Here is a 113,358-nt window from a genome sequence, read left to right on the forward strand (position 1 = left end):
GCCGGTCTCGGTCGTCACGGTCTTGCGGCCGTAGCCGTTGCGGCTGTTGCCGACTTCGTCCGACGCCAGATGGTGATCCATCTCGGCGTTCAGCGCCCTCTCGGCCAGGGCCTTCTTCAGATCGTCCAGAAGGCCGTTCGCGTCGAACGCCGTCTTCGGATCGGCGCCGGCCAGAAGCTGATCCAGGAGCGCGTCAGGAATGCGGGGAGCTTTCCGTCGTGCCAGCGGAACCCTCCAGGTCCACTATGGCCGCCCGCACACGAAAATCCTGACAGTCCCGGCCAACGCAAAAAGGGCTCGAAGCTCCACATCGCCGTCGACACTCTCGGCCATCTCCTCGCCCTCCACGTCACGCCGGCCAGCGACAACGACCGCTCGCAGATCGGCCGGATGGCGGAGGCGATCCAGGCCGCCACCGACGAGAGCGTCGACGTCGCCTTCGTGGACCAGGGCTATACCGGGGACAGAGCCGCCGCCGCGGCTGTCGAGCACGGCATCAGGCTCCAGGTGGTGAAGCTGCCCGAGGCCAAGCGCGGCTTCGTTCTCCTGCCGCGCCGGTGGGTCGTCGAGCGCTTCTTCGCATGGGCCACCCGGTTCCGATGCCTCGTCAAAGACTACGAACGAGGCGCCCACACCCTCGCAGGCCTCCACCGCGTCGCTTTCGCCTGCATCATGCTCAAAAACCCCGCCCGACTTCCCGCAGTCCATAACACCCTCTAGCCCACCGGCACCCGCCAGATCTCCTCCGCGTATTCGCGGATGGTCCGGTCGGACGAGAACCAGCCGACGCGGGCCACGTTGAGGAGGCTCTTGCGCCACCACTCCTCGGGCCGGTGCCAGAGCTCGTCCAGCCCGCGCTGCGCCTCCCAGTAGGCGTCGAAATCGTCCGTCACGAGGAACGGGTCGTGGTCGCGCAGGCCGCCGACCAGGCCCGCGAAGCGGCCGGGATCGTCGGGCGAGAATGCGCCGGAGCCGATGGCGTCGAGCACGGATGCGAGCCGCGGCGAGGCTGCGATGGCGCGGCTTGCATGGTCCGGCTCGGCCTTCCGGGCCAGCGCCTCGGGCGCGGTGAGGCCGAAGATCGTGATGTTCTCGGGCCCCACCTGCTCGCGAATCTCGACATTCGCGCCGTCGAGCGTCCCGATCGTGATCGCGCCGTTGAGCGCGAGCTTCATGTTGCCGGTGCCGGAGGCCTCGAGCCCCGCCGTCGAGATCTGCTCCGACAGGTCCGCGGCCGGGATGATGATCTCGGCGAGGCTCACGTTGTAGTTCGGCAGGAACGCCACCGCGAGCCGCCCCCGAACGTCCGGATCATTGTTGATCACCTGCGCCAGGTCGTAGGCGAGCTTGATGATCAGCTTCGCCACCACGTAGCTTGAGGCCGCCTTGCCCGCGAAGATCTTCACCCGCGGCGTCCAGTCCCGGTTCGGCTCCGCCTTGATGGCGGCGTAGAGCGCGGCCGTCTCCAGGAGGTTCAGGTGCTGGCGCTTGTATTCGTGGATGCGCTTGATCTGGACGTCGAAGAGCGCCGCGGGGTCGACCTTGACCCCGGTGCGCGCCGCGATCTCTTGGGCGAGCCGCTCCTTGTTGCGGCGGCGCACGGCGACGAAGCGGTCGCGGAAGGCCGGATCGCCGACGACGCGCTCCAGGCCGGACAGCGCCTCGGCGTCGTCGAGGACCTGCGGGCCGACCGCCTCGACCAGGAGGCGAGTCAGGTCCGGGTTGGCTTCCAGCAGCCAGCGCCGGAACGTGATCCCGTTGGTCTTGTTCGTGATCCGGTCCGGATAGAGCGCGTGCAGGTCGCTGAAGACGGTCTTGCGCATCAGCTCGGTGTGCAGGGCCGAGACCCCGTTCACGCGGCGCGAGCCGATGAAGGCGAGGGGCCCCATGCGGACGCGCCGGCCATGCGATTCGTCGATGAGCGAGACCTGCCGGACGAGGTCGGCCGAGATCTCGCCGTTCTTCGCCAGGCTCTCCAGGTGCAGGAAGTTGATGAGGTAGATGATCTGGATGTGGCGCGGGAGGACGCGCTCCATCAGCTCGACCGGCCAGGTCTCGAGCGCCTCCGGCATCAGCGTGTGGTTGGTGTAGTTCAGCGTGGCGGTCGTGATCCGCCAGGCCTCGTCCCAGCGCACGTTGTGCTCGTCGACCAGGAGCCGCATCAGCTCCGCCACCGCGATCGCCGGATGCGTGTCGTTGAGCTGGATCGCGCCGTGGTCCGGCAGGTTCGAGAAGTCGGGATGGCGCTCGCGATGGCGGCGCAGCAGGTCCTGCAGCGAGGCGGAGGTGAAGAAGAATTCCTGCCGCAGCCGCAGCTCCTGGCCGGCCGGCGTCGCGTCGCTCGGATAGAGCACGCGCGAGATCGCCTCCACGCGCATGCGGTCCGCGACCGCCCCGACATGGTCGCCGCGGTTGAACGCCTCGAGCACCAGCGGGTCCGCGGCGCGGGCGGACCAGAGCCGCAGCGTGTTCACCCGCCGCCCGCGCCAGCCTACCATGGGGGTGTCGAAGGCCACCGCGACGACCGTCTCGGCCGAGTGCCAGATGTGCTGGATCGTGCCGTCCGGCCGGCCCACCATCTCGACCGAGCCGCCGAAGCGGACGAGGTACTTGATGTCCGGCCGCTCGAACTCCCACGGATTGCCGAAGGAGAGCCAGTCCTCCGGGATCTCGTGCTGCCAGCCATCCACGATGGCCTGCCGGAACAGGCCGTAATCGTACCGTATGCCGTAGCCGAAGGCCGGGATGTCGAGGGTCGCGAGCGATTCCATGAAGCAGGCTGCGAGCCGGCCGAGGCCGCCATTGCCGAGCGCCGCGTCGGGCTCGACCGCGCGGATGCGGTCGAGGTCGACCCCCAGGCCGGCCAGCGCCTGCCGCACCTCGCCCACGATGTTCAGGTTCGAGACCGTGTCGAAGAACAGCCGCCCGATCAGGAACTCGAGCGAGAAATAGTAGACGTGCTTCTTCTCGGGGCCGGTCCGCGCGATCGAATCGAGCCAGCGCTCGACCACCCGGTCGCGCACGGCGAGCGCGGTCGCGACGTACCAGTCGTGATCGCGCGCCGCCGAGACGTCGCGGCCGACCGCGAAGCGCAGCTTGGCGAGGATTGCCTCGCGCATGTCCGGATCGGGACGAGGCTGCGCCGCGCCGGCCGCGGCCTCGGGAGGAGCCTCATGGGCAAGGGTGGCGTCTTTCAGCATCGAATCCAGAACCTTCGGCCGAGCTGGCCCGACGGGCACCCGCGGGCTGAGATGCCGGCCTGCATCCGTCCTGCCCCGGACGCAAGTCCGACGGCCGTTTCCATCCCCGGAACTTAACCTCGCCTGAATCGGCGGGCCGGGTCGTGCCGTCGCGCACGCGCCGCGAGGGTTGAGCCCGGCGCGCCGCCGGGATAGGCCGGGGCGAGATGTCCCACCGCCCGCCCGATCTCGACCTGGCCCATCCCTTCCAGAATGCGCCGGCGCCGGGCGAGGCCGTCGAGGTCGCGCCGGGCATCCGCTGGGCGCGGCTGCCCCTCCCGTTCCGGCTCGATCACGTCAATGTCTACCTGATCGAGGACCGGGGCGGGGTCGCGGTGCTGGATACCGGCATCGACGACCGGGCCTGCCGCGGCGCCTGGGCAAAGCTGCTGGCCGGGCCGCTGGCCGGCCAGCGCATCACCCGCCTGATCGTCACGCATTGCCACCCGGACCATGTCGGGCTCGCGAAATGGCTCGCCGACCGGACCGGCCTGACGCTCGAGATGAGCGAGACGGAATACCTCACCGCGCTGGTCATCCATCTCGATCCGGCGGCGCTCGAGGCGGAGCCCTACCGCGAATTCTACGAGAAGAACGGGCTCGACCCGGAGACGACGGAGGCCGTGATGACCCGCGGCCACGGCTACCTGAAGATGGTCTCCGGCCTGCCCGCGACCTTCCGCCGGATCATCGCCGGCGAGCGTCTGCGCATCGGCGGGCGGGACTTCCACGTCCTCACGGGCGGCGGCCACGCTCCCGAGCAGATCATGCTGCACCTGGCGGAGGACAACGTCTTCCTCTCGGCCGACCAGGTCCTCCCCCGCATCTCGCCCAACGTCGCGGTCTTCGCCCGTGATCCGGAGGGCGACCCGCTCGGCATCTTCCTCCGGTCGCTGCGCTCCCTGCGAAAGCGCATTCCGGAGGACGCGCTGGTCCTTCCCGGGCACGATCTCCCCTTCAGGGGGCTGCACAAGCGCATCGACGCCATGTTGCAGCACCACGAGGAGCGCTGCGCCGCGCTCGTCGAGGCCTGCCGGGAGGAGCCGCATTCGGCGGCCGAGCTGATCCCGCGGATCTTCCACCGCAAGCTCGATGCGCACCAGACCGGCTTCGCCTTCGGCGAGACGCTCGCGCACGTGAACTACCTGGCGCGGCGCGGGCGGGTGCGGCTCGCCGAAAGCCGCGACGGGATCCGCCGCTTTTCGGCCTGAGACACCGGGCGGGGTTGCGGGGCAGCGCCGCCGGGCCGATACATCGCCGCTCAGGAGGCGACAGCGATGACCTTCCACGACACGAGGCCGTTTTCCGAGCTGGGCCACGACGTGCGGCTGGAGCGGCTGGCCGAGGTGGCCGTGAAGGTCGGGCTCGGGCTGCAGAGGGGCCAGGAGCTCGTCATGACGGCGCCGCTCGACGCCCTGCCGCTCGCCCGGGCGATCACGGAACAGGCCTATCGGGCCGGAGCCTCGCTCGTGACCACGCTCTACACCGACGAGCTCGCCTCCCTCATCCGCTTCACCCATGCGCCGGACGAGGCCTTCGACCACGCCCCTGCCTGGCTCTACGAGGGCATGGCGGCAGCCTTCCGGTCCGGGGCGGCCCGGCTCGCTATCGCGGGCGACGACCCCTCGCTCCTGGCCGGGCAGGATCCGGAGAAGGTGGCCCGCGCCAACCGGGCCCGCTCCAAGGCCTACATGCCAGCACTGGAGCTGATCGCCGGCTTCGCCATCAACTGGACGATCGTCCCGGCCTCGACCCCGGCCTGGGCGCGGGCGGTCTTCAACGGCGAGCCGGACGAGGTCGCGGTGCCGAAGCTCTGGGAAGCGATCTTCGCCGCCTCCCGGGTCGACCGGGAGGATCCGGTGGAAGCCTGGCGCCGCCACAATGCCGAACTGCGCGCCCGCACGGAGCATCTCAACGGGAAGAACTATCGCGCCCTGCGTTTCCGCGGCCCCGGGACGGATCTCGAGGTCGGTCTCGCGGACGACCACGAATGGCATGGCGGCGCGACGACCGCCGGCAACGGAATCGTCTGCAACGCCAACATCCCGACCGAGGAGGTGTTCACGACCCCGCACAAGCTCCGCGTCTCGGGGACCGTCACCTCGACGAAGCCCCTCTCCTATCAGGGGACCGTGATCGAGGAGATCCGGGTCCGCTTCGAGGAGGGGCGGATCGTCGACGCGGCGTCCCGCACCGGCCAGGAGGTCCTCGCCAAGGTGCTGGACACCGACGAGGGCGCCCGACGCCTCGGCGAGGTGGCGCTGGTGCCGAATTCATCGCCCATCTCGCAGTCGGGCCTGCTCTTCTACAGCACGCTGTTCGACGAGAACGCCGCGAGCCACATCGCCCTCGGCCAAGCCTATTCCAAATGCATCCGGGGCGGGCTGTCGATGAGCGAGGAGGCGCTGGTCGAGCGCGGCTGCAACCGCTCGCTCATCCATATCGACTGGATGATCGGCTCGGCCGAGATCGACGTGGACGGCATCGCGGCCGACGGCACGGCCGAGCCGGTCATGCGGCGCGGCGAGTGGGCGGACTGACCGGCGAAACCCTTACCTCCGCCGCGCGTCTTGATCTAAGACCGACGCGTCGGTCCGGGCGGGGTCTATGCGGCATTGGGGCGGCCCGTCGGACAGGCGGGGCTATCATCACGGCAACCTGAAGGAGGCGCTGGTCGAGGCGGCCCGCCGCTTCATCGCCGAGCGCGGGCTTCTCGGCTTCACCCTCGTCGAGGCCGCCAAGCTCGTCGGCGTCACGCCGGCGGCGCTCTACCGCCATTTCCGCGGCCGCGAGGATCTGGTCGCCGAGGTCGCCTTCCGGGGCTTCACGCAGCTGGCCGAGCGGCTCGCCCGCGCCCTCGCCGGGTCCGGCACGCCGCTCGAGCGCTTCACCCGGATGGGCGAGGCCTATCTCGACTTCGCCGAGAAGGAGCCGGGCTATTACGCTGCGATGTTCTCCGCCCGCCCGGCCGACGAGAACCCGCCGGACGGCGCCGCTCCGCCCGACAGCGCCTTCGGGCTCCTCGTGGACGCGCTGAAGAAGACCTTTCCGGACGGGTTCGGAAGCGTCGATCCCCGCTTCGTCGCGCTGGAGGTCTGGGCCCTGTCGCACGGCATCGCGATGCTGGATGCCGCCGGCCAGCTTCCGCGCGGGCCCGGCCTGCCGACCAAGCACGACCTCCTGCGGGCGGGGGTCCTGGCGCTCGTCCACGGCGCGACGGCGCCGAAGCGGTAGAACGGTTCCGGCGCCGGAGAGCGGAAGCGCCGGAGCGGGCCGGAACAAAAAAGCCCCGGCCGTGGCCGGGGCTCGTCTCGGGTCCGGCCGTGGCCGGATCGATCAGTAATTGTAGGCGCGCTCGCCGTGGTCGGTGAGGTCCAGGCCCTCGCGCTCCTCCTCCGTGGTGACCCGCAGGCCGACGATCACGTCGACGATCTTGAACAGGATCGCCGAGCCGATGCCGGACCAGAGCAGGGTGAAGATCACGGCCTTGATCTGCGCCCAGACCTGGGTGCCCATCGCATAGGCGCCGGGCGAGAGGCTGCCCGGATTGGCCGTGTAGTCGGCGATGCCGGCGCCCCCGAGGGCGGGCGAGACCAGGATGCCGGTGCCGATCGCCCCGATGATGCCGCCGATGCAGTGGATGCCGAACACGTCGAGCGAGTCGTCGTAGCCGAGGGCGTTCTTCACCGTCGAGCAGAAGACGTAGCACACCGCTCCGGCGACGAGGCCGAGGACGAGCGAGCCCATCGGGCCCGCGAAGCCGGCCGCGGGCGTCACCGCGACGAGGCCCGCGATGGCGCCCGAGACCAGGCCCAGGAGCGAGGGCTTCCCCTTGCCGCCCCACTCGACGAACAGCCAGGAGAGCGCCGCCGCGCAGGTCGCCGCGAAGGTGTTGATCATCGCGAGCGCCGTCGTGCCGTTCGCCTCCAGGTTCGAGCCGGCATTGAAGCCGAACCAGCCGACCCACAGGAGCGAGGCGCCGATCATGGTCATGGTCAGCGAGTGGGGGGCGAGCAGGTCGCGGCCGTAGCCGATGCGCTTGCCGATCAGGATCGCGCCCACGAGCCCCGCGATGCCGGCATTGATGTGGACCACCGTGCCGCCTGCGAAGTCGAGCGCGCCCCAGGAGAAGAGCATGCCCGCATCGGCCGTGACCTCGTCGAGCTTCGCCTGGGCGGCGGTCTTGGCGGCGCCGTCGGCGGCAGCAGCGACAGCCCTGGCGGCGTCGGCCAGCGCGTCCGGGCCGGCCCAGTACCAGACCATGTGCGCCATCGGGAAGTAGATGACGGTGAGCCAGAGCACCACGAACAGGATCAGGGCGGAGAACTTCATCCGCTCCGCGAAGGCGCCGACGATGAGGGCCGGCGTGATCATCGCGAAGGTCATCTGGAAGCAGATGTAGACGTATTCGGGGATGACGACGCCGTTGGAGAAGGTCGCGGCCGTGCTCTCGGCCGTGACGCCCATCAGGAAGGCCTTCGACAGGCCGCCGACATAGGCGTTCAGCCCGCCGCCCGACGTGAAGGCGAGGGAGTAGCCGTAGACGAGCCAGATCACGCCCGCGAGGCAGACGATGGTGAAGACCTGGGTCAAGACGGAGAGCATGTTCTTGGTGCGGACGAGGCCGCCATAGAACAGGGCGAGGCCCGGGACCGACATCATCAGCACGAGCAGGGCCGAGACGAGCATCCAGGCAACGTCGCCCTTGTTCGACACCGGGGTCGCGGCCGCGGCCTCCGGGGCGGGCGTCTGGGCGAGCGAGGGTTCGGCGAGGAGGCAGAGCGCGGCGCCTGCCCCCAGGAGGGCAGCGAGCCTGAGGCGGGACGTCATCAAGGTCTCTCCGGAAAGGTCGGGACGGGAGGTCGGGTCAGAGCGCGTCATTGTCGGTCTCGCCGGTGCGGATGCGGACCGCATGCTCGATGGGCGTCACGAAGATCTTGCCGTCGCCGATCTGGCCGGTGCGGGCCGCGCCCGCGATCGCCTCGATCGCCTGCGAGACGAATTCCGACGCGACCGCGACCTCGATCTTCAGCTTCGGCAGGAAGCTCACGGCGTATTCGGCGCCGCGATAGATCTCCGTGTGCCCCTTCTGACGCCCGTAACCCTTCACCTCGGTCACGGTCAGGCCGTGCACCCCGATGGCCGTGAGGGCGTCGCGAACTTCCTCAAGCTTGAAGGGCTTGATGATCGCCACAACGATTTTCATGGGAATTTGCCCCGGTTGTTCGGCTTGACGCCGAAACGTGAATACCTCGCCGGACATGCGCGTACCGGGAGACACGGGGGTTCAAACAAGGGCCGTGCCAGTTCTGCCCGACCTGTGGCGGGCCGGTGGCGGGCGGCGCCGGATACGGCAGATGCCTATAATTCAGGCAGATGGGCCGTGCTGCCTGCGCTGGCGGATTAGGCCCTCCTGCGCCACCGAGGCGACGAGCCGGCCCGCGCGGTCGAAGACGAGGCCGCGCGAGAAGCCGCGCGCCCCGGAGGCGCTCGGGCTGTCCTGCGCATAGAGGAGCCACTCGTCGGCCCGGAACGGGCGGTGGAACCAGAGCGCGTGGTCGAGGCTCGCGGCCTGGATGTTCTCCTGGATCACGCTCTGCCCGTGCGGCACCAACGAGGTGTCGAGGAGCGTGAAGTCGGACGCGTAGGCGAGCACGCAGCGGTGGATCGCCGGGTCCTCCGGCAGCGGCCCGGTCGTCCGGATCCAGACCCGGAACTCGCCCTCGTGCGGGTCGGCATGGGCGGTCCGGCTGAAATCCACCGGCCGGAGCTCGATCGGGCGTTCCCTCTCGAAATAGGCCCGCACCTGCGGCGACATTGCCGGGATGGCGCCGGCCCTGATCTCCGCCTCGCCCGGCAGACTCTCCGGCGGCGGCACCTCCGGCATGCGGGCGCCGTGGTCGAAGCCGTCCTCCTCGAGGTGGAACGAGGCCGTGAGCGCGAAGATCGGGCGGCCATGCTGGATCGCGACCACCCGCCGCGTGGTGAAGCTGCGCCCGTCGCGGATGCGGTCGACCTCGTAGATGATGGGGATCTGCGGATCGCCGCCGAGCAGGAAATAGGCGTGGAGCGAGTGCGGCTGCCGCTCCTCGACGGTGCGGCAGGCTGCGACCAGCGCCTGGCCGATCACCTGCCCGCCGAAGACGCGCTGCCAGCTGTCCTGGGGGGAGCGTCCGCGGAACAGGTTCTCCTCCAGCTTCTCCAGCTCGAGAACCTCCAGAAGCTCCGCGACCGCGCCCGACATGTCCAACCTCCGGCCGCCCGGGCCTGCGCCGGAGTGGCGCGGCCGGCGGGACGGGTCAAGCTTGACGAGACCGGGCACCGTTGCAAGGACGGGCCATGCCGTCCCGCGTCCCGCCCTCGCGCCCGCCGGCCTGGCGCGTCCTCGTCGCGGGCGGCGGACCGATCGGGCTGACCGTCGCGCTCGCTTTGGCGCGCGGTCTCGGCCCGGCCGTCTCCGCCGCCGTGCTCGATCCGGCGTTGCGGACGCGGCGGAGCGACCCGCGCGCCTATGCGCTCTCGCCGGGCGCGGTCGCCATGTACCGGGCGCTCGGGCTGTGGGACGAACTCGCGGGGGGCGCCGAGCCGATCAGCGGCATGGCGATCACGGATAGCCGCGTCGAGGATGCTGTCCGGCCGGTCTATCTCCGGTTCGGCGAGGACGAGGAGCCGCTCGCCCAGATGGTCGAGGCCGAGCGGCTGGAGGAGGCGCTGCGGGCGGCCTGCGGCGAGGGGGGCGTGGAGCTCGCGTCCGGCCGCGTCACCGGTTTCGACGCCGGCCCGGGCGCGGTCATCGTCCGGACGGAGGACGGCGGCGAGCGCCGGGCCTCGCTGCTCCTCGCCTGCGACGGGGCGCGTTCGCGCCTGCGCGAGCTCGCCGGGATCGGCTGGGTCGGCCGCGATTACGGTCAGGCCGGGATCGTCGCGACGGTCGCGCACGAGCTGCCGCATGACGGCCGGGCGATCCAGCATTTCCTGCCCGCCGGGCCCTTCGCGATCCTGCCGCTCGCCGGGACGGCCGAGCACCCGAACCGCGCCTCGATCGTCTGGAGCGAGGAGGAGCGACGCGTGCGCGCGCTCCTCGGGCGCGGCCGGGAGGCGATCGCGCGGGAGCTCGAGCTGCGGTTCGGGCCCGAGCTGGGGCGGGTCGAGCTCCTGACGGAGGTGCATGCCTTCCCGCTCTCGGTCGGGATCGCCCGGACCTATATCGGGCCGCGCTTCGCGCTGGTCGGCGACGCGGCCCACCGGGTGCATCCACTGGCCGGGCAGGGGCTCAATCTCGGGCTCGGGGACGCCGCCGCGATCGCCGAGCGAGTCGTCGACGCCGTCCGGCTCGGGCTCGACCCGGGCGGAGACGCCGTCCTGGAGGCCTATCAGCGGGACCGGCGCGTCGATGCCGTCGCGCTCGCGGGCGCGACGGACGCGCTGAACAGGCTCTTCTCCAACGACCGGCTGCCCGCCCGCGTGCTCCGCGACATCGGCCTCGGCATGGTCGACCGGGCGGCGGGCCTGAAGCGGTTCTTCGCCGGGCAGGCGGCCGGCACCGCCGCCCGGGCCCCTCGCCTCATGCGCGGCGAGCCGCTGTAGGGCCGGATACCGCGGGGAGGAACGGCCGCCCGGCCCCCGGCCAGCGGATGCCGAGATGGGCCGCGACGCTTGCGCCGATATCCGCCAGCGTCGGCCGGATCCCGACCGGGCCCGGCCCGATGTCCGGCCCGAAGGCCAGGATCGGCACCTGCTCGCGCGTATGGTCGGTGCCCCGGAAGGTCGGGTCGTTGCCGTGGTCGGCGGTCACGACGCAGAGGTCGCGGGGCCCGAGCGCAGCCCGGATCTCCGGGATGCGGGCGTCGAAACGCTCGAGCGCTGCGGCATAGCCCGGCACGTCGCGCCGGTGGCCGTGTTCGGTGTCGAAATCGACCAGGTTGGCGAAGACGAGGCCGCCTGGTGCAAGGGTGCGGAAGGCGTCGAGGGCGGCCGAGAGCCAGGCGTCGTTCCCCGCCCCCTTGACCTCGCGGCCGGTGCCGCGATGGGCGAAGATGTCGCCGATCTTGCCCACCGTGACGACGTCTCGCTCCTCGCGGGCGAGGAGGTCGAGGATCGTGTCGGATGGCGGCGGCGTGGCGTAGTCGCGCCGGTGCGCCGTGCGCGTGAAGCCCTCCCGCTGGCTGCCCGTGAATGGCCGCGCGATGACCCGGCCGATCCGGTAGGGATCGCAGAGGCGGCGGGCGATCCGGCAGGTCTCGTAGAGCCGCTCGAGCCCGAACGCCTCCTCGTGCGCCGCGATCTGGAAGACGCTGTCGGCCGAGGTGTAGCAGATGGGCTTGCCGGTCCGGAGGTGCTCTGCCCCGAGCTCCTCGACGATCGTGATGCCGGAGGCGTGCCGGTCGCCCAGGATGCCGGGGAGGCGGGCCTCCCGGACCAGCGCCTCGACGAGCTCCGGCGGGAAGGCGGGTCGCCTGTCGGGAAAGTAGCCCCAGTCGAAATCGACCGGAACGCCCGCGATCTCCCAATGCCCGGACGGGGTGTCCTTTCCCCGGGACGTCTCGCGCCCGACTCCCCAGAGGCCGGCGACCCGCGCCGGAGGCTCGAGCCCGGGCGGCATCCGGCCGGTCGACGCCTCGCAGGCGAGGCCGATGCCGAGCGCGGCCATGTTCGGCAGATCGATCGGGCCGCTGCGGAGGCCAGCGCGGTCGCCGGCTCCCGCCGCGCAGGCCTCCGCGATATGGCCCAGCGTGTCTGCTCCCGCATCGCCGTACGAGGCTGCGTCGGGCGCGCCGCCGATCCCCACGGAATCGAGCACGACCAGGAGGGCGCGGCTCACTCCCGCACGATTCCGGCGGCCGCCGCGGCTTCCAGCCCGAAGGCGGCTGCCATGAGGGCCCGCGTGTAGTCCTGGGCGGGACGGGCGAAGATCTGCTCGGCCGGGCCTTCCTCGACCACGCGTCCGTCCTGCATGACGAGGACGTGGTTGGCGAGCGCCCGCACGACCTTCAGGTCGTGGCTGATGAACAGGTAGGCGAGCTTCCGGCTCGCCTGCAGCTTGCGCAGCAGCTCGACGATCTGCGCCTGCACGGACATGTCGAGCGCCGAGGTCGGCTCGTCCAGGACGACGAATTTCGGGTCCAGGGCCATGGCCCGCGCGATCGCGATGCGCTGGCGCTGGCCGCCCGAGAATTCGTGCGGATAGCGGTCCATGGTGGCCGGATCGAGCCCGACATCGTGCAGCGCACGCGCAACCGCCTCGCGCTGGCTGTCGCGCGGCATGCGCCTGTGCTGAACCGTGAGGCCCTCGGCCACGATCTCGGCGACCGACATGCGCGGCGAGAGGGAACCGTACGGATCCTGGAAGACGACCTGCATCTCCTTGCGCAGCGGCCGCAGCGCCTTGGCTCCGAGGCCGTCGATGTCGCGGCCGAGCACGCAGATGGGGCCCTCCGAGCGGACGAGGCGCAGCAGCGCGAGCCCGAGCGTGGTCTTGCCGGAGCCGGACTCGCCCACCACCCCGACCGTCTCGCCCTCCCGGACCGCCACCGAGACGCCGTCGACCGCCTTCACGTGGCCGACCGTGCGCCGGAGGAAGCCGCGCCGGATCGGGAACCAGACCTTCACCGGTCCCGCCTGCACGAGGAACGGAGCGCCCCGGGGGACGGGCGCTGCCCGCCCCTTGGGCTCCGCCGCCAGGAGGCGCCGGGTATAGGCGTGCTGCGGGCTGCCGAAGACCTCCGCCACGGTGCCCGCCTCGACGATCCGGCCCTTCGTCATCACGCAGACGCGGTCGGCGATCTTCCGCACGATGCCGAGATCGTGGGTGATGAAGAGCATGGCCATGCCGAGCCTCGCCTTGAGCCCGGCGAGGAGCTTCAGGATCTGCGCCTGGACCGTGACGTCCAGGGCGGTCGTCGGCTCGTCCGCGATGAAGAGCTTCGGCTCGTTGGCGAGCGCCATGGCGATCATGACGCGCTGGCGCTGCCCGCCCGAGAGCTGGTGCGGATAGGCGCCGAGCCGGCTCTCGGCATCGCGGATGCCGACGAGCCCGAGCAGCTCCAGCACCCGCGCCCGGGCCGCGCGGCCCGACAGCCCGCGATGGAGCGCCAGGATCTCGCCGACCTGCCGCTCGATCGTGTGGAGCGGGTTCAGCGAGGTCATGGGCTCCTGGAACACCATGGTGATGTCGTTGCCGCGCACGCGCCGGATCTCGTCCTCCGCCATGGCGAGGAGGTCGCGCCCTTCGAACAGGATGCGGCCGGACGGGTGGCTCGCGGCCGGGTAGTTCAGGAGCTTCAGGATCGATAGGGCCGAGACGGATTTCCCGGAGCCCGATTCGCCGACGAGCGCCACCGTCTCGCCCGGCAGCACGTCGAACGAGATGCGGTCGACCGCGAGCGTCTCTGCGCCATCCTGGCGGAAGGCGACCGAGAGGTCCTGGACGGAGAGGAGGGGGGCGGTCATTCGGACGGAGGATCAATGGGGAGCCGACGAAGGTCGCGGGCTCCATGTACGATCCGGACGATCTCGACCCGATCTTGTCGCATCCGGTAGAGGATCAGGTATCTGCCGTGCAGCTTTCGTCTCACGCCTGCCGTTCTGTGCCGTGACAGCACGGGCCAAGCGAAGGGAGTCTCCGCGATCGCGCGGGCGGCCGCGACTAGCTCCATCGTGAACGACTCGGCTCGCCTCGGGTTCTCTCGCGCGATGTAGTCCGCGATTTCCGACAGATCCTTCCTCGCAGCAAGCGAAACGATCACTCTCATTCAGCGGCATCGGCCGAAGACCGAAATCGGGCCTGAAGAGCTGCCTCGACCTCCTCCAGAGAAGAGGTGCGGCCCGCCTCCAGATCATCCAGTCCCTCCTGGATCTTCGCATCCAACTCCTCCGAGGCCCGTGCCTCGAATAGCGCTGCGCTTTTCGCCTTGAGGCGGGCGACCGCCTGATCCGGACTTTCCGCGGCCTCGATCCATTCGGGCGGATTCGCCCAGAAATCCTGCGCCTCCAGATCGTCCCCGCTCGGTCCCCCTTCGAGACATCTGATCACGCGGTACGCCCCGTTCTCAAGCCGGTCCGCGACGCTGATGGCGAGCCAAGGTCCGCCCGAGTAGGTGCCGCGATAGCGATCTTGCAGCACCATGATCGGATAGGTTTCAGGATCCGCCGTGATGAGAAAGCCTTCGGGCTGATTCTGGCGTAGACGAGCCCGCGCCGGTCCGCTCTGCCCTCGAGCCATGTCGGGTCCTCCTGATCGTCCACACTACCCCAACGTCTTGCGCGGGTCGAAGGCGTCGCGGACGGCCTCGCCGATGAAGATGAGCAGGGACAGCACGAAGGCGATCACGACGAAGCCCGTCAGGCCGAGCCAGGGCGCCTGCAGGTTCGCCTTGCCCTGGGCCAGGAGCTCGCCGAGGGAGGGCGAGCCGGGCGGCAGGCCGAAGCCGAGATAGTCGAGCGAGGTGAGCGTCGCGATCGAGCCGTTGAGATTGAAGGGCAGGAAGGTGAGCGTCGCCACCATGGCGTTCGGCAGGAGATGCCGGAACATGATCGTGGCGTTCGACAGCCCGAGCGCGCGGGCCGCGCGGACATATTCGAAGTTCCGGCCGCGCAGGAACTCCGCCCGGACGACGCCCACGAGGGATACCCATTCGAACAGGAGCAGGATGCCGAGAAGGACGAGGAAGCTCGGTGTGATGATCGAGGAGATGATGATCAGCAGGTAGAGCGAGGGCAGCGAGGTCCAGATCTCGATGAAGCGCTGCATGATGAGATCCGTCCAGCCGCCGAAATAGCCCTGGATGGCGCCCGCCACGATGCCGATCGCCGAGGCGATCGTGGCGAGGATGAGCCCGAACAGGATCGAGAGCCGCACCCCGTAGATGAGCCGCGCGACGACGTCGCGGCCCTGGTCGTCCGTCCCGAGCCAGTTCCGCTCGATGGCGCGGCAGGCCTCCCCCGGCGGAGGCTGCCGGCCCGCCTTCTCGGCCGCCGGCCGGCATTGCGCGTCGGACAACATCCAGGTGGGCGCGGACGGGGCCGGGACGGGCAGGTCGAGATTGTGCGTGGAGTAGGAGAAGCGGACCGGCGGCCAGACCGCCCAGCCGTTCTCGGCGATCTCCCTGGCGATCACCGGGTCGCGGTAGTCGGTCACGGCCAGGAAGCCGCCGAACTTCTCCTCCGGATAGTCGACGAAGACCGGATAGAGCAGCTCGCCCTTGTAGCTGACCAGGATCGGCCGGTCATTGGCGATGAACTCGGCGAAGAGGCTCGCGCCGAACAGCGCGAGGAAGATCCAGAGCGACCAGTAGCCCCGGCGGTTCGCCTTGAAGTTCTGCCAGCGCCGGCGGTTCAGGGGCGAGAGGCGGATGAAGCCCTCGCGCGGCAGCGGTGGCGCGACGGGAGAGGCGGCCGGCGAGGCGACCGGGATGCGGTCGAGCTCGGGGGCGGAGAGGGCCGTGTCGCTCACCGCCTCACGCCTCCCGCGTCTCGAAATCGATCCTCGGGTCGATCCAGACATAGGTCAGGTCGGAGAGGAGGTTCACCACGAGGCCGAGCAGCGAGAAGATGTAGAGGTTCGCGAACACGACCGGGTAGTCGCGGTTCACGATCGACTCGAAGGAGAGCAGGCCGAGCCCGTCCAGCGAGAAGATCGTCTCGATGAGGAGCGAGCCGGCGAAGAAGGACCCGATGAAGGCGCCGGGGAAGCCCGCCACCACGATCAGCATGGCGTTGCGGAAGACGTGGCCGTAGAGCACGCCGCGCTCGGACAGGCCCTTCATGCGGGCGGTCAGCACGTATTGCTTGCGGATCTCGTCCAGGAACGAGTTCTTGGTAAGCAGCGTCGAGGTCGCGAAGGCGCCGAGCGCCATGGCGGTGACGGGCAGGCAGATGTGCCAGAGATAGTCCAGGATCTTGCCGCCCAGCGAGAGCTCGTTCCAGTTCTCGCTCGTGAGCCCGCGCAGCGGGAAGATCTGCCAAAAAGACCCCCCGGCAAACAGCACGATCAGCAGGATCGCGAACAGGAAGCCCGGAATCGCGTAGCCGACGATCACCACGGCGGAGGTCCAGACGTCGAAGGGTCGCCCGTCCTTCACGGCCTTGCGGATGCCGAGCGGGATGGAGATGGAATAGGACAGGAGCGTCATCCAGAGCCCGAGCGTGATCGAGACGGGCAGCTTCTCGCGGATGAGCTGGAGGACGGAGACGTCGCGGAAGAAGCTCTTGCCGAAATCGAAGCGCGCGTAATCCACGATCATCTTCAGGAAGCGCTCGTGCGGGGGCTTGTCGAAGCCGAACTGCACCTCGAGCTGCCTGATGAAGCCCGGATCAAGGCCCTGCGCGCCGCGGTAGCGGGAACTGGTCTCCCCTCCAGCCGGGACACGCGCCGCCCCGCCGCCTAGATCGCCCCCGCCGCCGGTGATCCGGCCCGTGGCGCCGATATCGGTCCCCTGGAGCTGCGCCAGGATGCGCTCGATCGGCCCGCCGGGCGCGAACTGCACGATCACGAAGGAGATCAGCATGATCCCGAGGATGGTCGGGATCATGAGCAGGATGCGCCGGGCGATATAGGCTGCCATCGTGAGCTGGCCCTAACCTGTCACGTCCTGCCGATCCGCTTCGCCTTCTCGGGCTCGTACCACCAGGTGGCCGGCGCGCCGAGATCGTAGGCAGGCGGCGTCGGCGGGTGGCCGAACACGTCCCAGTACGCCACCGGGTTCGAGCCGCGATACCACATCGGCACCCAGTACCGGCCGGCCCGGAGCACGCGGTCGAGCGCCCGCACGGCGGCTACGAGCTGCGGCCGCGTCTCGGCCTGCATGATCGTCTCGAGCAGGGCGTCGACGACGGGATCGGCAATGCCGGCCAGGTTCTGCGAACCCTTCGTCCTTGCGGCGAGCGAGCCGAAGATCAGCCGCAGAGCCTCGCCGGGCGTGGCCGAGTTCGAATAGCGCGCGGTGACCAGGTCGAAGTCGAACTCCTCGGTGCGGCGCTGGTACTGCGCGGCATCGACGATGCGCGAGGATGCCGAGATCCCGAGGAGGCCGAGATTGCGGATGAAGGGTTGCGTGTGCGGCTGCAGCGTCGGCTGGAAGTCTAGGAACTCGATCGCGAGCGGCTCGCCCGAGGGCAGGCGCAGGCCGGTCCCCTCCCGCCTGCATCCTGCCTGGCGAAGAAGCTCGTTCGCTCGCCTCAGCAGCGCGCGGTCCTGGCCGGAACCGTCCGAGCGCGGCGGCGCATAGGGCTCGCCGAAGACCTCTTCGGGCACGCGGTCGCGGAACGGCTCGAGCAGCTTCATCTCGTCGGGAGAGGGCCTGCCCTCCGCCTTGAGGTCCGAGTTCTCGAAATAGGACGCGGTCCGCGTATAGGCGCCGTACATGACGGTCGCGTTCGTCCATTCGAAGTCGAAGGCGAGCCCGATCGCCTCGCGGATGCGCGGGTCCCTGAACTTCTCGCGCCGCGTGTTGAAGAACCAGCCCTGCATGCCCGAGGGTGTGCGGTCCGGGATCGTCTCGCGCTTCACCTTGCCTTCCGCGACGGCCGGGAAGTCGTAGCCCGTCGCCCAGATCCGGGCCGTGAATTCCTGGCGGAAGGTGAAGATCCCGGCCTTGAAGGCCTCGAAGGCGACCTGCCGGTCGCGGAAATACTCGTAGCGGATCTCGTCGAAGTTGTTCTGCCCGACATTGACGGGCAGCGTCTCGGCCCAGTGGTCCTTCACCCGCTCGAAGGTGATGAAGCGCCCGACCTCGAACCTGCCGACCCGGTAGGGGCCCGAGCCGAGCGGCGGCTCGAGCGTGGCGGCCTCGAAATCGCGCCCCGAATAATAGGCTGCGGAGAAGAAGGCCCGCCACGACGAGCGGCAGGTCGCGCGAGCGGCCGGGCAGGAAGTCGATGCGGACCAGCTCCGGCCCCTCCGCCTCGGCGCCCTTCACCTGGAGCAGGTTCTGCGAGATGCGGGGATGGCCCTTCGCCTTCAGGAGGTTGACCGAGAACGCGACGTCCCCGGCCGTGAGCTTCGATCCGTCGTGGAACCGCGCCTCCGGCCGCAGCCGGAACCGGTAGGTCAGCCCGTCCAGGCTGCGGCGCACGCCGGCCGCCACGAGCCCGTACATCGCGTCCGGCTCGTCCAGGCCGCGCACCATCAGGCTCTGGAAGGTCAGGCCCATCCCGGCCGCGCCGTCGCCCCGCAGCACGAAGATGTTGAGCGTGTTGAAGGTGTCGAAGTTCTGGTTCCCGGCCGTCGCGGCGATCTGGTGGGAGAAGGAGCCGCCCTTCGGCGCGTCCGGCCGGACATAGGCGAAATGGGCGAAATCCGGCCCGTGCTTCAGGTCGCCGAAGATGGACAGGCCGTGGCTTTCGGCTTCCTCGGCCACGAGGCGGCCGGGCCGGATCGCCGCCGCGACGCCGAGCGCGCCGGCGCCTGTCAGAAGAGAACGCCGCCGCATGCTCCAGGTCACCGCGGCGCGCCCGTCCGGGCCACGAGCGCCTCATCGTACCACCAGACCGTCGGGAAGCCCGACCCGCCATATTCGGGCAGGCGGTTCGGGCGTCCGAAACGGTTCCAGCGTGCGGTCCGGACGACGCGGGAGGACCATTGCGGCACGACGAAGTCGTGCGCCAGCAGCACCCGGTCGAGCGCGCGCGTCGCCGCGACGAGCTCGGGACGGTCCTTGGCGTAGATGACGCGCTCGATCAGAGCGTCGATCCCGGCATCCTTGATGCCGGCGAGATTGCGCGAGCCGGGCCGGTCGGCGGCCGCGGAACCCCAATACTCGCGCTGCTCGTTTCCGGGCGAGAGCGATTGCGCCCAGACGCTCGTGGTGATGTCGAAATCGAAGGAACGCAGCCGGTTCTGGTATTGCGCCGCATCCACGATGCGCAGGTCGACCGCGATCCCGATCCGCTCCAGCGCGGCCCGGTAGGGAAGCACGAACCGTTCCGTATTCTGGTCGAAGCCGAGGAACTCGACCCGGAACGGCTCGCCCGTGCGCTTGTCGACGAGCTGGCGGCCCCTCAGCTCGTAGCCGGCCTCCGCGAGGAGCCGGACCGCCTCGCGCAGATTGGCCCGCACCGCGTCCGGCGTCCCGTTCACCGGATTCCGGTAGGGCGTCGTGAAGACCGCCCCGGGCACCTTGTCCTTGACGCTGTCCAGGATCTCGCGCTCCTGCCCCTCGGGCAGGCCGGAGGATGCGAGCTCGGTGCCGAAGAAGTAGGAATCGATCCTCTGGTAGAGGCCGTAGAACAGCGTCCGGTTCGTGTCCTCGAAGTCGAAGGCGAGGTTGAAGGCGCGGCGCACGCGCGGATCCGCGAAGCGGGGGCGGCGGAGGTTGAAGACGAAGGCCTGCATCACGCCCATGGAGCGGATCGGGAACTCCTCCTTGACGACCCGGCCTTCCGCGACTGCGGGGAACTCGTAGGCGGTCGCCCAGTTGCGGGCGCTGTTCTCGCTCCGGAAATCGAGCCGGTCCGCCTTGAAGGCTTCGAGCAGGACCGTTGAGTCGCGGAAATACTCGAAGCGGATCTCGCGGAAGTTGTGGCGCCCGACATTCACGTTGAGATCGCGCGCCCAGTAGTCGGGCGCGAGCTCGTAGAGGGCGAAGCGGCCCGGATCGAAGCTCTTGAGTCGGTAGCGGCCGGAGCCGAGCGGCGGCTCGAGCGTCGTCGATTTCGGGTCGCGGCGCTCCCCGCCGGGGGCGGTGCCCGTCCACCAGGCCTTCGGCAGGACCGGCATCTGGCCCACGATCTGCGGCAGCTCGCGATTGCCCTTCTCGGAGAACGTGAAGGTGACCTCGTGCGGGCCGGTCTGCTCGGCCTTCTGGACGTTGTGGTAGTAGAAGGCGTAGGTCGGGCGCGTCCCTTTCAGCGTCTCGAAGGTGAAGATCACGTCCGCCGGGGTGATCGGCGAGCCGTCCTGGAACCGGGCCTCCGGCCGCAGCCTGTACGTGACGGAGCCGAAATCGGCCGGGTAGCTCACCGCCTCCGCGATCAGGCCGTACTCGGTCGCGACCTCGTCCTCCGAGGCGACCAGCAGGGTGTCGTGGAGCAGGGTTTCGATCCCGTTCTCCAGCTCGCCCTTCACGCCCTCCACGAAGGGATTGAAGTTGTCGAAGGTGCCCTGCGCGCCGAGCCGCAGCAGCCCGGCCTTCGGCGCTCCGGGGTTCACGTGCTCGAAATGGGTGAAGCCGGCCGGGTATCTCGGCGTCCCCATCAGGGAGACCGCATGACGCCAGACCTTGTCCTCGGCCTGCGCGGGCACCGGAAGGCCGGTGATCGTGGCGGCGCCGGCCGCGCCCGCGAGCCTGAGGATGTCCCGCCGGCTCTGCCCGTCGGGGAAACGCGTCGGTGATGTCATGCAGAGACCCGGCCGCAGGAATGTGTCGGGTTTAGGATCGGCGAAGCGAAAAGGCCCGCGACGCCGTCGCGGGCCTTCCCCGGATCATTGCGGCTTCGGCTCGGTCTGCGGCGGGGTCGCCTGGGCCGGGTCGGCTGGGCGGGTGGGCGCAGGCTGCTGCTGCGCGCCGGGCTGCGTCTGCGGCTCGGCCGGCTGCGGGGTGGCCTGCAGCGGAGCGGGTGCGGGCTCCGCACGCTGGCCGGGGGTGGGCGGGGTCGGCTGCTGCTGCGTCTGGGACGGACCGGGCGCGGCTGCGGGCTGCGCGGCGGGTGCGGCCTCGGCCGCCGGCAGCGGGACCGGGTTGTCCGCCAGTGTCTGCAGGTAGCGGATCACGTCGGCCCGCTCCTTCGGGTTCGAGATGCCCGCGAACGCCATGATCGTGCCGGGCACGAAGCCCTTCGGATTGGCCAGGAAGGCGTCCATGTCTTCGAAGGTCCACTCGCCGCCCTTGCCCTTCATGGCGGCGGAGTAGTTGAACCCGGCATGGCCCGCCTTCGGGTGCCCGATCGTGCCGTAGAGGTTGGGGCCGATCTTGTTCGGGCCGCCCTTCTCGAAGGCGTGGCAGGCCTGGCATTTCTTGGCGGCCGCCTGGCCCTTCGCCGGGTCGGCGTTCGCGAGGCGCACCGGCAGCGGCTCGGCCTGCGCCTGCTGGTCGCTCGCGCCCCCCGCCGAGGCGCCGGCTTCGGGGGCGGGCAGGTCGTAGCCGGGCACTGCCGGCTTCTTCGGCGTGTAGATGATGCCGGAGAAGATGTTCAGGCCCATGGCGAGCAGAAGGGCTCCGAGCGTGGCGCCCGCGATCTTGTTGCCGAGCAGCGGATCGCGTCCGCCGCCCGGATGGGTTCCGCCCGCCGATTGAATAGCCATCTCTACGTTCGCACTCCTGCCTCGACGCCGAACGCGCGCCCCTCGGCGGGGGTTGCTTATGCGCATTTGCGCGAGCTTGACAACGGCCGCCGCTCACGCGCGTGGTCGCAGCCGGCCCGATGACAAGCGCCGCCGCCGCTGGTACAGCCCCGCCACTTCCCGAACGTTCCCGTGTCAGACCCGCTCGTCCTCATACCGGCGCGCATGAGCGCAACCCGCCTGCCTGGGAAGCCGCTCGCCGACATCGCGGGCGAGCCCATGATCGTGCATGTCTGGCGCCGGGCCGTGGCGGCGGGCATCGGACCGGTCGCGGTGGCGGCCGACGCGCCGGAGGTGCTGCGGGCCGTCGAAGCAGCGGGCGGCCGGGCCGTGGCGACCCGCCCGGACCACCCGTCGGGCTCGGACCGGATCTGGGAAGCGATCGAGGCGCTCGACCCGGAAGGGCGGCACGACGTCGTCGTGAACGTCCAGGGCGACCTGCCGACGATAGAGCCGCACGTCATCGCCGCCTGCATCGGTCCGCTCGCCGACCCGGCCGTGGACATCGCGACCCTGGTCGCGGTGATCGCCCGTGAGGAGGAGCGGACGGCGCCGTCCGTCGTGAAGCTCGTCGGCACGGAGGTCGGGCCCGGGCGGCTGCGAGCACTCTACTTCACCCGGGCGACCGCGCCCTGGGGGGAGGGTCCGCTGTTCCACCATATCGGGCTCTACGCCTATCGCCGGGCTTCGCTCCGCCGCTTCGTGGCGCTGCCGCCCTCGCGGCTCGAGCTGCGGGAGAAGCTGGAGCAACTCCGGGCGCTGGAGGCCGGGATGCGGATCGACGCCACCGTCGTCGAGACCGTTCCGCTCGGCGTCGACACATCAGAGGATCTGGAAAGGGCGCGGGCGATGCTCGCCGGCGCGGCAGGGGCCTGATGGCGAAGATATCCTTCCAGGGCGAGCCGGGCGCGAACTCGCATACGGCCTGCAACCAGGCCTGCCCCGAGCACGAGCCGCTTCCCTGCGCCACTTTCGAGGACGCCTTCGCCGCCGTGAGCGAGGGCGAGGCGGAACTCGCCATGATCCCGATCGAGAACTCGATCGCGGGCCGGGTCGCGGACATCCACCACCTGCTGCCGACCTCCGGCCTCCACATCGTGGGCGAGCATTTCCTGCCGATCCATTTCCAGCTCATGGCGCTGCCGGGGGTCGCCGTGGAGGAACTCCGGACGGTGCACAGCCACATCCACGCCCTCGGCCAGTGCCGGAAGATCATCCGCCGGCTCGGGCTGAAGCCGGTCGTGGCGGGCGACACCGCCGGCTCCGCGCGGGAGATCGCGCAAGCCGGCGACCGCACGCGCGCCTCGCTCGCCCCGCGCATGGCGGCCAGAATCTACGGCCTCGACATCCTGGCGGAGGACGTCGAGGACGAGGCCTCCAACACGACCCGCTTCATCGTGCTCGCCAGGGAGGAGCGCTGGGCGCCGGCCGGCAACGGCGACACGGTGACGAGCTTCGTATTCCGGGTCCGGAACATTCCGGCGGCCCTATACAAGGCCCTGGGCGGCTTCGCGACAAACGGCGTGAACATGACCAAGCTCGAATCCTACATGGTCGAGGGGCAGTTCACGGCGACGCAGTTCTACGCGGAGGTCGACGGCCATCCCGGGGAGTCGGGCCTGGCGCGCGCGCTGGAGGAGCTCGCCTTCTTCTCGCGCGAGTTCCGGATCCTCGGGGTCTTCCCGGCCCACCCCTTCCGCAAGAGCCTGGACGGCCTGCCCTGATGCCGGCCGGGCGCCTGCACCGGGTCGACGGCATCAGCCTCCACGTGCTGGAGGCCGGCCCGGAGGACGGGCCCCTCGTCATCCTGCTGCACGGCTTCCCGGAATTCTCCCATGGCTGGCGCCATCAGGTCGGGCGCTTGGCGGAGGCGGGGTTCCGGGTCGTCGTGCCCGACCAGCGCGGATACGGGCGGAGCGACAAGCCGGAGGGGATCGGCGCCTACCGAATCCCGCATCTCGCGGCGGATGTCTTGGGGCTCGCCGGGGCCTACGGGCGCGAGCGCTTCCACCTCGCCGGGCATGATTGGGGCGGGATCGTCGCCTTCTGGCTGGCGGGACGGCATCCCGAGCGCATCGATCGGCTCGTGATCGTCAACGCCCCCCATCCCGACGCCGTCCGGCCCTTCATCAGGCGCCATCCGGCGCAACTCCTGCGCAGCTCCTACGTCGCGCTCTTCCAGCTGCCCGGCCTGCCGGAACGCCTGCTGGCGGCGCGCGACTTCCTCCCGCTCCGCCGGGCGCTGGCGGGGACGAGCCGGCCGGGCGCCTTCGCCGAGCGGGACCTCGAACTCTACCGAGAGGCCTGGGCCCGGCCGGGCGCGCTCGCCGCGATGCTGAACTGGTACCGGGCGCTGGTCCAGCGGCGCCTTCCGCCCGCGGGACGGATCAGGGTGCCTACCCGCATCCTCTGGGGCAGGCGCGACGTCGCGCTCGCGCCGGGATTGGCCGAGGCGAGCCTCGCGATGTGCGACGAGGGGCGGATCGTCTGGTTCGACGATGCGACCCATTGGGTGCTGCACGAGGAGCCGCAGGCGATTGCGGCCGAGATGGTAAGCTTCTTCGGGGCCTGAGCTTCGGTCGCCCTGGCGCGGCACGGCACGGCGTGCGGATTCGGACCGGGGAGGGAGAGACGCCTCCCGGCGGGTCACGCGCCCGGTGCGGGTCCGGCACGTCCTGTGAGCCAGGCCCGCATCAGGTGGTTCGCGATAGCCATGGGGGGCGGCGTGATCAGCCCGTCCGGGTGACGCCGCTCGAGCATGAGCGCGAGTTCGTCCCTGTGGAACCAGCGCCCGTCCTCGAGCTCGTCGCGGTCGAGGACGATCTCCTCGGTGAGAGCCTCGCCCCAGCAGCCGATCATGATGGAGGACGGGAAGGGCCAGGGCTGGGAGGCGACGTAGCTGACGCGGCCGACGCGGATTCCGGCCTCCTCCAGCACCTCGCGGCGGACGGCATCCTCCAGCGTCTCGCCGGGCGCGATGAAGCCCGCCAGGCAGGAATAGGAGCCGGCGACGAAGCGCTTCTGTCGCCCGAGTAGGCATGTGTCGCCGCGCGCGATCAGCATGATGGAGACGGGGTCGGTGCGCGGAAAGTGCTGCGCGCCGCAGGCCCGGCAGTCGCGGCGGAGCCCGCCGGCCGCGGGCTCGGTCGGGTTGCCGCAATTGGCGCAGAAGCGGTGGCGCGCATGCCAGGAGAGGAGCGACTTCGCCTGGGCGAGCATGCCGAGCTCGTCGGCGGGCACGGTGCCCTGGACGGCGATCGAGCGAAGGTCCTGGGCCGACAGCGAGGGCGCGTCCGCGATCCGGTCGGCCACCCCCGCCTCGTAGAGAAGCCCCGCCAGAGGGCGGCCCTCCAGCATGCCGAGCAGAACGCGCTCGCGCGGCGTCTCGGCCTCGATCGCCGCCGGCAGGACCGCGCTCGCCCGCCCGCCATCGGCATGCAGGATCGCCTGCTCGCCCGCGATCGCCACGACCGGCATGCCCGGACGCGTCGCCTCGGCGAGCAGCCCGTCCGGATCGTGCTCGATCCCGGCGCGGACGAGCCGGTTCTGGATGTATCCGAGTTCGGACAAGGTCGCTCCGTCCTGTCAGGCTTGCGCGAAGAGGGAGCCCGCGCGCTCGGCCAGGGAGGTGGCGGCGTGCGGCGGGTAGGGAATGCGGGTGCCGTGGCCCCAGACGGGCCCGGGCCAGGCCGGATCGGAGCGGAACCGCCCCACGACATGGACATGGAGCTGGGACACGACGTTCCCCAGCGCCGCGACATTGACCTTGTCGGGCCTGGCCAGCTCCAGCATCACGCGCGCGGCCATCCGCAGCTCGCCCATGAGCGCCTGCGCGTCCGCGTCCTGGAGGTCGGTGATCTCGACCAGCCCGGCGCGGCGGGGAACGAGGATCAGCCAGGGAAAGCGCGCATCGTCCATCAGCAGGACGGAGCAGAGCGGGAGGTCGCCGACATGCAGCGTGTCGGCGTCGAGGCGCGGGTCGAGCGTGAAGGAGGGATCCATCGCAGGCCGCCTTAAGGCCTCGGGCGTCCCGAGGCGAGCCCGGCGTTAACTCCGGAGAGGGGCCGCGCGCATTAGGATCGGCCCATGCCGAATCATCTGCGTCAGGGCCGGCTTGCGGCCGGGTTGGGCCTGGTCCTCGCCGCATCGGCGCCGGCCGGGGCCGCCGATTACGGGAGCCGCAGCGGCCCCGGCGGCCCGCCCGTGCTCGAGGACGGGGCCGCGGCCCGGTCCCACGGCTACGAGGCATGGGGCGCGCCGCCCCGGCCGCATCGCCGCCCCGTCAATGGCGGGCCCGGCTATGTCGGCTCGGATTACGGGCTCGGCAAGCCCGCCTTCACGGGGCTCGGCTCGCGCCCTGACTGGGGCTACAGCGAATAGGGCGCGTCGCCGCCGGGGTCGGCGCAAATTCTCAGGCCGGGAAGATCCGCCCGCCCCGGATCTCGATCCGCACGTTCTCGCCGCGCGCGACGCTGGCGCCCACGGGCACCCCGACCTCGACATGCGGCGCGTCGGGCCCATCCAGCGCCACCTCGGCGCGGCGGCCGCCCGCCGCGCGCCGCACCATCACGACATGGCCCGCAAAGCCGGCCGGCCCGGACGTGAACGCGATATCCCACGGCCTGAGATAGAGGGCGGCCGGCCCGTCCGCGCCGATTCCGGCCGTGACCGGGACGGGGGTGTCGCGGAACAGCACCCTGCCGCCCGACACGGTTGCGGGCAGGCGCGAGCTCTCGCCGACGAACGACATGACGAAGGCGGAAGCCGGGTGATCATGCACCTCGTCGGGGGTGCCGATCTGCTCCAGGATGCCGTTGTTGAGGATGGCGACGCGGTCGGCGAGCTCCAGCGCCTCGTCCTGGTCATGCGTGACGAAGATGGTCGTGCGACCCGTGGCGTCGTGGATGTCCCGGAGAGAGCGGCGGAGGTCCTTCCGCACGCGGGCGTCCAGGGCGCCGAAGGGCTCGTCCAGCAGGAGCACGCGCGGATCCACCGCCAGCGCCCGGGCGAGCGCGATGCGCTGGCGCTGTCCGCCCGAGAGCTGGTTCGGGCGCCGCCGCCCGTATTCCTCGAGCTGCACGAGGCGGAGCAGCTCCCCGACGCGTGCGGCGATCTCGGCGCGGCTCGGCCGCTCCCGGCCGCGCACCCGCAGCCCGAAGGCGATGTTGTCGAACACCGTCATGTGCCGGAACAGCGCATAGTGCTGGAACACGAAGCCGACCCGGCGCTTGCGCACGGGGATGTCGGTCGCGTCCTCGTCGCCGAACATGACCCGGCCGGAATCGGGGGTTTCGAGCCCGGCGATCACGCGCAGCAGCGTCGTCTTGCCCGAGCCGGAGGGTCCGAGCAGCGCCATCAGCTCGCCCGAGCGCACCTCGACATCGACCCCGTTCAGGGCCGCGTCGTCGCTCCCGAAGCGCTTCGTGATCCCGATCGCCTGGACGCGCATGCGGGCCTCAATGCGCCGGCGCGGAGGCGATCGAGCCGCCGAACCGCCATTCGAGGAAGGACTTGATCGCGAGCGTCACGAGCGCGAGGCCGGCCAGGAGCGACGCCATCGCGAATGCGCCGACGAGGTTGTACTCGTTGTACAGGATCTCGACATGCAGCGGCATGGTGTTGGTCTGCCCCCTGATATGGCCGGACACCACGGCCACCGCGCCGAACTCGCCCATCGCGCGGGCATTGCAGAGCAGCACGCCGTAGAGAAGCGCCCATTTCACGTTGGGCAGCGTCACCGACCAGAAGGTGCGCCAGCCCGAGGCGCCGAGCGTCGTCGCCGCCTCCTCGTCCGCCCGCCCCTGGTCCTGCATCAGCGGGATCAGCTCGCGGGCGATGAACGGGAAGGTGACGAAGACCGTCGCGAGCACGATCCCGGGCAGGGCGAAGATGACCTGCACGCCGTGCTCGCGGAGCCACGGGCCGACGAGGCCCTGCGCCCCGAACAGGAGAACGAAGACGAGCCCCGCCACCACCGGCGAGACCGAGAAGGGCAGGTCGATGAGGGTGACGAGCAGGCTCTTGCCGCGGAACTCGAACTTCGCGATCGCCCAGGCGGCCGCGACCCCGAAGACGAGGTTCATGGGGACGGCGATCGAGGCGACCGTGAGCGTGAGGGCGATCGCCGCGCGGGCATCCGGATCGTCGAAGGAGGCGCGGTAGGCGGCCCAGCCGCCGCGCAGCGCCTCGAAGAACACCGCGACGAGCGGCATAAGCAGGAACAGGCCCAGGAACGCGATCGCGATCGCGATCAGGATCCGCCGCACCCAGAGCGGCTCGGTCGTGACGCTGCCGATCGGGCCGGCGGGATCGGGCGCGCGCTCAGCCATGCCCGAGTCGCCGCCGGGCATAGGCCTCGAGGAGGTTGATCAGGAACAGGCCCACGAAAGAGATACCGAGCATCACCGTCGCGATCGCGGTCGCGCCGGCATAGTCGTATTCCTCCAGCTTGATCACGACGAGCAGCGGTGCGATCTCGGACACGAAGGGCAGGTTGCCGGCCACGAAGATCACCGAGCCGTATTCGCCGACGGAGCGCGCGAAGGCCAGCACGAAGCCGGTCAGCACGGCCGGGACGAGCGGCGGCAGCACGACCTTGAAGACGCTCTCCGCCCGCGTCGCCCCGAGCGTCGCGGCGGCCTCCTCCAGCTCGCGGTCGATCTCGCCGATGACCGGCTGGACGGTCCTGACCGCGAAGGGCAGGGCCACGAAGACGAGAGCCACGAAGATGCCGAGCGGCGTGAACGCGACCCTGAGGCCGAGGGGCGCGAGGAGGGAGCCGATCCAGCCGTTCGGGGCGTAGAGGGCCGCGAGCGCGATGCCCGCCACCGCGGTCGGCAGCGCGAAGGGCAGGTCCACGGCCGCATCCACGATCCGGCGGGCGGGGAAGCGATAGCGGGTCAGGACCCAGGCGACGAGAAGCCCGAAGAGCGAGGCGACCACCGCGGCCGCGAAGGCGATGCCGAACGAGGTCCTGAGCGCGGCCAGCACCCTGGGATCGCCGAGCACATCCGCAAAGCCGGCGAGGCCGATTCCCGCGGCGCGGTAGATCAGGGCCGCCAGCGGGATCAGGACGATCGCGGAGAGATAGGCCAGCGCATAGCCGAGCGACAGGCCGAAGCCCGGAAGCGCGCTCGGCTCCTTGAGACTGAGCCCCGCCGCCCGCATCGGCTAGCGTCCCGCCCTCGCGAAGCCGTCATAGATCCCGCCCGCGCCGAAATGCTTCGCCTGCGCGTCCTTCCAGCTCCCGAACACCTCCTCGAGCCGGAAGAGCTTCACCTGCGGCAGCCGGTCGAGGTCCTCCCTGCGGGCATGCTCGGGTTTTGACGGGCGGTAGTGATGCTTCCCGATGATGGCCTGAGCCTCCGGCCCGTAGAGATATTCGAGATAGGCCTCCGCCACCTTACGGGTCCCCTTCTTGTCGACATTGCCATCGACGAGCGCGACCGGCGGCTCGGCCACGATCGACAGCGACGGGGCGACGATCTCGAACTTGTCCTTCCCGAACTCGTCCAGCGAGAGGAACGCCTCGTTCTCCCAGGCGATCAGCACGTCGCCGAGCCCGCGCTGGGCGAAGCTGATCGTCGAGCCGCGCGCGCCGGTGTCGAGTACGGGGGCGTTCCTGTAGATCGCGGCCACGAATTCCCGCGCCTTCTCCTCGCTCTTCCACTTGTCGAGGGCCCAGCCCCAGGCCGCGAGGTAGTTCCAGCGCGCGCCGCCGCTCGTCTTGGGGTTCGGCGTGATCACCTGGATGCCGGGCTTCGCTAGGTCGTCCCAGTCCTTGATGCCCTTGGGGTTCCCCTTCCGGACCAGGAATACGATGGTGGAGGTATAGGGCGAGGAATTGTTCGGCAGGCGCTTCTGCCAGTCGGTCGGGATCTTGCCCGACTGCGCCGCGATGGCGTCGATATCCGGTGCGAGGGCCAGCGTGACGACATCGGCGTCGAGTCCGTCGATGACGCTGCGCGCCTGGGCGCCCGAGCCGCCATGCGAAGCCCGGATCGTGATGCGCTCGCCCGTCCTGTCCGCCCAGCTCTTCGTGAAGGCGGCGTTGATCTCCCGGTACAGCTCCCGGGTCGGATCGTACGACACGTTCAGGAGCGTCGTCTGCGCAGCTGCGGCACCGGCCATTCCGACGAAACATGCGGCCACGGCCCAGAGACGGACAAGGGTCCTGGATCTCATATTGACCTCCATCGCATTCGCGCGGGCGGTGACCGAAGCCGTCAACGCCCATTCCGAGGGTTTCGCTTAATCACATATAGTTATTGTGATTTCATAAGCTATCACGTTGGACGCGCGTCGAATGCTGCGACGGATCCGCCGTAGGCGCAAGCGCCCGTGGGTTGCGCCGGACGGCTGAGGAAGCGCCGGGAGGATGTCCGCGGCTCGCTACGCTCTCCCGAAGCCGGGCATTGGCGGGCCGGGAGCGCCGAGGCGGGTCAGATGCCGCCCATGCAGAGATACTTGATCTCGAGGTAATCATCGATCCCGTAATGGGATCCCTCGCGGCCGAGGCCCGATTCCTTCACGCCGCCGAAGGGCGCGATCTCGGTCGAGATGATGCCCTCGTTGATGCCGACGATCCCGTAATCGAGCGCCTCCGCTACGCGCCATACGCGGCCGATGTCCCGGCCGTAGAAGTAGGAGGCGAGGCCGAACTCGGTGTCGTTCGCCAGCCGGATCGCCTCCTCCTCCGTCTTGAAGCGGAAGATCGGCGCGACCGGCCCGAAGGTCTCTTCGCGGAAGATCTTCATGTCCGGCGTCGTGTCCGCGAGCACGGTCGGCTCGAAGAACGACCCCCCGAGGCTCGCCCGCTTGCCTCCGGTCACGACCTTGGCTCCCTTGGCGAGCGCGTCCTCGACATGCTCCTCGACCTTGGCGACGGCCTTGCTGTCGATCAGCGGGCCGATCACCGTGCCCTCCTTGAAGCCGTCGCCGACCTTCATGCCGGAGACCGCCTCGGCGAGGCGCTTCACGAAGGCGTCGTAGATCCCGTCCTGGACGAGGATGCGGTTGGCGCAGACGCAGGTCTGGCCGGCATTGCGGTACTTGGACGCGATTGCGCCTTTCACGGCGGGCTCGAGATCCGCATCGTCGAAGACGATGAAGGGCGCGTTGCCGCCGAGCTCCATGGAGGTCTTCTTCACGGTCCTGGCGCATTGCTCGAGGAGCAGCTTGCCGATCTCGGTCGAGCCCGTGAAGGTGACCTTCCGGACGATCGGGTTCGAGGTCATCTCGCCGCCGATCTCGGTCGCGGAGCCCGTGACGCAGGAGAGGACCCCCTTCGGCACGCCGGCCCGCTCTGCGAGTTCGCACAAGGCGAGCGCCGAGAACGGCGTCTGGCTCGCCGGCTTCAGCACCATGGTGCAGCCGGCCGCGAGCGCCGGGCCCGCCTTGCGGGTGATCATGGCGGCCGGGAAGTTCCAGGGCGTGATGGCGGCGCAGACGCCGACCGGCTGCTTGATGACCACGATGCGCTTGTCGGTCCCGTGCGCCGGGATGACGTCGCCGTAGGTGCGCTTGCCCTCCTCGGCGAACCATTCGATGAAGGAAGCCGCATAGGCGATCTCGCCCTTGGATTCGGCGAGCGGCTTGCCCTGCTCGGCCGTCATGATCGCGGCGAGGTCCTCCTGGTTCGCCATCATCAGGTCGAACCAGCGCCGGAGTATCTGCGAGCGCTCCTTGGCGGTCCTGGCGCGCCAGGCCGGAAGCGCCGCCTCGGCCGCCTCGATGGCGCGCCGCGTCTCGGCCGCGCCCATCTTCGGCACGGTGCCCAGGACGTCGCCCGTGGAGGGATTGTCGACCGCGATGGTGGCGCCGCCATCCGCGTCGACCCAGGCCCCGTCGACGTAGCATTGCTGCCGGAACAGCTTCGGGTCGCTCAGCGCGCGCGTCCCGGTGCGGACATCCATGTATGTCATCGGCGGTCTCCCTGGGTTTGGGAGACCCTGTAGCATGCCCTCCCGGCCGCGTCCGCCGTTTCGGCGCCGATCGGGGCGGCGTGCGGCTCAGTACTTGGCCCGGATCACGTCGCGGTAGCCGGAGCGGTAGCGGGCGACCGGGAGCGGCGGGCCGTTATGCAGGACGCCCCGTGGGATGTAGTAGGCGTAGAATTCGGCGAGGGGCGGCTGGCCGTGGGTGGGCGGCTCCGCGAAGGCGCCATGCCAGTGGTGGTCCCGGTAATGATCGAGACCGTGCCGGTCGAGGCCGTCGCCGGCCAGGGCGCTCCCGGCGCCCGCCAGGAAGGCGGCAACCGCAACCGTCGTGCTCAATCGCATCACCATCTTCCCTCGCCGCATGACACGGGCGGCAGCCTGGGAGCGCTTCGTTGCGGCGCCGTTTACGAGCGGCGACGCGCTTGGAACATGGTTGCCCGCTCGTGAACGGGTCCGGCCGCCGCTGCCATCGCGCCGGTGTGATGGGGAGCCGCAGCGACGTCCGGGAACCAGGCTAGGCATCTCCGGTTGACCGCCCGCCTTTCCGCGTGCCGGAGTCCGTGCCGATGCCGCCCGATGTCGAGAGCGACCGCGAGATCGAGAACGTCGTCGATCCGCGCGAGGCGGCCGAGTCGGTCGGGCTGCGCTACGTGTCGGACGACCGGCCCGGCATCCGCCGCAAGCGCGCCGGCAAGGGCTTCTCCTATATCGGGGTCGACGGGAAGCCGGTCCGGGACGAGAAGACGCTGGAGCGCATCCGCAAGCTCGCGATCCCGCCGGCCTATACGGAGGTGTGGATCTGCCCCTTTCCGAACGGACACATCCAGGCGACCGGGCGGGACGCGAAGGGCCGCAAGCAGTATCGCTACCATCCCAAGTTCCGCGAGGTCCGCGACTCGACGAAATACGAGCACATGCTCGAATTCGCGCGCGGTCTTCCCGCGATCCGGGAGAAGATCGCCGAGCACATGAAGCTTCCCGGCATGCCGCGCGAGAAGGTGCTCGCGACGGTCGTGTACCTTCTGGAGAACACCCTGATCCGGGTCGGCAACGACGATTACGTGAAGCAGAACAAGAGCTACGGCCTGACGACGCTCAAGGACCGGCATGTGCGGGTCGACGGCGCCGAGCTGAAATTCCAGTTCAAGGGCAAGTCCGGCAAGACCTGGAATCTCAGGATCAAGGACCGCCGCATCGCCAAGATCGTCAAGCAGTGCCAAGACCTGCCCGGCCAGGAGCTCTTCCAGTACATCGACGACGAAGGCAGGCGGCAGGACGTGACCTCGGCCGACGTCAACGCCTACCTGAAGGAGATAACCGGCCGCGAGGTCACGGCGAAGGACTTCCGCACCTGGGCCGGCACGGTTCTCGCCGCGCTCGCGCTCGCCGAGTTCGAGACCTTCGATTCGGACGCCAAGGCGAAGAAGAACGTGCGGGCCGCGATCGAGCGGGTAGCCTCGCGGCTCGGCAACACGCCGACGATCTGCCGCAAGTGCTATGTCCACCCGGAGGTGCTGCACTCCTATCTCCAGGGCGACCTCATGCTGGACATCAAGGAGGAGGTGGAGGAGGAGCTGCGCAAGAACCTCGCGACCCTGAAGCCGGAGGAGGCGGCCGTCCTCACGCTGCTCGAGTCCCGGCTCAACCGCGACCTGACCGAGACGCTGCGCAAGGCCGCCGCGGCGGCCTGAACGGGACCGTACGGGAACACTCTCCGGCGCGGGCGTTTGTACCCCGGGCTCGCCCGGAGGCCTGATGCGCGTCCATCATCTCAATTGCGGCTGCATGTGTCCCGTCGGCGGCGCGCTGTTCGACGGCTTCAGCCGGGGCCTGCGCGGGACGCTGATCTGCCACTGCCTCCTGATCGAGGCCGACCAGGGCCTGGTGCTGGTCGATACCGGGTTCGGGACGCGCGACGTCGAGGAGACCTATCCGCGGCTCAGCCCGCTCTTCGTCCACCTGAACCAGATCCGGTTCGAGCGCCGCTACACCGCCCTGGAGCAGGTGCGCAGGCTCGGCTTCTCGCCGTCGGACGTGCGGCACATCGTGCTCACTCACCTGGACTTCGACCATGCGGGCGGGCTCGAGGATTTCCCGGACGCCACGGTCCATGTCATGGCTGACGAGATGGAGGCCGCGCGCCGTCGCCGCGGCTTCATCGCCCGCAACCGCTACCGCCCGGAGCAATGGGACGGCGTGAAGCATTGGCGCTTCTACGGCGCCAAGGGCGAGCGCTGGTTCGGCTTCGACGCGGTGCGCGAGCTCGAGGGCCTGCCGCCCGAGATCCTCATGGTGCCGCTGCCCGGCCATACCTGGGGCCATGCGGGGGTCGCCGTCGACGCTCCGGGCGGGTGGCTTTTCGACGCCGCCGACGCCTATTTCTTCCGCCACGAGATGGACCGGCCCGGGCGGCACGCCCCGCCCGGCGCGCGCGCCTATCAGCGCATGATGGCGGTGGATTTCGACCTCCATCTCCGCAACCAGGCGCGCCTGCGGAATCTGGCGATGGACACGGACGCTAAGGTCCGCATCTTCTGCAGCCACGATGCGGTCGAGTTCGCGGCCTTGTCGCAGTGAGCCGGACCGGCTCCTATGCGCTATCGCCGGGCGCCATGTTCCGGCGGGGCTTGCAGGACCCGGCGCCCGCCGGTTCGATCCGGGCTAGCGAGGGAGACGGATGACGCTCGACGCCCTGATGCTGTCGCGGATCCAGTTCGGATTCACGATCGCGTTCCACATCATCTTCCCGGCCTTCACGATCGGGCTGGCGAGCTGGCTCGCTAGGCTCGAATTCGAGTGGCTGCGCACCGGCAACTACCTCTACAAGAACCTCTACAAGTTCTGGGTGAAGATCTTCGCCGTCTCCTTCGGGCTCGGCGTCGTGTCCGGGATCGTGATGAGCTACCAGCTCGGCACGAACTGGTCGCGCTATTCCGAATTCGGCGGCAACGTGCTCGGGCCGCTGATCGCCTACGAGGTGATCACGGCCTTCTGCCTGGAGGCCGGCTTCCTCGGCATCATGCTGTTCGGCTGGGACAAGGTCGGCGACCGCCTGCACTTCCTGTCGACATGCCTCGTCGCCCTCGGCACGCTCATCTCCGCATTCTGGATCCTCTCCGCCAATTCCTGGATGCAGACGCCGGCCGGGTTCCGGATCGAGAACGGCATCGCGCTGCCGGTGGACTGGTGGCAGATCATCTTCAACCCGTCCTTCCCGATCCGCTACGCCCACATGGTGCTCGGCTGCTTCCTGACCACCGCCTTCGCGGTCGGGGGCATGTCGGCCTGGATGCTGCTCCGCCACCCGCACGATGCGCCCGAGGCGAAGCTCGCGGGCGCCCGCACCTCGCTCTCCATGGCGATGTGGTTCGCCGTCGTGATGGTGCCGGTGCAGATCTTCATCGGGGACGCGCATGGGCTCGGGGTGCTGAAGCACCAGCCGACCAAGCTCGCCGCCATCGAGGCGAACTGGGAGCGCACCGCGAACATGCCGCTCCTCCTGTTCGCGATCCCGGACGAGAAGGCCGAGAAGAACCATTACGAGATCGGCATCCCGAAGCTCGGCAGCTTCGTCCTGACCCACTCCTTCGACGGCGTCGTGCCCGGCCTGAAGGACGTGCCGCCGGACCAGCGCCCGCCGGTCTGGCCGGTCTTCTTCTCCTTCCGGATCATGGTCGGGATCGGATTCCTGATGCTCGGGCTCTCGCTCTGGAGCCTGTACCTGCGCTGGAGGGGCACGCTCTTCACCAACCGTCCCTTCCTCTACGCCGCCATGCTGATGACGCCATCCGGCTTCGGGGCGGTCCTGTTCGGCTGGTTCGTGGCCGAGATCGGGCGCCAGCCCTGGGTGATCTACGGCCTGCTCCGCACGGCCGACGCCGTGTCCCCGGTCGCGGCCGAGGCGGTCGCGACGTCGCTCGTTACCTTCATGGTCGTCTACGCCTTCATCTTCGGATTCGGGAGCTACTATCTGGCGAAGCTTCTGCGCCGCGGCCCGGACCCGGTCGAGACCATGCCCGGCGAGGAACTCGGCAAGATGCCCAAGCGTCCCTTCTCCGTCCCCAGCGAGAGCCTCGAAGGCGGGCCGGGCCGCCGCGCCCTGCCGGCCGAATAGGGAGACGGCCATGTTCGGCTTTGCCACCGACCTTCACGGCTGGGCCTTCTGGCTGCCCCTGATCTGGGCGGCGATCCTCGGGATCGCGGTCGTCATGTACGTGGTGGCCGACGGGTTCGATCTCGGCGTGGGCATCCTGTTCAGCGGCGCGCGGGAGCGCAGCTGGCGCGACCGCATGATGTTCTCGGTCGCGCCGATCTGGGACGGCAACGAGACCTGGCTGATCCTCGGCGGGGTCGGGCTCTTCTGCGTCTTCTCGCTCGCCTACGCGATCATAATGCCGGCGCTCTACATCCCGATCCTCATCATGCTGATCGCCCTGATCTTCCGCGGCGTGGCCTTCGAGTTCCGCTTCAAGGCCGAAAGCTCGCAGCGGATCTGGGACCATGCCTTCCATTACGGTTCGCTGATCGCGACCTTCGCCCAGGGCATGGTGCTCGGCGCATTCGTCCAGGGCTTCCGGCATTCCGGCCGGGCCTATGCGGGCGGGACCTGGGACTGGCTGACGCCGTTCACCGTGATGACCGGGATCGGGCTCGTCTGCGGCTACGGGCTGCTCGGAGCCACCTGGTGCGTGATGAAGACCACCGGCGAACTCGAGCTCTGGGCGCGGCGCAAGGCCACGCTCTTCCTGTTCGCCACGATCGCCTCCATGGCGATCGTCTCCGCCTGGGTGCCCTTCCTCGGGCTTCACATCGAGGAGCGCTGGTTCCGCTGGCCGAACGTCGCCTTCCTCTGGCCCGTCCCTCTCGTGACCGCGCTCGTCGCCTGGCTGATCTGGAAGACGCTGCAGGACGGGCGCCACATCGCGCCCTTCCTCCTCACCATAGTGCTCTTCCTGCTCGGCTTCCTCGGGCTCGGGATCAGCCTCTTCCCCTATGTGGTCCCGCCCGACATCACGATATGGCAGGCCGCGAACGCGCCCGAATCGCAGATCTTCGTGCTCGTCGGCTACGCCGTCGCGGTGCCGATCACCTTCGCCTACACGGCCTATGCGTACTGGGTGTTCCGCGGGAAGGTGGCCGAGGACATCGTGGCGGAGGCCTACCATTGAGCCGGCTGCCGCGCCTCGCCTGGTTCGTGCTCCTCTATGCGGGGAGCGTCGCCGCCTTCACGATCCTGGTCTACGGATTGCGCGCCATCGTTCCACGCTGACGCTCAGGCGAGCGCGATGCCGAGCCGCTCGTCCCGGCGGCGGATCCACTGCACCACCGGGATGGTGAGCAGCACCATCCAGAGCTTGCCGAGGATCTGCCCGGGCAGGAAGTCGAGGCTGCCGAAGGCGAGGTGGAGGAAGACCGCTGAATCCACCACGAGCCCGACGATGCTGGACGCGACCACCGCGAGGACGAAGCGCCGCCGCTGCAGCGGCGTGTAGACGAAGAAGTCGGCCAGTTCAGAGAGCAGAAAGGCCGCCGCCGAGGCCAGAACGATCGCCGGCGGAGCCACCCAGGCCGACAGGGCCGCCCCGATCAGGATCGCGGCCAGCCCGGCGAAGAGCCCGAGCCGGCGCTGGACCATGTCGCGGAGGACGAGCGCCAGCCCGATCATGAGCACGCCGGAGGGCGCCATCACGCCCGGCGCGACCGGGATCAGGCAGGGCCCGCCCGGCGGACATGTCGTCCCGACATGGCCGATGAGCCAGTTGGCCGCCGGGATCGTCGAAATGAAGAGGGCGAGGGCGGCCGCGCCCTCGATGCGGATGCGGGTTTGAGACATGCCGGAAATCCAGAGGAGCCGGCTTTCTTCAGGCAAGGACCCTGCCGGTCAAGCCGGCCGGCGGCGCAGCCGGTCAGCGTGCGATGCGGGTGCCGGTGATCGTCGAATAGATGGAATCGAAGGCCGGCTGCAGCTGCGACACGTCCTGCACGTCGTAGTACATGCTCGGATTCGAGGCGCAATCCTGCAGCAGGCCCGCATTCCCGTCGATGATGCGGGCGGTGAAGACCACGATGCCGGCGGCCTTGACGGCGTCGCAGGCCTGCCGCGTGCGGGCATCCATCGCGGCGACGCCCGAGATGCCGCGCATCTTCGTGTTCTCGCCGTCGGTCATCAGGATGATGTACTTGGTCAGCGCTTTCGTGCCGAAGGGCAGGGCGTTGGTGACCGGCTCGGCCGGCGACAGCAGGTGGTGGCCCCACACCATCCCGATCGTCAGGTTGGTGGTGCCGACCGCATTCATGCCGTCGATCGAGGCATGGAGCGCCGCGAAATCGTTCGTGAGCGGCAGGATGGGTGCGAGGTTGCAGGCCGCCGTCCGGGTCTGGTCCGGGCCGTAGAGCGTGCTCGCGACCCCGGAGCTCGGCGCGGTATCCTTCACGTCGTTCGGCTGGTCGCGGTCCCAGATGCAGCCGGAGGTCGCCGGGTTGGTGGTCCAGTAGCCCGTCTGGGTCGGGTCCACCCACCAGGACGTCTTCAGGCTGCCGAGATTGACGTCCGTCTCGAAGGGGACGATCCCGATGCGGACCGCGTTCGGGCCGCCCGCGCTCGCCTGCATCTTGGTCAGGAAGCTGTGCGCGGCCGCCTTCAGGGTCGGCAGCTTGTTCGCCTGGTTCATCGAGCCGGTATTGTCGAGAACGAGCACGATCTCGACCTTGGTGTCGCCGTAGAGCGCCTCGGAACGCCCTGCGACCGACATCGTGCGGATCCCCAGCACGTTCATCAGCGTCGTCGGGACCCCCGCCGTCGCGTCCACCCGGACGCGGTCCGCCAGGAAGGTCACCTTCACGCTCAGGTCGTTGATCTTGTCGGTCGCGAAGGTCTTGCGCAGGTAGTCGGTCGCGGCCGCATCCGACATCGGGGTGCCGCTCAGCTGCTCGTTGTTCTTGGCCGCGAGCAGGGCCGCGCCGTCCACCGCGCGCTGCAGATTCGTCTGTACGGAGGCGGCCCGCGAATAATCCATCGCCATCCCGACGGCCCCGATCAGGACCATCGCCGCGAACGCGAACATCAGCGCGACGCTGCCCTCGACGTCCTGGCGGAAGCGCTCCACGGCCGCTGTCATGCTCCGGCATCCGGTTTCGGGCCGGAATGTAGCGCCTGAAGCTTACGGCCATCTTTCGGGAATAGCCGAGGCCGCGCGATCCTGCGCGGGCGTTAACGGCCCGTTGCCGCGCGCCAGCGGGCGAAGCCGTCGGCCCGGAGCCGGCACGCCGGGCAGGAGCCGCAGCCATAGCCCCATTCGTGCAGCCGGCTGCGGTCACCCAGATAGCAGGTATGCGTCGCCTCGACGATCAGGCGCAAGAGTTCGGCGCCGCCGATGCTTTCCGCCAGCGCGAAGGTCTCGGCCTTGTCGCGCCACATCAGCGGCGTGTGCAGGACGAGCCGCGCCTCCAGCCCGAGATTCAGCGCCACCTGCATCGCCTTGATCGTGTCGTCGCGGCAATCCGGGTAGCCGGAATAGTCGGTCTCGCAGACGCCGAGCACGATGTGCCGGCAGCCGCGCCGATAGGCGAGGGCGGCCGCGAAGGCCAGGAACACGAGGTTGCGGCCCGGCACGAAGGTGGTCGGAAGCCCGGAGGCGGATACCGCGATCTCGACGTCCCGGGTGAGCGCCGTCTCCGAGATCTGGCCGATGGCGGCGAGCTCGATGCGGTGGTCGGGTCCGAGCCGACCTTCGCCGAGGCCGCCCGGCCGCGACAGCGCCTCGCGGATCCCGGCACGGCATTCCAGCTCGACCGCGTGCCGCTGGCCGTAATCGAAGCCGACCGTCTCCACCTCCGGAAAGCGTCGGAGGGCCCAGGCCAGGCAGGTCGTCGAATCCTGCCCGCCGGAGAAGAGGACGAGCGCGCGCTTATCGGAGGGCGTGGCCGTCATGCTAAAGCATGCCGTGGCTACGCGCCTGCCGGCCCAGGGTCAAGCGAGGGTCCGTCGGCTCCCGCCGACGCGGCGGGCGCCTAGCTTACGACCGCAAGCTTCGCGCGCCGTGCGCGCGGGACCTGTCTCTGGCCGTCATGCGTCGCCACGAAGTCGGCGATGCGCGGGGCGATCTCGGAGCGGAAGCGCGAGCCGTTGAAGACGCCGTAATGGCCGACGCCTTTTTGCAGGTGGTAGGCCTTCCGGTCCTGGGACAGGTTCGGCGTGAGCTCGAGCGCCGCGAGCGTCTGGCCTACGCCCGAGATGTCGTCCTTCTCGCCCTCGACCGCCATGATGGCACAGCGGCGGATGGCGAGCAGGTCCACCGGGGCGTCCCGGTGCAGCATCTCGCCCTTGGGCAGCTCGTGGTCGACGAAGACCTTGGCCACGGTCTGCAGGTAGAACTCGGCCGTGAGGTCCATGACGGCCAGGTACTCGTCGTAGAACTCGCGGTGCTTCTCGGCGAGGTCGCCGTCGCCCCGCACGAGGTGATTGAACATGTCCCGATGCGCCGTCATGTGGCGGTCGAGGTTCATGGCCATGAAGCCGGAGAGCTGCAGGAAGCCGGGATAGACCCGCCGTCCGGTGCCCGGATAGCCGAACGGGACCGTGTGGATGCAGTTGCGGCGGAACCACTCGACGCCGCGCTTCTCGGCGAGCTGGTTCACGGCGGTCGGAGAGCGGCGCGTGTCGATGGGGCCGCCCATCACGGTCAGCGAGCGGGGGATCGCCGGGTCGTCGAGCGCCTCGAGCCTGGCGACGGCCGCGATGGCCGGCACCGAGGGCTGGCACACCGCGAGCAGGTGGAGGTCGGGGCCGAGCTCGCGGCACATCTCGATCACGTAGTCGATGTAGTCGTCGAGGTCGAAGCGGCCCTCGACCAGCGGCACCATGCTGGCGTCCGTCCAGTCGGTGACCATCACCTCGTGCGTGGGCAGGAACGCTTCGACGGTGCCGCGGAGCAGCGTGGCATAATGGCCGGACATCGGCGCGATGATGAGGAGCTTCGGCTGCCGGCGCGGGCGCGCCACCGGCCCGCGCCGGAACGCGATCACCTGGCAGAACGGCTTCGACCAGACGATCTCCTCCGAGACGGGGACGCGTTGCCCGTCGATGAGCGTGGAGGTCAGGCCGAATTCGGGCTTGGCGTAGCGGCGGGTGGTCCGTTCGAACATCTCGCAGGCCGCCGCCATCGTGCGGCCCATGGGCGTGTAGGTGAGCGGGTTCGCCGGATTGTTGAGCGCGAGGCGGGTGAGGTCGGAGGCGGCGCGGGCTGGCGCGAGGATCGCATGCGCGGCGTCGTACCAGTAATATGCGAGGTCCATCGACACTCCTGCACTCAGCCCCGGCAGGTGGCCGCGAGCCGAGCGTCAACCCTGGGTTTCGGCCGGGGTTCCTCGAATCGTACGACAACCTTTCTTTCGTGGATATGAACCGAGCACGCCCTTTCGGCGTAACACCAGGGGCCGGACTGCTGGCGCAGGCGAATTTCCCAACCCATGTGATGTCTTCGCCTCAGCCTTTCGTCCAAGCATCCCGAGTGCCCGGGGATCCGATGTGCCAGGCCTGATCTCGACCCTGAAGGAGCATCCGGCGACGGGAGCGATCGGGCGCGACGCGCGCCGGCTGAAGCTCGACACGCTGGTCCGGCTGCGCTGGCTCGCGGTCGCCGGGCAGTCGGCGGCGGTCGCCTTCGTGCATTTCGAGCTCGGCTACAAGCTGCCCTTCGGCGCCTGCCTCGCGGTGATCGCGTCGGCCGCGCTCGTCAACCTGTGGCTGAGCCTCAGATGGCCGGCGAGCCACCGCCTCGGCGAGGATCTCGCGACCGTTCTCCTCGCCTTCGACATCCTCCAGCTCGGCGCCCTCCTCTATCTCACGGGCGGCCTGCAGAACCCCTTCGCGATCCTGTTCCTCGCGCCCGTGCTGATCTCGGCCGCCGCGCTCTCGCCGGCCCGCACGGTGGGGCTCGGATTCCTGGCGGCCGGCTGCGCCACGCTTCTCCTGTTCCACCACCGGAAGCTGCCCTGGGGCACGGAAGGCGGGCTCGAGCTGCCTCACCTCTACGTGCTCGGCGTCTGGAGCGCGATCCTCCTCGGCCTCGCCTTCACGGGCGCCTTCGCCTACCGGATCGCCGAGGAGGCGCGCCAGCTCTCGGCGGCGCTCGCCGCGACCGAGCTGGTTTTGGCGCGCGAGCAGCACCTCTCGCAGCTCGACGGCCTCGCGGCCGCGGCCGCGCATGAGCTCGGGACGCCGCTCGCGACCATCGCGCTCGTCGCCAAGGAGCTCGACCTGCAGGCGCCGGAAGGCAGCCCGCTCAAGGAGGACACGAGCCTGCTCCGCGAGCAGGTGGAGCGCTGCCGCTCCATCCTGTCCAAGCTGACCTCGCTCGGCGACGACCAGGGCGGCTTCCTGGAGAGCATGAGCCTGCGCCACCTGATCGAGGAGGTGGTCGGGCCGCAGCGCTCCTTCGGGGTCGCCATCGAGGTCGTCTGCACCGGGGAGGGACCCGAGCCGGTGAGCCGGCGCTCGCCGGGGCTGCTCTACGGCCTCGGCAACCTGGTCGACAACGCGGCCGATTTCGCGGAGAGCCGGATCCTCATCGAGGCGCATTGGACCGCGCACGAGGTCTCGGTCGAGATCCGCGACGACGGGCCGGGTTTCCCGCCCGAGGTCCTTCTGCGGGTCGGGGAGCCCTATGTGACGACGCGCGGCCGCGGCGACGACGGGAGCGGGTCCGGCCTCGGGCTCGGCCTCTTCATCGCCAAGACCCTGATCGAGCGCTCGGGCGGCCAGCTCACGTTGTCGAACGCCATGCCGCCCGAGCGCGGCGCGATCGCGCGCATCGTCTGGCTCCGGACCAGCTTCGAGGAAAAAACCGCAATCACGACAACGGGATCGGTTCCCGCCCCCCTGACGAACCCGGAGAGCGTTCCCATATAGGGTTCATCAGATGCCCCGATCGAGGATCGTAACGTGGCTCAGCCCCAGATCGCCCCAGCTGAGAGCAACATGCCCATGACGGCTCTCACCGAAAACTCCCTGCTGCTTGTCGACGACGATCGCGCATTCTCGACGCGTCTCGCCCGCGCCATGGAGGCCCGCGGCTTCCAGGTCAGGGTCGCCGAAAGCGTGGCCGAGGGCGTGGCGGCCATCGAGGAGAAGGCTCCGGCCTATGCGGTCATCGACATGCGCCTGGCCGACGGCAACGGCCTGGACGTCATCGCCCGCCTCAAGGAGCGCCGGCCCGATGCCCGCGGCGTGATCCTGACCGGCTACGGCAATATCGCCACGGCCGTCACGGCCGTGAAGCTCGGCGCCTTCGACTATCTGGCCAAGCCCGCCGACGCGGACGAGATCCACGCCGCCCTGAAGGCAGAGCCGGGCGAGCGGGCGAGCCCGCCCGAGAATCCGATGTCGGCCGACCGGGTGCGCTGGGAGCACATCCAGCGGGTCTACGAGCTCTGCGGCCGCAACGTCTCGGAGACGGCGCGCCGGCTCAACATGCACCGCAGGACGCTCCAGCGCATCCTGGCCAAGCGCGCCCCGCGCTAGGGGGCTCAGTCCATCCAGCCGGCGGCGCCGGCCGGATCGACCAGCATGTGGTGCCGGTTCGCCGCCGCATGCGCGAATCGCAGGGTGACGGCCTTGCGGCGCGCCCCCGCCATCCTGTGCTCGGGCGCCTCCCGCACCATGGCGGCCCCGTAGCCGTCGGCCACGATCAGCCCGGCCTCGTCCGGGAGCACCCGGCACGGAAACGTCCCGCTCACCGCGAAGAAGAAGCGGTCGCACAAGTCCCGGTATTCCGGCCATTTCCCGTCGGCCCGGAAATCGGCGAGCGACGATTTCACCTCCACGATCCAGACGCAGCCGTCCGGACCGAGCGCGATGATGTCAGCCCTCCGGCCGGAGGCGAGGGTCAGCTCGGTCACGGACGCATAGCCCAGCCCGGCGAGAAGCCGCCGCGCGCCCGTGCAGACGGCGAGCGCCGCATCCGACTGGCGCCCGTCGGGCGGTACGCTGAGCTGGCCCGGGCGGAGGGCGAGGTTCATCTCGGACGGCCTGTTCACGATTCGTTTATGGTAACCTGTCGGCTTCCCGGCGGCTTGTCACGCGTCACCGGCCGGTTCTTGGCCGGGCACGTTGCCCCGCCGCCTGCCCGGGTCTAACCTGACCGTCTCTGAGGTCAGGGCGCGGTATGGAGCGCGATCCGGTACGTTTCGTCTGGCGGTCCGCGCCGGGTCTGAACATCCTTCTTCTCAGTCTGGCGCTCCTCGCGGTCCCGAGCCTCTGGATGATCCTGGACCTCGTGCGCGCGGCCATCGACGATGCTGCGCTCGGCCGCGCCTTCGAGGGCCGGCGGACGGCCTCCTTCATGCGCTACGCGCTCGTCCTGCCGGACCGGGTCGCCGAAGGCCCGCTCGTGATCTTCGGCGGCTTCACGGTCAGCCGGGCCGGGCTGGTTCAGGGCCTCCTCGCCGCCCTGCTCGGGGCCGCCGCGGCAACGGGCCTGTTCCTCGCCTGCTCGAGCCTCGTGCGGGCGGAGATCGGCCGGCGCGCTCTGGACGGCCTCGAGCGCCGCATCCTCGAAGGTATCGCATCGGCCCCGACTGCGGCGGCGGAGGGAGCGCGCCGCGCCGCGTCTCTGGCAAGCGAAACGCTCGCGCGACAGCGGACCTTTCTCGGCCGCGCCATCGGCACGCCGGCCCTCGCCGGGGCTCTCCTCATCGGCTGCCTCGCCTTCCTGGCCTATCTCGACCTACGGCTCGCTGGACTGGCGGGGATCGGGCTTCTCGGCTTCGGCTGGGCGACCGACGGCAGGGCGGCCGTTCGGGCCAGGCTCGGGGCGGCGGAGCTTTCGGCTAACGCGGCGCTCCGCAGGTCGCTGTCCTATCTCGCCGATCACCTCTCGGCCCTGGTGGCGCACGGCACGGCGGATCTCGAGCAGCGCCGCATCTCGACCGAGATGGCCCCGATCCGGCTGCCGGCCGACGCGCTGCGCCGCCGCTCGGTCGTGCTGCTCGGGGTCGCGGTCGGGCTTGCGACGGGGACCGTCGCCGCGGTGCTCGCTGCCGGCGCCTGGCTCGGCCTCGCCGGCCGCCTCTCTCCCGGCGAGGCCGCCGCAGGTGCGACGGCCGCCGCGCTGGCGGTCGGCGTCCTGGAGCGGCTGCTGCGCTGGCGGGCGGAGCGCGCCGCCGCCACCCCGGTCTTCGCCGAGATCGCGCGCCAGCTCGGATCGTTCAACGCCCGCCGCCAGGAGCGGAGCGCCGTCCCGCTTCCCGCCGCAGGCCCCGTGGTCGCGGAAGGCATCGCGGCCGATGGCACCCTGCGGAGCGGGCGCCTCGTCGGGCTCGACCTCGCCTTCGATCTCCCCGCACATGTAGGGCTGACGGGCGATCCCGATTCCGGCGCACGCACCTTCGCGGGGCTCCTCGGCGGGCAGGCCGTACCGCGGGCGGGCCGGCTGACCTTCGGCGGCGTGAGACTCGCGGATGCCGATCCCGCCGACCGGGCGCGGCGGCTCGCCTTCTCCGGCGGCGAGATCCTGCTGCTGCCAAACACGCTGAGGGCCAACATCCTGTATGGCTGCCGTGACCAGGACGCGGGCGATATCGAGGCCCGGATCATGTCGGCCGTCGAGACCGCGGGGCTGCGCGGCTTCGTGTACCGGCGGGGGCTCGCGGGCACGATCGATCCGCGGCGGGAGCCGGGTCTCGCGGCCGCGATCGTCGCGGCCCGGGCCGGCATCAGGGCGGAGCTCGAACGCGCCGGGCTCACCCACCTCGTCCAGCCTTTCGATCCGGAGCGCTACAACCCGCAGGCGACGCTCGGCGAGAACATCCTCTTCGGCGTGTCGCTCGGAGACACGTTCCGCGAGGAGAACCTCGCCACCCAGCCCTTCATGCGCAGCCTGCTGGACCGCGAAGGCCTGACGAAGCCGCTCGCCGATCTCGGGGCCGCGATCGTGAAGAGCACCCTGGAGATGTTCTGGGGCCTGTCGAGCCGCAGCGCCATCGTGGGTCGCTTCTCCCTCCTCACCGCCGCCGAGCAGGAGGAATTCGAGGCGCTCCTCGCGCGCCAGGGCGGATCCCAGCGCAGCGCGGCCTCCGCCCGCGACACCGCGCGGCTGATCGGGCTCGCGCTGCGCTACAGCGAGAACCGGCACCGGCTCGGTCTCCTCGGACCCGAGCTGGAGGAGCGGCTCCTGCGCGTCCGGGCCGCCTTCGCGCGCGACATCCCGAAGAGCCTGGAACCCTCGATCGAGTTCTTCCGCCCCGACCGGCTCTGCGCCGCGACCAGCATTCTCGACAACCTCCTGTTCGGCCGCGTGGCGGAGGACCAGGCGGCAGCGCGACCGCAGGTCCTCGGGGTCGTCCGGCGCGTGCTCGACGGGCTCGACCTCACGCGCGACGTGATGCGGGTCGGGCTGCAAACCCGCATCGATCCGGTCGCGAGCGGCCTCTCCCCCACCCGCGTGGCCGCCATCGACCTGGCCCGCTGCCTGGTGCGCAATCCCGACAACCTGGTAGTGGAGCGGGCGCTCGACGACCTGCCGGCGCCGGATGCCCTGAAGCTTCTGCAGCGCCTCACGGCCGCGATGTCGGGCCGGGGGCTCATCGTCGTGCTGCCACCGCAGCTCGACGGTGCGGCCGGGCTCCTCGATCAGGTCATCCCCTTCAGGTCCGGCAAGGTCGCCCCGGCAACGGCCGGGCGCGTCGCGGCACCGTCGCCAGCCGGCCCGTCCGGTGAGCGGGCGGCCGGCCTCCCCGTGGCCGAAGCGGCCTGGAGCGCCCGATGACCTCCCCCGCCCCGCAGAGCGGGCTCGAGGTGAAGTTCTGGGGCGTTCGCGGCTCCATCCCGGCCTGCGGGCCGCGCTTCGAGGAATATGGCGGCAACACTCCCTGCGTGGAGATACGCTGCGGCGGCCGCCTCGTCGTCGTGGATGCGGGAACGGGGCTCCAGGCCTTCGGAGTCGACCTCGCCGCGAACGCGCCGGCCGAGATCGACATCGTGCTGAGCCATCTGCATCTCGACCATGTCGGCGGGCTGCCCTTCTTCCGCCCGGCCTTGATGGCCGACCGCCTCGTCCGGCTCCATTGCGGCAACCTGCGCGGCGAGACGGCCGAGGAGGCGCTGGACCGGCTCTTCTCGCCGCCGCTCTTCCCCGTGAGCCTGGGCCAGCTTCCGAGCGCCTTCGAACATGTGGGGTTCAAGGCGGGCGACACGCTCCGCCTCGGCGACGGGCTCGCCATCCGCACCATCCCGCTCAACCATCCGGGCGGCGCGACCGGGTACCGCTTCGACCATGGCGGGCGGGCGGTCTGCTACATCAGCGACATCGAGCACGAGGAGCCGTGGCCGCCGCCGGACCTCGCCGGCTTCGTCCGCGGCGCCGACCTCGTCATCTATGACGGCATGTTCTCAGAGACGGAGTATCTGCGCTGCCGTGGCTGGGGGCACTCCACCTGGGAGAAGGGGGTCGCGCTCTGCGATGCGGCGGGCGTCCAGGCGCTCGCGATCTTCCACCTGCACCCGCAGCACGACGACGCCTATCTCCGGAAGGTGGACGCCGAGATCAAGGTGCGGATGCCGGGCGGCTTCCTCGCCCGCGAGGGGCAGGTCATCCTCTTCCCGGCCGTGGAGTAAATTCGCGCCCGGCGCGGAGCCGTGCTAGGAGCGCCGCCCTCCGAGGACCAGAGCATGAATCCGATCTTCGCCGACCTGCCGACGACGGTCTTCGAGACCATGTCGCGCCTCGCCCGCGAGACCGGCGCCGTGAATCTCGGCCAGGGCTTTCCGGACGATCCGGGCCCGGAGGATGTCCGGCGCAAAGCCGCCGAGGCCGTTGTCGGTGGCTGGAATCAGTATCCGCCCATGATGGGCATTCCCGAGCTGCGGGAGGGGATCGCGCGCCACTACGCGCATTGGCAGGGGATGAGCTTCGACCCCGGCACGGAGGTCATGGTGACCTCCGGCGCCACGGAGGCGCTCGCGGGCGCGCTCTTCGCGCTGATCGAGCCGGGCGACGAGGTCGTGCTCTTCGAGCCGATGTACGATGCCTATCTGCCGCTCGTGCGGCGGGCGGGCGGCGTCCCGCGCTTCGTGACGCTGACGCCGCCGCAATTCGGGCTGACGGAGGAGGCGCTTGCCGCCGCCTTTTCCGAGCGCACCAAGGTGGTCCTGTTCAACAACCCGCTCAATCCCGCCGCGACGGTCGCGTCCGCGGAGGACCTGGAGCTCCTCGCCCGGTTCTGCATCCGCTTCGGCGCGGTCGCGGTCTGCGACGAGGTCTGGGAGCACGTCGTCTTCGACGGGCGGCGGCACGTGCCGCTCATTTCGCTTCCCGGGATGCGCGAGCGGACGGTCAAGATCGGCTCCGCCGGCAAGATATTCAATCTGACGGGCTGGAAGGTCGGCTTCGTCTGCGCCTGCCCGGAGATCCTGCGGGTGCTCGCCAAGGCGCACCAGTTCCTCACCTTCACGACGCCGCCCAACCTGCAAGCCGCGGTCGCCTATGGGCTGGGTAAGGAGGACGGCCATTTCGAGGCGCTCCGGGCGGATCTCGCCCGCAGCCGCGACCGCTTCACGGCGGGCCTCCGCGATCTCGGCTTCGCGGTCCTGCCTTCCGCCGGGACCTACTTCCTGAACATCGACATCGCGCCGCTCGGCGAGGCGGACGACGTTTCCTTCTGCCGGCGCCTCGTGGAGGAGCACGGCGTCGCGGCGATCCCGGTCAGCGCCTTCTACGCGGAGCGGGCGGTCGCGAACCTCGTCCGGTTCTGCTTCGCCAAGCGCGACGAAACGCTCGACGCGGCACTGGAGCGACTCGCCGGCCTTGCCCGCGCGCGCGGCCTCGCTCCGAGCGGCGCGATAGCGGCCTGACGGCGCTTCGGACCAGGAAGCTCGCAGCGCCTCGGCGAACCAAGCGGCGCAGTCCAAAGCCGACCCGGCTGCTTGGCACGCGTCACTCAGCGGCCACCCGCGCGACATGCACGCGGGATAGGAGCGCCCGCAATGCGGCGGGCTTGAGCGGTTTGTTCAGGATGCTGACGTCCTGCTCGGCGGCGCGCTCCCGGAGTTCCGGGGAGCGGTCGGCCGTGACGAGAACCGCGGGCAGGTCGAAGCCGATCTCCTCCCGGACGGCGGCGATGGCCGAAAGCCCTTCGCCGTCGTCCAGGTGGTAGTCCGCGATCACGATCTCCGGCTCGCCCGCCGCGTGCACGCGCCCGCGCGCCTCCTCGATCGAGGTGGCGGTGACGACCTCGCAGCCCCAGCCCTTCAGAAGCCGCGCCATCCCGTCGAGCACCGCGGGCTCGTTGTCGATGGCGAGCACGACCATGCGCTGCAGCGGCGCGATCTGCGGACGGCGCGCCGTGGCGGGCGGTTCGGGCGCGCTGGACGGCTCGGCCCGGACCGCCGGCAGGGTCACGCTGAACACCGAGCCCCGGTCCGGCTCCGACTTGAGCCCGATTTCCGCCCCGAGGGTCTTGGCGATGCGCTCGACGATGGAGAGGCCGAGCCCGAGACCGCGGGCGGCCTTGGCGCCGGCCGAAAGGCGGCGGAACTCGCGAAAAATGGTCTTCTGCTGAGAGGCCGGGATGCCCATTCCCGTGTCCCAGACCTCGATCCTGGCCTGCGCGCCGCTGCGCCGCACGCCGACCAGAACGCGCCCGTTGGGCGTGTATTTCACCGCGTTGGAGACGAGGTTCTGGAGGAGCCGCCGCAGGAGCTGCCGGTCCGCCCTGACCGCGAGCCCTGTCCGCATGAAGGTGAGCTTCAGGTTCTTGGCCTCGGCAAGCGGGCCGAACTCGCGCGCGAGCTGCCGGAACAGCTCGTCGAGCTTGACCGTGGACCATTGCGGCCTGAGCGCGCCCGTATCGAGCCGCGAAATGTCGAGAAGCGTGGTGAGGATCTCCTCGACCGCATCGAGAGAGGCGTCGACGTTCTCCGCGAGGGAGCGCTCCTCCGGATCGGTCGTCCGCTCGGCCAGCGAGGTCGCGTAGAGGCGCGCCGCATTGAGCGGCTGCAGGATGTCGTGGCTGGCCGCCGCCAGGAAGCGTGTCTTGGAGGCGTTCGCCTCGTCGGCGAGCTTCTTGGCGCGGGTCAGCTCCTCGTTCAGCCGCGTCAGCTCCTCGGTTCTCTCGCGGACGCGCTGCTCAAGCGTCTCGTTCTCCCGCTCGCGCTCCTGCTCCTGAGCGAAGAGGTCCGTCACGTCCGTATAGGTATTGACGAGGCCACCTCCCGGGAGTCGGTTCGACCGGACCGAGATGACCCGTCCGCTGGGATAGAGCTTCACGCGGACCGGGCCGGGATCGTGCATGACGCTGTGCAGCCGCATGGCCACGAGATCGTCCACGTTGCCCGGTCCATAGGCGCCGCGCTCGGCATTCACCCGGATGATCTCCTCCATGCCGACCCCGATCCGGATGAGCTCCGGCGGGAAGCCGTAGAGGTCGATGAAGGCCTGGTTCCAGGTCAGCAGCCGGAGGTCCTTGTCGAGCACCGTGATGCCCTGCTGGGCATGGTCGATGGCGTGCTGCAGGAGGTCCCGGTCGTGCTGCAGGGCGGCTGAGGCTTCGTCGAGGAGCCGGAGCGCGGCGCGGGTCGAGAGGTTGCCCCGGCGCAGCACGAGCGAGAGCGCCAGCCGCGAGGAGGCTGCCCCGATCGCCGAGGCGAGCAGGTGCTCGGCATAGCGGAGGAAGTGGATGTCCGCCTCGGCCTGCTGGTCGAGCACCATGCCGCGCGAGCGCGCGAAGCCGGCAAAGGAGCGCCGCGTCCGGTCCTCGCCGAGAAAGCGTCCGACCGCGCGGCTGAGCTCGTCCACGCTGACGCTGGCGCGCAGGAGCCGCATCGTCGGCGCGATCGGCATCCGGTTCTCGCCCATGAATGCCGCGGCCTGCAGCCGCTCCAGGGCGTTCGCCGGCCGGGCCAGCGAGAACCCGATATAGGCGATGAGGTTGAGGGCGAGGCTCCAGACGATGCCATGCGTCAGCTGCGGAAGGTCCAGACCCGCGATCGCGGTCGGCCGCAGCCCCGCGAGGCCGAAGGGCCCCTCGGCAAGCAGGACGGAGGAGGCCGGATCGTCGATCATGGTCGGCAGGAGCAGCGTGTAGGCCCAGGTGACGATGCCGACCACGAGCCCGGCCGTCGCGCCCTGAGCGGTGGCGCGGCGCCAGAACAGCCCGCCCAGAAAAGCCGGGGCGATCTGCGCCACGGCCGCGAAGGAAAGAAGGCCGATCGCCGCGAGTTCCGCGTCTCCCGCGAGCCGGTAATAGGCATAGGCCAGGAGAGTCAGCGCGACGATGGAGATGCGCCGGACGAGAAGCAGGAAGCGGCCGAGATTGGGCGCCTCCGCACCCGGGAGGGCTTCGCCCGAGAAGCCGCGGCGCCGCAGGACGAGGGGCATCACGAGGTGGTTGGCGATCATCACCGAGACCGCGATCGTCTCGACGATCACCATGGCGGTGGCGGCCGAGAGCCCCCCGATGAAGGTGATGAGCGCGACCGTGCCCGATCCGCCATGGAGGGGGAGGAGCAGCACCGTCATGTCCCGGTCCACACCCTGGCCCGGGAAGAGATGGAGGCCCGCAAGCGCGAGCGGCACCACGAAGACGTTGATCGCGACCAGGTAGAGCGGGAACAGCCAGACGGCGCGGCGCAGGTCCTCCGGGCCCCGGTTTTCCACGACCATCATGTGGAACTGGCGCGGGAGCAGCAGGGCGGCCGATGCGGAAATCAGCAGCATGGCCGCGTAGCTGATCGGGTCGGCCGTGGGGCCGAGGAGATCGAGCGCATATCCGGACTTGCCGAGGCGCGCGACCATGTCCGTGAAGCCGTCGAACATCCAATAGACGACGAAGAAGCCGACGAGCAGGAAGGCGCCGAGCTTGACGAGCGATTCGAGCGCGATGGCGAGCACCATCCCGTTCTGGTGCTCGGTCGCATCGGCGTGGCGCGTGCCGAAGGCGACCGAGAAGCCTGCGAGCAGGATCGCGACGAGGAGGGCGATGTCGCCCAGGAGCGGGGTCCCCGTGGCCTCCCGGGTCTCGGCCGCGAGCAGCACCTCGACGGAGGCCGACACGGCCTTGAGCTGCAGCGCGATATAGGGCAGCGCGCCGATGACCGCGATGATGCAGACGAGCGCGGCGACGCGTTCGCTCTTGCCGTAGCGGGCCGCCACGAAATCCGCGACCGAGGTGATGTTCTGCGCCTTTGCGATGCGGATCACGCGCGCGATAAGCGGACAGCCGAGGCAGATCAGCAGGATTGGCCCGATATAGATCGCCAGGAAGTTCAGGCCTGCCCGGCTCGCGAGCCCGACCGAGCCGTAGAAGGTCCAGGAGGTGCAGTAGACGGCGAGCGCCAGCGCATAGACCGTGGGACCCCAGCGCCGCCGCATGACGCGGCGGCCGGAATGGTCGCCCCAATGCGCCACCGCGAACAGGAGGCAGAGATAGACGAGGGCCGAGAGAAAAACGGCCCAGCTCGCAATCATGGTCGGAACCTGGCGCTCACAGCCTTGATCCTACCGGCGCTTGCGAAACGAGGCCAATCCAGGAACATGGCCCCTTCCACTCGCCTAACCATTGCGGAGCGCGCCGATGCTCGAGGAATTCAAGAAGTTCGCGTTGAGGGGCAACGTCGTCGATCTCGCGATCGGCGTCATCATCGGCGCGGCGTTCAGCCGGATCGTCGACTCGGTCGTAGGCGACATCTTCATGCCCATCATCGGCGCCGTGACCGGGGGCCTCGACTTCTCGAACTACTACACCCCGCTGTCCAGCACCGTGCAGCAGGGGGTGGCCTATATCGACGCCAAGAAGCAGGGCGCCGTGCTCGGCTGGGGCAACTTCATCACGGTCGCGATCAACTTCGTGATCATCGCCTTCGTGCTCTTCATGGTGATCCGGGGGCTCAACCGGCTGAAGCTCCGCAGCGAGGCGGCGCCCGAGACGCCCGCCGACGTGAGGCTGCTCGCGGAGATCAGGGACATCCTCGCCTCCCGCGAGGCTCCGCTTCGACAATAGATCGGCGCGGCGAATGGCATCCATCAGCGCTTTTGGCTGAACCCGGGCCCGCTGGCCTGCTAGAAGGAGCGCTTCGCTCCCGACCAGCAGGTCCGCCGACCCGATGAACGCCGTTCCCATGTCCCTCCGCGCCGGCATCCGCCCGGAGGTCGAGCGCATGCCGGAGAGCGGCATCGTGGAGGTGGCGAATTACGGGCGCGGCCGCGATGGGCTCATTCCGCTCTGGATTGGTGAGGGGCACCGGCCGACGCCCGCCTTCATCGCGGAAGCGGCGAGCCGCGCGCTTGCCGCGGGCGAGACCTTCTACACTTGGCAGCGCGGCATCCCGGAGCTGCGGGAGGCCATCGCCCGCTATACGGGCCGGCTTTTCGGCCGCGCCTTCGATCCCGAGCGCTTCTACGTCACGGTCGGCGGGATGCATGCGCTGCAGATGGCGATGCGCATCGTCTCGGGTCCCGGCGACGAGGTGATCGTGCCGACACCCGCGTGGCCCAATTTCGAGGCCGCCGTCGGGGTGAACGGCGCAAGGGCCGTCGCCCTCCCCATGATCCCGGGCCCGGACGGTTGGGTGCTCGACCTCGGCCGGCTGGAGGCCGCGATCACGCCGCGGACGCGGGCGCTCGTGATCAACTCCCCGTCGAACCCGACCGGCTGGACAGCCTCGCGCGACGACCTCGTGCGCATCCTCCATCTCGCCCGCCGGCACGGGCTATGGATCGTGGCCGACGAGATATACCAGCGCTTCGTCTGGGACCCGGGGCTCGGCGCAGAGACGGGCCGTACCCCCTCCTTCCACGACGTCATGGAGGAGGATGAGAGGATCCTGTTCCTGCAGACCTTCTCCAAGAACTGGGCCATGACCGGATGGCGCATCGGCTGGCTCGAGGCTCCACCCGAGCTCGGCCCGGTGATCGAGAACCTCGTTCAGTACACGACCTCCGGCGTGCCGGCCTTCCTGCAGCGGGCAGCGGTCGTGGCCCTGGAGGAGGGGGAGGGGCTCGTCGAGGAGCATATCGCGCTCGCCCGGCACAACCGGCAGATCGTGTGCGAGGGGCTGCGCGCCACGAACGTCGTCGAGCTTCCCTCGCCGCCTGGCGCCTTCTATGCCTTCTTCGGCGTGGACGGTGTGAGCGACACCCGGCGTCTCGCGCTCGATCTGATCGACCACGCCAATGTCGGGCTCGCGCCCGGGACGGCCTTCGGGGCGGGCGGCGCCGCCTATCTCAGGCTCTGCTTTCTCCGCGATACCGCCGTGCTGGAGGAAGCCATCGGTCGGCTCGCCGCCGCTTTGCCGAGACTTGCTTCCCGACGTGCCGCCTGACCGTCAGCCCGGCCGGCTCGCGATGAGGTTCCGCAGGGTCGCCAAGGTCGAACTGTCGACGACCCCGTCGACCCGCGCTGGCCGAAAGTGGCGCTGGAAGGCGGTCACCACCTGACGGGTCGGCTCGTCATAGGTCCCACTCGCCTGGAGGCTGTAGCCGTAGAAGGCGAGCGCATCCTGCAGCGCTTCGACCTCCGGTCCCGTATCGCCCGGCTGGAGCATGACCTCGCCGGTCGGAGGCTGCGGTGCCACCCAATGGCCGATTCCGGCCTCGGCCAGCCTGTCCCACGGAAACAGCTCGCCCGGATCCTCCTTGCGCGATGGCGCGACGTCGGAATGGGCGAGGACGCGCTCGGGCACGATGCCCCAGTGGTCCACGATCGCCCGGCAGAGCTCGATCACGGACGTGATCTGCTCTTCCGGATAGGGCGGCAGGCCGCCTTCATGGCCCGGGTTCACGATCTCGATCCCGATCGAGCACGAATTGATGTCCGTCTCGCCGGCCCAGTAGCTCACGCCGGCGTGGTGGGCGCGCCGGTCCTCCGGCACGAGCTGGACGACCGTCCCGTCCTCCAGAACGACGTAGTGGGCCGACACCTCGGCGGCAGGGTCGCGCAGGCGCTGCAGCGCCATCTCCGCCGTCGGCATGCCCGTGTAGTGGAGCAGGAGGAGGTCCGGCCGGCGTCCGCCGCGGCGCTCGCCGTGATTCGGCGACGGGACGAAGCGCGAGACGATCGCCCCCGGTTCTCCGTCAGGCGGCCTGCCGCTCACGCTCGATCCGGTCCCAGGCCGCGTTGATGGCGCTCAGCCTGTCATTGGCGATCTTCACCGCCTCTGGAGGCAGGCCGCGGGCGATCTCCCGGTCGGGATGCGTGTCCGCGACGAGCTGCCGGTACCGGCGGCGCAGCTCCTCGTAGCTGGCCGAGCGGTCCACCCCGAGCACGCGATAGGGATCGTCGGGCAGCACCACATGGCGGGCGAGTGCGGCCTCGAACCAGGCCTCGTCCCGGCCGAAGATGCGGGCGACCTCACGGAGATAGGCGATCTCCGCCTCGTGGACTGCATGGTCCGCCTGCGCGATCAGGAACAGCCCGTCCACGATGTCGTCTAGGAGCGCGGGCTCGTCCGCAAGAAGCTTCGCGAGCTGGGCCGCATAGGCCTGGAACCCGTCCGTCGTGGCCTGAGCGAGCCGGAACAGCCGCTCGACGCTGGCGCGGTCCTCGTCGGGGACGACCACCACGCGGGAGAAGGCCTCGACCTCCGAGCAGGCGACGACGCCATCGGCACGGGCCATCTTGGCGGAGAGGGCGACAAGCCCGGTCGTCAGAACGACGTCCCGCGGCGCGGGGCCGAAGGGCGAACCCTCACGGTCGATGAGGTAGTGACCGGCGAACGCGCCGAGCAAGCCCCCGATCGGTCCACCGATCGCAAGGCCGAAACCTGCTCCGCCGAGCTTGCCCCAGATGGACATGAACGGCGCAATAGCAAAGCGGCATCCCGGCGCAAAGCCTGCCGGGATGCCGGAACGTCAGCTGGTCAGCGGCAATACACGTTGCCGTAGTAGTCCGTGTAGGTGCCGCGCGGGCAGGGTGCGGTCGCAGCACCCACGAGCGCGCCGCCCGCGGCGCCGATCGCCGCGCCGGCCAGCGTGCCGCCCACGCGTCCCCCGGAAGCCGCCGCCCCGATCGCTGCGCCCGTCGCGCCGCCGATCAGCGCGCCGCCGCCCGCCCGCTCCTCCGGGGTGTAGCAGCCGCCAAGCGACAGGGCGATCGCGCCCGCGAGCGTGAGGGGAATGATCTTCCTCATATGAGCTATTCCTCGTTTGGTCGCCGCTTTTCGCGGGAGCTTGGCCATACGGCCTTTCGAACTCGGCTGTCATGCAAACGTTCCGGCAAGTCGTGGAAAACGGCCAAGCTTGGTGTGCCGATGGTTCACATTCGACCGACGGTGTCTCTCGTCTGCGCCTTGACGGCCCGCCCCGGCGCCCTCAGATCACTTGCGTCAGCCGGCCGGGCGGCCGCTTCGGCTCACGCCGGGGAGGAAAGTCCGGGCTCCATTGAGACACGGTGCCGGATAACGTCCGGCGAGGCCTTGCGCCTCAGGGAAAGTGCCACAGAAAGCAGACCGCCGCCGGGTTCGCCCGGCGGTCAGGGTGAAAGGGTGCGGTAAGAGCGCACCGCGGACGCGGCGACGCGGACGGCACGGCAAACCCCACCGGGAGCAAGATCGAATAGGGGCGACAGCGGCTTGCCGCAGGCCTGTCTCAGGGCCCGTCGCCCGGGTTGATTGCTCGAGGCGGCCGGCAACGGCCGTCCCAGAGGAATGGCCGCCACGGCCGGACCGCAAGGTCCGGCCCATACAGAACCCGGCTTACAGGCCGGCTGACCCTTCTCGCAGCTCCGGTCAGCGGCGGTAATAGTACCGCTTGCCGTTCTTCACGTAGTAGCGGCGCGCCTTGTGAGGACGGCGTGCGCGCTCGTCCGGAATGCCGAGCACGCCCTTCACCCCGCCGACCGCGCCGCCGACCCCCGCTCCGACCGCACCGCCCACGACCCCGCCGACCGGCCCGGCCGCGCGGTTGCCCTCCGCCGCGCCTTGGCGCGCGCCGCCGATGATGCCCTGCGCATTCGCGGCCGGCACGGCCGCGAGGAAAGCGAGGCACCCGAGCATGACAGCTGTCTTCGTCTTCATCCGATGTACTCCCTTCGCCGTAGCTAATAGCCGCGGTCAGGGGGGAGTTCCGGATCGCTTTAGCCGCCATCGGAGCAGGGTTGACGAAGCCTTTGAGGCGGCTCGCAAACGGTTCGTTAACGCTACCCGGGTCTGAATGACGGGCGCGTCCAAGCGGAACGGCGAGCCGTTTCGCACCCCCATCGGCCCATGATATCCCACGCGAATCCACCCGAACGAGCACTCGCGGCCGGCGTGCCGGCCGGCTCCGCCCGTTCGCTGGAGCGCCGGGCAGAACCGGCGCGGGCCTGGGCACCTGCCTGGCGGTCGCAACACGTCTCGGATCATGGATCGACATCCTTCAGCGTCTCGGGCGCAATCGGGCAGGTTGCGGTGCGGCGACCATCGGCAATCGTCGTGTCGCCCTCGCGGGGGAGCGGCGGGGCCTTGAAGAGCGTCCCGCGACAAGTCGCGGCCGATGCCGGGCCGCACATGCCGGTGCTCCTCGGAGAAGTGCTGGACGGGCTCGGCGCGGCCCGAGGGGGAATCTTCCTCGACGGCACCTTCGGGGCGGGCGGCTATACGCGCGCGATCCTCGGCGCCAACCGCCAGAACCGGGTGATTGCGGTGGATCGCGACCCGGATGCCATCGCGGCCGGCGCGACGCTGGTCGCCTGGGCGCACGGAAGGCTGCGGCTCGAGCCGGGCCGCTTCGGGGACCTCGACCTCATCGCAGAAGCCTCGGGTGCGGAGCTGCTGGACGGCGTCGTCCTCGATATCGGCGTCTCGTCCATGCAGCTCGATCGGGCGGAGCGCGGCTTCTCGTTCCGGGCCGACGGGCCGCTCGACATGCGGATGGAGCGAAGCGGTCCGAGCGCTGCGGACCTCGTGAACGAGACGGAGGAGAGCGAGCTCGCCGACATCATCTACCGCTACGGCGAGGAGCGCCGCTCGCGTGCCATCGCCCGCGCCATCGTGGAGCGTCGCCGCCGGGGCCGGATCGAGACGACGGGCGAGCTCGCCGAGCTCGTCGCCCGGCATGTCCGCGGCGAGCCGGGCATCCACCCCGCCACCCGCACCTTCCAGGCGCTCCGGATCGCCGTGAACGACGAGCTCGGCCAGCTCGAGGCGGCGCTGGAGGCGGCGGAGCGCGTCCTGAAACCCGGTGGCCGGCTCGCGGTGGTGACCTTCCATTCCCTCGAGGACCGGATCGTCAAGCAGTTCATGCAGGAGCGCTCGCGCCGCGGCGCGCGGGGCTCGCGCCACCTGCCGGATATGCCGGAGGCCGGCGAGGCCACCTTCTCGCTCGTGAGCAGGGGGCCGGTCGCGCCGGGACCGGAGGAGCTCGCCGCCAACCCGCGATCGCGGTCGGCCAAGCTGCGGGTCGCGGAACGCACCGCCGCCCCCGCCTCGGGGCGCGAGGGCGACCGGAAGGCCGGGGACCGGCGATGATCCGGTTCCTCCACCTCGTCGCGATCACGGGCCTCGTCGCCTCCGCGGCCTATGCCTACAGCATCAAGTACGAGACCCTCTATTATGCGGAAGAGGTCGTGAAGGTGCGCCGCAAGATCGAGCGCGAGCGCGACGCGATCGCGGTAGCCAAGGCGGAATGGGCCCTTCTCACCCGGCCCGACCGCCTGCAGCGTCTGGTCGAGCAGAACCTCGATCTCCAGCCGATGGGCATCTATCAGCTCGGCCGTCTTGCCGACCTGCCGCAGCGGCCGCCCAAGGCCGATGCGATCGGCATGAAGCTGGAGGCGCTCATCCGCGAGCCGACCGCGACGCCCAAGGACCGTCGTCCGGGCGACGCCCGCACCCCCACGACGACCGGCAGCTTGCCGAAGGCGACCGTGCGATGAACCACGATCTGCCCTACCAGGACGAGACGGGCTCCTCGATGGCCGGATCCGCAGCGGCGGAGCCGGCTGCGGCTGCCCGGCGTCTTGGCCTGGCCGGCCGCATCCGCGAGCTGTTCCGGCTGCGGCTGGACAAGAGCGGCGCGCGCGTCGGGCTCGTGATGCTGGGCTTTGTCGGCGTCTTCGGCCTCATCCTTGCGCGCCTTGCGATGCTGGCCATCTCGCCGGCCGAGCCGGAGGGCATTCGCCGCTTCGCGGGCGGGCACGTCAACGTCGCCCGTCCCGACATCCTCGACCGCAACGGCGAGGTCCTGGCGACGGACGTGAAATCCGTCTCCGTCTTCGCCGAGCCGCGCAACATCATCGACAAGGACGAAGCGGTCGAACTGCTGACGGCCGTGCTTCCCGATCTGGACGCGCGCGAGCTTCGGGCGAAGCTGAACAACAAGCGCGGCTTCGTCTGGGTCAAGCGCGAGATCACGCCGCGCCAGCAGGCCGAGGTGCATCGCCTCGGCATCCCGGGGGTCGGCTTCGTGCCGGAGGCCAAGCGCGTCTACCCGAACGGCGTCGCCGGGGCGCATGTCATCGGCTTCGCCTCCATCGACAATGTCGGCATCGCCGGCATGGAGAAATACATCGACAGCCGGGGCCTTCAGGATCTGGCCGGCGCAGGCTTCGCGCGCGAGGCGACAGATCTCACCCCCGTCCAGCTCTCGATCGACCTGCGCATCCAGCACGCCATGCGCGACGAGCTTGTGAAGGGCATGGAGCATTTCCGCGCGCTTGCCGCAGCCGCGATGCTCATCGACGTGAACACCGGCGAGGTGATCTCGCTCGTGTCCCTGCCGGATTTCGATCCCAACAACCCGGTGGACGCGCTGGAGAAGGACCGCATCAACCGCATGGCGGTCGGCGTCTTCGAGATGGGCTCGACCTTCAAGGCGCTCACGACCGCGATGGCGCTCGATTCCGGCAAGGCGACGATCAATTCGAGCTTCGACGCCCGTTCCAGCCTGAAATACGGCCGCTTCACGATCAACGACTACCATGCCCAGCACCGCATCATGACGGTGCCCGAGATCTTCGTGCATTCCTCGAATATCGGCACGGCCAAGATGGCGCTGGCCGTGGGCGTGGAAGGCCACAAGGCGTTCCTGAAGAAGATGGGCCAGCTCGATCGGCTCGTCACGGAGATCCCGGAGAACGCGCAGCCGATCGTCCCGGCGAAATGGGGCGAGCTCAACACCATCACGATCGCGTTCGGGCACGGCGTCGCCGTCACTCCGATGCAGGCCGCCTCCGCGGTCGGCGCGCTCGTGAATGGCGGCTATCTGATCAGGCCGACCTTCCTCAAGCGCTCGGGCGAGGAGGCGCAGCGGGTCTCGCCGCGCGTCATCAAGCCGGAGACGAGCGAGGCCATGCGCTACATCATGCGCCTCAACGGCTCGATCGGCTCCGCCTCGAAGGCGGCGGTGCCGGGCTACTTCGTCGGCGGCAAGACCGGGACGGCCGAGAAGGTGGTCCGCGGCCGCTACGCGAAGGACCGGCTGTTCACGACCTTCATGGCCACGTTCCCGGCCGACAAGCCGCGCTATCTCCTGGTTACGGTCTACGACGAGCCAAAGGCGGCACCGGAGACGCACGGCTATGCGACCGCGGCCTGGAACGCCGGCGAGACGAGCGGGCGGCTGCTGGAGCGCATCGCCCCCATGCTGCCGGTCGCGCCGCGCTTCGAGCCGCCGCAGAATCCGTTCCCGCTGATGGCGAAGCTCAACGCCTGGGGGATCAAGCGGTGAGCGACGGTCTTTCGACCGGGCACGACATCGCCGCGATCTCGCGCGAAGGTCGCGCCGGCATGGCCCCGCTGACGCTTCCCGCTCTCCGCGAACTCGCGCTTGGCTCGCCGTCAGGTGGCGACCGCCCGATCGCGGGGATCACGGCCGACAGCCGCAAGGTCCGGCCCGGATGGCTCTTCGTAGCCGTGCCGGGCACGAAGGCCGACGGGATGGATTTCGTCCCGGATGCGGTCGCCCGCGGCGCGGCCGCGGTGATCGGCGAGGCGGAGCGCCCTGCCGGCATGCCGGCCGCAATCGCCTATGTCCAGGTGCCGGATGCGCGTCGCGCGCTCGCCCTTGTGGCGGCCCGGTTCTATCCGGGCCAGCCGGAGACCATGGTCGCGGTTACCGGTACGAGCGGGAAGAGCTCGGTCGCCGATTTCACGCGCCAGCTCTTCGCCGCGGTCGGACGACGGAGCGCGAGCCTTGGCACGCTCGGCCTCATGACCTCGGACGGACTCGCCTACGGGTCGCTGACGACGCCGGACCCCGTGACCCTGCACGAGACCCTCGACCGCCTCTCCCGGGACGGCATCTCGCATCTCGCCATGGAGGCCTCCTCGCACGGGCTCGATCAGCGCCGGCTGGACGGCGTGCGGCTCGCGGCGGCCGCCTTCACCAATCTCGGCCGCGACCATCTCGACTATCACCCGACAGTCGAGGAATATCTGCGGGCGAAGCTCCGGCTGTTCGACACGCTGCTGGAGCCGGGCCGTCCGGCGGTGGTGAATGCCGACGGCGCCTATGCGGACCGGGTGATCGCGGCCGCACGGGCGCGCGGGCATCGCGTCCTGACGACCGGCCGTGCCGGTGAGGCGATCCGGCTGCTCGCCATCGTGCGGGACGGGTTCGACCAGCGGCTGCGCCTGTCCGCGGCCGATGCCAGCTTCGACGTGCTCCTGCCGCTCGCCGGCGACTTCCAGGTGGAGAATGCGCTTCTTGCGGCGGGGCTCGCCATCGCGGTCGGCGCGGATCCGGCGCGGGTGCTTCCGGCGCTAGGGAGCCTGCGAGGCGTGCCCGGCCGGATGGAGCGTGTCGGGCAGGTGGACGGGGCCCTCTGCATCGTCGACTACGCGCACAAGCCCGAGGCGCTGGCGCATGTGCTCGACGCGCTCCGGCCCTTCGCGACCGGCCGCCTCGTCTGCGTGTTCGGCTGCGGCGGCGACCGGGATCGCGGCAAGCGGCCGATCATGGGCGCGATCGCGGCCGAGAAGGCGGATGCCGTGGTCGTGACCGACGACAATCCGCGCTCGGAGGACCCCGGCGCGATCCGGGCCGAGATCCTGAAGGCGGCGCCCGGCGCGCGCGAGATCGGCGACAGGGCAGAGGCGATCCGCACGGCCGTCCGGGAGCTCGAGCCCGGGGATGTCCTGGTCGTGGCCGGGAAGGGCCATGAAACGGGCCAGATCGTGGGCGAGCGCACGCTCCCGTTCTCGGATCACGAGGTGATCCGCCAAGCCATTATCGAGAGACAAGCATGACCGCCCCGCTCTGGACCAGGGAGGACGTGGAAACACTCGGCGGCAGGATCGTCGGGTCGTTCGACGCCGCCACCGGCGTGTCGATCGATACCCGCACGATCCAGCCGGGCGATCTCTTCGTAGCCATCGCGGGCGAGGCGCGGGACGGTCACGATTTCGTCCGCGCCGCCATCGAGAGGCACGCGGCCGCTGCGATCGTCGCCGAAGGGAAGGCCGGGTCCCTGTCCGATGCCGGCCCGCTGGTCGTCGTTCCCGATCCGCTCGACTTCATGCGCAGGCTCGGCTGCACCGCGCGGGCCCGCACGGCCGCGCGTGTGCTCGCGGTGACGGGCTCCGTCGGCAAGACCGGGACCAAGGAGGCGCTCCGCCTCGTCCTGTCCCGCTTCGGCGAGACCCATGCCTCGGTCGCGTCCTACAACAATCACTGGGGCGTGCCGCTGACGCTCGCCCGCATACCGAAGGACAGCCGCTTCGGCGTCTTCGAGATCGGCATGAACCACGCGGGCGAGATCGCACCGCTGACCCGGATGGTCCGGCCGGAGGTCGCGGTCGTCACCACGATCGAGCCGGTCCATATCGGGCATTTCCGGTCCATCCTGGGCATTGCGGACGCGAAGGCGGAGATATTCGAGGGCCTGGAGCCCGGCGGGGTCGCGGTCATCAACCGGGACAATCCCTATTTCGACCGTCTTCTCGCCCATGCGGCGGCGTCGAATGCCGGCCGCGTCATCTCCTTCGGCGAGCACGAGGCCGCCGACGTGCGGGCGCTCCGGATCGCGACCGGGCCGGATGCCTCCATGGTCGAGGCGAACGTCCTCGGCCGCACCGCGGTCTACCGGGTCGGCGCGGCCGGCCGGCACATGGCCCTCAACTCGCTCGCCGTGCTTGCGGCGGCCGCGGCGCTCGGGCTCGACCCGAACGAGGCGGCGGGAGGCCTTGCCGAGCTGAGCGCGCCGGTCGGGCGCGGTGAACGCATCCGCCTGCGTCACCCCGACGGCGAGTTCCTCGCCATCGACGAGAGCTTCAACGCGAATCCCGCCTCCATGCGGGCCGCGCTCGCGACGCTCGCCACCGTCGAGGCCCGCGGCAGGCGCATCGCGGTACTCGCCGATATGGGCGAGCTCGGCGAGATGGGACCCAAGGCCCATGCCGATCTCGCCGAGGCCGTCGTGGCCTCCAAGGCGGATCTCGTCTTCGCCGCCGGTCCTCTGATGCGCGGGCTTTGGGATGCGCTGCCCGCGAGGCTTCGCGGCGCCTATGCGCAGAGCGCGGCGGAACTCGAGGGAGCCGTCCTCGATGCAGTTCGCCCCGGCGACGCCGTGATGATCAAGGGCTCCAAGTTCACGCAGGTCTCGAAGATCGTGGCCGCTCTGAAGCGCCGGTTCGGGCAGGCTCAAGCCGCCGCCACCACCGGGCGGGGTTGACGACAGATGCTCTACTTCCTGGCGGATCTCAGCGGCCATTTCTCGCCGCTGAACGTCTTCCGCTACATCACCTTCCGGACAGGCGGCGCGATCGCGACCGCCCTCCTCTTCGTGTTCTGGCTCGGTCCGGCCGCTATCTCCGTCCTGCGCATCCGCCAGGGCAAGGGACAGCCGATCCGCGAGGACGGCCCGCAATCGCATCTGCTCACGAAGCGCGGCACCCCCACGATGGGCGGGCTGATGATCCTGGCCGGCGTGCTCGTCGCGACGCTGCTTTGGGCGAATCCGACCAACCTCTATGTCTGGGTGGTCGTCTTCGTGACGCTCGGCTTCGGGTCGATCGGCTTCTACGACGACTACCTCAAAGTGACGAAGCAGTCCCACAAGGGCTTCTCCGGCAAGAGCCGCCTCGTGCTCGAGATGTTGATCGCGGCGGCTGCCTGCGTGATGATCGCTTTCATCGCGACGCCCGGCCTCGCGAACAAGCTGTCGGTGCCCTTCGCCAAGGACCTGCTGATCGATTTCGGCTGGTTCTACATCGTCTTCGGGGCGCTCGTGATCGTGGGCGCGGGCAACGCCGTGAACCTGACCGACGGCCTCGACGGGCTCGCGATCGTGCCGGTGATGATCGCGGGTGCGACCTTCGGCTTCGTGGCCTATCTGGCGGGCAACGCGATCTTCTCGAACTATCTCCAGATCCGCTTCGTGCCCGGCACGGGCGAGCTCGCCGTGCTCTGCGGCGCGCTGCTCGGCTCGGGGCTCGGCTTCCTGTGGTTCAACGCGCCTCCGGCGCAGGTTTTCATGGGCGACACGGGCTCGCTGGCGCTCGGCGGCCTGCTCGGGACGATCGCGGTCGCGACCAAGCACGAGATCGTGCTCGCCATCGTGGGCGGGCTGTTCGTGCTCGAGGCGCTCTCGGTGATCATCCAGGTCGCGTCCTTCAAGCTGACCGGGAAGCGCGTCTTCAAGATGGCTCCGATCCACCACCATTTCGAGCAGCTCGGCTGGACGGAGCCGCAGGTGGTGATCCGGTTCTGGATCATCTCGGTCCTGCTCGCGCTCGTCGGCCTCTCGACCCTGAAGCTGCGGTGACGGTGATGACGCCTGTCACCTGTATGGGCGGCCGAAAGCTGGCGCTGTTCGGGCTCGGCAGGTCCGGCATCGCGACGGCGCTCGCCCTGAAGGCGGGCGGAGCGGACGTCCTCGCCTTCGACGACAATCCGAAGAGCATCGACAAGGCGCACGCTGCGGGGCTCACGACCTCCGACCTACGCGAGGCGGACTGGTCCGACTTCGCAGCGCTCGTGCTCGCGCCCGGCGTGCCGCTGACCCATCCCGAGCCCCACTGGACGGTGGGTCTGGCCAGGGAGGCCGGCATCGAGATCATCGGCGATATCGAGCTGTTCTGCCGCGAGCGGAACGCCGTTGCACCGGGCGCGCCCTTCGTCGCGATCACCGGGACCAACGGCAAGTCCACGACGACGGCGCTCGTTACGCACGTCCTGCGGAGCGCGGGCTACGACGTTCAGATGGGCGGAAACATCGGCATGGCGATCCTGTCGCTCGAGCCGCCGGCGCGCGACCGGGTCCATGTGATCGAGATGTCGTCCTTTCAGATCGACCTCACGCCGTCGCTCCGCCCCTCCGTCGGCGTTCTCCTCAACATCACGCCCGACCATCTCGACCGCCACGGCACGATGGAGAATTACGCCGCCATCAAGGAGCGGCTGGTCGCGGGCGCGGAGGTCGCGATCGTCGGGATCGACGATGGGCCGAGCCGGGCCATTGCCGAGAGGCTGGCGCAGGCGGGCCGCACCGTCCTCACGCTCAGCCGCGACATGCTGCCGGGCGACGGCTATCACTTCGAGGGCACGCGCATCTTCGCCACCTCGGGCACCTCGACCCGCAGGGTCGCGGACCTGAAGGGGATCGGCTCGCTGCGCGGCGCCCACAATGCCCAGAACGCCGCGGCGGCGGTGGCGGTCGCAGAGGCGCTTGGGCTCGATCCGGAGGAGATCGAGGCGGGTCTCGCCTCCTTCCCCGGTCTGCATCACCGGATGGAGGAGGTCGCCCGGCTCGGCCAGGCTCTCTTCGTCAACGATTCGAAGGCCACGAACGCAGATTCGACCGAAAAGGCGCTCCTCTCCTTCGACCACGTCTTCTGGATTCTCGGGGGCAAGCCGAAGGACGGCGGGATCGAAATCCTGCGCCCCTATTTCGACCGGATCGAGAAGGCCTACCTCATCGGGGCCGCGAGCGAGGACTTCGCCCGCACCCTCGACGGGGCGGTTCCGGTCGAGCGTTGCGGCACGCTCGACGTCGCGGTCGCGGCGGCCGCCGCCGATGCGGCGCGCTCGGATGTGGACGAGCCCGTCATTCTGCTCTCGCCCGCCTGCGCGTCCTACGACCAGTACCCGAATTTCGAGGTGCGGGGCGAGCATTTCCGTGAGCTTGTCCGGGCGCTGCCCGGCGTGGAGATGCGGTCGTGAGCGGGGCCCGCAAGGTCGACGACTACCCTCCTCCTCGTGGGGAGGGTAGCCCGAGCGTAGCGGAGGGCCGGGCAGGGGGCACGACGCGCTCGCTCGACTGTCCCACCCCCCATCCCGGTTCGCGCCTGCGGCGCGACTCGGCCCTCCCCACGAGGGGGAGGGAAGGAGCCAGCCATGTCCTCCCGTGCTGAACGAACCTATCTCGGCGACTGGCTCTGGACGGTCGACCGCCTGCTTCTCGCCGCGCTTGCGGCCCTGATGGTGGCGGGGCTTGTCGCCCTCATGGGCGGGGGGCCGCCGGTCGCGGAGCGGCTCGGCCTGCCGACCTTCCATTTCGTCAACCGGCAGGTGCTCTATCTCGTACCGGCCGCGATGATCCTGGTCGCGGTCTCCTTCCTGTCGCTGCGCCACCTGCGCCGGCTCGCCCTCCTGGTCTATGCGGCGGGCATCGTCCTCTGTGTGCTCGCGATCAATTTCGGGCCGGAGATCAAGGGCGCGCATCGCTGGATCGCGGTCGGCTCCTTCGGCATCCAGCCCTCCGAGTTCGTGAAGCCGGCCTTCGTCGTGCTGGCGGCCTGGGCCTTCTCGGAGAGCGCCCGCCGGTTCGAGGGCGCGATCCTCGCTGTCCTGCTCCTCCCCATCACGATCCTGCCGCTCATCCTGCAGCCGGATTTCGGGCAGACGATGCTGATCACCATCGTCTGGCTCGGGCTCTTCTTCGTCGCCGGCCTGCACTTCTTCTGGATGATCGGTCTTGGCGGCGTCGCGCTGGTCGGCGTCTTCGCGGCCTACAAGCTCCTGCCGCACGTGCAGGAGCGAATCGAGCGCTTCCTCGACAAGTCCTCCGGCGACACCTTCCAGGTCGACACGGCCCTGGAAGCCTTCGCCAAGGGAAGCTGGCTCGGCGTGGGTCCGGGCGAGGGGACGGTGAAGCGCATCCTGCCGGATGCCCATACGGACTTCATCTTCGCGGTGACCGCGGAGGAGTTCGGGATCGCGGCCTGCATGGGGCTCCTGTGCATCTTCGCCTTCATCGTGCTGCGCGGCCTCGCTCTGGCGCGCCGCAACGAGGACCTGTTCTGCCGCTTCGCGACCACAGGGCTCGTGCTGATGTTCGGCCTCCAGGCCTGCATCAACATGATGGTCAACGTGCACCTGATGCCGGCCAAGGGCATGACGCTGCCCTTCATCTCCTATGGCGGCTCCTCGCTCCTTTCGCTCGCGCTCGGGATGGGCTTCCTGATCGCGCTCACGCGGCGCCGGCCGCGCTCCGAGATGCTCGACCGGCTCATGCCGGGTCCCGCGAGACCATGAGCCGCGGCACCGTCCTCATCGCGGCGGGCGGCACGGGCGGACACCTTTTCCCGGCCGAGGCGCTCGCGACCGCGCTCGGGCGGCTCGGGGTCTCCGTCGTGCTCGCGACCGACGCCCGGGTGGGGGAGATCGCCAGGACCTTCCCGGCCGAACGCGTGGTCGAAATCCCGTCGGGGACGCCTTCGGGAGGCTCCCTCCTCGGCAAGGGGATGGCCGCCGTGAAGCTCGCGAGCGGCGTGCTGGTCGCGCTCCGGGTGATCCGCGCGCTGAAGCCCGATTGCGTGGTCGGGTTCGGCGGCTACCCGACCGTGCCGCCGGTCTTCGCGGCCGCGACCGGCGGCGTGCCGACGTTGATCCACGAGCAGAACGGCGTGATCGGGCGGGCAAACCGCTTCCTGATGGGCCGCGTCTCCGCCATCGCGACCGGGTTCCCCAAAGTGAAGGGACTGCCCGAAAGCCTGGCACGCAAGACCTATCATACCGGCAACCCGATCCGCCCGGCGGTGCTCGCCGCCGCGGCGCTGCCCTATGCGGCTCCGGAGCCCGGCGGCACGCTGAGCATCCTCGCGTTCGGGGGCAGCCAGGGCGCCCGCATCATGAGCGAGATCGTGCCGCCGGCCTTGGCCTCGCTTCCCCCGGAGGGGCGCCGGCGTCTCTCGGTCGTGCAGCAGGCCCGGCCCGAGGACCAGGACAGGGCGCGGGCCCTCTACGCCGAAGCCGGGATCGCGGCCGAGGTCGCGCCCTTCTTCAAGGACCTGCCGGCCCGCATGGCGGCGGCGCATCTCGTCATCGCGCGCTCCGGCGCCTCGACCGTCGCGGAGCTCGCCGCGATCGGCCGCCCCTCCATCCTCGTGCCGCTGCCGGGCGCCATCGACCAGGACCAGGCGGCGAATGCCCGCTCCCTCGCCGAGATCGGGGCCGCGACCGTGATCATGCAGGCGGATTTCACGCCCGAGCGCCTTGCCGGGGAGGTTGCGTCCCGCCTCGAGGACCCGTCCGGGTTGACCGAAGCCGCCCGCGCGGCGAAGAGCGCAGGCGTGCTCGACGCGGCGGAGCGACTCGCGTCCCTCGTCCTTACGCTCGCCAGGATCCCGGTGCCGGAGCGGCCCGCCCAGGAGACGACATCATGAAGCTGCCCCCGAAGCTCGGGCCCATCCACTTCATCGGCATCGGCGGGATCGGCATGTCCGGCATCGCCGAGGTGATGCACAATCTCGGCTATACGGTCCAGGGCTCGGACGCCTCCGACAACTACAACGTGCGCCGTCTCGCGGACAAGGGCATCCGGACCTTCATCGGGCACGAGGCGAAGAACGTCGAGAATGCCGAGGTCGTGGTCGTGTCGACCGCGATCAAGCGCAACAATCCGGAGCTTTCCGCCGCCCGCGAGCGGCGCCTTCCCGTCGTGCGCCGCGCCGAGATGCTGGCCGAATTGATGCGCTTCAAGTCCTGCGTGGCGGTGGCGGGCACGCATGGCAAGACGACCACGACTTCGCTCGTCGCCACGCTTCTGGATGCCGGCGGCCTCGACCCGACCGTCATCAACGGCGGCATCATCAACGCCTACGGCACCAATGCGCGCATGGGAGCCGGCGACTGGATGGTGGTGGAAGCCGACGAATCCGACGGCACCTTCCTGAAGCTTCCGGCGGACGTCGCGGTCGTCACCAACATCGATCCGGAGCATCTCGACCATTTCGGCTCCTTCGAGGCGATCAAGGACGCGTTCCGGTCGCTGATCGACAACATCCCGTTCTACGGCTTCGCCGTGATGTGCATCGACCATCCCACGGTGCAGGATCTCGTCGGCCGGATCGAGGACCGGCGCGTCATCACCTATGGCGAGAACCCGCAGGCCGACGTCCGGCTCATCGACGTGGATTCGAAGGGCGGCCAGAACCGCTTCCGCGTGCTCATCCGCGACCGCCGGCCCGGCTTCCGCATGGAGCTGGGGGACCTGGTCCTGCCGATGCCGGGCACGCACAACGCGCTGAACGCCACCGCCGCCATCGCGGTGGCGCATGAGCTCGGCGTCTCGCCCGAGAACATCAGGAAGGCGCTCGCCGGCTTCGGCGGCGTGAAGCGGCGCTTCACCCGCACGGGCGAGTGGAACGGCATCGCGGTGTTCGACGATTACGGCCACCATCCGGTCGAGATCAAAGCGGTGCTCAGAGCCGCCCGCGCCTCGACCGACGGCTGCGTGATCGCGGTCGTGCAGCCGCACCGCTACAGCCGCCTCTCCTCGCTCTTCGACGAATTCTGCACCTGCTTCAACGACGCGGACACCGTGATCGTCGCGCCGGTCTATGCGGCGGGCGAGCTGCCGATCCCGGGTGCCGACCGCGACAGCCTCGTCGCCGGCCTGAAGTCGCGCGGGCACCGGAACGCCATCGCGCTGGAGAGGTCGGAGGACCTGGCCGGCCTCGTTCGCGGCCAGGCCAAGCCCGGCGACTACGTGATCTGCCTCGGCGCGGGCAACATCACGCAATGGGCCTATGCTCTGCCGGGCGAGCTTGCCGCCCTGGGCGAACAGGCGGCGGCGTAGTCGAGGACGGACGCCTTGCCCACAAAGGTGCGCGAGGCGATCCGGATCATCGAGGAGGACGGGTGGCTGCTCGTTGCGACGCGAGGCAGCCATCGCCAGTATAAGCACCCGATGAAGGCTGGCCGCGTCACCATCCCCGGAAAGCTGTCGGACGATCTCGCGCCCGGCACGCTGGCGAGCATCCTCAAGCAAGCCGGGCTGGAGAAGGATGGGAAGCGATGACCCGCTATGCAGTGGTGATCGAGCAGGCCGGGCGGAACTATTCGGCCTACGTGCCCGACCTTCCCGGTTGCGTTGCGACCGGGGACACGATCGAGGAAGTCGAGCGTGAAATCCGCGAAGCCATCCAGTTTCATATCGCGGGCCTGAAGGCGGACGGCATCCCGGTTCCGACACCCACGAGCCGGGCGGAGTACGTCGAGGCGTGAGTGCATCCCTTCACGACGAGGTGGCGGCCGTTATTGGCAGCCGGAGCCTCGCCGCCGACCTGCGCGCGGGCCTCGCCGGCCTGCGTGGCACACTCCAGGCGGATGCCCCGACCGCGCCGCTATCCTGGTTCCGCACCGGCGGGCCGGCCGAGGTGCTGTTCACGCCGGCCGACGAGGCGGATCTCGCGCTGTTCCTCGCGGGCTGTCCCGCCGACGTGCCGGTCCTCGTCGTTGGGCTCGGCTCGAACCTCCTTGTCCGCGACGGCGGCATCCGGGGCGTCGTGATCCGCCTGGGCAAGGCCTTCGCCGAGGTCGCGGTCGAGCCCGGTTTCCGCATCCGCGCCGGTGCGGGCGCGCCGGACGTGAAGGTCGCGCGCGCGGCGGCCGAAGCCGGGATCGAAGGGCTCGCCTTCCTGCGCGGCATCCCCGGCGCGATCGGCGGGGCCTTGCGCATGAACGGCGGCGCATATGGCGGCGAGACCGCCGACGTGCTCATCGAGGCGCGCGCGCTCGACCGGCAGGGCAGGGCGCATGTGCTCTCGAAGGCGGAGATGGGCTTCACCTACCGCCATTGCGGCGCGCCCGAGGACTACATCTTCACCGAGGCGCTGTTCGAGGGCCGCCCGGGCGATCCCGGGACGATCCTGGCGGCCATGAACCAGATCACCGAGGCGCGCTCGGCAAGCCAGCCTGTGAACACGCGCACGGGCGGCTCGACCTTCAAGAATCCCCCGGGCTGCAAGGCCTGGGAGCTCGTGGACCGGGCCGGCTGCCGCGGCCTCCGCATCGGCGACGCGCAGGTCTCCGAGCTGCACTGCAACTTCCTGATCAACCACGGCAGGGCGACGGCTGCCGAGATCGAGGCCCTGGGAGAAGAAGTGCGCCGCCGCGTCCGCGAGACCTCGGGCGTGGAGCTCGAATGGGAGATCAAGCGGGTCGGGATTGCCCCCGGAGAATCGAGCCCATAGGATATACCCTGCATCAAACGTGTATCCGGAGGCGGTCATGAAGGTCGCACGCTGGGGAAACAGTCTCGCGGTTCGGTTGCCACGCGAAGTGGCAGAAGAGCTTTCCCTCAAGGAGGGCGACGAGATCGAACTGCGGCCTGCGGGCGAGCATAGCTTCGAGGTGGTGCGGGACCGTAGGCGGGAAGAAGCGATGGAACGCATCCGGGCTCTGAGTCGACCGCTTCCGCCTGGGTTTCGCTTCGATCGGGAGGAACTCTACGACACCGCTCGCGGCGGGTTCAGGTTCGAGAATGAAGAAGAATGACTGTTTCCTAGACACGAACATCCTGCTTTACGCATTCACGGAAGGCGACCCGCGAAGCGAACCTGCGAGAGACCTCCTCCTGGGAGGGGGCACGTTCAGCGTGCAGGTCGCGAACGAGTTCGCGGATGTCTCCCGTCGGAAACTGGGCTGGACCTGGAACGACATCGCGGCTGCTCTCGACAGTATCCGTCGTTGCCTGGGAACCCCGCTACCCCTTGATCACGAGACCCATCGCGCAGCACTCGATCTCTCGAGCCGGTACGGGTTCCGCTTCTACGACAGTCTGATCATAGCGTCCGCCAAGCTGATCGGCTGCAGAACGCTCGTGACAGAAGACCTCCAGCATGGGCAGACCGTGGATGGGGTCGAGATTCGCAACCCTTTTCTGCCAGCCTGACGCTGCTCGACGCGAGCCTCGGAGAAGCTGAACCATGTCCAAGCACGTCGCCGTTCTCATGGGCGGCTGGTCGGCCGAGCGCGAGGTGTCGCTCAACACGGGCAGGCCCTGCGCGGCAGCCCTGGAAGAGCGTGGCTATCGGGTGACACCGATCGACGTTCAGCCGGACATCGCGCGCGTGCTGCAGGCCGTGCGGCCCGACGTCGTCTTCAACGCCTTGCACGGGCGCTATGGCGAGGACGGAACGATCCAGGGCCTGCTCGAGCTTCTGCAGATTCCCTACACCCATTCCGGGGTGCTCGCCTCGGCGCTTGCCATGGACAAGCAGAAGGCCAAGGCCGTGATGGCTGCGGCCGGTGTCTCGGTGCCGGAGGGGGTGGTTGTGACGCGGCAGAAGGCCGCCGCCGAGCACGTCCTGCCGCCGCCCTATGTGGTCAAACCCGTTAACGAGGGCTCGTCGGTCGGCGTCATCATCGTGCGCGAGGATCGGTCGCACCCGCCGCAGGAGCTCGGCCGCGAGGACTGGCCCTACGGGGACGAGGTGCTGGTCGAAAAGTTCGTTGCGGGACGGGAGCTTACCTGCGCGGTCATGGGGGACCGCGCGCTCGGCGTGATCGACATCCGGCCGGCCACGGGGCTCTTCTACGACTACGACGCCAAGTATGTCGCAGGCGGCTCTGTCCATGTCCTGCCGGCCGACCTTAAACCGAATATTTACCAACGGGTCCAAGAGTTGGCCTTAACGGCGCATCAAGCACTCGGCTGCCGCGGCGTGAGCCGCGCCGACCTTCGATACGACGACACGCCGGGCGGGACCGGCGCGCTCGTGGTGCTGGAGGTCAATACCCAGCCGGGAATGACGGCAACGTCCTTGGTGCCCGAGATGGCGGCCCATGCGGGCCTCTCGTTCGGTGAGCTTGTGCAATGGATGGTGGAGGACGCGTCCTTGAGCCGCTGACGGCCGGGTACCCCGGCCTCGCGGCCGGCCGTCCGGCGCCCCGTCCCGGACAGAGCCGCTTCAAGCGCGTCCCCGTCTTCCTCCCCCGCCTTCCCGTTCTCCGCCGCAAGCGCCGGTCCTTCGTGGCCGTGCCGCTGGCGCGGCGTATCCCGCGCCTCACCGGCACGGTGCTCATCCTCGCCTTCTTCGGCGCGACCGGCTTCTACGGCCTCGTGCTCGGCGGGCAGTACGACGCCCTGCGCGCGCAGTACGGCGAACCCCGCGACATCCTGGCCCGCATCGTCGGCTTCGGCCTGGAGAAGGTCACGATCTCCGGCATCGCCCAGCTTTCCGAACGCGAGGTGCTGACGATCGGCGGCATCAATCCGCGCCTGTCGCTGCCATTCCTGAGCGCCGCCGAGATCCGCGAGCGTCTGGAGCGCACGCCGCTCGTGAAGAGCGCGGTGGTGCGCAAGCTCTACCCGAACGAGCTCGCGATCACGCTGGTCGAGCGCGAGCCCTACGCGCTCTGGCAGATGAACGGCGAGCTCTTCGTGATCTCCGCCGACGGGACGGTCATCGACCGGATGAGGGATCCGCGCTTCGCGTCGCTGCCGCTCGTCGTGGGTGACCAGGCGAACAAGCGCGCGGCCTCCTATGTCGCGCTGCTCGAGGCGGCGGGCCCGCTCCGGTCGCAGATCCGTGCCGGCATGCTGGTCTCCGGCCGGCGCTGGACGCTGAAGATGGAGAACGGCGTCGACGTGAAGCTGCCGGAGGACGACGCGCCGGCGGCCATCGCCCGGCTCGCGCGTCTCGCGCGCGAGCAGCACATCCTGGACAAGGACGTGCTCGCGCTCGACTTCCGCCTGGCCGACCGCGTCGTGGCCCGGCTCACGGAAGAGGCCGCGGCGGCCAGAGCCGAGCTCGTCAAGAAGCGGCCTCAGCGCGGCACCAAGGGAGCCGAGATTTGAGCCTGCGCGACCACGGACTGACGCCGCGCCTCAAGCCGCTGTCCACGCGAAAGAGCGCGACCCTCTCGATCCTCGATATCGGGACGAGCAAGATCGTGTGCCTCGTGGCCGAGCTCCGCCCGGTCACGGGGGGCGAGGCCTTGCGCGGGCGCACCCATCTCGCCCGCGTCATCGGGATCGGACATCAGCGCTCGCTCGGGCTGAAGGGCGGCGCTGTCGTCGATCTGGAGGCGGCGGAAACCTCCATCCGTCAGGCCATCCACGCGGCCGAGCGCATGGCCCGGGTCGAGATCCAGTCCGTCATCGTCAACCTGACGGGCGGGCGCCTCGCCTCGCATCACTTCGAGGCGAGCGTTCCGATCCGCGGCGGCATGGTGAGCGCGGCCGACATCCATCGCGTGCTGGAGACGGCGAGCGCCCATACGCTGCGGCCCGGGCGTTCCGTGCTGCATGCGCTGCCGACGGGCTTCTCGCTCGACAGCCAGCGCAACGTCGTCGAGCCGGCCGGCATGATCGGCGAGACGCTCGGCGTCGACCTGCACGTCGTCACGGCCGAATCCGCCGCGGCCCGCAACCTGATGCTGGCCGTCGAACGCAGCCATCTGGGCGTCGAGGCGGTCGTCGCGACGCCCTACGCCTCGGCGCTCTCCGCCCTGGTCGACGACGAGGCCGACATGGGCTGCGCCGTGATCGACATGGGGGGCGGCACGACCTCGGTCGGGGTCTTCGCCAGCGGCCATCTCGTCCACACGGACGCCGTGGCGGTCGGCGGTCACCACGTCACGATGGACATCGCGCGCGGCCTCACCACGCGCGTCTCCGCGGCCGAGCGGCTGAAGACGCTCTACGGCGCGGCGATCTCCTCGCCCTCCGACGAGCGGGACATGGTCGCGGTCCCGCAGGTCGAGGACGACGACGAGCGCGAGGTCGCCCATCACGTCCCGAAGGCGCAGCTCGTGCGCATCATCCGGCCGCGCATCGAGGAGATCCTGGAGCTCATGCGCGACCGTCTGCGCAACGCCGGCTTCGCCGCCCAGGCCGGCCGCCGCGTCGTGCTGACGGGCGGCGCGAGCCAGCTCGTCGGCCTTCCCGAGGTCGCCCGGCGCATCCTGCAGGGGCAGGTGCGGGTCGGTCGGCCGCTCGGCATCAAGGGCCTGCCGGAAGCCGCGCGCGGCCCCGCCTTCTCGGCGGCAGTCGGGCTCCTCGTCTACCCGCAGGTCGCGCATATCGAGCACTTCGAGCCAAAGGGGCAGGGCCTCTTCGCGGGCGGAGGGCCGGAGGGCGGATACCTGTCCCGGGTGGGGCGCTGGATCCGGGAAAGTTTCTGAACGCCGCCAAGGCGACGACGCCGCGGCGCACCAACGGGGCCAACGAGAGAGGCCAAGAGAGGGCGAGGTCATGATCAATCTGCAAGCCCCGGACATCCGGGAACTCAAGCCACGGATCACTGTGTTCGGGGTCGGGGGCGCCGGCGGCAACGCCGTGAACAACATGATCGATTCCGGCCTGATGGGCTGCGAGTTCGTCTGCGCCAACACCGATGCCCAGGCCCTCACGTCCTCCCGCTGCGAGCGCATCATCCAGATGGGCGTGGGCGTCACGCAGGGCCTCGGCGCCGGCTCTCAGCCGGAAGTCGGCCGTGCCGCAGCCGAAGAGGTGCTGGACGAGATCCGCGACCAGCTCTCCGGCGCGCACATGGCCTTCATCACGGCCGGCATGGGCGGCGGCACGGGCAGCGGCGCCGCGCCCGTGATCGCGCGGGCCGCGCGCGACATGGGCATCCTGACCGTCGGCGTGGTGACCAAGCCGTTCCAGTTCGAAGGCCAGCGCCGGATGCGCATCGCCGAGGCGGCGGTCAACGAGCTGCAGCAATGCGTCGACACGCTCATCGTGATCCCGAACCAGAACCTGTTCCGGGTCGCCAACGAGAAGACGACCTTCGCGGACGCCTTCGCCATGGCCGACCAGGTGCTCTATTCGGGCGTCGCCTGCATCACCGATCTCATGGTGAAGGAGGGCCTCATCAATCTCGACTTCGCCGACGTGCGCGCGATCATGCGCTCCATGGGCAAGGCCATGATGGGCACCGGCGAGGCATCGGGCGAGAAGCGCGCGAACCGGGCCGCTGAGGCCGCGATCGCCAACCCGCTCCTCGACGACGTGTCGATGAAGGGCGCGCGGGGCCTGCTGATCTCGATCACGGGCGGCCGCGACATGACGCTCTACGAGCTCGACGAGGCCGCGACCCGCATCCGCGAGGAGGTCGATCCGGACGCGAACATTATACTCGGCGCGACCTTCGACGAGAGCCTGGAAGGCTCGATCCGGGTCTCCGTCGTGGCGACCGGGATCGACCAGCCGGCGCTCGCCGAGTCACCGATCTCGGCCACCGAGCAGCGCATCGCCGAGGTCGCCGAGCGGCTCCGCGCGGAGGCGCGCGCCAGGGCGACGCAGATCGGTGCCGCGCCGCGTGCACCGGAGCCCGCCCCGGCCCCCGCCGCGGTCGAGACCGCGCCCGCCGTGGCCCGCGCGGCCGAGATCGTGAAGCAGGCAGCCGAGCCGGCCCCGGCCGTCGTGCGCGAGGACGTGGTGCTCACCCCCGCGCAGGCGAAGGGCGCGAGCTTCGAGACCTTCGCCGAGCCGGAGACGCAGCCCGAGCCGGATGCGGCGCCGCCCTCATCGTTCATCCCGCCCGCGCCCGAGCGCGCGATGCGCCCGGCCCGCATGCCGCGGGTGGAGGACCTTCCCGTCCCGGCGCAGAAGCAGCTCCGCGCCGCGCGGGGCGACGGCGAGGCGGCCGCCAACGAGCGCAAGTCGCTGCTCCAGCGGCTAGCGACGGTCGGCTTCGGCCGCCGCGACGAGGGAACGCCGGCCCCGGTTCCGGCCGAGCCCGCCCCGGTGGCTGCGGCCGAGCCGGCGCCGCGTCCGGTCGTTCCGGCCGAGTATGCCCGCCGGCAGGCCCCGGCTCCCGCCTACGCTCCCGCCAGGGGCAATCTCGACCGGCAGGGCCGGCCCGCTCCGGCACCACGCCCCAGCGAGGACGACCACCTGGAGATCCCGGCCTTCCTTCGGCGTTCGAGCTGAAGGACCCTCTCTCCCCTGCAGCCCCGGACGGAAACGTCCGGGGCTCTTTCGTTACGGATGTGTGTAACAGAGCGTAAGAAAGCGTGATTTGGCGTCGAGTCCCGCCCTAACTAAGGTGCCGCCACGTCAAGAGTAACGCGGACAGCGCGCCCCAGTGTTCAAGCGGGCGCCGTCCCGGTGGGGCAACAGCAGCGGGCGAGATCCGGTGAGCGGCGGGACGAGTTGGTCACGCGCCGATGGAATTCGGCCCGAGGTGAACGAATGAAGCAAAGTCAACAGGCCACGCTCGCAGCGCCGGTGTCACTGTCCGGCATCGGCGTGCACTCGGGCAAGCCGGTCAATCTTCACCTCCACCCCGCCCAGCCCAACCACGGCATCGTCTTTCTGCGCACCGGGTTGCCGGGTGGCGATGACCGCCTGATCGACGCCCGGAGCCTCGAGGTCACGGCGACCGAGCTCTGCACCGTGGTGGGCGATCGGGAGACGGGAGCGGTCGCCACCATCGAGCATCTGATGTCCTGCCTCCGCGGTCTGGGCATCGACAACCTCCTGGTCGAGATCGACGGTCCCGAGGTCCCGATCTTCGACGGCAGCGCCCAGGCCTTCGTCGAGGCGATCGACTCCGTCGGCGTCGTGCAGGCCCGCGCGGCACGCAAGCAGCTGAAGGTGCTCCGCACCGTACGTGTCGAGCTCGGTATCGGCTGGGCCGAGCTCCGCCCGAATTCCCGCGGCTTCCAGGTCGATGTCGAGATCAAGTTCGACAATCCCGTGATCGGCCGTCAGCGCAAGGTGATCGATCTCTCGCCCGCCGCCTATCGTCGGGAGATCGCCCGGGCCCGCACCTTCGGGTTCATCGGCGACGTCGAGAAGCTCTGGAAGGCCGGCTTTGCGCTCGGCGCCTCGCTCGACAACACCGTCGCCATCGGCGAGGGCAGGGTCATCAACCCGGAGGGGCTCCGCTTCGCCGACGAGTTCGTCCGCCACAAGATGCTGGACGCCATCGGCGATCTCGCGCTTGCCGGCTATCCGATCCTCGGCACCTATAAGTCCTTCTGCGGCGGCCACCGCCTCAATATCGCCGTCTTGAAAGAGCTACTTTCCGACCGGGCGAATTACGCGATCGTGGACGGTGAGACACGGCGCGAGGCGGGGCATGCGGAGATCGCGAGCGGCGTGGCCGTTCCGGCTTTCGCGCCCGACGTGCACTAGCTCCCCTCCTGGGCTGACCCGAACCGGGCTGTGGCCCGGAAGCAGCGCTTCCCGGCTTTCCGGACGCGACGGCTTGGAGCGGGCTGCCAGACTCGTGTAAACAGCCCGAGCAGTGCCGCGGTTCCGTTGAACGCCAGAGGATTTCTCGAGCATGTCACTCGACTTCGCCGTCACGGCGCGTGATGCGCGCGCCGCCATGCGGGCGGTGGCCGTCGTGGCCGGCGCCCTGACGCTTGCCGGCTGCGATACGCTCGCCTCGCTCAATCCCTTCGACCAGGGCGAGAAATACGAGATGAAGATCGTGCCGGACGTCCCGGCCGAGAAGATCTACGACGACGGCCTCGGTCGCATGAAGAGCAGCGACCACGAGGGCGCCGCCAAGAAATTCGCCCAGCTCAGCAAGAACTATCCCTATTCCGAATGGGCGCGGCGCGGCCTCATCATGGAGGCCTATGCCAATTACGAGGCACAGAAGTGGGAGGATGCGATCACCGCGTCCAGGAGCTATCTGTCCAAGTATCCGAACACCAAGGATGCTGCCTACGCGCAGTATCTCCTTGCCATGTCGAACTACAACCAGATCCCGGACGTGACCCGCGACCAGGAGCGCTCGGAAAAGGCGCTCGCGGCCCTGCAGGAGCTGGTCCAGAAGTATCCGGACTCCGAATATGTCTCGGACGCGCGCAACCGCATCCAGATCGCGCGGGACCAGCTCGCCGGCAAGGAGATGGAGGTCGGCCGCTACTACCTCGAGAAGCGCAACTTCCCGGCGGCGATCAATCGCTTCCGCGAGGTCGTCTCGAAGTACCAGACCACCCGGCACGTCGAGGAGGCGCTCGAACGCCTGACCGAGGCCTACATGGCGCTCGGCATCACGCAGGAAGCCCAGACTGCCGCCGCCGTGCTCGGCCACAACTTCCCGGACAGCCCCTGGTACAAGGACGCCTACGCGCTTCTGCAGAGCGGCGGCCTCGAGCCGCGCGAGGAAAGCCAGTCCTGGATCAGCCGCGCCTTCCGCGGCCTGAGGACGGCCGCGCTCGGTCAGTAGGCGCCGAACGACCGGCGCGGGCTCGGTCCGCGCCGTGCTTGCCTCGAAGACGGTTCCCATTTCGTTCTTATCGCGCTAGGCTCCCGTCCGGCATGCTCGCGGAGCTCCTGATCCGGGACATCGTCCTGATCGACCGGCTGGATCTCCGGTTTCCGGCCGGCCTCTCCGTGCTGACCGGCGAGACCGGTGCGGGCAAGTCGATCCTGCTCGATGCCGTGTCGCTGGCGCTCGGCGGGCGCGGCGACGGCGCGCTCGTCCGCCAGGGCGAGGCCCGCGGCCAGGTCACGGCCGTATTCGACGTCCCGGCGGACCATCCCGCGCGCGCTCTCGCCCGCCTTGCCGAGATCGACGCCGACGGCGACCTGATCCTCCGCCGCATTCAGTTCGCCGACGGGCGCACGCGGGCGCTGATCAACGACCAGCCGGTGAGCGTCCAGGCGCTGCGCGCGATCGGCGCGACCCTCGTCGAAATCCACGGCCAGCACGACGACCGCGCCATGGTCGATCCGGCGACCCACCGCGACATCCTGGACGCCTATGCGGGCCTGCAGGGACAGGCCCGCCAGGTTGCGGATGCGGCCCGCCGCCTTCGCGAGCTGCGCAGCGAGGTCGCCGCGCACGAATCCCGCCTCGACGCGATCCGGCGCGAGGCCGAGTACCTGTCCCACGCCCATGCGGAGCTGACCGAGCTCGACCCGCAGCCCGGCGAGGAGGAGAGCCTGACCGAGCGGCGGCAGGTGATGATGCAGTCGGAGAAGATCGCGGCCGATCTCACGGGCGCGCTGGAGACGGTTGCCGGCAGCGCATCGCCCGTGCCGGCGATCTCCGCCGTCCTGCGCAAGTTCGAGCGGCGCAGCGGCCAGCTCGGGACCCTGCTCGACCCTTCGATCGCGGCCCTGAATGCCGTCCTTCTCGCGCTCGACGAGGCACGGACTGCGATCGAGGAGACCATCCGGGCGACGGAGTTCGATCCCGGCGAGCTGGAGCGCACGGAGGAGCGTCTGTTCAAGCTCCGCGCAGCCTCCCGCAAATTCTCCGTTCCCGCCGACGAGCTGCCGGCTCTGCGTGAGCGCTTCGCGGCCGATCTCGCGGCGATCGATGCCGGCGAGGAAGAGCTCACCCGGCTGCGCCGGCAGCTTGCCGAGGCGGACCGCGCCTATGCGGCGGCGGCCCAGGCGCTGTCGGAGGGCCGCCACGCGGCGGCGGCCGCGCTCGACGACGCCGTCGCGCGCGAACTCGCGCCGCTCAAGCTGGAGCGCGCCCGGTTCATCACCAAGGTCGAGACGGATGCTTCATCCCGCGATTCCGCCGGCTACGACCGCGTCGAGTTCTGGGCCCAGACGAATCCCGGCACCCGGCCGGGACCGGTCATGAAGGTCGCGTCCGGAGGCGAGCTCTCGCGCTTCATCCTGGCCCTGAAGGTCGTGCTCGCCGATCGCGGCTCGGCACCGACCCTCGTCTTCGACGAGGTCGATACGGGGGTGGGCGGCGCCGTGTCCGACGCGATCGGACAGCGGCTGGCGCGGCTCGCCGAGCGGGTCCAGGTCATGGCCGTGACGCATGCTCCGCAGGTGGCGGCGCGCGCCTCCAGCCACTTCCTGATCGTGAAGGAGCCGGTTCCCGAGAGCGAGCGGGTCGCGACGCGGGTCGCGGCGCTCGCTCCCACGCATCGCCGCGAGGAGATCGCCCGCATGCTGGCCGGCGCCTCCGTCACGGACGAGGCGCGCGCGGCGGCGCACAAGCTGATCGAGGCGGCCGCCGCCGCCGCGGCATCGCCCGCGGCCGGCCACAAGCGACGCGTTGGTCGGCCGAGCCTTTCCGGCTAGAGCCGCGCAATGGCCAGGCGTCGCGTCTCCGAAATCCCTGTCGAAGAGCTCGGAGCCGGAGAGGCGGCCCGCGAATATCGGCGTCTCGGCGAGGAGATCGCCGCGCATGACCGCCGCTACTACCAGGACGATGCGCCGACGATCACGGACGCGGACTACGATGCGCTCCGCCTCCGCTATGAAGCGATCGAGGCGCGGTTTCCCCAGTTCGCCGATGGCGGGAGCCTGACGCGCACCGTCGGCGCCGCTCCGTCCGAGAAATTCGCCAAGCGTCGGCATGCCGTGCCGATGCTGTCGCTCGGAAAGGCCTATACGGACGAGGAAGTTGCGGAATTCGTCGCGCGCGTGCGCCGCTTCCTGCGCCTCGCCGAGGATGCGCCGCTGGACTTCACGGCCGAGCCGAAGGTCGACGGGCTGTCGCTAAGCCTGCGCTACGAGGCGGGCGAGCTCGTCGCTGCGACGACGCGCGGCGACGGGACCGAGGGCGAGGACGTCACCCCGAACGCCCGGACCGTCAAGGACATCCCCCATCGGCTGAAGGCCGCAAGCCCGCCGGCTGTCTTCGAGGTCCGGGGCGAGATCTACCTGACGCATGCCGATTTCGCGCTCATCAACGAGCGCCAGGTCGCCGCCGGCAAGCCGCCCATCGCCAATCCACGCAACGGCGCCGCCGGCAGCCTGCGCCAGCTCGATCCGAGCGTGACGGCCTCGCGCCCGCTCCGCTTCCTCGCCTATGGCTGGGGCGAGGTCAGCGCGATGCCTGCGCGCACCCAGAGCGGGATGATCGCGGCCCTGGCCGAGCTCGGCTTCCGCACCAATCCGCTCATGCGGCTCTGCCGCACCCCCGGTGAGATGCTGGAGCAGTACCGGCTGATCGAGGCTGAGCGCGCGACGCTCGGCTACGACATCGACGGCGTCGTCTACAAGGTCGACGACATCGCCCTTCAGGAGCGGCTCGGCGCGGTGTCGCGCGAGCCGCGCTGGGCGCTGGCGCACAAGTTCTCGGCCGAGAAGGCGACCACGATCGTGGACGCGATCGAGATCCAGGTCGGCCGCACCGGCGCGCTCACGCCCGTGGCGAAGCTCCGCCCCGTCACGGTCGGCGGGGTCGTGGTCTCGAACGCGACGCTTCACAACGAGGAGGAGATCCTCCGCAAGGACGTGCGGGTCGGCGACACGGTCACCATCCAGCGGGCCGGCGATGTCATTCCCCAGGTGCTCGGGGTCGATCTCGACAAGCGGCCGGAGGGCTCGAGGCCCTACGAGTTCCCGATCACCTGCCCGGCCTGCGGCTCGAGCGCCGTCCGCGAAACCAATCCGCGGACGGGCCGGCTCGATGCGGTCCGCCGCTGCACGGGCGGGCTCGTCTGCCCGGCGCAGGCTGTGGAACGGCTGAAGCACTTCGTGTCGCGCAACGCCTTCGACATCGAGGGGCTCGGGGGCCAGCGCATCGACGAGTTCTACCGCGAGGGCCTCGTCACGCGCCCGGGCGACATCTTCACCCTCGCCGAGCGGGACCGGCGCAGCCTGACCAAGCTCGAGAATCGGGAAGGGTGGGGCCGCACGAGCGCGCAGAACCTCTTCGCCGCGATCGAGGCGCGGCGCCGCATCGGCCTCGACCGCTTCATCTTCGCTCTCGGCATCCGCCATGTCGGCGAGACCAATGCCCGGCTCCTCGCGCGCCATTTCGGCAGCTTCGAGGCGTTGCGAGAGGTCGGCCGTCGCGCCGCCGCCGGGGATGCCGAGGCGATGGCTGAACTCACTGCCATCGGCGGGGTGGGGGAGGTCGTGGCGGAGGCGCTCGTCGACTTCTTCCGCGAGGCGCACAACGAGGAAATGCTCGACGAGCTTCTTGCCCAGGTGACCCCCGTGCCCCTGGAAGCCGTGTCGAGCGACAGTCCGGTCGCCGGTAAGACCGTGGTCTTCACCGGATCGCTGGAGCGGATCACGCGCGAGGAGGCGAAGACCATGGCCGAGCGGCTCGGGGCCAAGGTCGCGGGCTCCGTCTCGGCGAAGACGGATATCGTCGTGGCCGGCCCGGGGGCCGGCTCGAAGCTGAAGAAGGCGGCCGAGCTCGGCCTGCAGGTCATGGACGAGGAGGGCTGGTTCCGGCTCGTGGGCGGGCAGGAATGACGCCCGCGGACGACCGCACCATCAGCCGCCTCGGCCCTGCCGGCGCGCGACGCGCATCGGCAGCCCGGTCCCGGGACGCAGCGTGATGCGGAGCTTGAGGTCTGGGTCGCGCCCGCTCGCCCGGGACAGGCGCACCACCGGCAGCAGAACCGCGAGGATCGCGGCAGCTTCCAGCAGGGCGAAGCTCATGCCGATGCAGATGCGCGGGCCGGCCCCGAAGGGCAGGTAGGCGTAGCGGTGCCGCGCCTTCACGACCGAGGGCACGAAGCGTTCGGGATCGAAGCGATCCGGCTCGTCCCAGAGCCGGACATGGCGGTGGATGGCGTAGACCGGGACATAGACCGAAGTGCCCGCCGGGATACGCTCACCGGCGAGTACAAGATCCTCCTGCGCCGCGCGCACCACGATCGGAGCCGGCGGGTAGAGCCGCATCGCCTCCTGCAGCACTTGGCGCGTATAGGCGAGCTGTTCGACATGTTCCGGCCGCAGCGGACCGCCGGCAGTCACCGTCGCGACCTCCGCGACGACCCTGTCCGCGATCTCGGGGTGAAGGTCGAGCAGATAGAAGGTCCAGGTGAGCGCAAGCGCGGTCGTTTCGTGCCCGGCCGTGATGAAGGTCAGGAGGTTGTCCGCGAGATCCTGGTCGCTCATGGCGCGGTCGGTCTCCGGATCGCGTGCCTCCAGCAGAAGCCCGATCAGGTCCGACCGCCGTTCGCCTGAATGGCGCCGGGCAGCCACGATCCGCAGAACTTCCTCGCGCAGGTAGTCGCGCGCCCGTTCCGCCCGCCCGCGGCCGGGATAGGGTACCCAGCGCGGCGCGCGCAGCAGCGCGAGCGCCACGGTCCAGCTGGTGGATTCGAGATAGTCGGTGATGCCGCGCTCCACGCGGCCAGCGTCGATGCCGGCGCGGCCCGACAGCATCGTCTCCACGATGATGTCGAAGGTCGTGTGCATCATCTCGTGCGCGACATCGACCGTGCCGCCCGCGATGGACAGCCAGGCGTCCCGCCGGCGCTCGGCGGCCGCGATCATCTCGCCGACGAAGCCGAGGATGCGCTCGTGCCGGAAGATGGGTGCCGCCGCCCTGCGCTGCCATCGCCAGCGCTCGCCGTCGGCGGTCAGCAAACCCTCCCCGAGCGCAGGTTCCAGCGATCGCAGCATCGCTTCGGACTTGGTGAACTTTGCCGCCTCGTCGACGAGCACCGTCCGGACGAGATCCGGGTCCATGACGAAGACCGTGTCGCGACTGAGCAGCCGGCGGCGATAGAGCGGCTCCTCGTAGACCGCCTGCGGCCAGACCTCGATCGGATTGCGGATCACCGTCCGCAGCAGCTTCAGGGCCGGCAGCGCATCGTGGGGCGGTGCGACCCGGACCGGCCGGGGAGAAGCATGGTGCTGTATCGAAGGCGCGATCATCATTCCGTCCTGCTCGGGACGGACATGAGAACGCGTGTCGCGAAAGGGAAGGCGGGACAGGGTCGCGCCGGGCGACCCCGGCAACTCAGCGGCGGCGGAACTGCGGCCGCTGGCCGGGCCGGGGCGCGGTCGGGCCGGCGTCCTTGTGGCGGAAGATCAGGCGTCCCTTGTCCAGATCGTAAGGCGACATCTCGACAGTCACGCGGTCGCCGGCAAGCGTCTTGATCCGGTTCTTCTTCATCTTGCCCGCGGTATACGCGATGATCTCGTGTCCGCTGTCCAGCTGAACGCGGAAGCGCGTGTCGGGCAGAGCCTCGAGCACGAGGCCCTCGAACTGGATCAATTCCTCTTTCGCCATAAGCTACCTTGTCCTGACTGCGCCCGCCGCGATGCGCTGAGGCGCGCTCATAGCCGAGAACGCGCCGCTTCGGAACGGCTTTGTGCCGCAAAGACGGCAAGGCGACCAATGTTCGTGTTGAAGTGGTGCCGTTTCCGCCGTCATGCAAGCGCGCGGGTGTCTGGCCCGGCCCGGGTCGCAATGGTAAGGCGCCGCCATGCTCGAGGGCCTTCCCCCGCACCAGCCGACCCGCGTCATGCGGCTCGTCACCGACGAGCGCCGGGCCAAGGCGCTGACGGAACTCCTCGGCGAGGTGTTCGACCCGGCCGAGACGGCGGTCGCGGCCTTCGAGACGGAGGACGGCAGGACCTGGCTGCTGGAGGCCTACTTCGCCGAGCCGCCGGACGAGGACGCGATCCGGGACCTCGCGCGCCCGGTCGTGGGCGACGCCGTCGAGAGCGCGACCTTCGACACGCTCGGCCGCAAGGACTGGGTGAAGGCCTCGCTGGAAGGGCTCAAGCCGGTGCGGGCCTGGCGCTTCCTGGTCCACGGCGCGCATGACCGCCCCGCCGTACGGCCGAACGATCTTGCCATCGAGATCGAGGCGGCGCTCGCCTTCGGGACCGGGCATCACGGCACGACGCGTGGCTGCCTCCTGGCCCTCGCGGCCGAGCTGAAGCGCCGCCGCCCGCGCGCCATGCTCGATGTGGGCACGGGGACCGGGATCCTCGCCTTCGCGGCCGCCAAGGCGCTGAAGGGGCGCGTGGTGGCGGGCGACATCGACCCGGAGGCCATCCGGGTCGCGCGCGGGAATGCGCGGCTGAACGGGATCGCGCCCCACCTCTCCTTCTACGTGGCGCCGGGCGTGAAGCACCCGCTCGCGGACCGGCGCGGCCGTTTCGATCTCGTGACCGCGAACATCCTGGCCGGGCCGCTGCGCCGCCTCGCGCCGTCGATCGCGCGCGTGCTCTCCGCCGACGGCACGCTCATCCTCTCCGGGCTTCTCGTGCGTGACGTGCCGGGCGTGCTTGCCGCCTATGCCGCCCAGCATCTCCACCTGCGGTCGCGCTCCGTGCTGGAGGGCTGGGCGACGCTCGTCCTCCGCCGCCGCGGCGCGGCGCCAAGCCCGCTGACCCGGTGAGAGGCCGTCTCGCGCAGCCCCTGCCTCCCGTCAGACCTAAGGGCGCATAAGTGGCACTGTTCCAAAGCTTCGAGGATCTCGCCGATCCGTCCCAAGGCACCATGCGGATCCCGCTGCTCCGGGCGGAGCTCGCCCGACGGGGCCTGGACGGCTTCGTCGTGCCCCGCGCCGACGAGCACCAGTCGGAATACGTGCCGGCCAATGCCGAGCGCCTGTCCTGGCTGACCGGCTTCACCGGATCCGCGGGGACCGCCGTGATCCTTGCCGGGAAGGCGGCTCTCGTGGTCGACGGCCGCTACACGCTGCAGGCGGCCGCGCAGGTCGACACGAGCCTGATCGAGATCGTTCCGCTGGCGGAGACCTCCGCCGAGGCCTGGATCGAGGCCCAGCTCGGCCAGGGCGGCGTGCTCGGCTACGATCCGTGGCTGCACACCGCAAAGGGCGTCGAGGCGCTCCGGAAGGCGGCCGGCCGCCTGGTCGCGACCGACGGCAACCCGATCGACGCGATCTGGGCCGACCGCCCGGCGCCGCCGCGCGCCCCGGTCACGATCCGCGCCCCGGAACTCGCCGGCGAGAGCGCGGAGGCGAAGCTCGGCCGGGTGCGGGAGAAGCTCGATAGGGAGCGCGTCCAGGCGCTCGTCGTCTCGGACCCGCATAACCTCGCCTGGGCCTTCAACCTGCGCGGCGGCGACGTGGCGCATACGCCGCTGGCGCTCGGCTACGCGGTCGTGCCGGCGGAGGGGCGGCCGATTCTGTTCCTCGATCCAGCCAAGCTCAGCAACGAGGGGGGTGACGTGCTCGGCCGGCTTGCGGACCTGGCCCCGCCGGAGACGCTCGGCCCGAGCCTGGAGAAGCTCGGTGCAGCCGGCGCGACCGTGCGCTTCGACCAGGCGACCGCGGCCTCCGCCCTGGTCGAGCGGCTGCGGGAGGCCGGGGGCTTCCCCGACATCGGGTCGGACCCGATCACCCTGATGAAGGCGGTCAAGAACCCCGCCGAGATCGCGGGCACCCGGACCGCGCATCTGCGGGACGGGGCGGCCGTGACGCGCTTCCTCCATTGGATCGAGCGCGAGGCGCGGAGCGGCCGCGTCTCCGAGATCGGCGCGGCGGAGAAGCTGGAATCGTTCCGGGCGGAGACCGGCGCCCTGAAGGACGTCTCCTTCCCCACCATCTCCGGCTCGGGTCCGAACGGCGCGATCGTCCATTACCGCGTCACCCGCAGCACGGACCGCCGCCTCGCGCCCGGCGAGCTCTATCTGTGCGATTCAGGCGCCCAGTACGAGGAGGGTACGACCGACATCACCCGCACGGTCGCGATCGGCGAACCCACGGCCGAGATGCGGGACCGGTTCACGCGCGTGCTGAAGGGGCATATCGCGATCGCGACGGCGCTGTTCCCGAAGGGCACCTCGGGCGCGCAGCTCGACGCCTTCGCGCGCCGACCGCTCTGGGAGGCGGGGCTCGATTTCGATCACGGCACGGGCCACGGAGTCGGGGCCTACCTGTCCGTGCACGAGGGTCCGCAGCGCATCTCCAAGCTCGGGCACACGACGCTGGAACCGGGCATGATCCTGTCCAACGAGCCCGGCTACTACAAGACCGGCGGCTACGGGATCCGGATCGAGAACCTGATCCTGGTAGAGGGGCGAGAGGTGCCGGGCGGCGAGCGCCCCATGCTCGGCTTCGAGACGCTGACGCTCGCGCCGATCGACCGGGCGCTCATCGAGCCGCGCCTGCTATCCGAGGCGGAGATCGCCTGGATCGATGCCTACCATGCGCGGGTCCGGCGGGAACTCGCGCCGATTCTGGATGAAGAGACCCGGGCCTGGCTCGGCAACGTCACCCGCCCGCTCGCCTGACCACGAGCGTTCCGGGTCGTGGGCCTTATTCATAAAGTATTCATCTGATGGAAATGCAGACAGTATTTCGACATACTCCAGATGAATGGTCATTCAGGTTGAATCTCGCCGGATTCGCTGACGGAACCTGTGCGAAGGCCGCCGAATTGTCGGCTCATCACAGGAGGTACTCCATGAAGGTACATCACACTCTGCTCGCGGCTGCGCTCGTGCTGACCCCTGTCGCCGCTCAGGCCCAGAGCGGGGCCGCGGCCGGCGCGACCACCGGCGCGGTCACCGGGGCGGTGGTCGGAGGGCCGGTCGGCGCGGCCGTGGGCGCCGGCGTCGGCGCGATCGCCGGCGGCATCGCCGACGAGCAGCGCCCGCGCTTCCGCGAATATGTCGTGCGAGAGGGCCGTCCGTCGTACAGTTATCGCGAGGAGATCCGGGTCGGCGCGACGCTACCCGCCTCGGGCGTGACCTATTACGAAGTCCCGGCCGAGTACGGCGTCAAAGGCTACCGCTACACGGTCGTGAACGATCGGACCGTGCTGGTCGACCCCGGCACCCGCCGGGTGGTGCAGATCATCGACTGAGGTCTCGAAGCTTCCGGCCCCGCCCCGTCGCCTGGGCGGGGCCACCCGACCGACCCCGATCCCGCCTCATTTCGGTGCAATGCGCTTCGGAAGCGGGTAACGCTTGCGCCATAAGCTGCGCAGGCGCGATTCGGGGGCGGGTGCTGCATGGCGCGAGAGGCGACGCGGAAGGTTCTGTGCGCGGCCGCCTTCGCGATAGCGGCCGCCTTGGCTCCGCCGGCTGCGGCCCAGCCCAAACATCTTGCACCGATCCCGGCCGCGACCGTGGCCCTGATGGCTGCGAAGAACACCTCGCCCGGCGCCCCGATCCTGATGCGGGTGTTCAAGAAGGAATCCGAGCTCGAGGTGTGGAAGCAGGCGCGCGACGGCCGCTACGTCCTGCTCAAGACCTTCCCGATCTGCCGCTGGTCCGGCCAGCTCGGGCCGAAGATGCGGGTCGGCGACCGTCAGGCGCCCGAGGGATTCTACACGATCACCCCGCGCCAGATGAATCCGAACTCGGCCTATCATCTCTCCTTCGACACCGGCTTCCCCAACGCCTACGACCGGGCGCGCGGCGCGACGGGCTCGGCGCTCATGGTCCATGGCACCTGCTCGTCGATGGGCTGCTACGCCATGACGGATGCCCAGGTCGGCGAGCTCTTCGCGCTGGCGCGCGAGGCCTTTGCGGGCGGGCAGGCGGCGTTCCAGTTCCATGCCTATCCGTTCCGTATGACGGCGCAGAACATGGCCCGCCACCGGACCGAGCCGCATATCGGCTTCTGGCGCATGCTGAAGGAGGGCTACGACCGCTTCGAGGCCACGGCCGAGGAGCCGTCCGTGTCCGTCGCGGGAGGACGCTACGTCTTCGGGCCGTTCCGGAATCCCGAGCGGGAGGCGCTGGCCCAGGCACGGCTCGCCGAGGAGAGCCGCAAGATCGAGACCCTGATCGCCGATGGGATCGCGGCGATCCGCACGACCTATTCGGACGGCGGCACGCATCCGAGCTTCGCCTCCCTCGCCCGGATGGGCTCGCCCAGGCTCGGCATGGTGTCGCGGCCTGAGGCGCTTGCCTTGGCCGGGCGCGAGATCACGGTCATCCCGGCCCGCAAGGCCCCGCCGCTACCGCCGGTGCTGGTCGCCGGGCTCCGCCCGGCCGAAGCGGCGGCAGAATCCTCCGGGCCGGATGCCATGTCGGTCTTCGTCTTCGCGAGCCTCGGCTACGGCACCGGCGGATCGCCCGCGGCCGCATCGGCACTGATCCCGGGTTCGGCCCGGATCGTCGAGCAGGGCTTCGGCAGGGCCGGCTTCCAGCTCGCCCTTCGCTGAAGGTCACAGACGGCCGGGCATAGGCCGCCCGAAGCAGGGGCGGTAGCTTTCGCCACTAAGGAGGACGCCGGTCGTCCGAGCGAAAGCAAATTCCCGAAACGCCGGCCGCCGGCCTGCCCTCCGTCGGAATTCGAGATCGATATCGGGCCAGTCCGGCCGTCCCATCCGACGGTTCCGAAAGCCCGCAGCAGGCACCACGCGTCAGGGTCGCGGCCGGCGACCGCAACGGCGTTTCGCCGAAGCCACCCCCACCGCCTCCTGACCGAGCCGGCATTGCCGACTTCTAGCGTTGCTGTCCCGAATGGCTGCCCTGAACGTCGAATCGGCCTAGACGCAGCCGAGAGCGGGAGGAGAGCGCTTGGAGATCGCGGGGCGGGTCGTCGTCGTGACGGGCGGAGCGAACGGCATCGGCCGTGCCCTCTGCGAGTGCTTCCACCAGGCCGGCGCCAGGGCGGTGGTTGTGGCCGATCTCGACGGGGCCGGGGCGGAGGCCGTCGCGGCGGAGATTTCCGGCCGCGCCTTCCGCTGCGACGTTTCCCGCGAGGCCGAGCTTCGGCAACTCATCGAGGAAACCGAGCGCGACATCGGCGCGATCGACCTCTTCTGCTCCAATGCCGGGATCGCGCCCGGCTTCGATCCGATCGCCGAGAACGTGGCGGCCGCGCCCGACAGCGAGTGGGAGCGGGGCTTTGCCGTAAACGTCATGGCGCATGTCCGTGCGGCCCGCATCCTCGTGCCGCTCATGCGGGCGCGGGGCGGCGGCTACTTTCTCCAGACGATCTCGGCGGCAGGGCTGCTCTCCCAAGTCGGAAGCGCCATCTACTCGACGAGCAAGCACGCCGCCGTGGGCTTCGCAGAGAGCCTCGCCATCGCGCACCGGGCGCACGGCATCCGCGTCTCCATCCTGTGCCCGCAGGGGGTCGACACGCCGATGCTGCGGGCGCTTCCCGCCGGACCTCAGCGCGACGACGGGGTGCTGAGCACCGAGGAGGTCGCGGCTGCCGCCCTGGCTGGGATCGAGGCGGAGCGCTTCCTCATCCTGCCCCACCCGCAGGTCGCCGAGTACATGCGGCGGAAGGCCGAGAACTACGATCGCTGGATCGGCGGAATGGCCAAGCTGCAGAAAGCCTTGCGGGACGCGGCAGCTCCGGCCTGATCGCGCAGGCGGCCGAATCGCCTGTCTTTGTCGGGATGTGTCAATCCTTGTCTCGGGAGACGATCTCAACTACGCTCTGTTAACCACAGCTTTGTGGAGATGGGTCCGGGCGGCGGCCTGGATGCGGGCGTATGCGTGAGTTCGAGTACCCCCTGGCGAGGGCGAGGCGCATCCGCGCGCGGCGGGCCGTCTTCGGCGGTAGCTCGTCCCTCCTCGTCTGCGCCGCGCTCGCCCTGATCTTCCTCACGCCCGACGAGGGCCGCCGTACGGGATCCTCGCCGTCGCCCGCGCTCGAGGTGGCGCCTGCGCAGGCCATGGCGCCGGCCACCGCTAGGCTTCCGCTTCCGGCCGACCGGGTCATGACGATCGCGCCGGCCATCCTGGAAGGGGGGCAGGCCCCCGATATCTGGTCGACGCCGCTGAAGGCCGAGCCGACTGTCGAGACGGCTGCTCTCAGTCCGGAAATGGCGGTTCCGGCCCTGCCGCAGGCCGAAGAACCGGCGGCCGGCGCGGACACGGAGCCGCCGCGTCTTCTCTTCGAGCACGCGAGCCTCGTCGACCAGCCGGTCGCGATCGAGGGCCGGAACCCGGCCGGCTTGGCGGTGCTAGTTGCGGCATCGGCGCCCGCGCCGCTGACCTTCGCGTCGGTCGCGGGCAGGTGGGCGTCCCACCCTTCCGCCTGTTCCGACCGCAAGGGGCGCAGCGCCTATCTCCCGCTTCTCATCGACGAACGCGGCGCGAAGGCGGGTGGCGCCTCATGCAGCTTCCGCCGGACGGCGCAGGACGGAAACCGCTGGTCCGTGACGGCGGCCTGCGCCGATGCGACCGAGCGCTGGGACGCGCATGTCCGCCTTGTCCTGGCCGGCAACAGGCTGACCTGGTCGAGCGAGCGGGGAACCCAGACCTATACCCGCTGCCGCTAGGGTCAGAACAGCTCGAGGCTGCGCGTCTCTATGGCCAGATAGCCCACGAAACCCAGAAGCGTCAGGGCGATCAGCAGGTTGCAGAGCGCCATCGCGAGCTTCCAGCCGAGCGGATCGGGACTGCCCGCGCCTTCGAGCGCATAGGTTTCGTGTTCCGCCGGGCCCATGCGCCGAGCTAAGCTGCAGACCGCCAGCGGGTCCAGCTCAGGCTTAACGTCTGGTTAATTTCCGACCCTGCAATCCCCCGCTAGGCTTGCGTCGCAGGTCGTACTCGGGTTGCATTCCGGATGTGTCCGGCCGCGGGCTCCGCGCGAAGCGACCAATGATCGCCAGCATGGCCGGGACATCCAGGCTGTTTTCGGACCCGTCGGCCGGCTCATCTCCATATGGGACTATGCCACCCCGGCCGCCGGGGTCGTTCGGCCCTCGAGCGTGGCCGTCATCCGGCGCGCAGGGGCGACCTGTTCCTGCAGCGGGCCGGCCCGGGAACCGTCGACGGCTGCCGCGACCAGGTCGCCCACGGCGGGGGAGGACATGACGCCCGCTCCGCCCAGCCCGGCCGCCCAGACGAATCCGGCGATGGCGGGGTCCGGGCCGATGACGGGTGCGCCGTCCGGGGAGAAGGTGCGATGGCCGGCCCAGGCGCGGGTTACGCGCCGGACCTCCAACGTGGTGAGGCGCTCGACCGTATCGACGATCTCCGCAACGCGGAGATCGTCGCTCATGCAATCGCCCGGCTCGTCGAGTTCGGCATCCATGAGGCTGGCCAGGAGCTGTCCCGGCTCGGGCTTCATGTAGAAGGGCAGGGAGGGGCAGCGAAAGAAAGCCCAATCGTGCGGCCGACCGGTCGCGGGCAGCGGAATGGAGGCGATGTGGCGTCGTCGCGGCTCGAAAGCGATCGGGCGTGCTCCGCACATCGCCGCGATCTCGGCGGCCCAGGCCCCCGCGGCGTTGACGACGGTTCCGCAGACATAGCGATGCGCATTGGTCCTGACGGCCACGACCCGGCCGCGTGCTGTCTCGATCGCCTCGCAGCGCTCGGCCAGGTGGAGCTCGACCCCGGCCCGGCGCGCACCCGACAGATATCCCATCGATAACGCGTGGACGTCGAGCGGGCCGGCACCGGGGTAGTGGGCCGCCGCCGCGAACCAGTCCGTCCGGACGATCGGCACGAGCGCCGCCACGTCCGCGGGCGCGAGGGATTTGACCTCGACCCCGGAGGACCGCGCGGCGGCGATCTCTGCGGCGAGCGCATCCGCATCGGTCTCAAGCGCCGCGATAACGGCTCCGCGCCGGCTCAGGAGCGGCGCGTCGGAGAAGCCATCGGGGGGGCTTTCGAAGAACGGCAGGCTCGCCTGCGCGAGCGCCGAGAAACACGCGGTGTCGTAGATCGGCAGGAAATAGGAGGCGTTGCGGCCCGTGCTGTGGACGTTCAGGGTCACCTCGGCTTCCAGCAGAACGACCCTGCCGATCCCCCGGCGACCGAGCGCGTAGGCGATGCTCGCTCCGACGATCCCAGCGCCGATGATGACGACGTCGGCGGACCGGGTCACGTCGCTTCCGCGCCCCCGTAGTCGCGGCGCAGATGGTCCCGCAGGCCGGCGAGAAGCGACAGGCCGTCCAGCCCCCATGCGGCCTCGACCTCCTCGAGGGTGATCGCGTCGGTGCCCTGGCGGCCGATGAGCGTGACTTCGTCCCCGGGGACGGCCTCGGGATGGGCACTGAGATCGAGCCGCAGATGCTCGAGATGGACGGGATTCAGGATCGGAACGGGACGGCCCTGCACGAGCGCCCGTGCGCCGTCCCGAAAGCGCCGCGGCAGGCCGTCGCCCCAGCCGACCGGCAGGACGCCTATGCGCATCCCGATCCTGGCCGGAAAGGGCGACAGCCGCTCGTCGTCGGGCACCGACGTGATGGTCTTCGCGAAGAGGATGCGCGACCGGAACGCCGCCAGCGCCGGCCGCAGCTGGAGCTTCCGTTCAAGCGGACCGGCCGGCGTGACGCCGTAGAGCAGCCGACCCGGATCGACGCCGGACAGGTCCAGATCCGGCCGCTGCACCACCAGCGCGCTGTTCGAGCCCATGACGAACGGAATGTCGGCGCCGGATTCCTGAGCGGCGGCGACCGCCTCGCGCAGGCGGGCCACCTGCCACTCCAGATAGCCTGCCCCCTCCGGGCCGCCATAGGTGTGGAAATGCGTATAGATGCCGGCAAGGCTGAGTTTCGGGTTCGCGGCGATCCGGGCCAGGAGGGCGCCGAACTCGGACGGTTGCGCCCCGCCGCGCATCAGCCCGACATCGAACTTGGCGAAGACCGGTCGCCGGCCGTCGAAGGCTGTCGCCCAGGATTCCACCTCGGCCGGGGTCGAGACCGTCGGGGTCAGGTCGAACTCGGCGACGGCCGTCGCGACCTCAGGAAGACAGGTCGGATACAGCATGACGGGCGCGGTGACGCCCGCCCGACGGATGCTGATCGCGTCGTCGATATTGCCGACCGCAAGGCCGTCGGCGCCGCCCGCGACCGCTGCCCGGGCGATCGGGCCGGCGCCGCAGCCATAGGCGTTGCGCTTGAGGCAGGCATAGATGGCGACCTGCCGGCCGACCGCGTCGCGGAGGCGCTCGAGGTTGTGCCGGAAGGCGCCGGGGTCGATTTCGAGCCAGGTCGGCCGGAGCGACGTCTCGCCGGGCGCTATGCTCACCGGACGTCTTCCGCTCGGAAGGCGAGGAGCTTCTGCTCGGGCGTATGCTGAAGGAAGACGGGCACGACCGCGTCGCCGATGGCGGGCGGGCGTGCCGGATCGGCATCGATCCGGCCGTAGATCAGGGGCCCCTCCTCGATCTCGACAGCCGCGAACACGTACGGCGTCTCGCTCAGGAAGCCGTCGTGATGGGGGCGGTGCACGACCGTGAAGGTCTTGATGCGGCCGCGCCCGGAGACCTCCACCCAGTCGAGGTCGCCGCTTTGGCAGACGGGACAGCAGACGCGCGGATAGTACACATAGCGCCGGCACTCGGGGGCTGCGCAGCGCTGGATCAGGACTCTCTCCTCGTTGCAGGCGGCGAAGAAGGGCGCGTTGACGGCGTCGATGCGCGGCAAGGGCTTCGTGACCATGGGGGCGGCTCCTATTCCACACGCTCGAGGATCGCGGCGCTGGCAGACAGGCCGCGTCCGTAGGCGATCATGCCGTAGCCGCTGACGAGGCCGCGCCGGCAGTCGACCTGACGTTCTCCGGCCTCGCCCCGAAGCTGCACCACCCCCTCGTAGACGCCGATCATGCCCCCGCTCGCGCCGGCTTGGCCCGCCGACAGCTGGCCACCCCCCGTGTTGATCGGGAAGGCGCCCTCGGTGGTGATGTCGGTGTCGCGGACGAAGGCGAAGGCTCGGCCGGGCTCGGCGATCCGCAGCCCTTCGAGCTGGATGAAGCACATGACCGGGTAGTCGTCGTAGAGCTGCGCGAAATCCATGTCTTCGGGCCCAAGCCCCGCGCGCTCGTACATCCTCCCGGAGAAGCCGGACCATCCGGCGGTCAGCGAGTAGGGGTCCCCGGCCGGATAGTTGTGGAGCTCGCCGCCCGACCGAATCGCGACGAGCGGAGCCTTCAGCCGGCTCGCGACGCGCTCGCTGACGAGGACCACGCAATCCCCGCCGACGCAGGGTAGGACGCAGTCATACAGCCGGAGAGGGTCCGCGATCGGCCGGGCATTCAGGTAATCGTCGAGCGTCATCTCCGACCGGAGCAGCGCGTTGGGGTTCCTCTGCGCGTTCTTGCGGAGCGCGACGCAGAAGCGCCCGAAATCCTCGCGCTCCGCGCCATGCCGCTCCATGTAGAGCCGGGTCTGGAGGGCGAACATGCCGTTCGCCCCACCGAAGCCGTGCGGGGACATGTAGTTCTGGACGGAGCCGTTGAACCGGTCGAGCGTCTCGTTGTGGGAAGCGACGTCGTACGCGTCCGCCGCCATGCAGAGCACCACCTCCGCATCGCCGTTCCGGATGGCCCGGGCCGCATGCATCATGCCGATGATGCCGGACGCGCCCCCATAGACGCCGTGGAACAGGAACCGCGCCTCGATCCCGAAATGTTCGGCGATGGTCGTCACGTTGTCCGGAGGCAGATTGAAGCATGTCAGCGCGAGGCCATCGACCTCGTGCCAGCCGAGACCGGCCGAGCGAAGGGCCGCATCGCTGGCTTCGAACAGCAGACGGGTCGCCTTTTTCGGGGAGCGCTTCTCGTAGACGGTCTGGCCCGCCCCGGCGATGAAGACGCCGTCGAAGGGGTTGCGGTCCATCAGATCACGCCCTCGGCCTCGAGCGAGGAGAACTCTGCCTCGCTCAATCCGAGCTCGCCGATGAAGATCTCCCGATTGTCGGCTCCGAGCGCGCGGCCCGAATGGCGCACCTCGCCGGGTGTGCCCAGGAAGCGGGGAGCGACGTTCTGCATCCGCACCTCCCCGAAATCGTCGTCGGGGACCGACACGATGTTGCCGCGTGCGGCGTAATGCGGGTCGGAGAAAATGTCCCGGATGTCGAGGACGGGTCCGGCTACGACATCGGCGCGTTCGAAGATCGCCGCGATCTCGGAGAAGTCCCGCTCGGCGAACCAGGCCGAGATCTCCGCGTCGAGCGGATCGGCATAGGTACAGCGCGAAGCGTTGTCGCGAAAACGCGGGTCGGTAATCAGCTTCGGCTTCTCCATAGCCAGTGCAAGACGCTCGAAGGTCTTCTGGGAGGACGCCGATATACCAACCCAGCGTCCGTCCTTCGTGAGATAGGTGTTCCGCGGGGAATCCTCGGCAAGCCGATTTCCTTGCCGTTCCTTCACGATGCCAAGCTGGTCGAAGCCGATGACTTGGGCTTCCGCCAGCCTGAACAGAGGCTCGTAGAGACTGACGTCGATTTCCTGGCCGCGGCCGGACCCGCCCTGGTCGCGGTTGTAGACGGCGAACATCGCGGCCATCGCCGAGAAGGTCGCCGCGACAGAATCGGCCATCGGGAATCCGGGAAGGGTCGGCGGACGGTCGGGGAAGCCAGTGAAGGACGGAATGCCGCTGAACGCCTCCGCAATGGTGCCGTAGCCGCCGCGCTTCGCGTAGGGGCCGGTCTGGCCGAAGCCGGAGACGCGGACGAATACGAGGCGCGGGTTGATGCGGGAGAGCACGTCGTAGCCGAGGCCCCAGCGCTCGAACGTGCCCGGCCGATAGTTCTCGATGACGATGTCGGCCTCGCGGACGAGCTGCTTGAACAGCTCCTGACCGCGCGGCTTCGACAGGGTGAGCGTGATGAGCCGCTTGTTGCGCCCGATCACCTTCCACCAGAGGGAACGGTCATCCTTGATCGGCGCCCAGTGACGCATCGAGTCGCCCACGTTCGGGAGCTCGATCTTGATGACGTCGGCTCCGAAGTCGGCCAGATGCGTGGCCGCGAGCGGCCCCGCGATCATCGTCCCGGCGTCGATGACCTTGAGGCCGCGCAGCGGTCCCTTGAAGTCGGCCGGCGCGGCACCGGCCGAGGTTTGCGAGGGGGGGGCGAGCAGGTCAGGAGACATCTTGGTTCTCGGAAAGCGGCTGGCTGGAAACGGAGGAAACCGAGCGGGCGGATGACCTGCGGCCTGCGGCGGGTATCGCCGCCGTCAAAGCCGGTAGCCTTCGCGGAAGTGACGCAGGAACGCCTGCAATCGCTCGGTCTGGGGAGCGTGGAACAGCTGATCCGGCGGCCCGGCCTCGACGATGCTGCCCCCCGACATGAAGACGACCTGGTCGGCGGCGTCTCTCGCGAAGGCCATCTCGTGCGTGACGATGACCATGGTCATGCCGCTCTCGGCGAGCTGGCGCATGACGGCGAGCACCTCGCCGACGAGCTCCGGATCGAGGGCGGAGGTGACTTCGTCGAACAGCATCGCCTTCGGCTTCATCGCGAGCGCCCGCGCGATGGCGACGCGCTGCTGCTGCCCGCCGGAGAGCTGGCCGGGATAGGCGTCGAGCTTGTGGCCGAGACCGACCCGGTCCAGCAGTTCGCGGGCGACGGCCTCGGCCTCGGAACGCGGCAGGCCCTTGATGCGGACCGGCCCGACCGTCACGTTCGCGAGCACCGTCATGTGCGGGAAGAGATTGAAGCTCTGGAAGACCATGCCCAGCGCTGCTCGCTGGCGTGCGATCTCGCGCTCGGGCCTCCGGCGCCTCGTGCCGTCATCGGAATAGCCGAGCGGCTCGCCGTCGATCCGGATCTCGCCTTCCTCGAATTCCTCGAGGAAGTTCATGCAGCGCAGAAGGGTCGTCTTGCCCGAACCGCTCGGGCCGATCAGCACGACCGCCTTCCCGCGATGGACGTCGAGATCGACCCTGTTCAACACCTGGACGCTGCCGAAGCGCTTCGAAACGCCCCGGAGCTCGATCGCCGCGCGCCCGCTCTCAATGGACATAGCTGAACCGCTTCTCGAGGTACCGCCCGGCCAAGGACAGTCCGTAGCAGAGGACGAAGTAGATCAGCGCGACGGCGCCGAAGACCTGGAAGGAGGCAAGCGTCCGCTCGACGATCTGCCGCCCCGCCAGGGTCAGCTCCCACAGCCCGATGATGGACACGAGCGAGGTGCCCTTCACGAGCATGATCATGGTGTTGACGTAGGAGGCGGACGCCAGACGCAGCGCCTGCGGCACGATCACCTCGCGCATGAGCCGCCAGCCGTGGAAGCCGATGCCGCGGGCGGCGTCCCACTGACCTTTCGGCACCGCGAGGACGGCGCTGCGGAAGATCTCGGCCATGAAGGCGGAGAAATAGGTCGACAGGACGAGGATGCCGCCGACGCGGGGCGAGAGGTCGATCCCCGTATAGGGGAGCGCGTAATACATCGCGAAGAGCAGGACGAGGAGCGGCACGCCGCGCATCACATAGAGCCAGACTTCGACGAGGTAGCGGAGAGCGCGAGCCGCGAAGAGCTGGCCGAGCGCGAGAAGGATGCCGAGAAGGGTCGCGAGAAGGCCGCTCGCGACGGAGAGGAGCACCGTCTCGCCCGTGGCGGCGAGGAGCAGCGGCCAGCTGCGGAAGACGACGTCGAACATCGCGCAGATCAGGCCAGAACCCGCACGCGCCGCTCGATCAGCCGCATGGTGCCGCTGAAGATCGAGACCACGAGCAGGTAGAGGAGGGCGAGCGTGAAGAAGACCTCGTAGACGGCGGCGGTACGGTCGGCGAGAAGACGCCCGGCCTGGGTCATCTCGGCGACCGAGATCGTCGACACGAGCGCCGTATCCTTGATGATGGTGACGCCCTGGTTGGAAATCGGGGCGACCACGCGCCTGAGCGCCTGGGGCAGGGTGACGATGAAGAAAGCTTGGCGGCGGAGCATGCCGAGTGCCAGACCAGCCTCGGTCTGGCGCCGGCTCACGGAATCGATCCCCGCGCGATAGATCTCGGCCACGTAGCCGCCGTTCTGCAGCGTGAGGGCGAGCAGGCCGGCCACGAAGCCGCTGAGCGGATATCCGGCCATCCCCGAGCCGAAGAAGATGAAATACATCTGAACGAGCACGGGGGTGTTGCGGACCGCCTGGATATAGCCGGCGGCAAGGTTGCGGACCGGAGCGGAGTCCGAGCGGCGCAGTCCGACGACGACCAATCCCCAGAGGAGCGAGAGCACGAATGCCAACGCGCTGAGCTGGATCGTCACGAACAGCCCGTCCAGGAAGACGGGCAGGTTGCGCACGACGAAACCGAAGTCGAACGGCATCGCGAACCTTCTCGCTCCCTCAGCCGGAGCGGCCTATTTCGCGGCCGCGGCCGCGCCGTAGAAGCGCTGCGGCGGCGGGTTGCGGCCGAACCACTTCTGGTAGACTTCGACATACTCGTTGTAGCGGGAGCCGGTGGTCAGTTCCTGGACCATGGTGTCGAGGAACAGCCACCACGCGAAGTCGCCCGGCTTCAGGAAGATCGCGTTGTTCTGCACGTTGCCGAGCATCTCGGGCAGGACGATCAGATCCTGGCTGTTCTCCTTGCCGTACCAGTCGACGACCGGGCTATCGAACTGCATGGCCTGTGCCTGGCCCGTCTTGACCGCCAGGAACATGGCGCTCGGCGTGTCGAAGGTCAGGGTCTTGGTATCGGGCAGAAAACGCTTCTGCCGGTCGACCATCTGCGGATTGCTCAGATTGGCGAGCGTAAATTTGGAATTGTTCAGCTCGGCGATCGTGCTGATGCCGGCATCCTTGCGCACCAGAAGCGAGATGCCGGAATCCATGTAGGGCCGGGTGAATGCGACCCGCATGGCCCGATCCGGGTAGACGGTCGTCGATGCGATCCCGAAATCCGCACGTCCGGAGAGGACGCTCGGCCAGCGCCCCTCGCTGGTGACGGTGACGAAGTCGACCTTGTTCGGGTCGCCGAACATGCTCTTCGCGATCAGCCGGGCGATGTCGATGTCGAATCCGACCAGTTGTCCCTTCTCGTCCGTGAAGCAGAGCGGCGGCGAGGTGCCGAAGGTCGACACGATGAGCTTGCCGCGCTGCATCACCTCGTCGAGCCGGGACGCCTGAGCCTGGGCCGGGTTCGATCCGGCAAGAGCACTCACGGCCATGGTGCCGGCCACAATGGACGCCGGGGAAAACCACCTCTTCAGCAGATTGCGAAGCGCTCTCATTCTCCCCTCCGTCTATTCCAAAAAATGGAATTGCAATTACCATTTTTCAGGATAAAAACAGGGTCGTCAAGCCATAGTTTTCGGCATTGCGGGGAGGATTCGTGCCGAAACAGCGCGCAGCCGTCGAAGAGGCGGACAGCAAGGGCGACCAGCCGCTCGACAGGGCGCTCGCCGTCCTCGAATTCGTGCTGGACCAGCGCGGTCCCGTCGCGGCCAGCGCCATTGGGGAGGCCACAGGCTTGCCCCCGGCCACCGTGCACCGGCTCATTCTCCAGCTGGAGGCGCGCTCGCTCCTGAAGCGGGCGCTCGGTTCGAAGAAGCTTCTGCCCGGCGGCCGGCTCGTCGCGCTCGGGACACGGATCCTGAGCGCCGCCTTCGTGGCCGACGAGACACATGCTCTCTTGGTCGCGCTGGCGGCAAAGCTGCGCGAGCACTGCCACATCGGCACGATCTCGGGCGGCGAGGTCTGCTACGTCGACTCGGCGCGCAGTGCGCGACGCTCCGGCCTTCTGTTCGAGCCGGGCGGGCGCGCGCCGATCTACTGCACTTCCATCGGCAAGGTATACTTGGCGGGATTGTCTGAATCCGATTTCCAGCAGGTCACGGCGGCGCTCGACTTCAAGGCGTTCACGCCGAAGACGATCACGTCTCTTCGGAAGCTCGCCGCCGACATCGCCCTGGTGCGGGCTCGGGGATGGGCCTCGACGGACGAGGAATTCACGCCGGGCGTAGTCGGCTGCGCAGTCCCTTTGCGGAACTCGAAGGGCGAATTCCTCGCTGGGCTGGGAGTTTCGGTGCCCGCCGCTCTGTGCCCCTACGAGGAGATCGGGAAGTTCGTGCCCGATCTCCTGGAAACCGCCTCTCAGATCGAGGCGGCGCTGGCCGTTTGAGGCACTCGGCGCGGCACTGCCGAGCGAAGCCTAGCAGGATCAGGAGAGCTCATGTCCAGGCATTACGACGTCGAGTCCGTCCGCCGGGAATTTCCGGTGACCCGGCGTATGCTGTACCTGGATTCGGCGCATCAGACGCCGCTCGCGACGAGCATCAAAGAGGCGCTGGTCCGGTTCTACGAGGAGGGTAACGAACTCGCCGGGCCGAAGCCGGTCTGGCTCCGCCGGGTCGAGGAGGTCCGGGCGAGGGTGGCCGCGCTCCTGAACGCCTCGCCGTCCGAGATCGCCTTCGTCAAGAACACGTCCGAAGGGATGAACATCGCCGCGAACGCGATCCCGTTCCAGCGCGGCGACAATGTGCTGCTCGTCGAGGGCGACCATCCGAACAACGCCTACGCCTTCCTCAACCTGAAGCGCCGGGGCGTCGAGGTGCGCTTCATCGCCCTCCGGGGCGATACCGCCGATGCCGGCACCTTCGAGCCGCATATCGACGGCAGGACGCGCGCCATCTCGCTGTCGCATGTGACCTTCCACGCTGGACACCGCTTCGACGTGTCCTCTGTCGGCAAGCTCTGCGCGGCAAGAGGGATCGATCTCGTCGTCGACGCCATGCAATCGACGGGCGTCATTCCGCTGGACAGCAGAGAACTCGGCGCGACGATCCTCGGCTCCGGCTGCCACAAGGGTCTGCTTGTTCCGCAGGGCCTGGGCATCCTCTACTGCCAGTCGGGCCGTGACGAGCTGCTGCCGGCCTACATGGCCATGTCGAGCCTCGCGAATCCGCCGCAGGATTACATCGCGCGGCACGACAACATGGCGCTCCGAGACGATGCCGGCCGGTTCGAGATCGGCAACTTCAATCTCCCCGACATTCACGCTCTGTCGGCATCGCTCGATCTGATCGAGCGCATCGGTGTCGCCAACATCGAGGCGCATCTCTACGATCTGGGCGACTACCTGATCGGCCACCTGGACGAGCTTGGGGTCCGACTCGTTGGTCCGCGCGATCGCTCTTTGCGGTCCCCCCACATCTACGTGCTCGATCTCCCGGGAGAGGGCTGGGCGGAGTACCTGGCGGAGGAGCAGGTCCGTGTCTCGCCGGAGCGGGACGGGATCCGGGTCTCGTTCGGGTTGTTCAACACGCACCAGGACGTGGACGAGTTCGCCGCGATCGTCCGCCGCCGGCTTGCGGGGGCGAGAAGCTGAGTGCGCTGTCGCCAGACGGCGAATGGCGGTCGAATCGCATCCGCGCCGAGCATCGCCGGCACGGCCAGGAGGAGCCGACCGCCAGTCCTACGTCGAACCGGCCCTACTCGGATCTGCCAGCGAAGGTAGCGGACTCTCGGGACCGGCGAGATGGTCAAGCCTGAGCCGCAGCACCGAACCGCCGGCTGGCTCAGGACCTATCAATTTAGATTTGATGTGTGATTCAACGCTCTAGCTGTCGTTACCAAGGAGGTTGTCCTTGGTGATGCGGCTGATGGGCGGTTGTCCGCCGAGGGCGGAGTGCGGTCTGCGGCTGTTGTAGGAGCAGAGCCAGACCGGCATGGCGGCAGCTCGTTCGGCCGATGACCTGTAGGGGCTTGCGTAGACCCATTCCCGGAGGCTGGTCTGGATGAAGCGCTCGGCCTTGCCGTTGTGCGGGGCGTGTAGGGCCGGGTTCGCCTGTGACGGATGCCGGCCCGGCTCAGGGCTGCCCGGAAGGCGTGGCTCCTATAGGCCGCGCCGTTGTCGGTCATGAGGCGCTCGACGGCGACGCCATGCCGGGCGAACCAGGCCCGTGCCCGTTCCAGGAACGCGACGGCGCTGTCCTTGCGCTCGTTCGGCAGGAGTTCGGTGTAGGCCAGCCTGGAGGCATCGTCGACCGCGACGTGGAGGGCCTCCCATCCGGTCCCCCGCTTGCTGCTCTGACCGCGCCGGTCACCGGTGATGCGATGGCCGATCCCGTCGATCTTGCCGAGCTTCTTGGTGTCGATATGGATCAGCTCGCCAGGGCGCTCCTGCTCATAGCGGATGACGGGCTGTTTGGGATCGAGCGCATCGAGGCGTCCGAGACCGAGCCTGCGCAGGATCCCGCCCACGGTGGAGCGCTTGAGGCCGAGCTGCCGGGCGATGGCGTCGCCGGTCAGCCGCTCCCGCCGGAGCCGTTCGATGGCGGCGATCGTCTCGGGCGGGGTCGCATGAGGCGAGCGGGCGGGCGTCGAGCGCCTGTCCCCGAGGGCGCTCTCGCCACCCGCCCGGAACCGCCGCAGCCACTCGCGGGCGCGCCGTTCCGACAGGCCGGCAGCCGCGGCCGCATCCGCCACGCGCCAACCCTCATCGAGGATGCGCCGGATCATCAGGGCTCGACCTTGTGGCGTCAGGCGCGCATTCTGGTGGACGTCCATCCGGGCGCTCCGGGTCCGAGGTTGCAGGCTTCGCAACCACAGCCTCGCTCCCAAGCCTCGGACGGACAACCTCCATAGTATTGACATCTAGGGCGCGACTGCGAGGCCCGCCTCGATGTCTCCGAACCTTAATCCCTGTGCTGTGGGAGGGCTCTCTGCGACGCATCGCCCACCATAGCCGTTTCCAAAGGACTTTGAGAAAGGTCACGAGTTCTCATCACAAAGCCCGCTCCAGCTGCGCCGCGCCCTCATCCCTCCCTGGCAGATCGGTCGGGATGAAAGCGCGAGCAGAACGTATCTCCTCGAAATCCGAACTTCGGATCATGGAAGGTAGGGGGGGATGTCTCCGTACCCGTGACTTGCGGCAATTCGAACTCCTCCTTTCTCGACGCAGGACATCCGATCACCCCGATCTCGCACCTGCTCCACACGTTTTCCGTCACGAGATTGAAATTATTTAGATTGAAGGCCGACGTCTCATGCCAAAACCAAACGTAATCAAATGGGGCTACGAGGTCTATAATGGATCTTAATGTCTCCATCTGGCTAATCTCAAAATATATCAACGGGCTACTGACCGCAATAATGCGGAGCGCACCAGCAAATACCTCGGCCTCCATTCCTTCAGCGTCGACCTTTAGCAGCTGGACGCCAGAATGAGGAACGACTTCATCGAGAGATATTATGATAGTGTTTGGAAGATTGCCTCCGAGATGAACTGCCTCTCTAAGGCCCACGGATCCGAGATTCCAGTTGGCCGCGTTATAGTCCGGCGACAGCGAAACGGTCTCAAATGCAGCTCCACATCCCAAATGATGAGGCAGAATGTTCGAATAGGCGTTCGCCACCACGTTGTAGGCAAACAGCTCAAATGGGATCATTTGTGGCTCAAACGAATACAGGGTCGACTTCGGAAGTCTAGCTGAGTACGCGAGACTATGAGTGCCGATATTCGCCCCGACATCGATGATCGTGCCGCCATCTATGAGATGATTGCAAATACTCTGAATTTCGTGCTCTGCCCACTCACCGTAGGTCCGGAGAGAATGCCCTACGACAGCGTCACGGGCCGGCACCGCCATTCTTCCATACCTCGTGACGACGTGGCAAATCTCTATCCCGGCGAACACAATAGGGGAATCGGCCAAAGCACCTCTCCAATCCGGCTACAGCGCTCCAAGATGCTTTGTTGTAAGCCTACAGGATGATCGCTTACTTTAAGTGGCTTAGAGGCCGTTTGGAAACTCAGGGGTGGGTGGTTTTCGCAGGAGACGGCGCGGCAGGACCTGGAAGCCCTTCTGCTGGTCGGACCGGCGGATGATCTCGACGACGAAGTCAAGATAGGAATACTTGGCTATAAGCTTGCGCCGCCCGTAGGCGGCGTCGGCGACTAGGTGCTTCACCCAGGGCCAGCGCTTGCGGAGGGCGTCGAGGATCGCCTGGGTTCCAGCGCTGTCGGAGATGTCGGGCGAGGTGAGGTGGACCATCAGGAGCCGCCCGTCGGTGTCCACCGCGCGATGTGGTGCTTGCGCCCACGGTCTTCTTGCCCGCGTCGTAACCCCCTTGTCTTGCCTTGCGGAGCCTTGATCGTCTGGCTGTCGATCACCGCCGCCGAGGGCCTCGCCTCACGGCTGGCCATCTCCCGGTCCAGCATCAGCACCACGTCGTGGTTGGTCCGGAATAGGAAGCGTCGGGCCAATTCGAGGAACCAGCCATAAACCCTGCGCCAATGCCCAAAATGGATCGGCAACATGCGCCAGCCGCAGCCGGAGCGGACCAGATAGCGTACCGCGTTGATGACCTCGCGGAACTCCACCTCATGTGGCCGCCCGCGCCGCCCAGGCTTAGGCATGACGGGCGCGATCACCTCCCACTCCTCGTCGGTCAGGTCGGACGGGTAGCGCCTGGTCTTCTTGGCGATCCAGCCATCCGGCCACGGCTCTGCTCGGTCCCCATTCCAAGCTTTAATCACAGTCCCGCCCCCGCCGATGCGTTTTTCAAACAGACTTCTAGGGTAAGGAGAGCCGATCCACGAAGTTAAAACGGCTTTCCGCAGACGATCACATCCTGCAAGGTGCCCGCCTGATTGTCTCCCCGCCAGCTTCCGAATTCTATGTGCCGGGGGATCAAGCCAGCATCCACTATCGCCGAGTCAAATAAAAATTGATCGAAAGCTATGAATGCGAGTCTATCTCTTGAATCTCCAACGAACACTTGCTTGTCCTCCGAAAAATCTGGAAATTCAAATTTAAACAAAGCCGAATTATCGCGGATACGTTTCCTAGAATAAGGATTCAGAATAAAAGCCGTAAAGACAAAAATGCCGCCAGGTCGAAGCAAATTAGCTACAAACTGCAACAATCCACCAATATCATCGCGGTCGACGTGCGTAAAAACTGAAAATGCAAAGGCGCCATCAAAGAAACCGCCATACGTCTCTCTCAGATGGTCGCGTGTTTTCCTCACCGAGTTGCCGACGAACCGGTCGTAATGGTCGTTATTTCCCTCGATCAGCTCAAATCTTGTCCGCTTATCTGGGGCAATGTTCTCGCGAAAAAATGCAATTGCATCTTCCATTATGTCGAAACCGACAAAACTTTTAATGTGAGGCGCCTGCCGCAAACCGGAGAGCATTACGCGACCCGCCCCACATCCGAAGTCGAGGAGCCGGGTGGCCTTGCCTACGTCAATGTATTTACTAACTATATCGAAGCACATTGCGCCAACCTGCTCTGGATCGGCGCCGCCAACCCGCATGTTTAACTCGCTGTCCCGGAGTTTCGCAAAAGCCGCATTGATGTCAATCATCGTCGTGTTCCTAAAACTGTAGGGCCGCCGAGCGCCGGTTGGCGCACGACCTCGTGGGCACCCGTTACGCCAAAGCTCTCCTTAATATGGCAAAACGTTCCCTGGAGCTAAAAACCCGCCGTGCGACAATTCTACGATCAGCCCCACGCCTAAGAGCTTGTAGATGGTGTTCCGCTGGCTCATCCAAGCTCCTGCCCAACGCCGCTTGATAGACCGCCTCCAGGAATTCTGTATCCGTTCCAACAGCTGTCTCAAAGGCAAGCCACGATCGACGCTTGCGGGCCTGATATTCCGCCAACTCACGTCCTATGTCGAGCGAGTACTCGAACCCTGCATTTCGGAGCGCCAGTTCCAGTTGCGTCCTCTTCTCCGAACCAGTTGGTTGAGTTCGCCCGGAAGCGTCTAGCGAGATGGTGATGCGAACCGTCCCACCATGCACGAGCGCGTCTGCAACACACAAAAGAGCATAGGCTGTCCTCCTCTCGCCAGCTCCGTCAAGGAGGAAGCCGAAGTCAATCATGCGGTGCGCATTCGGCCTCAGCCCGTCTAGGCGTGACAGCAGACCTAGTTTGAGGCCGGCAGGCAACTCCTCACCGGAGGCTTCTCCGCTCAAAGAAATGCGCCTAGAAACGAGGGCGCCCTCCAAAAATGCCCGCGATGAACGTCCTAGAAATTCTCCGAAGGTCGCAAGTATTCGCCTCCCCGGGAAGTTCCTGTGTGGGACTTCATCTGATTCCAAGTCCGCCGGGACCCGGCTAACTTCCGTGTGTACGCCGTCGACGGCAAAGTGGTTCTCGGCAACGCGACTTTCCGCGCGCCTAAGAGCCTCGGAAATGGCATCCCTCTCCCGCTGGACCTCAAGAGCCTCTTCCAAGATCGACACACGCCTCATTCGTCGAACGAGTTGATCAAAGTCAAAAGAACGCCGCGCGTCTTCAAACGCTAGATGAATTGCCTCAGCCGCCTCAAACCAGCTGTGCGTAACGTTCTCGACCGAAGGATTTTGCTTCCACTTTGGGAGGTTGGCGGCTACTTCGGCAAGTTCTTGTGTAGATTTACAGAAATGAATATTAATTGAACCCTGGGCATGCCGTTCTATTTCTCTATACACAGGTAGATCACGAACAATAACAGGTTTTTCGTGGGCCAGGGCATGCATTATTGGCAGGCCGAAACCTTCGTAGTGACTGGGGAACAAAACCACGAAAGCTCCCGCGTACAACCGATCTACCACCTTCTGATCTAGATCACCGGCTCGAAAACTGGCAGATGCAAGAGACTTTGGCACTTCGATCCCAAGAACGGTCACTGGCGGGCAGTTCTCGATCGCGTTGAGCTTCTCGAGGGTCTGGAGTACATGCTTGTGCGAGAAATGATTGCCTACCAGCAATATACCACCTGACGGATCAATCGATTTATCCCTGGTCGCGGGGCGGTAGTCACCTACATCTGTCGAGCATAGGGACACAAACTCGTTGCGGATCTGGTAGAACGGGAAACGCCGCCGAAACTGATCACGGGAAAAAGAACTATTGAATCCAACTATGTTCGTGCAATCCAGCATCTCACTCCAAATCGACCAATAGCCTGGATCATCAAGGGTCAGGCAATCCATCGCTATGGTGTCCAGCATCAGGAAGCCCGCGACCGTAGCCGAACGCGCTACCTCCGCGACGTGCTGCCGAGAAAATGGCTGTCCGACCCTTAGCGCAAACGCAAAAGGCCGCTCATCGAGCGCGTCTGGAGAGATCAGAGTCAATCGATCGACTAAATCAAATTGATGAAAATAGTATACATCGGTTGAACATTTAACGTGAATATCATATAGAGATCCGTAACGCTCTGCGAATGCCGAAATCAACCTTTTGGAATGCTCGAAAGTTCCGTTGTGACTCATCGACATGTTTGTGCAGTCGAAAAGTACCCGCAATTTTCCGAGTTTATCCGGAGCTAGACCGGCCAGCAGATATTGAGCTTTGTACTCTGAACTCTTGAAATATCGGCTAACCGATCTATCGTATTCAGGGTATCTTGAAAGAAGTGTTTTCCTGTTTTCTTCATCTCTGGAATTTCGCCCACCAGACAACTGATCGAACGAAACACTCCCCTCGTGATAGGCGTACGCGCGGTTCGCTAGCACGGCTCTGTAGCCGCCGCGATTTGCCCGCATTATCAAATCGTTTTCCTCGTTATACCCCAAGCCGTACGCAGGATCGAAAAATCCATACTCAACAAGAATACGATTTCTTATATATAGACAGAATCCCACTGCGGTCGGGGCGTAAGTGACGCGCGGCAAGTACTGCTGAATCGCAAGGTGAGCCGAATATGCATCTTCCTTTGCGTGGCTGCGAAAGCTAGGTGGATAGGGGGAGTTGCAAATCGTCGCATTGTTTGAGCGGGGGCTTACAACTGATGTAAGCGGATCTAAATGAGATACTGATCTCATCTCAAGGAGTGCCCCGCTCGTAAGTATTGCATCGGAATTAAGAAGTAGGGCATCCGCACGTTCGCGCAGTGCAATCTCAAGACCGATGTTGCACGATTTTATAAAACCTAGGTTGTTGTTGTTGGTTATTATTTGGGTTTGTACGATCCCCGATAGGTCGCCAGCCTCCCGTTCCAAGAGAGAAATGAGGTCATTATCCCAAGGAGAGTCGTTGATACACAACACCCGTGCATCGACATCGTTGATCTCCTTAGAAATCTCACGTAGGCTGCGGAACATAGGAACAACTAGTTCACTATTCTCGTAAAACGGAATAATGATAATTATGGAAGAATGTGATACCCTTCGGATCAACGTTCGCTCCACCAAGTGTAAACGGCATCGCGGGCGCGGCAGCACGTCTGTCTACGTCACCCGGACGCAAGGCGCAAACCGCCATCAGGGTCTACCATATGGGACTGGAGGGCTCGGCGGCTTGCGAGGTTGCGGCTGGGGGCAGGCCGGCAAGTGCGCCGTGTGATCTGTGGTGGTTGTAGAGTGCTGGAAGCTGTCAAGGATGGCTTGAGGGCTTAGACTGTGGCGGGCAGGCTTAGGTCTCGTAGAACTCGTATCGCCAGGCTCCATTGCAGCACCTGGATGGCGTTCACCGGGAATGGCATGTACGGCTACGGCCGCAAGACCGTGACGACCGAGACCGGCCGGATGGAGCTCGAGATCCCGCGCGACCGGCAGGCGACCTTCGACCCGCAGCTCATCGCCAAGTACCAGCGCCGCTTCCCGGGCTTCGACGACAAGATCGTGTCGATGTACGCCCGCGGCATGAGCGCCCGGGAGATCGTGGGCCACCTGCGCGAGCTCTACGGGATCGACGTCTCGCCCGACCTCGTCAGCGCGGTCACGGACGCGGTTCTGGAGGAGATCGCGGCCTGGCAGGCGCGGCCCCTGGAGCCGGTCTACCCGCTCGTCTTCTTCGACGCCCTCAGGGTCAAGGTGCGGGACGAGGGCATCGTCCGCAACAAGGCGGTCCACATCGCGCTCGGCGTCCGGGCCGACGGGGCCAAGGAGATCCTGGGCCTCTGGCTCGAACAGAGCGAAGGCGCCAAGTTCTGGCTCCGCGTCACGAACGAGCTCAGGAACCGCGGCGTCGAGGATATCCTGCTCGCCGTCGTCGACGGTCTGAAGGGCTTCCCGGATGCGATCACGGCCGTGTTCCCCGAGACGGCGGTGCAGACCTGCATCGTCCATCTCCTGCGCCACAGCCTCGACTTCGTCTCCTACAAGGACAGGAAGCCCGTCGCGGCCGCCCTGAAGGGCATCTACCGGGCGCTCGATGCCGAAGCCGGCCGGGGGCCGCGCTCGCAGCATTCGAGGAGGGCCTCTGGGGCCGGCGCTACCCGGCCATTGGGCAGAGCTGGCGGCGCGCCTGGAACGAGGTCGTGCCATCGGCGTCAGCGCCCACTTCTTCCTCAGCCTGTTAGGGCGAAACGCCGATCCGACGGACAACCAATCGTTCGATTGGTCCCGCGAGCGCACCGCAAATATCTGATCCTGAAGGCGAATATCGCGGCTGCGAGCGCAGCCGGCCCAGCCGGATGCGCCATAATCGACGACACGGGAACGCCTGACCACCACCGAACACACGATCGAGAGAGGCTCACGTGCGATACGGATTGAAACACCTTCTGGTCGGCCTCGTTTTGATGGCCGCTTTCGGCTCCGGCGCCGCGAGGGCGCAGTCGATGGTCATCGCGACCGGCGTCGATCCGGCCTTCGCGGCCTTCTACGTCGCCAACCAGGCCGGCATCTTCAAGAAGAACGGCCTCAACGTCGACCTCAAGACCGGGCCGAGCGGCAGCACGATGGCCTCGCTCGTCATCGGCAACCAAGCACAGGCAGCGATGTCCTCCGAGCAGGGCGGCATCCAGAACTTCAACCGGAGCTCCGACGTCGTCGTCGTGTCGGAGGGCACGCAGATGGTCGGCTTCCACGGTCTCGTGGCGCGTGGCCACAAGACCCTCGACGAGCTGAAAGGAAAGAAGATCGGCGTCGCGAAGGGCACGGGCGGCGAGGCGTTCTGGCTCGCCATGCTGCAGAACAAGGGCCTGAAGGCGACAGACTTCCAGGTCGTCCAGGTCGAAGCGCCGGAGATGATCGCGGCGCTCGAGCGCGGCGACATCGTCGGCTTCGCGGCCTGGGAGCCCTGGCTCGCCAAGGCGCGCCGCGCCGTCCCGAATACCGTTCTGGTCATCGACGACGTCGGCATCATGAGCCCGCGCGCCTTCGTCTACATGAACAAGCCGTGGGTGCTGAAGAACGGCGCCGCGGCCGAGACCTTCCTGAAGTCCCTGATGGAGGCGAGCGACATCATCACCAAGCAGCCGAAGGAAGCGGCGGCCTATGTCGCCAAGCAGCTCAACTTGGACCTCGACCTCACGGAGGAGCTGATGCCGAAAGTGCCGAGCAAATTCCAGCTCACGCAGGACAGCATCAAGGCGCTGCAATTCGCAGAAGGCGTGCTGAAGGAAGGCGGCCGCCTGGTAAAGCCGGTCGATTACGGGAAATTCATCTACCCGGACCTGCTGAAGAAGCTCCGGCCGGAGGCGGTGAGCTACGAGGTTCCGAAATCCTGAGCATCGCGGGAGACCGCCCCGGCCTCCCGCCCGACGACAGATCCCGCCCCGATCGAGCTCGAGGCGGGAGCAGGCGAGCCAGTGTGGGAAAAGAACGGCCGATGGCGTTTCTCGAGCTGAAGAACGTGTCCAAGAGCTTCGTCTCCTCGCGAAGCCGCAGCACCTCGCTGGCGGTGCGCGACTTCGACCTCGAGATCGCGCCGGGCGAGTTCTTCTGCCTCCTCGGGCCCTCGGGATGCGGCAAGTCGACGGTCCTGACGATGCTGGCCGGGTTCGAGCATCCGACCGGCGGCGAGATCCGCGTCAACGGGCAGCCGGTCGAAGGACCGTCGAAGGACCGGTGCGTCGTCTTCCAGGGCGACGATTCCCTCTACCCCTGGCTGACCGCCGCGCACAACGTGGAGTTCGGACTGCGCATGGCCGGCATGCCGAGCGCCGAACGAAGGCAGAAGGTCGAGGCCGCACTCGGGCTCGTCGGGCTCTCCGGGCAGGGCTCGAAATTCCCCGCCGAGCTGTCCGGCGGCATGCGCCAGCGCATCCAGATTGCCCGCGCGCTCGTGATTCAGCCGAAGGTGCTCCTGATGGACGAGCCGTTCGGCGCGCTCGATGCGCAGACGCGGCATGTCATGCAGCACGAATTGCGCAAGATCTGGCTGGCGACGAAAAGTACCGTCGTCTTCATCACCCATGACATCGACGAGGCGATCCTGCTCGGCACGCGCGTCGGCGTGATGACGGCCGGTCCCGGCGGGACGCTGCGCGACGTCGTGACAATCAACATCGAGGGCGAACGCGACCGCCTCGATCCTGCCTATACGCGATACTACGCCGAGGTGCATGGCATGATCCGCGACGAAGTGGCGAAGTCCGTGAGGGCGATGGCCGCGTGACCCCCTCCAAGACTGCCACCCTGCCGCCTCCCATCGCCATCCCGAGACCCGCCTTGGGCCCGATCGCCAGATTTCTCGTCGCAATCCTCCCGTCGATCATCGGCTTCCTCAGCCTGTTTGTCGCGTGGCACGTGGCGGCCGCCTATCTCGTCCAGTCCGTGCTGTTCCCGACGCCGCTCGCCACGTTCGGCAAAGGGCTGGAGCTCGCGCTATCCGGGCAGCTCTGGATCCAGATCGGGGCGAGCCTGAAACGCATCATCCTCGGCTTCGCGGCGGGCTCGCTGATTGCGATCCCGATCGGGCTTGCGATCGGGAGCTTCCGCACGTTCCGCAAGCTCGTCGAGCCTTGGACCGAGTGTCTGCGCTTCATCCCTTCGGTCGCTCTCATCACCATCGCCGTGATCTGGTTCGGCATCGGCGAGGAATCAAAGATCTTCCTCATCATCTACGCGACCGTGTTCATCGTGATCCTGAACACCGCGGCCGGGGTCTCGGCGATCACGCCGAACAAGATCCGCGCGGCCCAGGCGCTCGGCGCGACACGCTGGCAGGTCTTCGCCTTCGTCGGGCTGCCGGCGACGGTTCCCTACATCCTCACGGGGATGCGCCTGGCGATGGCCAACGCCTTCACGACGATCGTCGCGGCCGAGATGATCGCCGCGAATGCCGGCCTCGGCGTGATGCTGTGGGACGGGCGCATGTTCATGATGATCGAGGAGATCTTCGTCTCCCTCGTGTGCCTCGGCGCGCTCGGCTTCATCACCGACCGGCTCTTCCGCCTCGCCATCCTGAGATTCGCCGGGCGCTTTTCGCCGACCATGTGAGGCGGGCGCAGTCCGCCGGATTTCAGCACGCTGCCCAAGCCCCCGCGCGGCGCCGGCGCGGCCGGAGCCTGACGCACGCAAGCCGGGTATCGAGACGCCGCCGGAGGACGTAGGAGAATGACAGTCAGAAAACCCGTCGGGATCGCCGTGGTCGGCTGTGGCCGGATCGTTCACGCCCATGCCGACGCGATCGCCCAGCAGCCGGACGTGGCGCGGCTTGTCGCCTTCGTCGACACGGACCTCGCCCTCGCGCAGAACATGGCGGCGCGATACGGCGCCCCGCACGCCTTCGGCAGCGTCGCGGAAGCGCTCGCGCATCCGGAGATCGAGGCCGTCGATCTCTGCCTGCCGATCGAGGCGCATGGGCCGGTGACGATCGAATGCCTGCGCGGCGGCCGGCACGTCATCGTCGAGAAGCCCATGGCGCAGGATGCGGCGACAGCCTACGCCATGA

100 protein-coding genes, 1 other RNA gene and 5 pseudogenes (1 of these 106 only partly in view) are annotated in these 113,358 nt (G+C 68.7%); 57 read left to right on the plus strand and 49 right to left on the minus strand.

Annotation, left to right across the window (positions count from 1 at the left end; translation table 11 throughout):
• Nucleotides 1–225 (minus strand): transposase (locus tag HJG44_RS00005; protein WP_171217215.1); only part of this gene is annotated, 225 nt, incomplete at its 3' end.
• Nucleotides 226–282: 57 nt separating this feature from the next.
• Here HJG44_RS00005 and HJG44_RS00010 point away from each other — a divergent pair.
• A pseudogene (locus tag HJG44_RS00010) lies at nt 283–720 on the plus strand (transposase); the annotation flags it as partial.
• On the opposite strand, the gene HJG44_RS00015 reads toward HJG44_RS00010, so the two are convergent.
• Complete coding sequence (locus HJG44_RS00015; protein WP_171216322.1) at nt 717–3,200, minus strand: glycogen/starch/alpha-glucan phosphorylase; 2,484 nt, start codon at nt 3,198–3,200, stop codon at nt 717–719. The pseudogene HJG44_RS00010 and the gene HJG44_RS00015 overlap by 4 nt on opposite strands.
• A 206-nt stretch (nt 3,201–3,406) precedes the next feature.
• Here HJG44_RS00015 and HJG44_RS00020 point away from each other — a divergent pair, with 206 nt between their 5' ends.
• From HJG44_RS00020 to HJG44_RS00030, 3 genes are all read left to right on the plus strand, one after another.
• Nucleotides 3,407–4,450 carry an MBL fold metallo-hydrolase gene (locus HJG44_RS00020; RefSeq protein ID WP_171216323.1) on the plus strand — a complete coding sequence of 348 codons (1,044 nt, stop codon included), beginning with the start codon at nt 3,407–3,409 and terminating at the stop codon, nt 4,448–4,450.
• Between the two features lie 66 nt (nt 4,451–4,516).
• Nucleotides 4,517–5,779: an aminopeptidase gene (locus HJG44_RS00025; RefSeq protein WP_171216324.1), complete on the plus strand. Its 1,263-nt coding sequence runs from the start codon at nt 4,517–4,519 to the stop codon at nt 5,777–5,779.
• 67 nt (nt 5,780–5,846) lie between these two features.
• A complete protein-coding gene (locus HJG44_RS00030; protein WP_171216325.1) occupies nt 5,847–6,473 on the plus strand; it encodes a TetR/AcrR family transcriptional regulator in 627 nt (208 codons plus the stop codon).
• Between the two features lie 102 nt (nt 6,474–6,575).
• Here HJG44_RS00030 and HJG44_RS00035 read toward each other — a convergent pair whose 3' ends face one another.
• From HJG44_RS00035 to tesB, 3 genes are all read right to left on the minus strand, one after another.
• Nucleotides 6,576–8,069, minus strand: a complete 1,494-nt coding sequence (locus HJG44_RS00035) for an ammonium transporter (RefSeq protein ID WP_171216326.1) — start codon at nt 8,067–8,069, stop codon at nt 6,576–6,578.
• A gap of 37 nt (nt 8,070–8,106) precedes the next feature.
• Nucleotides 8,107–8,445 (minus strand): P-II family nitrogen regulator, encoded by a 339-nt coding sequence (locus HJG44_RS00040; protein WP_171216327.1) that lies wholly within the window; start codon nt 8,443–8,445, stop codon nt 8,107–8,109.
• Between the two features lie 162 nt (nt 8,446–8,607).
• Nucleotides 8,608–9,483: an acyl-CoA thioesterase II gene (tesB, locus tag HJG44_RS00045; protein ID WP_171216328.1), complete on the minus strand. Its 876-nt coding sequence runs from the start codon at nt 9,481–9,483 to the stop codon at nt 8,608–8,610.
• Between the two features lie 95 nt (nt 9,484–9,578).
• Between tesB and HJG44_RS00050 the strand changes: the two genes are divergently transcribed.
• A complete protein-coding gene (locus tag HJG44_RS00050; RefSeq protein ID WP_171216329.1) occupies nt 9,579–10,826 on the plus strand; it encodes an FAD-dependent monooxygenase in 1,248 nt (415 codons plus the stop codon).
• On the opposite strand, the gene HJG44_RS00055 is transcribed toward HJG44_RS00050, so the two are convergent.
• The 9 genes and pseudogenes from HJG44_RS00055 to HJG44_RS00095 form a co-directional block, all read right to left on the minus strand.
• A complete protein-coding gene (locus HJG44_RS00055) occupies nt 10,804–12,060 on the minus strand; it encodes a phosphopentomutase (RefSeq protein WP_171216330.1) in 1,257 nt (418 codons plus the stop codon). The genes HJG44_RS00050 and HJG44_RS00055 overlap by 23 nt on opposite strands.
• Entirely contained in the window at nt 12,057–13,688 is a 1,632-nt protein-coding gene (locus HJG44_RS00060; protein WP_171216331.1) for an ABC transporter ATP-binding protein, read from the minus strand. The genes HJG44_RS00055 and HJG44_RS00060 overlap by 4 nt, the downstream gene beginning before the upstream one ends.
• Nucleotides 13,685–13,990 (minus strand): type II toxin-antitoxin system RelE/ParE family toxin, encoded by a 306-nt coding sequence (locus HJG44_RS24335; protein ID WP_171216332.1) that lies wholly within the window; start codon nt 13,988–13,990, stop codon nt 13,685–13,687. Before HJG44_RS24335 ends, HJG44_RS00060 begins: the two co-directional genes overlap by 4 nt.
• Nucleotides 13,987–14,460: a hypothetical protein gene (locus HJG44_RS00070; RefSeq protein ID WP_171216333.1), complete on the minus strand. Its 474-nt coding sequence runs from the start codon at nt 14,458–14,460 to the stop codon at nt 13,987–13,989. The genes HJG44_RS24335 and HJG44_RS00070 overlap by 4 nt, the downstream gene beginning before the upstream one ends.
• Nucleotides 14,461–14,484: 24 nt before the next feature.
• Nucleotides 14,485–15,651: an ABC transporter permease gene (locus HJG44_RS00075; protein ID WP_346767092.1), complete on the minus strand. Its 1,167-nt coding sequence runs from the start codon at nt 15,649–15,651 to the stop codon at nt 14,485–14,487.
• A 43-nt stretch (nt 15,652–15,694) separates the two neighbouring features.
• A complete protein-coding gene (locus tag HJG44_RS00080) occupies nt 15,695–16,801 on the minus strand; it encodes a microcin C ABC transporter permease YejB (protein ID WP_171216335.1) in 1,107 nt (368 codons plus the stop codon).
• A gap of 20 nt (nt 16,802–16,821) precedes the next feature.
• Nucleotides 16,822–18,667 (minus strand): annotated as a pseudogene (locus tag HJG44_RS00085) (extracellular solute-binding protein).
• Nucleotides 18,668–18,675: 8 nt separating this feature from the next.
• The gene (locus HJG44_RS00090) at nt 18,676–20,574 is read right to left on the minus strand and encodes an extracellular solute-binding protein (RefSeq protein WP_171216336.1); all 1,899 of its coding nucleotides are present in this window, start codon (nt 20,572–20,574) and stop codon (nt 18,676–18,678) included.
• 84 nt (nt 20,575–20,658) lie between these two features.
• Nucleotides 20,659–21,477 (minus strand): c-type cytochrome, encoded by an 819-nt coding sequence (locus HJG44_RS00095; protein WP_171216337.1) that lies wholly within the window; start codon nt 21,475–21,477, stop codon nt 20,659–20,661.
• 171 nt (nt 21,478–21,648) lie between these two features.
• On the opposite strand from HJG44_RS00095, the gene HJG44_RS00100 reads away from it, so the two are divergent.
• Genes HJG44_RS00100 through HJG44_RS00110 form a run of 3 tightly spaced genes read left to right on the plus strand, consistent with a single transcriptional unit; the run spans nt 21,649 to nt 24,088 of the window.
• Nucleotides 21,649–22,392 (plus strand): 3-deoxy-manno-octulosonate cytidylyltransferase, encoded by a 744-nt coding sequence (locus tag HJG44_RS00100; RefSeq protein WP_171216338.1) that lies wholly within the window; start codon nt 21,649–21,651, stop codon nt 22,390–22,392.
• Nucleotides 22,392–23,240 carry a prephenate dehydratase gene (locus HJG44_RS00105; protein ID WP_171216339.1) on the plus strand — a complete coding sequence of 283 codons (849 nt, stop codon included), beginning with the start codon at nt 22,392–22,394 and terminating at the stop codon, nt 23,238–23,240. The genes HJG44_RS00100 and HJG44_RS00105 overlap by 1 nt, the downstream gene beginning before the upstream one ends.
• On the plus strand, nt 23,240–24,088 hold the full coding sequence (locus HJG44_RS00110; protein ID WP_171216340.1) for an alpha/beta fold hydrolase: 849 nt from the start codon (nt 23,240–23,242) through the stop codon (nt 24,086–24,088). The genes HJG44_RS00105 and HJG44_RS00110 overlap by 1 nt, the downstream gene beginning before the upstream one ends.
• Before the next feature lie 74 nt (nt 24,089–24,162).
• On the opposite strand, the gene nudC is transcribed toward HJG44_RS00110, so the two are convergent.
• The gene (gene nudC / locus HJG44_RS00115) at nt 24,163–25,086 is read right to left on the minus strand and encodes an NAD(+) diphosphatase (RefSeq protein WP_246735978.1); all 924 of its coding nucleotides are present in this window, start codon (nt 25,084–25,086) and stop codon (nt 24,163–24,165) included.
• A gap of 15 nt (nt 25,087–25,101) precedes the next feature.
• Nucleotides 25,102–25,518 (minus strand): HIT domain-containing protein, encoded by a 417-nt coding sequence (locus tag HJG44_RS00120; protein ID WP_171216341.1) that lies wholly within the window; start codon nt 25,516–25,518, stop codon nt 25,102–25,104.
• An 84-nt stretch (nt 25,519–25,602) separates the two neighbouring features.
• Between HJG44_RS00120 and HJG44_RS00125 the strand changes: the two genes are divergently transcribed.
• Nucleotides 25,603–25,896, plus strand: coding sequence for a hypothetical protein (locus HJG44_RS00125; protein WP_171216342.1), 294 nt, complete (start codon nt 25,603–25,605; stop codon nt 25,894–25,896).
• A gap of 31 nt (nt 25,897–25,927) precedes the next feature.
• Here the strand turns inward: HJG44_RS00125 and HJG44_RS00130 are convergent, their stop codons facing one another.
• The 6 genes from HJG44_RS00130 to HJG44_RS00155 all read right to left on the minus strand — a co-directional run bounded on the left by HJG44_RS00130 (nt 25,928) and on the right by HJG44_RS00155 (nt 31,796).
• On the minus strand, nt 25,928–26,965 hold the full coding sequence (locus HJG44_RS00130; RefSeq protein ID WP_171216343.1) for a sulfate/molybdate ABC transporter ATP-binding protein: 1,038 nt from the start codon (nt 26,963–26,965) through the stop codon (nt 25,928–25,930).
• Nucleotides 26,966–26,972: 7 nt separating this feature from the next.
• Nucleotides 26,973–27,845, minus strand: a complete 873-nt coding sequence (gene cysW / locus HJG44_RS00135) for a sulfate ABC transporter permease subunit CysW (RefSeq protein WP_210260870.1) — start codon at nt 27,843–27,845, stop codon at nt 26,973–26,975.
• Nucleotides 27,838–28,683: a sulfate ABC transporter permease subunit CysT gene (gene cysT, locus HJG44_RS00140; protein WP_171216345.1), complete on the minus strand. Its 846-nt coding sequence runs from the start codon at nt 28,681–28,683 to the stop codon at nt 27,838–27,840. The genes cysW and cysT overlap by 8 nt, the downstream gene beginning before the upstream one ends.
• A 3-nt stretch (nt 28,684–28,686) precedes the next feature.
• Complete coding sequence (locus HJG44_RS00145; protein ID WP_171216346.1) at nt 28,687–29,700, minus strand: sulfate ABC transporter substrate-binding protein; 1,014 nt, start codon at nt 29,698–29,700, stop codon at nt 28,687–28,689.
• A 257-nt stretch (nt 29,701–29,957) separates the two neighbouring features.
• Entirely contained in the window at nt 29,958–31,439 is a 1,482-nt protein-coding gene (gene gabD / locus HJG44_RS00150) for an NADP-dependent succinate-semialdehyde dehydrogenase (RefSeq protein WP_430394970.1), read from the minus strand.
• Nucleotides 31,440–31,526: 87 nt separating this feature from the next.
• On the minus strand, nt 31,527–31,796 hold the full coding sequence (locus tag HJG44_RS00155) for a hypothetical protein (protein ID WP_171216347.1): 270 nt from the start codon (nt 31,794–31,796) through the stop codon (nt 31,527–31,529).
• Between the two features lie 224 nt (nt 31,797–32,020).
• On the opposite strand from HJG44_RS00155, the gene HJG44_RS00160 reads away from it, so the two are divergent.
• The 4 genes from HJG44_RS00160 to cydB all read left to right on the plus strand — a co-directional run bounded on the left by HJG44_RS00160 (nt 32,021) and on the right by cydB (nt 36,622).
• Nucleotides 32,021–33,145: a DNA topoisomerase IB gene (locus HJG44_RS00160; protein WP_171216348.1), complete on the plus strand. Its 1,125-nt coding sequence runs from the start codon at nt 32,021–32,023 to the stop codon at nt 33,143–33,145.
• Nucleotides 33,146–33,209: 64 nt separating this feature from the next.
• Nucleotides 33,210–34,031 (plus strand): MBL fold metallo-hydrolase, encoded by an 822-nt coding sequence (locus HJG44_RS00165; RefSeq protein ID WP_171216349.1) that lies wholly within the window; start codon nt 33,210–33,212, stop codon nt 34,029–34,031.
• A 100-nt stretch (nt 34,032–34,131) separates the two neighbouring features.
• Nucleotides 34,132–35,568, plus strand: coding sequence for a cytochrome ubiquinol oxidase subunit I (locus HJG44_RS00170; RefSeq protein WP_171216350.1), 1,437 nt, complete (start codon nt 34,132–34,134; stop codon nt 35,566–35,568).
• A gap of 10 nt (nt 35,569–35,578) precedes the next feature.
• Nucleotides 35,579–36,622: a cytochrome d ubiquinol oxidase subunit II gene (gene cydB / locus HJG44_RS00175; RefSeq protein ID WP_171216351.1), complete on the plus strand. Its 1,044-nt coding sequence runs from the start codon at nt 35,579–35,581 to the stop codon at nt 36,620–36,622.
• Between the two features lie 104 nt (nt 36,623–36,726).
• On the opposite strand, the gene HJG44_RS00180 is transcribed toward cydB, so the two are convergent.
• From HJG44_RS00180 to HJG44_RS00195, 4 genes are all read right to left on the minus strand, one after another.
• Nucleotides 36,727–37,287 (minus strand): VUT family protein, encoded by a 561-nt coding sequence (locus HJG44_RS00180; RefSeq protein ID WP_171216352.1) that lies wholly within the window; start codon nt 37,285–37,287, stop codon nt 36,727–36,729.
• Nucleotides 37,288–37,360: 73 nt separating this feature from the next.
• Nucleotides 37,361–38,572, minus strand: a complete 1,212-nt coding sequence (locus HJG44_RS00185) for a TadE/TadG family type IV pilus assembly protein (RefSeq protein ID WP_171216353.1) — start codon at nt 38,570–38,572, stop codon at nt 37,361–37,363.
• A 92-nt stretch (nt 38,573–38,664) separates the two neighbouring features.
• Nucleotides 38,665–39,384, minus strand: coding sequence for a 7-cyano-7-deazaguanine synthase QueC (gene queC / locus HJG44_RS00190; RefSeq protein WP_171216354.1), 720 nt, complete (start codon nt 39,382–39,384; stop codon nt 38,665–38,667).
• Between the two features lie 80 nt (nt 39,385–39,464).
• A complete protein-coding gene (locus HJG44_RS00195; protein WP_171216355.1) occupies nt 39,465–40,748 on the minus strand; it encodes a polyhydroxyalkanoate depolymerase in 1,284 nt (427 codons plus the stop codon).
• A gap of 241 nt (nt 40,749–40,989) precedes the next feature.
• On the opposite strand from HJG44_RS00195, the gene HJG44_RS00200 reads away from it, so the two are divergent.
• Nucleotides 40,990–42,363 carry an ActS/PrrB/RegB family redox-sensitive histidine kinase gene (locus HJG44_RS00200; protein WP_246736023.1) on the plus strand — a complete coding sequence of 458 codons (1,374 nt, stop codon included), beginning with the start codon at nt 40,990–40,992 and terminating at the stop codon, nt 42,361–42,363.
• Between the two features lie 69 nt (nt 42,364–42,432).
• Nucleotides 42,433–42,975 carry an ActR/PrrA/RegA family redox response regulator transcription factor gene (locus tag HJG44_RS00205; protein ID WP_171216356.1) on the plus strand — a complete coding sequence of 181 codons (543 nt, stop codon included), beginning with the start codon at nt 42,433–42,435 and terminating at the stop codon, nt 42,973–42,975.
• Nucleotides 42,976–42,980: 5 nt separating this feature from the next.
• On the opposite strand, the gene HJG44_RS00210 is transcribed toward HJG44_RS00205, so the two are convergent.
• On the minus strand, nt 42,981–43,472 hold the full coding sequence (locus HJG44_RS00210) for an MmcB family DNA repair protein (RefSeq protein ID WP_171217219.1): 492 nt from the start codon (nt 43,470–43,472) through the stop codon (nt 42,981–42,983).
• A 146-nt stretch (nt 43,473–43,618) separates the two neighbouring features.
• On the opposite strand from HJG44_RS00210, the gene HJG44_RS00215 reads away from it, so the two are divergent.
• From HJG44_RS00215 to HJG44_RS00225, 3 genes are read left to right on the plus strand one after another with little or no spacing between them, the layout of a single operon-like run.
• Nucleotides 43,619–46,219: an ABC transporter ATP-binding protein gene (locus HJG44_RS00215; RefSeq protein ID WP_171216357.1), complete on the plus strand. Its 2,601-nt coding sequence runs from the start codon at nt 43,619–43,621 to the stop codon at nt 46,217–46,219.
• Nucleotides 46,216–47,067: an MBL fold metallo-hydrolase gene (locus tag HJG44_RS00220; RefSeq protein WP_171216358.1), complete on the plus strand. Its 852-nt coding sequence runs from the start codon at nt 46,216–46,218 to the stop codon at nt 47,065–47,067. Before HJG44_RS00215 ends, HJG44_RS00220 begins: the two co-directional genes overlap by 4 nt.
• Nucleotides 47,068–47,121: 54 nt before the next feature.
• On the plus strand, nt 47,122–48,303 hold the full coding sequence (locus HJG44_RS00225) for an aminotransferase (protein WP_171216359.1): 1,182 nt from the start codon (nt 47,122–47,124) through the stop codon (nt 48,301–48,303).
• Between the two features lie 82 nt (nt 48,304–48,385).
• On the opposite strand, the gene HJG44_RS00230 is transcribed toward HJG44_RS00225, so the two are convergent.
• Complete coding sequence (locus HJG44_RS00230; RefSeq protein WP_171216360.1) at nt 48,386–51,916, minus strand: PAS domain-containing hybrid sensor histidine kinase/response regulator; 3,531 nt, start codon at nt 51,914–51,916, stop codon at nt 48,386–48,388.
• 106 nt (nt 51,917–52,022) lie between these two features.
• Between HJG44_RS00230 and mscL the strand changes: the two genes are divergently transcribed.
• Nucleotides 52,023–52,448 (plus strand): large conductance mechanosensitive channel protein MscL, encoded by a 426-nt coding sequence (mscL, locus tag HJG44_RS00235; protein ID WP_171216361.1) that lies wholly within the window; start codon nt 52,023–52,025, stop codon nt 52,446–52,448.
• 118 nt (nt 52,449–52,566) lie between these two features.
• Nucleotides 52,567–53,769 (plus strand): pyridoxal phosphate-dependent aminotransferase, encoded by a 1,203-nt coding sequence (locus HJG44_RS00240; RefSeq protein WP_171216362.1) that lies wholly within the window; start codon nt 52,567–52,569, stop codon nt 53,767–53,769.
• A 3-nt stretch (nt 53,770–53,772) separates the two neighbouring features.
• On the opposite strand, the gene HJG44_RS00245 is transcribed toward HJG44_RS00240, so the two are convergent.
• The 3 genes from HJG44_RS00245 to HJG44_RS00255 form a co-directional block, all read right to left on the minus strand.
• On the minus strand, nt 53,773–54,540 hold the full coding sequence (locus tag HJG44_RS00245) for an N-acetylmuramoyl-L-alanine amidase (RefSeq protein WP_171216363.1): 768 nt from the start codon (nt 54,538–54,540) through the stop codon (nt 53,773–53,775).
• Nucleotides 54,521–55,240: a J domain-containing protein gene (locus tag HJG44_RS00250; RefSeq protein WP_171216364.1), complete on the minus strand. Its 720-nt coding sequence runs from the start codon at nt 55,238–55,240 to the stop codon at nt 54,521–54,523. Before HJG44_RS00250 ends, HJG44_RS00245 begins: the two co-directional genes overlap by 20 nt.
• Nucleotides 55,241–55,305: 65 nt before the next feature.
• Nucleotides 55,306–55,575: a YMGG-like glycine zipper-containing protein gene (locus HJG44_RS00255; protein WP_171216365.1), complete on the minus strand. Its 270-nt coding sequence runs from the start codon at nt 55,573–55,575 to the stop codon at nt 55,306–55,308.
• A gap of 195 nt (nt 55,576–55,770) precedes the next feature.
• Between HJG44_RS00255 and rnpB the strand changes: the two genes are divergently transcribed.
• Nucleotides 55,771–56,158, plus strand: an RNA gene (rnpB, locus tag HJG44_RS00260) — RNase P RNA component class A.
• Between the two features lie 14 nt (nt 56,159–56,172).
• Here rnpB and HJG44_RS00265 read toward each other — a convergent pair.
• Nucleotides 56,173–56,460, minus strand: a complete 288-nt coding sequence (locus tag HJG44_RS00265; RefSeq protein WP_210260871.1) for a hypothetical protein — start codon at nt 56,458–56,460, stop codon at nt 56,173–56,175.
• A 471-nt stretch (nt 56,461–56,931) separates the two neighbouring features.
• Between HJG44_RS00265 and rsmH the strand changes: the two genes are divergently transcribed.
• From rsmH to ligA, 23 genes are all read left to right on the plus strand, one after another.
• The gene (rsmH, locus tag HJG44_RS00270) at nt 56,932–57,891 is read left to right on the plus strand and encodes a 16S rRNA (cytosine(1402)-N(4))-methyltransferase RsmH (RefSeq protein ID WP_171217220.1); all 960 of its coding nucleotides are present in this window, start codon (nt 56,932–56,934) and stop codon (nt 57,889–57,891) included.
• The gene (gene ftsL, locus HJG44_RS00275) at nt 57,888–58,298 is read left to right on the plus strand and encodes a cell division protein FtsL (RefSeq protein ID WP_171216366.1); all 411 of its coding nucleotides are present in this window, start codon (nt 57,888–57,890) and stop codon (nt 58,296–58,298) included. Before rsmH ends, ftsL begins: the two co-directional genes overlap by 4 nt.
• Nucleotides 58,295–60,091 carry a peptidoglycan D,D-transpeptidase FtsI family protein gene (locus tag HJG44_RS00280; protein ID WP_171216367.1) on the plus strand — a complete coding sequence of 599 codons (1,797 nt, stop codon included), beginning with the start codon at nt 58,295–58,297 and terminating at the stop codon, nt 60,089–60,091. Before ftsL ends, HJG44_RS00280 begins: the two co-directional genes overlap by 4 nt.
• 59 nt (nt 60,092–60,150) lie before the next feature.
• Nucleotides 60,151–61,611, plus strand: a complete 1,461-nt coding sequence (locus HJG44_RS00285; RefSeq protein WP_171217221.1) for a UDP-N-acetylmuramoyl-L-alanyl-D-glutamate--2,6-diaminopimelate ligase — start codon at nt 60,151–60,153, stop codon at nt 61,609–61,611.
• Nucleotides 61,608–63,035 carry a UDP-N-acetylmuramoylalanyl-D-glutamyl-2,6-diaminopimelate--D-alanyl-D-alanine ligase gene (locus tag HJG44_RS00290; protein ID WP_171216368.1) on the plus strand — a complete coding sequence of 476 codons (1,428 nt, stop codon included), beginning with the start codon at nt 61,608–61,610 and terminating at the stop codon, nt 63,033–63,035. The genes HJG44_RS00285 and HJG44_RS00290 overlap by 4 nt, the downstream gene beginning before the upstream one ends.
• A gap of 6 nt (nt 63,036–63,041) precedes the next feature.
• Nucleotides 63,042–64,127, plus strand: coding sequence for a phospho-N-acetylmuramoyl-pentapeptide-transferase (gene mraY / locus HJG44_RS00295; protein WP_171216369.1), 1,086 nt, complete (start codon nt 63,042–63,044; stop codon nt 64,125–64,127).
• 5 nt (nt 64,128–64,132) lie between these two features.
• Complete coding sequence (murD, locus tag HJG44_RS00300) at nt 64,133–65,524, plus strand: UDP-N-acetylmuramoyl-L-alanine--D-glutamate ligase (protein ID WP_171216370.1); 1,392 nt, start codon at nt 64,133–64,135, stop codon at nt 65,522–65,524.
• A gap of 174 nt (nt 65,525–65,698) precedes the next feature.
• Nucleotides 65,699–66,838 (plus strand): FtsW/RodA/SpoVE family cell cycle protein, encoded by a 1,140-nt coding sequence (locus HJG44_RS00305; RefSeq protein WP_171216371.1) that lies wholly within the window; start codon nt 65,699–65,701, stop codon nt 66,836–66,838.
• On the plus strand, nt 66,835–67,968 hold the full coding sequence (gene murG / locus HJG44_RS00310; RefSeq protein ID WP_171216372.1) for an undecaprenyldiphospho-muramoylpentapeptide beta-N-acetylglucosaminyltransferase: 1,134 nt from the start codon (nt 66,835–66,837) through the stop codon (nt 67,966–67,968). The genes HJG44_RS00305 and murG overlap by 4 nt, the downstream gene beginning before the upstream one ends.
• Nucleotides 67,965–69,383 carry a UDP-N-acetylmuramate--L-alanine ligase gene (gene murC / locus HJG44_RS00315; RefSeq protein WP_171216373.1) on the plus strand — a complete coding sequence of 473 codons (1,419 nt, stop codon included), beginning with the start codon at nt 67,965–67,967 and terminating at the stop codon, nt 69,381–69,383. The genes murG and murC overlap by 4 nt, the downstream gene beginning before the upstream one ends.
• 15 nt (nt 69,384–69,398) lie before the next feature.
• A complete protein-coding gene (locus HJG44_RS00320) occupies nt 69,399–69,605 on the plus strand; it encodes a type II toxin-antitoxin system HicA family toxin (protein WP_171216374.1) in 207 nt (68 codons plus the stop codon).
• The gene (locus HJG44_RS00325; protein ID WP_171216375.1) at nt 69,602–69,811 is read left to right on the plus strand and encodes a type II toxin-antitoxin system HicB family antitoxin; all 210 of its coding nucleotides are present in this window, start codon (nt 69,602–69,604) and stop codon (nt 69,809–69,811) included. The genes HJG44_RS00320 and HJG44_RS00325 overlap by 4 nt, the downstream gene beginning before the upstream one ends.
• A 32-nt stretch (nt 69,812–69,843) precedes the next feature.
• Nucleotides 69,844–70,779, plus strand: a complete 936-nt coding sequence (gene murB, locus HJG44_RS00330; RefSeq protein WP_171217222.1) for a UDP-N-acetylmuramate dehydrogenase — start codon at nt 69,844–69,846, stop codon at nt 70,777–70,779.
• Between the two features lie 37 nt (nt 70,780–70,816).
• A complete protein-coding gene (locus HJG44_RS00335; RefSeq protein ID WP_171216376.1) occupies nt 70,817–71,083 on the plus strand; it encodes an AbrB/MazE/SpoVT family DNA-binding domain-containing protein in 267 nt (88 codons plus the stop codon).
• On the plus strand, nt 71,070–71,480 hold the full coding sequence (locus tag HJG44_RS00340) for a PIN domain-containing protein (RefSeq protein WP_171216377.1): 411 nt from the start codon (nt 71,070–71,072) through the stop codon (nt 71,478–71,480). The genes HJG44_RS00335 and HJG44_RS00340 overlap by 14 nt, the downstream gene beginning before the upstream one ends.
• 34 nt (nt 71,481–71,514) lie before the next feature.
• A complete protein-coding gene (locus HJG44_RS00345) occupies nt 71,515–72,438 on the plus strand; it encodes a D-alanine--D-alanine ligase (RefSeq protein ID WP_171216378.1) in 924 nt (307 codons plus the stop codon).
• On the plus strand, nt 72,405–73,388 hold the full coding sequence (locus HJG44_RS00350) for a cell division protein FtsQ/DivIB (protein ID WP_171216379.1): 984 nt from the start codon (nt 72,405–72,407) through the stop codon (nt 73,386–73,388). The genes HJG44_RS00345 and HJG44_RS00350 overlap by 34 nt, the downstream gene beginning before the upstream one ends.
• Nucleotides 73,385–74,716, plus strand: a complete 1,332-nt coding sequence (ftsA, locus tag HJG44_RS00355; RefSeq protein ID WP_171216380.1) for a cell division protein FtsA — start codon at nt 73,385–73,387, stop codon at nt 74,714–74,716. Before HJG44_RS00350 ends, ftsA begins: the two co-directional genes overlap by 4 nt.
• A gap of 70 nt (nt 74,717–74,786) precedes the next feature.
• Nucleotides 74,787–76,472: a cell division protein FtsZ gene (ftsZ, locus tag HJG44_RS00360; RefSeq protein WP_171216381.1), complete on the plus strand. Its 1,686-nt coding sequence runs from the start codon at nt 74,787–74,789 to the stop codon at nt 76,470–76,472.
• A gap of 261 nt (nt 76,473–76,733) precedes the next feature.
• Nucleotides 76,734–77,681 (plus strand): UDP-3-O-acyl-N-acetylglucosamine deacetylase, encoded by a 948-nt coding sequence (gene lpxC / locus HJG44_RS00365; protein WP_171216382.1) that lies wholly within the window; start codon nt 76,734–76,736, stop codon nt 77,679–77,681.
• Nucleotides 77,682–77,832: 151 nt separating this feature from the next.
• On the plus strand, nt 77,833–78,729 hold the full coding sequence (locus HJG44_RS00370) for an outer membrane protein assembly factor BamD (protein WP_171216383.1): 897 nt from the start codon (nt 77,833–77,835) through the stop codon (nt 78,727–78,729).
• 92 nt (nt 78,730–78,821) lie between these two features.
• The gene (recN, locus tag HJG44_RS00375) at nt 78,822–80,555 is read left to right on the plus strand and encodes a DNA repair protein RecN (RefSeq protein WP_171216384.1); all 1,734 of its coding nucleotides are present in this window, start codon (nt 78,822–78,824) and stop codon (nt 80,553–80,555) included.
• A gap of 9 nt (nt 80,556–80,564) precedes the next feature.
• On the plus strand, nt 80,565–82,688 hold the full coding sequence (ligA, locus tag HJG44_RS00380) for an NAD-dependent DNA ligase LigA (RefSeq protein WP_171216385.1): 2,124 nt from the start codon (nt 80,565–80,567) through the stop codon (nt 82,686–82,688).
• 21 nt (nt 82,689–82,709) lie between these two features.
• On the opposite strand, the gene HJG44_RS00385 is transcribed toward ligA, so the two are convergent.
• Both HJG44_RS00385 and infA read right to left on the minus strand, forming a co-directional pair.
• Nucleotides 82,710–84,104: a cytochrome P450 gene (locus HJG44_RS00385; protein WP_171217223.1), complete on the minus strand. Its 1,395-nt coding sequence runs from the start codon at nt 84,102–84,104 to the stop codon at nt 82,710–82,712.
• Nucleotides 84,105–84,189: 85 nt separating this feature from the next.
• Nucleotides 84,190–84,462: a translation initiation factor IF-1 gene (gene infA, locus HJG44_RS00390; RefSeq protein ID WP_171216386.1), complete on the minus strand. Its 273-nt coding sequence runs from the start codon at nt 84,460–84,462 to the stop codon at nt 84,190–84,192.
• A 196-nt stretch (nt 84,463–84,658) separates the two neighbouring features.
• On the opposite strand from infA, the gene HJG44_RS00395 reads away from it, so the two are divergent.
• From HJG44_RS00395 to HJG44_RS00420, 6 genes are all read left to right on the plus strand, one after another.
• Entirely contained in the window at nt 84,659–85,582 is a 924-nt protein-coding gene (locus HJG44_RS00395) for a 50S ribosomal protein L11 methyltransferase (RefSeq protein WP_171216387.1), read from the plus strand.
• A 101-nt stretch (nt 85,583–85,683) separates the two neighbouring features.
• Nucleotides 85,684–87,441 carry an aminopeptidase P family protein gene (locus HJG44_RS00400; RefSeq protein ID WP_171217224.1) on the plus strand — a complete coding sequence of 586 codons (1,758 nt, stop codon included), beginning with the start codon at nt 85,684–85,686 and terminating at the stop codon, nt 87,439–87,441.
• A gap of 173 nt (nt 87,442–87,614) precedes the next feature.
• Entirely contained in the window at nt 87,615–88,016 is a 402-nt protein-coding gene (locus tag HJG44_RS00405) for a DUF1236 domain-containing protein (protein ID WP_171216388.1), read from the plus strand.
• A 147-nt stretch (nt 88,017–88,163) separates the two neighbouring features.
• Nucleotides 88,164–89,324: a L,D-transpeptidase family protein gene (locus HJG44_RS00410; RefSeq protein WP_246735980.1), complete on the plus strand. Its 1,161-nt coding sequence runs from the start codon at nt 88,164–88,166 to the stop codon at nt 89,322–89,324.
• Nucleotides 89,325–89,682: 358 nt separating this feature from the next.
• On the plus strand, nt 89,683–90,480 hold the full coding sequence (locus tag HJG44_RS00415; protein WP_171216389.1) for an SDR family oxidoreductase: 798 nt from the start codon (nt 89,683–89,685) through the stop codon (nt 90,478–90,480).
• 131 nt (nt 90,481–90,611) lie between these two features.
• Nucleotides 90,612–91,403, plus strand: a complete 792-nt coding sequence (locus HJG44_RS00420; RefSeq protein ID WP_171216390.1) for a hypothetical protein — start codon at nt 90,612–90,614, stop codon at nt 91,401–91,403.
• Nucleotides 91,404–91,405: 2 nt separating this feature from the next.
• On the opposite strand, the gene HJG44_RS00425 is transcribed toward HJG44_RS00420, so the two are convergent.
• The 10 genes from HJG44_RS00425 to HJG44_RS00470 all read right to left on the minus strand — a co-directional run bounded on the left by HJG44_RS00425 (nt 91,406) and on the right by HJG44_RS00470 (nt 100,026).
• Nucleotides 91,406–91,570, minus strand: a complete 165-nt coding sequence (locus HJG44_RS00425; protein WP_171216391.1) for a hypothetical protein — start codon at nt 91,568–91,570, stop codon at nt 91,406–91,408.
• A gap of 225 nt (nt 91,571–91,795) precedes the next feature.
• Nucleotides 91,796–92,956 carry an FAD-dependent oxidoreductase gene (locus HJG44_RS00430; RefSeq protein ID WP_171216392.1) on the minus strand — a complete coding sequence of 387 codons (1,161 nt, stop codon included), beginning with the start codon at nt 92,954–92,956 and terminating at the stop codon, nt 91,796–91,798.
• Entirely contained in the window at nt 92,953–94,101 is a 1,149-nt protein-coding gene (gene alr, locus HJG44_RS00435) for an alanine racemase (protein WP_171216393.1), read from the minus strand. The genes HJG44_RS00430 and alr overlap by 4 nt, the downstream gene beginning before the upstream one ends.
• A complete protein-coding gene (locus HJG44_RS00440; protein WP_171216394.1) occupies nt 94,098–94,514 on the minus strand; it encodes a Zn-ribbon domain-containing OB-fold protein in 417 nt (138 codons plus the stop codon). Before HJG44_RS00440 ends, alr begins: the two co-directional genes overlap by 4 nt.
• 11 nt (nt 94,515–94,525) lie before the next feature.
• Nucleotides 94,526–95,689 carry a thiolase family protein gene (locus HJG44_RS00445; protein ID WP_171216395.1) on the minus strand — a complete coding sequence of 388 codons (1,164 nt, stop codon included), beginning with the start codon at nt 95,687–95,689 and terminating at the stop codon, nt 94,526–94,528.
• The gene (locus HJG44_RS00450) at nt 95,689–96,945 is read right to left on the minus strand and encodes a CaiB/BaiF CoA transferase family protein (protein WP_171216396.1); all 1,257 of its coding nucleotides are present in this window, start codon (nt 96,943–96,945) and stop codon (nt 95,689–95,691) included. Before HJG44_RS00450 ends, HJG44_RS00445 begins: the two co-directional genes overlap by 1 nt.
• An 84-nt stretch (nt 96,946–97,029) precedes the next feature.
• Nucleotides 97,030–97,818: an amino acid ABC transporter ATP-binding protein gene (locus HJG44_RS00455; RefSeq protein ID WP_171216397.1), complete on the minus strand. Its 789-nt coding sequence runs from the start codon at nt 97,816–97,818 to the stop codon at nt 97,030–97,032.
• Nucleotides 97,808–98,455: an amino acid ABC transporter permease gene (locus HJG44_RS00460; RefSeq protein WP_171216398.1), complete on the minus strand. Its 648-nt coding sequence runs from the start codon at nt 98,453–98,455 to the stop codon at nt 97,808–97,810. Before HJG44_RS00460 ends, HJG44_RS00455 begins: the two co-directional genes overlap by 11 nt.
• 8 nt (nt 98,456–98,463) lie before the next feature.
• Nucleotides 98,464–99,120, minus strand: coding sequence for an amino acid ABC transporter permease (locus HJG44_RS00465; RefSeq protein ID WP_171216399.1), 657 nt, complete (start codon nt 99,118–99,120; stop codon nt 98,464–98,466).
• 33 nt (nt 99,121–99,153) lie between these two features.
• Nucleotides 99,154–100,026, minus strand: a complete 873-nt coding sequence (locus tag HJG44_RS00470) for a transporter substrate-binding domain-containing protein (protein ID WP_171216400.1) — start codon at nt 100,024–100,026, stop codon at nt 99,154–99,156.
• 101 nt (nt 100,027–100,127) lie between these two features.
• Here HJG44_RS00470 and HJG44_RS00475 point away from each other — a divergent pair, with 101 nt between their 5' ends.
• Together HJG44_RS00475 and HJG44_RS00480 are read left to right on the plus strand one after the other, a co-directional pair.
• Nucleotides 100,128–100,916, plus strand: coding sequence for an IclR family transcriptional regulator domain-containing protein (locus HJG44_RS00475; RefSeq protein ID WP_171216401.1), 789 nt, complete (start codon nt 100,128–100,130; stop codon nt 100,914–100,916).
• Between the two features lie 51 nt (nt 100,917–100,967).
• A complete protein-coding gene (locus HJG44_RS00480) occupies nt 100,968–102,122 on the plus strand; it encodes an aminotransferase class V-fold PLP-dependent enzyme (protein ID WP_171216402.1) in 1,155 nt (384 codons plus the stop codon).
• Between the two features lie 231 nt (nt 102,123–102,353).
• Here HJG44_RS00480 and HJG44_RS00485 read toward each other — a convergent pair.
• From HJG44_RS00485 to HJG44_RS00505, 5 genes and pseudogenes are all read right to left on the minus strand, one after another.
• A pseudogene (locus HJG44_RS00485) lies at nt 102,354–103,303 on the minus strand (IS481 family transposase).
• Between the two features lie 248 nt (nt 103,304–103,551).
• A complete protein-coding gene (locus tag HJG44_RS00490) occupies nt 103,552–104,451 on the minus strand; it encodes an FkbM family methyltransferase (protein ID WP_171216403.1) in 900 nt (299 codons plus the stop codon).
• Nucleotides 104,452–104,574: 123 nt separating this feature from the next.
• Nucleotides 104,575–105,259: pseudogene (locus tag HJG44_RS00495) on the minus strand (IS5 family transposase); the annotation flags it as partial.
• Between the two features lie 81 nt (nt 105,260–105,340).
• Complete coding sequence (locus HJG44_RS00500) at nt 105,341–106,111, minus strand: class I SAM-dependent methyltransferase (RefSeq protein WP_171216404.1); 771 nt, start codon at nt 106,109–106,111, stop codon at nt 105,341–105,343.
• Nucleotides 106,112–106,175: 64 nt separating this feature from the next.
• Nucleotides 106,176–108,914: a glycosyltransferase gene (locus HJG44_RS00505; protein WP_171216405.1), complete on the minus strand. Its 2,739-nt coding sequence runs from the start codon at nt 108,912–108,914 to the stop codon at nt 106,176–106,178.
• A 315-nt stretch (nt 108,915–109,229) separates the two neighbouring features.
• Here HJG44_RS00505 and HJG44_RS00510 point away from each other — a divergent pair.
• The 5 genes and pseudogenes from HJG44_RS00510 to HJG44_RS00530 form a co-directional block, all read left to right on the plus strand.
• A pseudogene (locus HJG44_RS00510) lies at nt 109,230–110,017 on the plus strand (IS256 family transposase); the annotation flags it as partial.
• A 213-nt stretch (nt 110,018–110,230) separates the two neighbouring features.
• Complete coding sequence (locus HJG44_RS00515) at nt 110,231–111,190, plus strand: ABC transporter substrate-binding protein (RefSeq protein WP_171216406.1); 960 nt, start codon at nt 110,231–110,233, stop codon at nt 111,188–111,190.
• A 101-nt stretch (nt 111,191–111,291) separates the two neighbouring features.
• Nucleotides 111,292–112,080, plus strand: a complete 789-nt coding sequence (locus HJG44_RS00520; RefSeq protein WP_171216407.1) for an ABC transporter ATP-binding protein — start codon at nt 111,292–111,294, stop codon at nt 112,078–112,080.
• Entirely contained in the window at nt 112,077–112,904 is an 828-nt protein-coding gene (locus HJG44_RS00525; RefSeq protein WP_171216408.1) for an ABC transporter permease subunit, read from the plus strand. Before HJG44_RS00520 ends, HJG44_RS00525 begins: the two co-directional genes overlap by 4 nt.
• A gap of 117 nt (nt 112,905–113,021) precedes the next feature.
• Nucleotides 113,022–113,358, plus strand: the beginning of a protein-coding gene (locus tag HJG44_RS00530) for a Gfo/Idh/MocA family protein (RefSeq protein WP_171216409.1). 677 nt of this gene lie beyond the right edge of the window; only the first 337 of its 1,014 coding nucleotides appear in the window; it begins with the start codon at nt 113,022–113,024; its stop codon lies off the right edge, out of view.

Origin of the sequence: Enterovirga aerilata (assembly GCF_013044135.1) — a bacterium.
GTDB lineage: Bacteria > Pseudomonadota > Alphaproteobacteria > Rhizobiales > Beijerinckiaceae > Enterovirga > Enterovirga aerilata.

Excerpts from the sequence above, each read along its gene's own strand:
- HJG44_RS00015 (WP_171216322.1), bottom strand. The coding sequence starts at position 3,200 with ATGCTGAAAGACGCCACCCTTGCCCATGAGGCTCCTCCCGAGGCCGCG.
- HJG44_RS00020 (WP_171216323.1), top strand. The coding sequence starts at position 3,407 with ATGTCCCACCGCCCGCCCGATCTCGACCTGGCCCATCCCTTCCAGAAT.
- HJG44_RS00025 (WP_171216324.1), top strand. The coding sequence starts at position 4,517 with ATGACCTTCCACGACACGAGGCCGTTTTCCGAGCTGGGCCACGACGTG.
- HJG44_RS00030 (WP_171216325.1), top strand. The coding sequence starts at position 5,847 with ATGCGGCATTGGGGCGGCCCGTCGGACAGGCGGGGCTATCATCACGGC.
- HJG44_RS00035 (WP_171216326.1), bottom strand. The coding sequence starts at position 8,069 with ATGACGTCCCGCCTCAGGCTCGCTGCCCTCCTGGGGGCAGGCGCCGCG.
- HJG44_RS00040 (WP_171216327.1), bottom strand. The coding sequence starts at position 8,445 with ATGAAAATCGTTGTGGCGATCATCAAGCCCTTCAAGCTTGAGGAAGTT.
- tesB (WP_171216328.1), bottom strand. The coding sequence starts at position 9,483 with ATGTCGGGCGCGGTCGCGGAGCTTCTGGAGGTTCTCGAGCTGGAGAAG.
- HJG44_RS00050 (WP_171216329.1), top strand. The coding sequence starts at position 9,579 with ATGCCGTCCCGCGTCCCGCCCTCGCGCCCGCCGGCCTGGCGCGTCCTC.
- HJG44_RS00060 (WP_171216331.1), bottom strand. The coding sequence starts at position 13,688 with ATGACCGCCCCCCTCCTCTCCGTCCAGGACCTCTCGGTCGCCTTCCGC.
- HJG44_RS24335 (WP_171216332.1), bottom strand. The coding sequence starts at position 13,990 with ATGAGAGTGATCGTTTCGCTTGCTGCGAGGAAGGATCTGTCGGAAATC.
- HJG44_RS00070 (WP_171216333.1), bottom strand. The coding sequence starts at position 14,460 with ATGGCTCGAGGGCAGAGCGGACCGGCGCGGGCTCGTCTACGCCAGAAT.
- HJG44_RS00080 (WP_171216335.1), bottom strand. The coding sequence starts at position 16,801 with ATGGCAGCCTATATCGCCCGGCGCATCCTGCTCATGATCCCGACCATC.
- HJG44_RS00090 (WP_171216336.1), bottom strand. The coding sequence starts at position 20,574 with ATGACATCACCGACGCGTTTCCCCGACGGGCAGAGCCGGCGGGACATC.
- HJG44_RS00095 (WP_171216337.1), bottom strand. The coding sequence starts at position 21,477 with ATGGCTATTCAATCGGCGGGCGGAACCCATCCGGGCGGCGGACGCGAT.
- HJG44_RS00105 (WP_171216339.1), top strand. The coding sequence starts at position 22,392 with ATGGCGAAGATATCCTTCCAGGGCGAGCCGGGCGCGAACTCGCATACG.
- HJG44_RS00110 (WP_171216340.1), top strand. The coding sequence starts at position 23,240 with ATGCCGGCCGGGCGCCTGCACCGGGTCGACGGCATCAGCCTCCACGTG.
- HJG44_RS00120 (WP_171216341.1), bottom strand. The coding sequence starts at position 25,518 with ATGGATCCCTCCTTCACGCTCGACCCGCGCCTCGACGCCGACACGCTG.
- HJG44_RS00125 (WP_171216342.1), top strand. The coding sequence starts at position 25,603 with ATGCCGAATCATCTGCGTCAGGGCCGGCTTGCGGCCGGGTTGGGCCTG.
- HJG44_RS00130 (WP_171216343.1), bottom strand. The coding sequence starts at position 26,965 with ATGCGCGTCCAGGCGATCGGGATCACGAAGCGCTTCGGGAGCGACGAC.
- cysW (WP_210260870.1), bottom strand. The coding sequence starts at position 27,845 with ATGGCTGAGCGCGCGCCCGATCCCGCCGGCCCGATCGGCAGCGTCACG.
- cysT (WP_171216345.1), bottom strand. The coding sequence starts at position 28,683 with ATGCGGGCGGCGGGGCTCAGTCTCAAGGAGCCGAGCGCGCTTCCGGGC.
- HJG44_RS00145 (WP_171216346.1), bottom strand. The coding sequence starts at position 29,700 with ATGAGATCCAGGACCCTTGTCCGTCTCTGGGCCGTGGCCGCATGTTTC.
- gabD (WP_430394970.1), bottom strand. The coding sequence starts at position 31,439 with ATGACATACATGGATGTCCGCACCGGGACGCGCGCGCTGAGCGACCCG.
- HJG44_RS00155 (WP_171216347.1), bottom strand. The coding sequence starts at position 31,796 with ATGCGATTGAGCACGACGGTTGCGGTTGCCGCCTTCCTGGCGGGCGCC.
- HJG44_RS00160 (WP_171216348.1), top strand. The coding sequence starts at position 32,021 with ATGCCGCCCGATGTCGAGAGCGACCGCGAGATCGAGAACGTCGTCGAT.
- HJG44_RS00165 (WP_171216349.1), top strand. The coding sequence starts at position 33,210 with ATGCGCGTCCATCATCTCAATTGCGGCTGCATGTGTCCCGTCGGCGGC.
- HJG44_RS00170 (WP_171216350.1), top strand. The coding sequence starts at position 34,132 with ATGACGCTCGACGCCCTGATGCTGTCGCGGATCCAGTTCGGATTCACG.
- cydB (WP_171216351.1), top strand. The coding sequence starts at position 35,579 with ATGTTCGGCTTTGCCACCGACCTTCACGGCTGGGCCTTCTGGCTGCCC.
- HJG44_RS00180 (WP_171216352.1), bottom strand. The coding sequence starts at position 37,287 with ATGTCTCAAACCCGCATCCGCATCGAGGGCGCGGCCGCCCTCGCCCTC.
- HJG44_RS00185 (WP_171216353.1), bottom strand. The coding sequence starts at position 38,572 with ATGACAGCGGCCGTGGAGCGCTTCCGCCAGGACGTCGAGGGCAGCGTC.
- queC (WP_171216354.1), bottom strand. The coding sequence starts at position 39,384 with ATGACGGCCACGCCCTCCGATAAGCGCGCGCTCGTCCTCTTCTCCGGC.
- HJG44_RS00195 (WP_171216355.1), bottom strand. The coding sequence starts at position 40,748 with ATGGACCTCGCATATTACTGGTACGACGCCGCGCATGCGATCCTCGCG.
- HJG44_RS00205 (WP_171216356.1), top strand. The coding sequence starts at position 42,433 with ATGCCCATGACGGCTCTCACCGAAAACTCCCTGCTGCTTGTCGACGAC.
- HJG44_RS00210 (WP_171217219.1), bottom strand. The coding sequence starts at position 43,472 with ATGAACCTCGCCCTCCGCCCGGGCCAGCTCAGCGTACCGCCCGACGGG.
- HJG44_RS00215 (WP_171216357.1), top strand. The coding sequence starts at position 43,619 with ATGGAGCGCGATCCGGTACGTTTCGTCTGGCGGTCCGCGCCGGGTCTG.
- HJG44_RS00220 (WP_171216358.1), top strand. The coding sequence starts at position 46,216 with ATGACCTCCCCCGCCCCGCAGAGCGGGCTCGAGGTGAAGTTCTGGGGC.
- HJG44_RS00225 (WP_171216359.1), top strand. The coding sequence starts at position 47,122 with ATGAATCCGATCTTCGCCGACCTGCCGACGACGGTCTTCGAGACCATG.
- HJG44_RS00230 (WP_171216360.1), bottom strand. The coding sequence starts at position 51,916 with ATGATTGCGAGCTGGGCCGTTTTTCTCTCGGCCCTCGTCTATCTCTGC.
- mscL (WP_171216361.1), top strand. The coding sequence starts at position 52,023 with ATGCTCGAGGAATTCAAGAAGTTCGCGTTGAGGGGCAACGTCGTCGAT.
- HJG44_RS00240 (WP_171216362.1), top strand. The coding sequence starts at position 52,567 with ATGTCCCTCCGCGCCGGCATCCGCCCGGAGGTCGAGCGCATGCCGGAG.
- HJG44_RS00250 (WP_171216364.1), bottom strand. The coding sequence starts at position 55,240 with ATGTCCATCTGGGGCAAGCTCGGCGGAGCAGGTTTCGGCCTTGCGATC.
- HJG44_RS00255 (WP_171216365.1), bottom strand. The coding sequence starts at position 55,575 with ATGAGGAAGATCATTCCCCTCACGCTCGCGGGCGCGATCGCCCTGTCG.
- HJG44_RS00265 (WP_210260871.1), bottom strand. The coding sequence starts at position 56,460 with ATGAAGACGAAGACAGCTGTCATGCTCGGGTGCCTCGCTTTCCTCGCG.
- rsmH (WP_171217220.1), top strand. The coding sequence starts at position 56,932 with ATGCCGGTGCTCCTCGGAGAAGTGCTGGACGGGCTCGGCGCGGCCCGA.
- ftsL (WP_171216366.1), top strand. The coding sequence starts at position 57,888 with ATGATCCGGTTCCTCCACCTCGTCGCGATCACGGGCCTCGTCGCCTCC.
- HJG44_RS00280 (WP_171216367.1), top strand. The coding sequence starts at position 58,295 with ATGAACCACGATCTGCCCTACCAGGACGAGACGGGCTCCTCGATGGCC.
- HJG44_RS00285 (WP_171217221.1), top strand. The coding sequence starts at position 60,151 with ATGGCCCCGCTGACGCTTCCCGCTCTCCGCGAACTCGCGCTTGGCTCG.
- HJG44_RS00290 (WP_171216368.1), top strand. The coding sequence starts at position 61,608 with ATGACCGCCCCGCTCTGGACCAGGGAGGACGTGGAAACACTCGGCGGC.
- mraY (WP_171216369.1), top strand. The coding sequence starts at position 63,042 with ATGCTCTACTTCCTGGCGGATCTCAGCGGCCATTTCTCGCCGCTGAAC.
- murD (WP_171216370.1), top strand. The coding sequence starts at position 64,133 with ATGACGCCTGTCACCTGTATGGGCGGCCGAAAGCTGGCGCTGTTCGGG.
- HJG44_RS00305 (WP_171216371.1), top strand. The coding sequence starts at position 65,699 with ATGTCCTCCCGTGCTGAACGAACCTATCTCGGCGACTGGCTCTGGACG.
- murG (WP_171216372.1), top strand. The coding sequence starts at position 66,835 with ATGAGCCGCGGCACCGTCCTCATCGCGGCGGGCGGCACGGGCGGACAC.
- murC (WP_171216373.1), top strand. The coding sequence starts at position 67,965 with ATGAAGCTGCCCCCGAAGCTCGGGCCCATCCACTTCATCGGCATCGGC.
- HJG44_RS00325 (WP_171216375.1), top strand. The coding sequence starts at position 69,602 with ATGACCCGCTATGCAGTGGTGATCGAGCAGGCCGGGCGGAACTATTCG.
- HJG44_RS00335 (WP_171216376.1), top strand. The coding sequence starts at position 70,817 with ATGAAGGTCGCACGCTGGGGAAACAGTCTCGCGGTTCGGTTGCCACGC.
- HJG44_RS00340 (WP_171216377.1), top strand. The coding sequence starts at position 71,070 with ATGAAGAAGAATGACTGTTTCCTAGACACGAACATCCTGCTTTACGCA.
- HJG44_RS00345 (WP_171216378.1), top strand. The coding sequence starts at position 71,515 with ATGTCCAAGCACGTCGCCGTTCTCATGGGCGGCTGGTCGGCCGAGCGC.
- HJG44_RS00350 (WP_171216379.1), top strand. The coding sequence starts at position 72,405 with ATGGATGGTGGAGGACGCGTCCTTGAGCCGCTGACGGCCGGGTACCCC.
- ftsZ (WP_171216381.1), top strand. The coding sequence starts at position 74,787 with ATGATCAATCTGCAAGCCCCGGACATCCGGGAACTCAAGCCACGGATC.
- lpxC (WP_171216382.1), top strand. The coding sequence starts at position 76,734 with ATGAAGCAAAGTCAACAGGCCACGCTCGCAGCGCCGGTGTCACTGTCC.
- HJG44_RS00370 (WP_171216383.1), top strand. The coding sequence starts at position 77,833 with ATGTCACTCGACTTCGCCGTCACGGCGCGTGATGCGCGCGCCGCCATG.
- recN (WP_171216384.1), top strand. The coding sequence starts at position 78,822 with ATGCTCGCGGAGCTCCTGATCCGGGACATCGTCCTGATCGACCGGCTG.
- ligA (WP_171216385.1), top strand. The coding sequence starts at position 80,565 with ATGGCCAGGCGTCGCGTCTCCGAAATCCCTGTCGAAGAGCTCGGAGCC.
- HJG44_RS00385 (WP_171217223.1), bottom strand. The coding sequence starts at position 84,104 with ATGATCGCGCCTTCGATACAGCACCATGCTTCTCCCCGGCCGGTCCGG.
- infA (WP_171216386.1), bottom strand. The coding sequence starts at position 84,462 with ATGGCGAAAGAGGAATTGATCCAGTTCGAGGGCCTCGTGCTCGAGGCT.
- HJG44_RS00395 (WP_171216387.1), top strand. The coding sequence starts at position 84,659 with ATGCTCGAGGGCCTTCCCCCGCACCAGCCGACCCGCGTCATGCGGCTC.
- HJG44_RS00400 (WP_171217224.1), top strand. The coding sequence starts at position 85,684 with ATGCGGATCCCGCTGCTCCGGGCGGAGCTCGCCCGACGGGGCCTGGAC.
- HJG44_RS00405 (WP_171216388.1), top strand. The coding sequence starts at position 87,615 with ATGAAGGTACATCACACTCTGCTCGCGGCTGCGCTCGTGCTGACCCCT.
- HJG44_RS00410 (WP_246735980.1), top strand. The coding sequence starts at position 88,164 with ATGGCGCGAGAGGCGACGCGGAAGGTTCTGTGCGCGGCCGCCTTCGCG.
- HJG44_RS00420 (WP_171216390.1), top strand. The coding sequence starts at position 90,612 with ATGCGTGAGTTCGAGTACCCCCTGGCGAGGGCGAGGCGCATCCGCGCG.
- HJG44_RS00425 (WP_171216391.1), bottom strand. The coding sequence starts at position 91,570 with ATGGGCCCGGCGGAACACGAAACCTATGCGCTCGAAGGCGCGGGCAGT.
- HJG44_RS00440 (WP_171216394.1), bottom strand. The coding sequence starts at position 94,514 with ATGGTCACGAAGCCCTTGCCGCGCATCGACGCCGTCAACGCGCCCTTC.
- HJG44_RS00445 (WP_171216395.1), bottom strand. The coding sequence starts at position 95,689 with ATGGACCGCAACCCCTTCGACGGCGTCTTCATCGCCGGGGCGGGCCAG.
- HJG44_RS00450 (WP_171216396.1), bottom strand. The coding sequence starts at position 96,945 with ATGTCTCCTGACCTGCTCGCCCCCCCCTCGCAAACCTCGGCCGGTGCC.
- HJG44_RS00455 (WP_171216397.1), bottom strand. The coding sequence starts at position 97,818 with ATGTCCATTGAGAGCGGGCGCGCGGCGATCGAGCTCCGGGGCGTTTCG.
- HJG44_RS00460 (WP_171216398.1), bottom strand. The coding sequence starts at position 98,455 with ATGTTCGACGTCGTCTTCCGCAGCTGGCCGCTGCTCCTCGCCGCCACG.
- HJG44_RS00465 (WP_171216399.1), bottom strand. The coding sequence starts at position 99,120 with ATGCCGTTCGACTTCGGTTTCGTCGTGCGCAACCTGCCCGTCTTCCTG.
- HJG44_RS00470 (WP_171216400.1), bottom strand. The coding sequence starts at position 100,026 with ATGAGAGCGCTTCGCAATCTGCTGAAGAGGTGGTTTTCCCCGGCGTCC.
- HJG44_RS00480 (WP_171216402.1), top strand. The coding sequence starts at position 100,968 with ATGTCCAGGCATTACGACGTCGAGTCCGTCCGCCGGGAATTTCCGGTG.
- HJG44_RS00500 (WP_171216404.1), bottom strand. The coding sequence starts at position 106,111 with ATGATTGACATCAATGCGGCTTTTGCGAAACTCCGGGACAGCGAGTTA.
- HJG44_RS00520 (WP_171216407.1), top strand. The coding sequence starts at position 111,292 with ATGGCGTTTCTCGAGCTGAAGAACGTGTCCAAGAGCTTCGTCTCCTCG.